Consider the following 82,228-nt stretch of genomic DNA (forward strand, 5'->3'; position numbering starts at 1 on the left):
GGCAAAAACCGAAGAAAACCTTAAAACCGTGTCCGGGATCAGTTGACCACTACATCGCTTCCCCCCAGGGCATTCGCCGAAACAAGTATGGCCCAGCCCTTCAATTTTTCCCCCCAACGATGTCCCCCGCAATAAGATGCACGGCGTGTATCACTCCATGCCCCTTTAGAAAAAAATCACTGAGCCGATGTCGAACCCAGTATCGGCGCCGACATCAACGCAGCAACGTAGATCAGGCGAGACGAACAAAAAAACTTTAGCTCACCTGCTCAGCCTGTCTCATCCCCTTCATCAGATTTCCAAATCTTCGTCACGACGCGAGGGGCAGCGATTAGTGCGAGGCTTTTGAAGTCGAGAAGAACCGAACGTTGTACCCAGGATTAATTGTTCAGTTGCACACCCAGAATGTCAGGGGTAAGCATCCCCAATACACTGTGCGAGATTAAATGGGTGCCCACTTGTGCGGCAGCAGTTCAGCAATTTCACTCGCCCGCTGCGTCGGCAGGCGTGTGAAAACGTCCTTCAAGTATGCATACGGATCATGTCCATTGAGCCGCGCCGACTGAATCAAACTCTTGATCGCCGCCGCCCGCTTCCCGCTGCGTAACGAGCCCGCGAACAGCCAGTTCGAGCGTCCAAGTGCCCACGGCCGAATTTGATTCTCGCACCAGTTATTATCGATGTGCACAGCACCGTCATCGAGATAGCGCGTCAGCGACTGATGGGCCAATTGCGCTGGCAAGCAGGCCATGGCAGTTGAGTTAGAGCACCGTGATGGCTCCTCCGGAACCGACGCGTTGCCAAGGTAAACCGAGTACCAAGGCTTGAAGTTGCTCTGCATCCAACTCGACTTCAGAGCCGTGCCGCACGCCCGGCCAAAAGAAACGTCCTTGATTTAAGCGCCGGGCAGCAAGCCAAATCCCCAAGCCATCATGCACCAGCACTTTCATGCGATTGGCACGACGGTTGGCAAACAGATAAGCACAGTGCGGCTGCGCCGCACCGAACACCGCCACGACCCGCGCCAGCGCAGTTTCAGTGCCGGCGCGCATGTCCATGGGCTCGGTGGCGAGCCAGATGGAGTCGATGCGGATCATCGCAGCAGGTCTCGCAGGAAAGCAGAACACGCCGCTGCATTTTCTGCCGGCCAACTCACCACGACTACACCTTTTGAATGCGGCACCTCGATTCGGATCGTGGCAGGAAGGGCCTGATGCATCGGCACCGGCGGCGATGTCTTGACCGGGATGAAGGCTGTTTGAAGTGTCAGGTTTTTCTGCGCATGCACGCGTATCCATTTATGGACGAGGTTGGCGTTGAGGTTGTGGGTCAACGCGACATTGGCGATCGAGGTGTCAGGCTGTGCGCATTCGGCGATGACCTGGGCCTTAAAGGACTTTGAATAGGAACGGCGTTCTTGTGACATAGGCGTCCGCTTAAAAAGGCTAAAAATGGTGTCCACTTAAATTTAGGTGGACACCATCGCCTCAAGCGACGGTGTCAGGAAGGTGTGTTGCCCGGACGGTTACTCTTTTCTCCGGGCGCAAGCATCTGCACCGGAGTTTCGTCGGCATGGACGATTCGTTGGGCCAGAACAGCTTCTCGCAAGGCGCGCCGGGTACCTGTTCTACTTGGGGGTGAGGCAGCTGCTCAACAAGACGCCTCTGCTGGCTGAGGGTATTCAGGAGGGGCTGAGCCGCAGGCCCAAACGCCTAAAACTGTACAGGTCGGCGTTTTTTACCGCGCTCTCCAAGCCCAGGCGACTCTATTTTTTACGGCGCTGTTCCCGCAGTTCATTGACCAAGGCGCAGCTTTGATCCCCCAGTTTCTGATTCTGACCGCGATTTTCATGGCGCTCTCGGTGTCGTCGTTGAGCCTGTATGCCGCGCTGGCCTCGCGCGCCAAGGGCGTGCTGGTGCGACCCGAGTTGTCCCGCTGGGTTAGCCAAGTCGTGGGGGTAACGTTCATCGGATTTGGTGCTGCGATCCTCGCTATACGTAGGTAGACGGCTAAGGCTATACAAGACCGACAAATGAAAGAATAACTAGGACGATCACAACTGCCCCGACGATGTAGATAATATTGTTCATGAAAGCCACCTCTCTATCTCAACAGGATTCCGATACTAAGGTATCTAATACAAGTGACAACTTCGCTCCCGGTTCCGTTCCGCGAGCCAGTCTTAGAGGTGGCGCCATCGCACGAATGTTCCCTATTCGCGATTTTTCAAACATTCTCTTGTCGCCATTTCACGCTGCAGGCTCAGACTGCTGATTATCAGGCTTTCGCAGATCAATTAGCCGACGCGGTTGCTACTGCGATTCAGCCGTTATTTAGAGCGAGGCTGGACGTGGAGGACAAGGGCGGTCGTCTGTTTGATCCGGTTACGTTGGCGGATAAGGCTGCCGAGCGGGTTATGCGCGAATTGATCCAAGATCGATATCCAGCACACGGAATGCTTGGTGAGGAGGAGGGCTCTATCGTTGGTAGCTATGAGCTGACCTGGGTGCTCGATCCTATCGATGGCAATAGAGCATTTATTATTTGCTGCATCCTCGATAAATGCCTCCAGCGCCTTTTCTTCCAGGATCTCGATAGAGAAGTGCCCGAAGCGCTCATCGGCGACCATCAATTCGTCATAGGCCTTCTCGATGTCCGGTGTCGAGTAGCCGTGGCGATAAATCATCCCTTCGCCCGAGGAGTCCAATATCTCCCTCAGGTCCCCGCCAACGGCTGCACCCAAATGAAATGCCCTTGCCCGATCCGCGCAATCGCATAGCGCACATGCAGACCACCTCGTTCCCAGACGAGCGTTTTGGAGATCCTGGCTTTCAGTATCTGTGCGCCGTAGCGGTGGGTGAAGTGCATTAGCGTAGCCGGCGTGCAGCGATATCCAACACGATAGCCAGCAGCAACGCCATGCCAGCGATTACGAACAGCAGCTGATGATGCCCGCCGCTGGCGTTGAAGATCAGCGAATAGGCAGCCCCGGCCAACGCCTGGAAGCTGGCAAAGGCCACGGTCGCGCGGCTCCAGGCGACCTGCTGGGCATGGGCGCGCTTTTTCAGTTCGTGCACGCGGGCCAGGGCCAAGGGCACGATGCCGGGCGGAAACGAACCTATCAATACAGCGAGCCCACACAGCACCCACGGCTGGCTGGTAACGCTCAACGCGCCCACCGCCAGCGCCTGCATGATCAGCACCCAGCGGATGCTGCGGCGGGCCCCGAGCTGATCGGCGAGCATGCCATAGACCATCGGGCCAAAGATCGCTCCGACGCCATACATCACCCAGACCAGCGACGCCACATGAGTGCCCGCATCGAGACCGCGCGCCACGTAATCCACCAGAAAGACCATGGCGGGTACCAGCCCGGTGGCCATCAACGCGTACTGGGCGAACAGCAGGCGCAAACCGCTGCCGGATGCTTGATCCTCATGGCTTGACGGCTCACTGGCCCTGACGGCGACGGCGGGTTCGGGCTGGTTCTGTGGCCAGCAGAACCAGCTGGCAGCGGTCAGCACCGCAGCCACCACCCCCAGGCCTATCCAGGTATCGCGCAAGCCCCACTCGAGCAGGGCTGGCACCAGCGTACCGGAACCGGCGATGCCCAGGCCGATGCCGAGAAAGATCGCGCCGCTGGCCGCGCCTCTTCGCGCTGCCGGTACGTGTGGCAAGACAGTGGACGCCACCAGCACCATGATGGCGCCACCGGCGATTCCCGAGAGCAGGCGCCAGACGAAAAACCAGCTGAAGGACAAGGCCCAGGCACAGGCGAAGAACGACAACGTGGCGACCACCAGCATCAGCCGCAGCACCAACGGATTGGAAAGACGCTTGCCCAGGGGATGCCCTATCAGCGCACCGATAAGGTACCCCGCGAGATTCGCGGCACCCAGATAGACCACATCCACCTGTACGAACCAGTGGGCCTGGATCAGTTGCGGGATAAGCGGGGTATAGGCAAAGCGCGCCAGCCCGATACTGACCAGGCTGGCGCACAAGCCAGCGAAAATATGCAACCAGACTTCATTGCGCATGGGGAGTGTCGCAGTCGTAGGAACTGACATCGGCGTAGTCCTTGCTGATTTACCGGCGTGGAAATGGATTAGTGGATTGGATTCTGGGAGTCAGCGCCCGCGCGGCGGAAATCATCGGTATCGATAGCGGATATGCACCGACGATAACGCCTCAAGCGCTTGCTGGTCACTGCCTGTCGCAGTCTTCGCCTGCCAATCAGGCCTGGGGGCGCAAGCCCCCAGGTCGTGCCGGTCAAGGCATTTCGGGCAGTTCTTGCGGCCGTAGATCGAACACCAGCACTTCGGCATCCACGCCGTTGCTCAAGGTCAGCGCCTGTTCCTCCCGAACCCGCACGCCATCGCCTTCTTGCAATTGCAGGCCGTTGAGTTCGACCTTGCCCCGGGCCACATGCACATAGGCGTAGCGATTGGCGGCGAGCGTGAGGCTGGCGCTTTCCTGGCCATTGATCAGGCCCGCATAGACCCGCGCGTCCTGGCGAACCCGCAGCGAACCGTCGGCCCCATTGGGGGAGATGATCAGTTGCAGGCGTCCGCGTTTTTTCTGAGCGCTGAAATGCTCTTGCTGATAACGCGGCTTGGCGCCGCTGACATCCGGCACTATCCAGATCTGCAGGAAGTGCACCGGGCGGGTTGTCGAGTGGTTGTACTCGCTATGCGCCACGCCGCTGCCGGCGCTCATCAATTGCACATCGCCGGGGTGGATCACCGAACCCGTGCCCAGGGTGTCCTTGTGTTCCAGGGCGCCTTGGAGCACATAGGAGAAAATCTCCATGTCCCGGTGCGGGTGTTGGCCGAAGCCTTTGCCGGCCAACACCCGGTCGTCGTTGATCACCAGCAGGTCGGAAAAACCCTGTTCCCGCGGGTTGCGATAGTTGGCGAAGGAAAAGGTGTGGAATGACTTCAACCAACCGTGATTGGCGGCACCGCGATCAGAGGCTTTGCGAAGGGTCAGCATGATGGATTCTCCTGTCGGGACGATAATTCGTCCGCTTGAGGAGAAGGTTAATGTTTACCCTGTGGTGCAATAAGTAGATAGAAACTGAAATACTGTCTCTTTCAGGTTGACAATTTTTTACGATGAATCACGTATTCTTGCCCGATGATCACGCCCCGTCCGGGCATAATGTCCAGCGTCGGCGTTACGCTTCCATCTCTTTGATACCAGTGATGCTTACCCATGAAAACCGTGGCAATGGTGCTGTTTCCAGACTTTCTCCTGCTTGATATGGCCGGGCCCATGGAGGTGTTTTCCATCGCCAATCGGTATCTGGAGCTGGGCGACCATTATCAGCTGTCGACGATCGGCACCGAGCATGGTGCGTTGCGCGCTTCCAACGGCGTCAGCGTTCAGGCCGATGTGCATATAGACCAGGCCTGCGACCGCTATGACCTGCTGCTGGTGCCGGGTGGCCCGGGGGCCTACAACGAAAAACATCCACCGTTGCTCGACTGGCTGCCGGGCGCCGTCAGTCGGTCGGCCAGTTATGGCTCGATCTGCACGGGGGCGTTCATATTGGGGCATGCCGGTTTGCTGGACGGTTATCGGGTGACGACTCACTGGCATTACACGGAACGTTTGATTCGAGCCTTCCCCAAGGCGACGGTGAAGACTGATCAGATTTACGTCCAGGATCGCAACCTGATCACCTCTGGCGGGGTCACAGCCGGCATCGACCTGGCACTGGCGGTGGTCGCGCAGGACCACGGCAAGAAAGTCGCCCAGGACGTGGCCAAGGTGTTACTGGTGGTGATGAAGCGCCAGGGCGGACAAGCGCAGTTCAGCCCGTTGATGGCTGCGGTGGCGCCACAGGAAACGCCGGTGACCCGGGTGCAGAATCATGTGCTCGAACACCTGGATGAAGCCTTCAGCATCGAGCGCATGGCCAGCCTGGCGAACATGAGCACGCGACATTTCGCCCGAGTGTTTGCCCGTGAAGTAAATATGACTCCCATGGAGTTTCTGCAAAGCGCGCGTATCGACTGCGCCAGGAACCTGCTGGAGACCAGCGAGCTGCCGCTCAAGACCGTGGCCTACAAAAGCGGTTTCGGCAGCGTGCGGCACATGCGTTTTCTGTTCAGTGAAAAACTCGGCCTGACCCCCACCCAGTACCGCGAACAGTTCAGCTAGCGCCTGCTTGTCTGTCTGGCGCACCGCAATGGCCGTGGCGCTCCCTCCATGGCGGTTGTACCGTCATCGGTGCCTGCCAAGATATCCGGGGATTCTTGGAAATGGAGGTGCGGGAGCCTGGACGAACCCGAGCAATGGATGAGGCAGTATCTTGAGCCGGGCCAGGTTTTCAGCACGTGGATGTGCATGAACAGCGTCAGAGAATTGAACAGCGATGCGGTGTTGCAGTTTGGCCCGTACGTATTCCACTTACGGCAACGGCTGATCCTGGACGGTGATCGGCCGTTGCGCATGGGCGGTCGCGCCCTGGATATCCTCCGGGTGCTGGTCGAACGCGCCGGCCACGTGGTCAGCAAGGACGAATTGATCGCCAGCGTCTGGCCGACCTCGGTGGTCGAGGACATCAACCTGCGTGTGCACATCGCGGCCCTGCGTCGTGCCTTGGGCGACGGCCAGAACGGGCAGCGCTACATCGTCAACATTCCGCTGCGCGGTTATTGCTTCATGGCCCCGGTGCTGCGCGAGGCGCAAGAGGAGATTGTCTCGCTCGAGAGCATCCAGAAGCCCCAGCACAACCTGCCGGCCCGGCTGACGCCCATCACTGGTCGAGACCTGGTGGTCGGCAGCCTGGTCCGGGAGTTGCCGGCGCGCCGGTTCATGACCCTGGTCGGTCCGGCGGGAATCGGCAAGACCACGGTTGCGCTGCGTGTGGCTGAGCTGCTGTTGCAGCACTATCGCGACGGTGTGTGGTTCATCGATCTGGCGACCATCGACGATCCGGTGCAGGTGGTCGAGCACCTGAGGCACAGTCTTGAACTGGACGCCGGTCTGGAGGTGTTGGCGGCGCGGCATGCCTTGCTGGTGCTCGACAATTGCGAGCACCTGCTCGAACGCTGCCGGACAGTGGTGGAGCAGTTGCTGGCGTCGGCGCCACGACTATCGATCCTGGCCACCAGCCGTGAACCGCTGCGGGCCTTGGGAGAAACGGTGCATGGCCTGGCGGCCCTGTCGGTGCCGCCGGCTTCGTCGTTGCACAGCGTGGCTGAGGTCATGGGCCATTCGGCGGTGCAGCTGTTCGTCAGCTGCGCCAGAGCCCGTCAGCAAGGGTTTGCCTTGCGTGAACAAGACCTCGAGGCGGTGCGCGAAATCTGCTGTCGACTCGATGGCTTGCCATTGGCAATCGAGCTGGCGGCGGTACAGATCGATGCGCTGGCGCTGGTGGGGCTGCAAGCGCAGTTGGACAATTGCTTTCAACTGCTGAGCCAGGGCCGGCGCACCGCCGTTGCGCGGCATCAGACGCTCGAGTCCGCCCTGGACTGGAGCTATCAGCGGCTGAGCCCGCTGGAGCAAACCCTGTTGCAGCGGCTGGCGGTGTTCAAAATAGCGTTCACCGTGCAGGCAGCCATCGATGTCATCAGTTGTGCGGTGCTGCGGCCCGATTGCGTGGCTGAGGTGATGGAGCGACTAGTGCGCAAATCGTTACTGTCGGTGGAGCAGGGCCATGGCGCGAGAAGTTACCGGTTTCTCAACACCACCCGAATCTACGCGCTGGAGAAGCTTGAACGCAGCGGACAACTGCGTGTGTTTGAAAGGCGTCATGCCCACTACATCGGCAAGGCTCCTTGGGTATCAGTCAAGAGCGTGTCACTGCAGCTCATCGAGCAATTGACGGACGCGGGTTAGGTCGGGCGTGGCAAAGCCTTCTGTGAACCGGGCGTAGATCGGTTCGAGCAGCTCATGGGCTCGCTGGACGTGGCCCTGACGCTGCCAGAGGCGCGCGAGTGAGGTGGCGCTGCGCAATTCCCAGGTCAGTGCGCCTTGGGCCTTGGCCACCGCCAATGCCTTGTGCAGCATTGCTTCGGCGGCGTCTGGAGCATTGTCGGTCAGCAGCGTATCGGCCCTGGCTCGAAGGATTTCCGCCGTACTCCAGCCCGCCGTGCCGGTTTCGGCCCGTTGCAGCAAGGCGTTATCGATGAAGCCGCCGTCCAGGGTCACCATGATTTCCCCGATCAACCCGGCGCTGGATGTCGGGGGCGAGAGCTCTGGGGCACCTTCGATGACCTGCGCATAGTGCCGGCCCCAGGTGTAGAACAGCAGCACCGAATGCTTCTGTGCCTGCTCCAGCAGCAGGCGCAAGAGTTCGCGGGCGGTTGCGGTGTCGCCGTTGTAGTGGGCAATCAAACAGCCGGACAACGCCAAGGTGTAACAGATGGACGTGCCGTGGTTGATCTGCAGCGCGATGTCCAAGGCCTGGCGCGCGGTGCGCCAGGCCTTTTCCGGATGGCCTTGCAGCCAGAGGATCCGCGCCAGGATTGTCAGGGCGGCGACGCTCTGGTCGTACTGCACGCCAAAGCCGCGGGTGAAGCGGCTGAGATGCCCGCTCTGGGCCATCACTTGGATAACTTGCTCTGCCTTGTCCCGGGCTTGCGGCTGATCGCCGGCAAAGTGCAGGGCCAGTACCTGCAGGCGTTGGGTGCTGAGGGACATCACGGCATCGCCGGCACCGCACTGCACCAGTTGGTCGAACTGCCGGCTTTGTTCCAGGGCCAGTTGGTAGTGACCGCAACTGAGGTTGACCGCCATGTGCCCGGACACTGCCTTGAGCTGAGCGGCTACATTGTCGCTGCTTTCGGCCAGGGCTCTGGCCGCCACGAAGGCATCGATCGATTCGGCGCTGCTGCCCTGGGTGTGGTAGCAGGAGCTGCCAAGAGCGAGCTTGAGGGCCAGGGTCAAGTGAGGGCAGGGCTCGGCTGCCGCGTGAAGCAGGGCCAGAGCCTTGCGTACATAAATGCCGTGCTCCTTGAGCAGTGACAGCTCTTGCCACAGCGGTGCGGAGGCTGCGGCCAGACGGATCGCCAACATATGTGGGCCCTGGGTATTCAAGCCCCAGTCGAGCGCCGCACGGATGTCTTCCAGGGTGCGGGCGTGACGCTCGATCCATAGGGCCGACGGGGTCTTCTCCCAGTCTTCCTGGGCCTGATGCATCAAGGCCAGGCAACGTTCGACGTGACGCTTGCGCGTATTCGGCAGCTCAGCGGCCTGGTCGAGTTTTTCCAGGGCATAGCTGCGGGTGGTGTCCAGCAGGCGATAAAACACTTCCTCGTCGCCGACTTCCACGTTCAGCAAGGACTTGGCCACCAGTTGTGTGATCGAGGTAAAAACCACGTTGGGTTCGATGTGTTCGCCGACGATTACCGCCACTGCCGATTGCAGGGTGAAGCCCCCCCTGAAGATACCCAGCCGGCGCAGACAGGCCTGCTCGCAGGCATTGAGCAGTTCGAAGCTCCAGTCCAGTGTGGCACGCAAGGTCTGATGACGGCCCGGCGTGATCTGGCAGCCGTGGGTCAGTAGGCGAAAACTGCCTTGCAGCTGGCTTAGCAAACCACTGAGGCCTAGGTTGCCGACCTGCGCGGCCGCCAGTTCAATCGCCAGAGGTATGCCGTCCAGGCGCCGGCAGATTTCTATCACTAGGGGCAGTTCGTCATGGCTCAGTTCAAAGCTGTCGTGGCTGGCCATCGCCCGCTCGACGAACAATTGCAGGGCCGAAAAGGTCAGGGCCTGGGTGCGGTCCAGCACGGCGATGGGCGGTGGGCAGTCCAGTGATTCCAGGCGTTGCACGAATTCGCCTTCGGCCCGCAGGCTCTCACGGCTGGTGGCCAGGATATGCACGTGTGGCGCAGCGCGCAGGATGCTCTCGCAGAGCGGCGCAATGGCGTTTAGCAAGTGCTCGCAGTTGTCGATCACCAGCAGCATCTGCCGCTCGCGCAGGAAGCTCGCCAGGCTGCCCATAGGTTCGCCGTCGTGCAGCGCCAGGTCGAGGAGTATCGCCAGATGACTGGTGATCATCAGCGGGTCATTGACCGGGGCCAGGTCCAACAGTCGGATACCGTCCCGGTAGTGGCCGATCAGTTGTTCGGCAACCCGCAGGGCCACGGTGGTCTTGCCGATGCCACCGGGGCCGACGAGGGTGATGAAACGCTGGCGTGCCAATTGCGTCATCACACTGTCCACCAAGGCCTGGCGACCGATCATGCGGGTGCGCCGCACCGGCAGGTTATGGCCCCTCGGCTCGGTTGAAACGCCTTCGGGGCTATGCTCGATGGACTCCAGGGAGAAGGGCGCCACGAAGCTGTAGCCACGCTGAGCCACGGTAACGATATAGCGCTGGCCGGTCTGGCCGTCGCCCAGGGCCTTGCGCAGTGCCGCCATGTGCACGCGCAGGTTGGTGTCTTCGACGACGCTTTTGGGCCAGACCCGTGCGATCAGTTGCTGCTTGCTGACAACATCTCCGGCGTGCTCCAGCAGGATCAACAGAATGTCCATGGAGCGTCGGCCCAGACGCAGGGGCCGGTCGGCTTCCAGTATCAGGCGTTGCCCGGGGTAGATCCGGTAGGGGCCGAAATGCACAGCCTGTTCGGGGGGAAGGGTCAACGGCTCACTCCTGCTGCTGTTCTTTTAGTCCTCCCCGTTGCACCTGGGCGGGAAGGGCGGATGAAGGGCACAGCCTTCTATCACGCGGTTTTCGAGCATGTTCCTCAGGTTTCTTGAAGAACGCAACGCGGCTCGGGCGGGCGTGTATCGAGTGCACTACCTGAAGCAATCTCCTTGCCAGCGGCGGCTCCCGTATTTATTGGCTGCGGAGTTGGCGACGAGCGGTTAGGGGCTGTGCCTGCACCGGTGAAAATTAACAACGTTTAACTCGCCCTGCGTTCGGTCTACGTTCAAAACTCCAGTCCTTCAAGCGCGTCAACCGAAGGGCCGGTTGTGCGTACTGTGGGCAGCAAAAGGGATTAACACGTCTGGAGGATGCCGGAATGAGCAACGTGGTGGTGGTCTATCACAGTGGCTATGGCCATACCCGGGTCATGGCCGAGGCCGTGGCCCAGGGTGTGGAGCGGCACCTGGGCAGCGCCTGCCAGCTGATTCCGGTCGAGGACGTGCACGACCAGTGGGAGTGCCTGCACCAGGCCGACGCCATCATCTTCGGCGCCCCGACCTACATGGGCAGCGCCTCGGCGTCCTTCAAGGGTTTTATGGAGGACACCGCGTCTTTCTACCTGGCCCAGCCCTGGCGCGACAAGCTCGCTGCCGGCTTCACCAATTCCGGTTGCCTGTGTGGCGACAAGCTCAACACTTTATTGCAGATGGCGGTCTTCGCTGCCCAGCACTCGATGATCTGGGTCGGCCTCGACCTGCTGCCTGCGCGCTCCAGCACCGGGATATTCGATGGGCAATTGAATCGCCTCGGCAGTTCCCTGGGAGTCATGGCCCAGTCGAATGTCGAACAGTCCCCCGAGCATGCGCCACCTCTTGTAGATCGTCGCACCGCCGCGCACCTGGGCGAGCGGGTGGCGCGCCTGGCCGAGCGCATGGGCCATCCATCAATTTGAGTCACCCAACCCCCTGAAGGAGCAAAAGCCATGAGTACATTCACTACCCGCGATGGTACCGAGATTTATTACAAGGACTGGGGTTCCGGCCAACCCATCGTTTTCAGCCACGGCTGGCCGCTGAATGCCGACAGCTGGGAGTCGCAGATGATCTTCCTGGCGTCCAAGGGCTATCGGGTCATCGCCCATGACCGACGTGGACATGGCCGCTCCAGCCAACCTTGGTCCGGCAATGAAATGGACACCTACGCCGACGACCTGGCCCAGTTGATCGAGCACCTCGACCTGCAGAACATGGTGCTGTTCGGCTTCTCCACCGGCGGCGGCGAAGTGGCGCGCTACATCGGTCGCCACGGCACGGGGCGGGTCGCCAAGGCTGGGCTGATTTCTTCGGTGCCGCCGCTGATGCTCAAGACCGAGGCCAATCCCGGGGGCCTGCCAATCGAGGTCTTCGACGGTCTGCGCGAGGCGTCCCTGGCCGATCGTTCACAGCTGTACAAGGACGTCGCCAGCGGGCCGTTCTTCGGCTTCAACCAACCTGGCGCCAAGCCTTCCCAGGGCATGATCGACTGGTTCTGGATGCAGGGCATGACGGCTGGCCACAAGAATGCCTATGACTGCATCAAGGCTTTCTCCGAAACCGACTTCACCGAAGACCTGAAAAAATTCGACGTGCCAACCTTGGTGGTGCACGGCGACGCCGACCAGATCGTGCCGATCGAAGCTGCGGGCATCGCCTCAGCCAAGCTGGTCAAGGGCGCGAAGCTGCTGGTCTATCCAGGCGCGCCCCATGGTCTGACCGATACCCATAAGGATCAGCTCAACGCCGATTTGCTGGCGTTCGTCGAAGGCTGAGTCGTTCGGCCCCCTGTTTCCCGTCCATGAAAAAAACGCCGAGAGGTTTGCCCCTCGGCGTTTTCACTGATGGCCATCGAGCGTGCCGCGGCGTTATGCGCTTGCCTGGTTGAGGCAGGGGCGGGCGCGCAATACCCGACACCGCCAGGCAAACGGATTGATGCCTTCGCTACGGGTGAAAATGTGGCAGAAGTGTGCCTGATCGCAGAAGCCACATTCCAGGCTGATTTTCGTCAGGCTCAGGTCGGTGTTCTGGATCAATTGCTTGGCCCTGGCGATGCGCTGGCAACGAATCCAGTCCTGGGGCGACTGGCCGGTGCTGCACTTGAAGGCACGGGAGAAATGACTGCGGGACAGGGCGCAGGCCCGAGCGAGTTCGGTGACTTCCAGCGTTTCACTCAGACCGTCGAGGATCAGTTTTTTGACCAGGCTTTCCCGCCAGGGAGAGAGGCCACCGGTGGTGGTTTTACTCGTTTCAGTGGCTGATGCGTGGGCGGCGTTGTGCTGAACGTGGGCCATGACAAATATCCGTGTCGAGGGGAATGCGCTGGCGCACTGAGCGGTGGGTCAGCATCTTCCCGCTTTAGAAAACAGGTCTGCACAGCGGGCTTCATTCTTGGTCGCGGGGCGGTGGCTTGCGAGTTAAACGTTGTTAATTTCTTCCATGTGCGGCGGCGAGCAACTGCATCAACTCAGCACATTGCTGCAATTTTTTGGGGGGGGGACGAGCGCATGATTGACCTCATTTGGCGGGCATGTGGATGGCCGCTTTTCTGACTCGACCAAAGGTGAAGGCATGAAGCATTCTCTGGTTTGCACGCTGAGCGGATTCGGCCTGGCATTGGCGCTGACATCGGTTGGCGCCCTGGCTCAGGCGCCGACCCAGGTGGCCACTCAGGTACCCGGTTACTACCGGTTGGCGGTGGGCGATTACGAAGTGACAGCGCTGTTCGATGGCTACAACGATCTGTCGCCGAATCTGCTCAATGGCCTGACCCAGAGCCAGATCCGTGCATTACTGGCCCGTCGCTCGATTGAAACGCCGGGGGTGCAGACGGCGTTCAACGCCTTTCTGGTCAATACCGGCAAGCAACTGATCTTGGTGGACACCGGAGCGGGTCAGTGCATTGGAGACACCGCCGGCATGCTCGCGGCGAACATGAAAGCGTCCGGTTATCAGCCGGAACAGGTCGACACCATCCTGCTCACTCACCTGCATCTGGACCATGTTTGCGGGCTTGTGGACGACAAGCGGCAACCGGTGTTCGCCAACGCCACGGTCTACGCGGCGAAGGCAGAAGCCGACTACTGGCTCGATCCTCAGGCTATGGCCAAAGCACCCGCCGGCGCCAAGGAGTTTTTCAGGATCGCCCAGGATTCCACCGCGCCGTACGTTGCTGCGGGGCGCTTCAAGACCTTCGCAGCCGGTCAGTCGCCGGTGCCGGGTATCGTCGATGCTGAACTGGAAGCCGGGCACACGCCGGGCAGCACCACGTACCGCTTCGCCTCTCAGGGCCAAAGCATTCTGTTCATGGGCGATCTGGTGCATAACCTGGCGGTGCAGTTCGAGCATCCCGAAGTGTCGATCCGCTTCGACGTCGATAGTCAGCAGGCGATCAAGAGCCGAGACAACGTTTTCACTGACGCGGCGACAAGCAAGATTTGGGTGACTGCGGCGCACCTGCCGTTTCCGGGTGTAGGCCATATCACTGCGGTGGACGGGCATTTTCAGTGGGTGCCTATCGAGTACGGGCCTTACAAGCGGGCGGCCAAAGTGCCGATGATCGAGTGAAGTCCGACAGATTCGTGCCAGGCTGAAAACACAATGGGACTGTGCATATGAACCGTAACGATCTGCGCCGCTTAGACATGAATCTGTTGGTGATTTTCGAGGCCCTGATGTTCGAAAAAAATCTGACCCGTGTGGCTGAAAAACTGTTCATGGGACAACCGGCCGTGAGTGCCGCGCTGGGTCGCTTACGAGATTTGTTCGACGATCCGCTACTGTTGCGCAACGGTCGCGGGATGGAGCCAACGGGGCGAGCGTTGGCGATTCTTAAAGAGCTGCAACCGGCGATGGACATCATCTCGGGTGCTGTCAGCCGCGCTAAGGAGTTTGATCCGGCGACGAGCTGCGATGTGTTTCGCATTGGTCTTTCGGACGATGCCGAATTTGGATTGTTCCCGCCGTTGTTCCGTCAGTTGCAGGAAGAGGCACCGGGAATTGTGGTGGTAGTGCGTAGGGCCAATTATCTGTTGATGCCGGCCTTGCTGGCGTCGGGGGAGATTTCCGTGGGGGTCAGTTACACCACCGAATTGCCGGCCAACGCCAAGCGAAAGAAGCTGCGTGATATTGCCTGCAAAGTGTTGCGCGGTGACAGACGGCCTGGTGAGCTGACGCTCGATGAATACTGCCAGCGACCCCACGCGATGGTGTCGTTCTCTGGCGACCTGAGCGGCAACATCGACCTCGATCTGGCCAAGGTCGGTCGTACCCGGCGCGTGGTGCTGGGGGTTCCGCAATTCAGTGGTTTGCGGGCGATCCTCGCCGGTACCGAAATGATCGCCACCGTACCCGACTACGCGGCTTGTGCGTTGGTTGAAGGTTGCGCCTTGAGAGCCGAAGACCCACCGTTCCCCATCGATGCGGCGCAACTGTCGATGGTCTGGAGTGGCGTTCACGACAACGATCCGGCAGAGCGCTGGTTACGTTCGCGGATCAGTCAGTACATGTCTGAACCCTTGAACATCGCAACCCCCTAGGCAGTACTGAAGGCCCGGTCGAAAAGAGAGCACGTGCGTTCAATTTTTTGTGCCCCGGCACAGGCACCATCGAATCAGCTATCGACGATTCAACGTCGGTGTTTTTTCAACTGGGCTGACGCTCAATGATCGTTTCGCCGGAGCTTTCGGTTATGCCTGATTCCAATCGCCTCGACACTGCAACCGTGCGGCCGGGTTTCGATGAGGTCGTGACCTTAATCGTCAAACACCGCGTCAAGGTCGGCTTTGAAGCACCCTATGAAGCCTGGTTGCGGCGCATTGTCGGTATTGCCGGGCAGAGCGAGGGACATTTGGGCGTGGACGTGATTCGCGGCAAGCATTCCGGCCTCGACATGTTCACCTGCGTGCTGCGCTTCTGCTCCACCGAGGCGATGCAGCGCTGGCTTGATTCGCCGCAACGGCTGGAACTGGTCAACGAAGCCGCACCGATGCTGGCGGACGGCGACCAGACCGAGGTTAATCCGGTCAAGGAATTCTGGTTCGCACCACAGGCCGATGCCGGTTCGCCACCGCCGCGCTGGAAGCAGGCCGTGGTGACGTTGCTGGTGATCCTGCCGCATACCTTGCTGGTGCCACTGATCTGGGGCCCGCTGCTCAAGCTCAACGCCTTTCTGTCCAATTACGTGGTCGCCACTTTTCTGATCACCGTGACCATCGTGCTCTCGGTGGTGTACCTGTTCATGCCCATGGCGACCCGACTTTTCGCCTCCTGGCTGACAGCCGACCAGTCCCATCCCACTCTGTCTGAGGAAACGCGATGAATGCCGATCTGATTCTATTCAATGGCCAATTTCATACCGTTGACCGTGAGAACCCCCTCGTCAGCGCGGTGGCCATCAGCGACGGCCGCTTCGTGGCGGTCGGCACCGATGCGCAAGCCATGGCCCTGCGCGGTTCTGCAACCCAGGTCATCGACCTCAAGGGCCGCTGCGTTATCCCTGGCCTCAATGACTCGCACCTGCACCTGATTCGTGGTGGCTTGAACTACAACCTGGAACTCCGCTGGGAAGGTGTGCCGTCCCTGGCCGATGCCCTGCGCATGCTCAAGGATCAGGCCGACCGCACACCGACGCCGCAGTGGGTGAGGGTGGTCGGTGGCTGGAACGAATTCCAGTTCGCCGAAAAGCGCATGCCGACCCTGGAAGAGCTCAACCAGGCTGCGCCCGATACGCCGGTGTTCGTGTTGCACCTCTACGACCGGGCCTTGCTCAACCGCGCCGCATTGCGGGTCGCCGGTTACACCCGCAATACGCCGAACCCGCCCGGTGGTGAGATTGTGCGCGATGCCAACGGTGATCCGACCGGCATGCTGGTGGCGCGACCCAATGCGATGATTCTCTACTCGACCCTGGCCAAGGGACCGAAGTTACCCCTGGAATATCAGGTCAACTCGACCCGCCAGTTTATGCGTGAACTCAACCGTCTCGGCCTGACCAGTGCGATCGATGCCGGTGGCGGCTTCCAGAATTACCCGGACGACTACGCGGTGATCGAGCAGTTAGCCAAGGACCAGCAACTGACCATTCGCATCGCCTACAACCTGTTCACCCAAAAGCCCAAGGAAGAACTGAGCGATTTCAAAAACTGGACCGGCAGCGTCACGCTGCATCAGGGCGACGATTACCTGCGGCACAACGGCGCTGGGGAAATGCTGGTGTTCTCGGCCGCCGACTTCGAAGACTTCCTCGAGCCGCGCCCGGACCTGCCGCAGACTATGGAAGAAGAGCTGGAACCGGTCGTTCGCCATCTGGTGGAGCAACGTTGGCCGTTCCGCTTGCACGCGACGTACAACGAATCCATCAGCCGCATGCTCGACGTGTTTGAGAAGGTCAATCGCGACATTCCGTTCAATGGCTTGCCATGGTTCTTCGATCACGCCGAAACCATTACGCCGCAGAACATCGAACGGGTGAGGGCGTTAGGCGGCGGTATTGCGATTCAGGACCGTATGGCGTTCCAGGGTGAATACTTCGTCGAGCGTTATGGCGCCAAGGCTGCCGAAGCCACGCCACCGATCAAGCGTATGTTGGCCGAGGGAGTCCCTGTCGGTGCGGGCACCGATGCCACGCGGGTTTCCAGTTACAACCCTTGGACCTCGCTGTACTGGATGGTGAGTGGTCGTACCGTTGGCGGCATGGCACTGCACAGCGAAGGGCTTTCGCGGCAGACCGCGCTGGAACTGTTCACCCACGGCAGCGCCTGGTTCTCCTCCGAACAGGGCAAGAAAGGCCAGATCAAGGTCGGACAACTGGCGGACGTGGCAGCGCTGTCAGCAGACTTTTTCAGTGTCGACGAAGAAGCAATCAAGTGGATCGAGTCCGTGTTGACCGTAGTCGGCGGCAAGGTCGTGTACGCCGCCGGTGACTTCGAAAAACTCGGTCCGGCCAGCGTGCCGGTGCTGCCGGACTGGTCGCCGGTGGTCAAGGTGCCTGGTCATTGGCGTCCAGCTTCGCCGATGCAGGCTCAGGCCCATCATTGCAGCGGGCCGTGCGGGGTGCATTCCCACAGCCATGAACGGGCGCGCCTGTCGAATGTGCCCGTCAGTGATTTTCAGGGTTTCTGGGGCGCCTTTGGCTGCTCGTGTTTTGCCTTCTGACGACAAAAAAAGTGCCGGCCAAACCTGTTCGGCACCATCAACAATATCCATCCACCAAGGAGTTTCACATGAGCAACGTTCCGTACAAGCGTCTGAACAAAGATGACGCAGTTGTGCTGTTGGTCGACCACCAGACCGGCCTGATCTCGCTGGTGCAGGACTTCTCACCCAACGAATTCAAGAACAACGTACTGGCGCTCGCGGACCTGGCCAAGTTCTTCAAACTGCCGACCATCCTGACCACCAGTTTTGAAAACGGCCCGAACGGTCCGATGGTGCCGGAGCTCAAAGAGCTGTTCCCTGATGCACCGTATATTCCCCGCCCTGGCCAAATCAATGCCTGGGACAACGCAGACTTCGTCAAGGCCGTAAAAGCTACCGGTCGCAAGCAATTGATCATTGCCGGTGTGGTGACCGACGTTTGCGTGACGTTCCCGACCTTGTCGGCGCTGGCTGAAGGCTTTGAAGTGTTTGTGGTTACCGACGCTTCGGGCACCTTCAACGAAACCGTACAACAGGCTGCCTGGGCACGTATGGCTGCAGCGGGTGCGCAACTGGTGAACTGGTTCTCGGTGGCGTGCGAGCTGCAAGGTGACTGGCGCAACGATATGGAAGGCCTGGCGAACCTGCTGTCGCCGCGCATTCCGAACTACCGTAACCTGATGAACAGCTACTCGGTGCTGACGGCCAAGTAAGTCCCGCCGCAACGCCGATTTGAATGAATGCCCACCATTGTGCGTAATGCTGTTCACTTAAGGTTGGGGTACATATCCGTTTCTACGGTCAGGGCGGCCTAGGGTTCCGCCCTTACGGCGAGTTACTTTGGAAAAGAACCCCAAAGTAACCAAAGGGTTCTTGCCCCTTTCGTTCGGTGCCTCGCCCAGGCTCGGCATGCCCTCGCTCCGGTCCTGCTCCGTGGGCCCGCCGCCATCGGCCATCCATGGCCGGGGGCGGCTAACCCGGCATCCATGCCGGGTTGCCCACTGCGCAGAACCTCCACTCGGCCTCTCGAGGGGCGTACACCGCTAACGCAAAAGCGAGGCGGCCTACCGGCCGACCTGGCTTCAAGTGAACGCATTTCCCTGTAGGAGCTGTCGAGCGAAGCGAGGCTGCGATCTTTTGATCTTGCTGTTGCTTCGGATTTTTGATCTTGATCTGCCCCGTCGGAGCGAGGGCATGACGAGCCTGGGCGAGGCACCGTACGTCAGGGGCAAGAGCGTTTGGTTACTTGGGGTTGGGCGGCATTCCGTATTTCCAAGTGACCCGCCGTAAGGGCGGAACCCTAAGCCGCCGTGACCGCAGCAACGGATAAGTACACGATCAAAACCCCGTCGGCTCTCAAGCCGCCATCCATTTTCTTAAGTGAACAGCATTACGCCATTGTGCGGGCATTTTTACGTGTCATTGCTCAATGTGCTCTGCAGCGGGCTGAGGCCGGCATTGGACTAATAGGGTGCCGAAAAAGGAAAAAACGGCTATAAAGTGTTTGACTGTCAACCAGGCCGCGACAATGAACCCGTTTGAAGATATGCGTATTTTTTGTCAGGTCATGGACTCCGGCAGTTTCACCGCAGCGGCCGATCAGTTGGGGCTGTCCAAACAATTCGTCAGCCGGCGCTTGATGCAACTGGAAGAGCGCCTCGGTGTGCGACTGCTCAATCGTTCGACCCGAAGGCTGGACGTCACGCCCCTGGGGCAGAGTTATTACGAGTCGGCCTTGCGCCTGCTCAGCGAAGTCGAACAAGTGGAGCAGAGCATCACTGGCCAGACCAGCGAGCCTCGCGGCACCATTCGCTTGAGCGCGCCGCTGTCGTTCGCGGTGGCGCACTTGGGTTGCCTGCTGCCGGTGTTTTTGCAGCGCTATCGCGACGTCACGGTGGAAGTGGACTTGAGTGATCGTCCGGTGGACTTGCTCAGTGAAGGCTACGACCTGGCATTGCGCATCGGTGTGCTGGAAGACTCGACGCTGATCGCCCGACGTCTCGCCTCCATCCATCGGGTGTACTGCGCGAGCCCAGCCTACCTGGCCGAGCGCGGTACGCCGGTTAACCCCGAAGACTTGCACAGCCATGACTGCCTGCCTTATGGCCACGGTCGTCAGGTGCAATGGCGTTTCGAAGGGCAGGGCAAACCACTGACGGTGAACGTCACCGGAAGGATGCGGGTCAACAACGGTGAATTGCTCAAGGACGCGGCCATCGCCGGCATGGGCATTACTTATTTGCCGACTTTCATTGTCGGTTCGGCCTTGAAGGACGGGCGGTTGGTGCCGGTGCTGGACAACTTTCGTCCTGAGTCGTTGACGTTATCGGCGGTCTATCCGCAGCATCGTCAGGGCTCGCGACCGGTGCAGGCGCTGGTTGAATTCTTGCGTGAACGGCTGGATCGGACCGAGGGTGGGCTTTAAATACAGCGACACCCCGCAGTCGAAGCGCACACCTGATGCGGGTAGGTGGTTAGCCTCCCGATGCTTGGAGAAAGAAATTTTCTCAGCATGAATTTTCCAGATTCGCACATCCATACAATCGCTCTGCTCCAACGAAGCCGAAAATAGCCCCTCTCAAACGAATCTGGAGAAGTGTTATGGCAACCGCGAAAGCAGCACCAGGTAAAGGCCTGATTGATCCAAGCAACCACGCTTTGATCTTGATCGACTTTCAGTCACAGATGGCGTTTGCGACTAAATCCATCGACGCCGTCACACTCCGTAATAACGCTGCACTGATCTCGAAAGCAGCGAAGGAGTTTGGCGTTCCTTCCATTCTTACCACCGTCGCCGAAAAAAGTTTTTCGGGCCCCATGTTTGAGGAAATCACCTCGGTATTCGCCGGTCAGGAGCTGATTGATCGAACCAGCATGAATACCTGGGAGGACGAGCGTATAGCCGTCGCCGTGAACAAGATCGGTCGCAGCAGAATCGTTCTTGCCGGTCTTTGGACCTCGGTCTGCATTGTTGGGCCGGCGATCTCGGCTCTTGACCAAGGGTTTGAGGTATACGTCATTTGCGATGCGTGTGGCGACGTTTCAGATGAGGCTCATGAGCGCGCCATCGAGCGTATGATTCAAGCAGGTGCGCGTCCAATGACCTCGCTTCAATACCTCCTGGAATTGCAGCGTGACTGGGCTCGCGGCGACACCTATAACGAGACGGTAAAAACCTCTATCGCTCACGGTGGTGCTTATGGTCTTGGTTTGATTTATGCCAAAACCATGTTTAACGCATCGGAAGGTCACTGATCTGTATTGCGCCTCTTCCCTGATGGGGGATGAGGCGCACTCCTTGAGAGGAAGCAAGGGAGCATGTCTACATCTCATGTAAATACGACGACTGCAGCGGATGTGGCGCTGTGTTGGCTACGAATCACAGGTGTACTGATGCTGTTGCTGGTGCACGGATTGCCTAAGCTTTTCAATTTTGAGCACGAACTGGCGTTGATCGAAGACCCGTTTGGCATGGGGGCGCGGTTGACCTTGTCTCTGGCAATTTTCTCGGAAGTGTTGTGTCCGGTATTCATCGCATTGGGACTTCTGACGCGCCTTGCGACACTGCCTGTTCTATTTTTATTGGTCGTATCGGTTATCTGGGTTCATCCCGAGTGGAGCCTGGCCGAGGGCCAGTTCGCCTGGCTGCTGCTGATCATCTTCTCGACGATTCTAGTCGCAGGATCTGGAAGATTGGCATTGGGTACGAGTCTGTCGCATCGCTGGCCACTCTTGAGCAAACTGTAGGGAGAGAATGGTGAGTACGATGACTAATGAGCAGCTATCGACAACTTCGGCTTGGCAACCGCTTCGTCATGGATTGTTTCGCAGTCTGTGGCTCGCCAGCATTGCATCCAGCATAGGGACGTGGATGCATGAAGTGGGTGCTGGCTGGCTGATGACCTCCTTGTCGGCCAGTCCTTTTATGGTGTCTCTGGTACAAGTAGCAGGCGCCGCTCCTATGTTTCTTCTGGCGCTACCCGCTGGCGCGCTGGCCGACATCATCGACAAACGACGTTACCTGTTGGCTGTCCAGGCAGGGATGGCCGTCATTGCACTTGCGCTCGCCTTGATCACCTTTGCGGACCTGATGAGCGCGACACTTTTACTCCTGTTTACGCTGGCCATGGGGATTGGAACAGCGCTGACCATGCCTGCATGGTCAGCGTTGACACCTGAGTTGGTTCCAGCGAGTGATCTGCCCGCCGCGATATCGCTTAGCAGCGTGGGGGTCAACGTTGCCCGAGCACTCGGACCGGCCATCGCTGGCATCATTATCAGCTTGGTAGGGCCATGGGCGACATTTGCCGTCAACGCCCTGTCTTTCTTTGGTGTTATTGCTGTGCTCGCCTTGTGGCACCGTACGCCGCAACAGACCGTATTGCCGGCAGAACGCCTGTTTGGCGCTATACGTGTGGGTTGGCGCTATGCCCGTAGTTCGCGCGAACTGCAGCGAGTGTTGGTGCGCGCCCTCGCTTTCTTTCTGGGCGCAAGCGCCGGTATGTCGTTGCTTCCACTGATTGTGCGAAGTGAGCTGAAGGGCAGTGCTGAGCAATTTGGGATCTTGCTCGGTTGCGTCGGGATCGGGGCGGTCGCGGGTGCAATGTTTCTGCCCGGAATTCGTCGTCATATTGCTGTCAATCTGTTGGTGGCATCGGCCAGCCTTATCTATGCGGCAGTATTGCTGGCTTTGGCATGGGTTCAAGATTTCTATCTGCTTATCCCTGTGATGCTCATCAGTGGTGCTGCCTGGATCGCGGTTTTGTCCAGCCTTCAGGTGTCTGCGCAAACATCGGTACCTGCGTGGGTAAGGGCCAGGGCGTTGGCTGTCTACATTCTGACTTTCTTTGGCAGCATGGCCATAGGGGGTGTGGTGTGGGGGCTGATCGCCAGCTGGCTTTCGATCTCGATATCGCTGAGTTTTGCCGCGGTAATCATGGTGGTGGGAGTAGCGGTGGGCTGGTGGGTCAAACTGCCCGCGCTGAACGCAGAAGACCTGGCCCCTTCGCTGCATTGGCCTCAACCGTTGACTAGTGTCGACGTTGATGGCGAACGTGGGCCAGTCATGATTACGGTCGAGTATGAGATAGACACGGCGGATGCCGATGCCTTCAAAGTGGCCATGGAAGAAGTGCGCAGAATGCGGCGCCGCAATGGTTCTTTTTCCTGGCAATTGATGCAGGACACCGAAAATCCGCAACTGTGGATAGAGCTGTTTTTTGACGAGTCCTGGCACGATCATCTACGCCATCACAGTAGAGTCACTCTCGCAGAGTTGAAAATCGAATCAGCCGCTCGGCGCTTTCATATCGCTGGAAAGCCTGTACGTATTCGGCACCTGCTCAAAGGCTGACGGGTTGGCCTCGCTCAGATGCAATAGCTACTCGATAACCGCAAAGCTCCGTCGAAGAGGGGGCGTTTACACCTGGCTTCTGCCCGGCATGTCGATGCCGTGCTGATGCACCCGCCGATACAGGGTTGCCCGGGAGATGCCCAAAGCCTTGGCGGCGGCGGTGGGTTTCCAGCGGTGACGCACCAAGGCATCGAGCAATGCCTGGCGTTCCGGGCTCGTGATGCAATCAATGGTGTCGCCGGAGTTTGGGCCATCCAGTCGGTGACCTTGCAGTTGCTCGGGCAAATGGCTGACCTGAATCAGGTTGGAATCGCACACCGCACAGGCATAACGCAGCACGTGCCGTAACTGGCGAACGTTACCTGGCCAGCGGTAGCCAAGCAGGCATTCCAGCGCCGCCCCTCCCAGTTGCATAGGTTCTGCGCAAAGCGTCGATTCCTCATCGAGAATCCGGTTGATCAGCGCCAGTCGGTCACTGCGTTCGCGCAGCGGCGGCAACTGGAAGCGCGCTCCACTCAAACGAAAGTACAAGTCTTCTCGAAACTCGCCCGTGGCGACCAGTCTTTCCAGATCGCGGTGGCTCGCGCAGACGACCTGAAGGTCGATCGCTTTACGCCGTGAAGCTCCCAAAGGCGCCACTTCACCCTCGGCCAGAACCCGCAGCAGTCGGGTTTGCAAGGGCAGGGGCATGTCGCCGATTTCATCGAGAAACAGGGTGCCGCCATCGGCCTGTTCCAGCAGACCTTGCATGCCCTTGCTCGAGGCACCAGTGAAGGCGCCGGCGACATAGCCAAATAATTCGCTTTCGATCAGGTTCTCGGGGATCGCCGCGCAGTTCACCGCAACGAACGGCCGCTCGCGGCGCTGGCTGGCCTGGTGCAGTTGACGGGCGAAGACTTCCTTGCCGGAGCCGGTTTCGCCCTGGATCAGTACTGGCAGGTTGCGGTCTTTAACCCGCACTGCAAGGCGCAGGCTTTCTTCCAGTCGCGGATCAAGTTCGGCGGATGTCAGTGCCAGTCGCGAAGCGTTGCGCTTCACCCGCCGTGGCGCGCTCAGGCGACCATGCAATTCCGTGTGGCCACCCTGGCTGTGCAACAGGCATAGCGACTCGTCACTGGCCCGATGCAGCAACTGCTGATCGAACACCTGGCCGATGTGTTCCGGCAGTTGGCCAAAGCTTTGCAGCAGCAACTGCCGCGCCGCCGGGTTCAGCGCCTGCAAACGGCCGTCATCATCCCAGGCGAGCAAGTAATCGGGTTGGCTGTCGACGTAGCCCGGGCTGCTGTGGGCTCGTAGCACCCAGTAACCCTGGGCGCTGCTCATGAAAAATGCCTGTTCGATTTCACGCGCGCTCTGCACCACCATCTGCCGGATCAGGTGTTGGGAGCGGCGGTCGTCGGGTGAGCGCACCGCCGACACATCGAGTACCCCGAGCAGTTCGCCCTTGGGGTCGAAGACCGGCGCCGCTGAGCAGGTGAGGCCGATAAACGCGGCGCGAAAGTGATCGCGTTTGTGCACTGTGACCGGCGTTCGCGCGGTCAGTACCGCCGCCACGCCACAAGTACCTTCCTCACCTTCCGACCAGCAAGTGCCCAGGTAAAGACCGGCCTTGCGGCAGTCATTGCGGATGGAGGTTTCGACGCGGTAGTCGATGGTCTGGCCCTGAGCATCGGTCAGCAGGACGCAGTAGTCGGCATCGCGGACCCGACCGTGGAGGCGGGCGACTTCTTCGCTGGCAATGCGCAGGAACAACTCGGAGCGCTCGCGGCATTCCTGCAGCACGTTCTGCGAGAGGATCCGTGGCCCTTGTAGTGAGCCGGGATCCAGGTGGTGTTGCTCCATGGAGCGGCGCCAGGAGTCGAGAATCAAGTCCGACACAGGCAACTGCGGCAGGTGCCCGGCATTCTTCAAAACACGGCTGACGCAATCCACATGCGCCTTTGAATGTGCGGAAAGCATTAAGGCCTCCGGTTCCATCTTCTTTTAGTTGTGCGGCTATTAAGCGCCGTTCATTGGCCGCAGACAAGCGTCGGGTCAACCGGGACTGGCGGTGAGACGCAACGTCTCACGGTCTCGCCGCCACCTCGTGCAGCCTGACATGACGCGTCTCATTCGGGCTTGATTCCGACCACCCTTGGGCTTCCAGCGGGCCGCTCTACGACGGGGTTATGCAGGTTTTTTTGCGGATCTGGCACCGGCCTTGCTCTAGCTCTGGCAACCAGCCCGACTGGCAACCCAATAATAAAAAGAGGTGCCCGATGTCCTGCCTAGATCCTTTCCCTGTTCTGCCCGTGGTGGCGTCATGAGTCGTGCGCAGCTGACCGTCGGCATCATCGCCAACCCGGCTTCCGGTCGGGACGTGCGGCGCCTGACCGCTAACGCCGGGCTGTTTTCCAGCACCGACAAGGTCTCGGTGATCCAGCGCTTGCTGGCTGCCTTTGGCGCCACGGGCCTCGAACGGGTACTGATGCCCACCGACATGACCGGCATCGCCGCCGCCGTGCTGAAAAACAGCCACGGTCGCCAGGCTCGCAGCAGTCACTGGCCGGCCCTTGAGTTCCTCGACCTGACCCTGCGCCAAAGCGTCGAGGATACCCGTCACGCGGCACGCTGGATGGCCGAACGCGGCGTTGCCCTGATCGCCGTGCTGGGCGGCGACGGTACTCACAAGGCGGTGGCCTCCGAAGTCGGCGACATTCCGCTGCTGACACTGTCCACCGGCACCAACAACGCCTTTCCGGAACTTCGTGAAGCCACCAGCGCCGGGTTGGCCGGCGGGCTGTTTGTCAGTGGGCGGATCCCGCCCGAGATCGCCTTGCGACGCAACAAGCGCTTGCTGGTGCGCGAGCCGAGCCGTGGCCTGTGCGAGATGGCGCTGGTGGACGTGGCGGTGTCCTCGCTGCCCTTCGTCGGCGCACGGGCCATCAGCCGCGGGGCCGATCTGGCCGAGGTGTTTGTGACCTTCGCCGAACCTCAGTCCATTGGCATCTCGGCTCTTTGCGGCTTGTGGTTTCCCGTATCGCGTCAGGCTCCGGGCGGGGCCTGGATGCGCCTCGATGCGCAATCTCCCGAAGCGCTGCTGGTGCCTCTGGCTCCCGGCCTGCTGCAAGGCTGCGGCGTGCTCGCTGCCGGAAGCCTTGAACCCGGCGTCGCCCATGGACTGTGCCTGGCCAGCGGCACCCTGGCTCTGGATGGCGAGCGCGAGATCGAATTCAACGCCCATGACCGGCCCACGGTCACCCTCGATGCCGGCGGTCCGCTGAGCATCGACGTCAATGCGACCCTGGCCTATGCCGCGCAACAGCGACTTCTGGCCATCGGCCCTGAACACCCGCAACACCCTTTGAACCTTGCACCTTGAAACTTGAGCCTCAAGACACCCTGGAGAATAAAAATGTCGACACAGCTGACCGCTGATCAATTGCTGCATGCCTACCAGGTAATGCGCACCATCCGCGTCTTTGAAGAGCGCCTGCACGTGGAATTCGCCACCGGCGAGATTCCCGGTTTTGTCCATCTGTATGCCGGCGAAGAAGCTTCAGCCGCCGGGGTCATGGCCCACTTGGGTGATGACGATTGCATTGCCTCCAACCACCGTGGTCACGGCCACTGCATCGCCAAAGGCGTCGATGTGTACGGGATGATGGCCGAGATCTACGGCAAGAAAACCGGGGTCTGCCAAGGCAAGGGTGGCTCCATGCACATCGCCGATTTCGAGAAGGGAATGCTCGGCGCCAACGGCATTGTGGGGGCCGGTGCGCCGCTGGTCGTGGGTGCCGCCCTGGCCGCCAAGCTCAAGGGGACTGACAGTGTCGCGGTGGTGTTCTTTGGTGACGGCGGCTCCAACGAAGGGGCCGTGTTCGAAGCGATGAACATGGCCTCGGTGTGGAATTTGCCGTGCCTGTTCATTGCCGAGAACAACGGTTACGCCGAAGCCACGGCCTCCAACTGGTCGGTGGCCTGCGATCACATCGCCGACCGTGCCGCCGGCTTCGGCATGCCCGGGGTCACGGTGGACGGCTTCGACTTCTTCGCCGTTCACGAAGCCGCCGGTGCCGCTGTGGAGCGGGCCAGGGCCGGGGAGGGGCCATCGCTGATCGAGGTCAAGCTGACTCGCTATTACGGTCACTTTGAGGGCGACGCCCAGACCTATCGGGCGCTGGACGAGGTCAAGCATTTCCGCGAGCACAACGACTGCCTGATGCAGTTCCGCGAACGCACCCTCCGCGCCGGGCGGGTGCAGGCCAGCCAGTTGGACCAGATCGACAGCGAGGTGGACCTGCTGATCGAGAACGCCGTGCGCAAGGCCAAGTCCGACCCCAAGCCGAGCGCCGCCGACCTGCTCACCGACGTCTACGTTTCCTATCCCTGAACGCCCCCCCCTATAACAAGAATCGAGACCTTCATCATGGCGAGAAAAATCAGTTATCAGCAGGCAATCAACGAAGCTCTGGCCCAGGAAATGCGCCGCGACCCCAGCGTGTTCATCATGGGTGAGGACGTCGCCGGCGGTGCCGGCGCCCCCGGTGAAAATGACGCCTGGGGCGGGGTGCTGGGCGTGACCAAGGGCCTCTATCACCAATTCCCTGGGCGAGTGCTGGACACGCCATTGTCGGAGTTGGGTTATGTCGGTGCTGCAGTGGGCGCTGCGACCTGTGGCGTGCGCCCGGTGTGTGAATTGATGTTCGTCGACTTCGCCGGTTGCTGTCTGGATCAGATCCTCAATCAGGCGGCCAAGTTTCGCTACATGTTCGGTGGCAAGGCCTCCACGCCGCTGGTGATCCGCACGATGGTCGGCGCCGGGTTGCGGGCCGCCGCCCAGCACTCGCAGATGCTGACCTCGTTGTGGACCCACATTCCGGGGCTGAAAGTGGTCTGCCCGTCGTCACCTTATGACGCCAAAGGTTTGCTGATCCAGGCCATCCGCGACAACGACCCGGTGATCTTCTGCGAACACAAAATGCTCTACAGCATGCAGGGTGAAGTACCGGAAGAGCTCTATACCATCCCCTTCGGCGAAGCCAACTTCCTGCGCGATGGCAAGGACGTGACGCTGGTCTCCTATGGCCGCACGGTCAACACCGCGATGGACGCCGCGCGCAATCTGGCCGCGCGCGGGATCGACTGCGAGGTGATCGACCTGCGCACCACCAGTCCGCTGGACGAAGACAGCCTATTGGAAAGTGTAGAGAAAACCGGGCGCTTGGTGGTCATCGACGAAGCCAACCCGCGTTGCTCCATGGCCACCGACATTTCGGCTCTGGTGGCGCAAAAAGCCTTCGCCTCGCTCAAGGCGCCGATCGAGATGGTTACTGCGCCGCACACGCCGGTGCCGTTCTCTGATGCTTTGGAAGACCTCTACATTCCCGACGCGGCGAAGATCGAGAGTGCCGTGCTCAAGCTGATTGAGTGGAGCAAGCGTTCATGAGCCAGATCCATACCCTGACCATGCCCAAGTGGGGCCTGTCCATGACTGAGGGCCGGGTCGATGTCTGGCTCAAGGAGGAAGGCCAGGCCATCGCCAAGGGCGACGAAGTGCTAGACGTCGAAACCGATAAAATCTCCAGCAGTGTCGAGGCGCCGTTTTCCGGGGTGCTTCGTCGGCAGATCGCCCGCCAGGATGAAACCCTGGCGGTGGGTGCGTTGCTCGGCATCGTGGTCGACGGCGAAGCCAGCGAGGCGGAGATCGATGCGGTGGTCGAGCAGTTTCAGGCCGCGTTCGTGCCCGGTGACGGTGCCGAGGAAGACATTGGGCCGAGACCGCAAAAGGTCGAGCTGGACGGACGGTTGATCCGTTACTTCGAGCGCGGCGAAGGCGGGGTGCCGTTGGTGCTGGTGCACGGCTTTGGCGGTGACCTGAACAACTGGATGTTCAATCACGAAGCGTTAGCCGCTGGCCGCCGGGTGGTTGCACTGGACCTGCCGGGTCATGGCGAGTCAACCAAACAGCTGGAGCGCGCAGATCTGGACGAGTTGAGCGGCGTGGTGCTGGCACTGCTCGATCACCTGGACATTCCCGCAGCGCATCTGGTGGGTCATTCCATGGGTGGCGCGGTGTCGCTGAACACTGCGCGCCTGGCTCCGCAGCGGGTACGTTCCCTGACCTTGATCGGCAGCGCCGGTCTGGGCGAGGACATCAACGGCGATTACCTGCAAGGCTTTGTCGAGGCTGCCAACCGCAATGCCCTCAAGCCACAGTTGGTGAAGCTGTTCTCCAACCCCGAGCTGGTCAACCGGCAGATGCTCGAAGACATGCTCAAGTACAAGCGCCTGGAAGGCGTGGACGCGGCCCTGCGCCTGCTGGTTTCAGGCTTGTTCAAAGAAGGACGGCAACAGCTCGATCTGCGCGGCGTGGTGCAGGACGGTCAGCAGCCAGTGTTGCTGATCTGGGGCAGTGACGACGCGATTATTCCGGTGAGTCACAGCGCCGGGCTGACGGCCCAGGTCGAGATCCTGCCAGGTCAGGCGCACATGGTGCAGATGGAAGCGGCCGAGCAGGTCAACCGACTGATTCTGGACTTTTTGCAACAGCACTGACGCCCCTCCTGGCGGACTCTTGCAGGGCGCCAGGACCCACTATTTCAAGGAGATTTTGCTATGAGCCTTTCAATCAATTCGGTACGCAGCATGCGCGCCGCGGTCTGGCATGGTCGCAACGATATCCGCGTCGAAGACGTTCCGCTGCCCATATCGCCACCTGCTGGCTGGGTGCAGATCCGCGTGCAGTGGTGCGGAATTTGCGGGTCCGATTTGCATGAGTACGTGGCGGGGCCGGTGTTCATCCCGGTTGACGCGCCGCACCCACTGACCGGGATCAAGGGCCAGTGCATTCTCGGTCACGAGTTCTGTGGCGAGATCGTCGAGCTCGGTGCCGGTGTTCAGGGTTTCAGCATCGGCGATCCGGTGGCGGCCGATGCCTGCCAACACTGCGGCACCTGCTACTACTGCACCCATGGCCTGTACAACATCTGCGAGAACCTGGCTTTCACCGGGCTGATGAATAATGGTGCCTTCGCCGAACTGGTCAACGTGCCGGCCAACCTGCTGTACAAGTTGCCGGCGAACTTTCCTGCTGAAGCCGGGGCACTGATCGAGCCCTTGGCGGTGGGCATGCACGCGGTGAAAAAAGCCGGGAGCCTGCTCGGACAGAACGTGGTGGTGGTCGGTGCAGGCACCATTGGCTTGTGCACCATCATGTGCGCCAAGGCTGCCGGTGCGGCTCAGGTGATCGCTCTGGAAATGTCTGGAGCGCGCAAGGCCAAGGCCCTGGAAGTGGGGGCAACCCATGTGCTCGATCCCAATGAATGCGATGCCTTGGCGGAGGTTCGGCGCCTGACGGGTGGGCTCGGGGCGGATGTCAGCTTCGAATGCATTGGCAACAAACACACGGCCAAGCTCTCGATCGATCTGATCCGCAAGGCCGGCAAGTGCGTACTGGTGGGGATCTTTGAGGAACCCAGCGAGTTCAACTTCTTCGAGTTGGTGGCTACCGAAAAACAGGTACTGGGCGCGCTGGCCTATAACGGTGAGTTCGCTGACGTGATTGCTTTTATCGCTGATGGCCGGCTGGACATCACACCATTGGTGACCGGGCGCATTCAGTTGGAACAGATCGTGGGGCAGGGCTTCGAGGAACTGGTTAACAACAAGGAGCACAACGTGAAAATCATCGTGTCACCTGCTCGAGTCTGAAGTGGCTGAATCGGACGCGATGGCCGTTAGCGGTCATCGCTACATCGCCCGGGTCGCAGTCGACAAAGACCGACAAAACAAGCCCTGAAAAATTCTGCGTTGTCGCTTATTACGTTCAGCCATTAAAAAAAACAGCCCTTTGGCACCGATAACATCGTTTCTCGGGCGCACCGCTTTTCAATATATTGGCCGCCAGATCTGGTGAATGACTCAACACTCACCACCCTCAGTGCGAGTAGTCTTAATGAACAATAAACCTGACAACGCAGGGCTTGATAACGCCGGAGCGGGGACCCGAGCGGTCTGGGGCGGGGAGCAAGTCAGGCACCCCTACAACGCCACTCAGACACCGATCGTGGTTAGCGCCGCTTACGGTTACGACGACATCGACGTCTGGTACGACGTTGCGTTGGGCAAGACGCCTGGCTTTATCTACAGCCGCATGAGCAACCCGACGGTCGAGACCCTCGAAGCAAAAATTCGCGAGTTGGAAATGGCCGAGTCCGCCGTGGCCTTCAGCAGCGGCATGGCTGCGATCAGCAGTGTGCTTTTCACCTTCCTGGCCAATGGCGATCGTGTGGTGTCGACCAAGGACAGCTACGGTGGCACCAACAAGATTTTCGAAGAATTCCTGCCGCGCACGGGTGTGGAGGTGACCTTGTGCGAGACGTTCGATCACGAGGAGATCGAGCGTGAAATCGCCAAAGGCTGCCAATTGGTGTACTTGGAGACGCCGACCAACCCGACCCTGAAAATACTCGATATCCACCGACTGGTAGCTGCAGCCAAGCGCGTCGGTGCCGTGGTGGTGGCCGACAACACCTTTGCCACGCCGCTGAATCAGAACCCCCTGGCGTTAGGTGTGGACGTGGTCATCCACAGCGCGACCAAGTTCCTCAGTGGCCATGGCGATGTGCTCGGCGGTCTGGTGTGTGGCAACGAATCCTTGATGGCCAAGGTTCGTCATTACCGGGAGATCAACGGTGCGACGCTCGACCCGTTCTCGGCCTACATGATCATCCGGGGCATGAAAACGCTGGTGCTGCGCATGCGTCAACAGCAACGCAGTGCCCGTGCTCTGGCGGATTTTCTTTGCACCGAACCGTTGGTGGAGTCGGTCAATTATCCAGGCTTGCCCAGCCACCCGAACCATGTTGTGGCGTGCGCGCAAATGTCCGGCTTCGGTGCCATTGTCAGTTTTGTTCTGGTCGGTGGAATGGACACGGTCAAGGTCCTCTTGCCGCGTCTGCGATTCGCCCACTGCGCGGGCAATCTCGGCGCGGTGGAAACCATTTACGGCCCGGCTCGGACCACCAGCCATGTGGAGAACACTCTGGAGGAGCGTCTGGCCCTGGGTATCTCCGAAGGACTGGTACGAGTCTCCGTCGGCATCGAAGACACCGATGATTTGCTCGACGACCTGAAGCAGGCGTTTGCCTTTGTCAGACATTCACAGGATGAACAGGCACAGGCAAACAAGCAGCCCTCAATCAATGAAACTTGCACCGAGATAGCAAACTGAAGTTATAACGTTAATACCTCACGACAGGGCCGTTAGTGAGGAGTTCATGAAGAGGAATAATAATAAAACTTAGTGGTGACCTGTTTTTACTCTGCCCCGTAACTCAGAGCAGAAGTTAATGCGTGCCCTAACAACTTTCATGAGAACAACCATGTCCATAAAAGAAGAACAACTCAACACGCGTGCCGGTTTTAAACAGGAAATGCAGACTCGCCACATTGTCATGTTGGCATTGGGTGGCGTCATTGGTACCGGGCTGTTTCTCACGTCCGGGTACACCGTTAACCAGGCTGGACCCTTGGGGGCGGTTATCGCCTACATCATCGGTGCACTCATGGTTTACATGGTCATGATGTGCTTGGGCGAATTGGCGGTGCAGATGCCGGAAACCGGTTCGTTCAGTACTTACGCCACGCGTTTTCTCGGACCAGGTACCGGCTACACCGTGGCATGGCTGTATTGGCTGACCTGGACTGTGGCGATTGGTTCTGAATTCACCGCTGCCGGAATTTTGATGGCGCGTTGGTTTCCGGATACGCCGGTGTGGATCTGGAGTGCGCTGTTCGCTGGCGTGGTGTTCCTGACCAACGTGATCTCGGTGCGTTTGTTCGCCGAGACTGAGTTCTGGTTGTCCTTGATCAAAGTAGTGACGGTGGTGGTGTTCCTGATGATCGGCGGCGGGGCGATTCTCGGCTTGTTGCATATCGATCAGGCCCACAGCATTGGCCTGGGCAACTTCACCCGCGAAGGCTTGTTCCCCACCGGTTTCATGTCAATTGCCATGACCTTGTTGGCGGTGTCCTTTGCCTTCTCCGGTACTGAGTTGATCGGTATTGCCGCCGGTGAAACCAAGGACCCTCAGCGCAATGTGCCGCGGGCCATTCGCACCACCGTGCTGCGTCTGGCGATCTTTTTCGTCGGCACTATTTTCGTCCTGGCAACCCTGTTGCCCCGCGAGCAGGCCGGTTTGGTGGAGAGTCCGTTCGTCACCGTGTTCACCTACATCGGCATTCCTTACTCCGCCGACATCATGAACTTCGTGATCATCACTGCGCTGTTGTCGGCGGCCAACTCCGGGTTGTACGCCGCCTCGCGGATGCTCTGGACCTTGAGCGACCAGGGTCACTTGCCCAAGCAGTTCTCTAACCTGACCCGCATGGGGACGCCGTTGAATGCCATCGTGTTGAGCATGGTCGGCGGTGGCGCCTCGTTGCTCAGTAGCGTGTTCGCCGCCGACACCGTCTACCTGGCACTGGTGTCGATATCCGGGTTGGCAGTGGTGGTGGTGTGGATGAGCATTGCCGCGAGCCAGATCGCTTTTCGCCGTCACTATGTGGCCAACGGCGGCGATGTCCGCAACCTCAAGTTCCGCGTCCGGGGTTATCCATGGGTGCCACTGGGGGCGCTGGTCTGCTGCAGCCTGGCGTGTGTGGGGATTGCGTTCGACCCTGAGCAGCGGGTGGCCCTGTACTTTGGTTTGCCATTCATCGCCTGGTGCTATTTCGTGTATTACATTACGCGCAAAAGCCGCGAGCGACGCTTGTCGGTTGCCCCCTTGGCACAACCGTCCGATGCGTTCTAGCCGCCGTCGACGGGGTGGGCAAAGTGCTCGGAGGAGGGGGCGTCAATGAGGTTCAGACCATGAAGCAAAAGACGTTACCGCCATTGAACTGGCTGCGGGCATTCGAGGTATCCGCCCGCTGCCTGAACTTCACCCACGCCGCCGAAGAGCTGTTTTTGACTCAGGGCGCCGTCAGCCAGCAGATCCGCCAATTGGAAAGCCACCTGGGGGTGGCACTGTTCAAGCGCTTGCCCCGTGGCCTGGGGCTGACGGAGGAAGGGCAGGCCTATCTGCCGGTCGTGCAGGATGCGATCACTCGACTGGCGGTGGGGACCAACGAGATTTTTGGCCAGCACAAACGCCGGCCGATCAAGGTGCGTGGCAGCCTGGCATTTTTCGTGCACTGGCTGGCGCCCAAGCTGGTGGGCTTTCGCCAGGCTCATCCACTTGTCGACATCCGCTACATCAGCAACATCTGGGTCAAGGAACTGGATGGCGAGGACGACATGGAGATTCGCTGGGGCCATGGTCAATGGCCCGGCCTGGTGTCGCAGCGCCTGACCTGGGACACCTTGTTTCCGGTCTGCTCGCCAGCCCTGATGGCGAACTCGTCGCTGAGGGTGCCGGCGGATGTCGCGCACCATCCGCTGTTACATGTTCTGGGTTACGAAGAGGGCTGGGGTTACTGGTTAAACATGGTCGGTGCGGACACCGTCGATTCGTCGACCGGCATGCAGTTCGACACACTGATTTCCACCTTGCGCATGGCCGAGTTGGGGCAGGGGATTGCCCTGGCCCGGTCCTCGATGGTTGAAGAGATGCTTCAGGACGGACGACTGGTCGAGCCCTTCGACCATCGCATCGAAGCCAGCGAGTCTTTTTACCTCGTACGCGGTTCTGGGGCCGACCAGCACCCCGACGCGGTCATGTTTTCCACCTGGCTGGTCGAGCAGGCACATCGTTTCAAATGAATGGCCGGAGCCAACCATGCGCTATGTAAGTACCCGAAATTCGGCCGTTCAGGTCAATTTCGAAAAGGTCGTGTTGTCTGGAGTTGCCGAGGATGGCGGGCTGTTCGTACCGCTCGAACTGCCGCTGTTCGAACCACAGGACATCGCCATTTGGTCGACCCTGCCCTATGACGAACTGGCCTATCGAGTAATGAGTCCGTTCGTGGGCGATGCGATCCCCGAGGCAGACCTCAAGCGCATGCTCAAGGAGGCTGGCAGCCAATTCAGCCATCGGTCCCTGGCACCTTTGCATCAGGTAGATCGCAACGAATGGGTGTTGGAGCTGTTCCACGGGCCGACCCGTTCCTCGAAGGATTTTGCCGCCCAGTTGCAGGCGCGGCTGGTGCAATATTTTTTGCAAAAGCGCGGGCGTCGCGGGGTGGTGATCGGTGCCACCAACGGCGATACCGGGCTGGCGGCCATCGAGGCATTCAAGCACTGCGACGAAACGGACGTGGTGGTGTTTTACCCGGCGGCAGGTGTACCGCAAGATCAGCTCCAGCATCTGCAAGCAGTAGCGCATCCCAAGGTTCATCAGTTCGCAGTCAATGGCAGCTTCGACGAGTGCCAGACCATCGTCACCCGGCTGTTCCGGCAGTGGCCGTGCACGCAGCACGAGGCGATCAGTTTCAACTCCAGCAACTGGGTCAGTGTGTTGGCGCAACTGGTGTTTTATTTCCACGCGGTGCTGCAACTGGGTGGCGGTCAGCGTCCGATCGGTTTCAGCGTGCCAGCCGCGAGTTTTGCCGAGGTCTATGCCGGTTACATCGCGCAGAAAATGGGCTTGCCGATCACCCAGATGATCGTTGCGACCAACCAGAATGACGCGTTGCATCAGTTGTTTCTGAAGAACCACTACTCCCGGTTGCGAGCCAACAAGACCTTGTCGCCGGCCATGGACCTGTCGATCTTTTCTAACCTGGAACGTTTTCTCTGGGAACTCTATGGGCATGATGACCAAGCGGTGAGCAGCCTAATGGCAGGGTTCGAGTCCAGCGGCGAGATGACCATCGCCAACGAGTTCTGGTTACAGGCGCGGATGATCATCGACTCTTACGCCGTCAGTGATGAGCAGACGCTGCAAGAAATCACCTCGCTGTATCGCGACACTGGTTACGTCATCGACCCGCATACCGCCACCGGCGTCCTCGCGGCCAGGTTGTACCGCCGCAGCCTGGTAGCGCCGATGGTGACTCTGGGGGAAATCTCGCCGGCCAAATCGGCGGTGCTGCTCGGTGAGCTGGGGATCAGCACGCCGGCGCATCAGCGGCCAGTCACGCAGCAACGACCGAAGCAGCTTTACCGGATTCAACCCGACGACCTCGACACCATCCATCAGTTGCTCGGCGCGCTCTGAGAGCGCTGAAACAGGAGGCCAAGTGAAGCGAATTCTTGACCCGCTCGATGAACACATCATCGCGGAACTGCGGCTCAATGCCCGGGTTGCACACGCCGAGCTGGCAGCGAAGGTCAACCTGTCGCGCAATGCCGTGCGTCAGCGTATTGAACGGCTTGAACGCGACGGTGCGATACAGGGTTATACGGTGCGCACGGGCGAGGGGCGGCAAGCGTCCTCGAACATCAATGCGGTGATTTTCGTCTACCGCTACGACCGCATGCGCGGCGCGGAAGTGCTGCAGGCTCTTCGGGCAATACCGGAAATCATCCAGTGCGATGTGATGAGTGGCGAGTTCGATCTGATGTTGCGGGTCGGCGCTGCCAGTCCGGAGCGGGTGCATAAAGTCTGGAATGAAATCTCCGCGTTGCCGGGGGTGGAAAACACCGTGACCTCATTCGTGCTGTCGTCCGTCGTCTAGCCTCTTTCTCGTACTGAAAAAGCCAACGTGTGTTGGCTTTTTTTATGCCTGGCGCTTTGCCCGGACACTGGTCAAAACGCCCATAAAATAGAGCAATTTGGCCTATTTCACTGCCCTGGCCGCACCCCTAACCTAGAGCCCAACAACCCATCACCCGGATCAAGGGCATAAAAATGACTGAATACAAACTGGCGCTGGTTGGCTTCGGCGGTGTGAACCGGGCATTGGCTCAGCTGATTGCCGAACGTAACGAAAACTGGAAAGCCGAACTGGGTTTCACTCTGAAAATCGTTGGCGTGACCGACCTGTTTCTTGGTTCGGTGATTGGCCGCGAAGGGCTGGATGCTGCGTTGCTGGCCAAGCTGCCAGCAGTCAAAGGTGCAATGGCGCAGCTTCCGGGTGGCGAAGCAGATGCCCTCAACGAAGCGGTGATCAAGGACTCCGGCGCAGACATCATTGTCGAAGCCACCTTCACCAACCCGGTGGACGGTGAGCCGGCCACCTCGTTCTGTCGCTGGGCGCTGGAACGCGGCAAGCATGTAGTCACCACAAATAAGGGACCCATTGCCTTGCACGGCGCCGCGCTCAAAGCACTGGCCCGAAGCAACAACGTCACCTTTGAATACGAAGGGTCGGTGATGAGTGGCACGCCGGTTATTCGCCTGGCCAAGCAGTCGCTGGCGGGCAGTTCGATTGTCGGTTTCGAGGGGATTCTCAACGGTACGTCCAACTTCGTTCTTACCCGCATGGAAGGCGGGCTGGGGTTTGCTGAAGCAGTCAGCAAGGCTCAGGAGCTGGGGTACGCCGAAGCTGATCCGACGGCGGATGTTGAGGGGCATGACGTGCGTCTCAAGGTGGTGATCCTGGCCAACGAACTTCTGGACGCCAAGCTGAAGGTCAGCGATGTCACCTGCAGCGGTATTTCCTCACTCGACCTTGGCGACATCGAAAAAGCCCGACAGGACGGGGCTCGCTGGAAGCTTATCGGAGCGGCCATGCGGCATGCCGATGGTTCGATCAGTGCGAGTGTCGAACCGCGTCTGTTGAAACACGATCATCCGCTGTCCGGTATTTCCGGCGCTACCAATGCGGTGTCGTTTACTACCGATCTGCTCGGCGCAGTGACGGTTTCGGGGCCGGGGGCAGGGCGCACGGAAACAGCGTTTGCGCTGCTGTCGGACATCATCAGCATCCATCAGTCTGTTGCACACAACTAGGAGAATGCCTGTGAACGTATCGCGTCTGGCCCTGGCTGTTGTGGAGCCACAAATCGAAGTCTTTAACCCCTTTGACGGCACCGTCATCGGGACCGTCGCGGATGTCTGTGCTGCGCAAGTGCCGCAGTTGCTGGAGACCGGGCGCAGCGGTGCGCGAGTGTGTGCCGGGTTACCGCGTCATCGTCGGGCGCGCATTCTCGAACAGGCTGCATTGAACATCGAGCGTGATGCCAAAGCGTTTGCCCGGCTGATCGTCGACGAAGCTGGCAAGACCCTCAAGCAGGCCGAAAAGGAAGTCAAACGCTGCGTCAACACCCTCAAGCTTTCTGCCGAGGAGGCCAAGCGTAATGCCGGAGAAGTGGTGCCTTTCGACGCCTATGAGGGCTCCGAGTCGCGCCAAGGCTGGTTTTCCCGCGAACCCTTGGGCCTGATTGTCGCGATCACCCCGTACAACGATCCGTTGAATCTGGTGGCGCACAAACTCGGCCCGGCCATTGCGGGTGGTAACGCAGTGATTCTCAAACCGTCTGAGCTCGCACCGTTGTCGGCCATCAAACTGGTGTCGTATCTGGTCATGGCAGGGCTACCCGAATCGGTGGTCACGGTTGCGACCGGGGGGGCGGAACTGGGCAAGGCCTTAGTCGCGTCCCGTGAGGTGCGGATGATCTCTTTTACTGGCGGCTTCGTCACCGGGGAGCAGATCGCTCGCACGGCCGGCTTGAAGAAGCTCGCCATGGACTTGGGCGGTAATGCACCGGTTATCGTCATGGGCGACTGCGACCTTGAGGCCGCCGTCGAGAGTTGCTTGTCAGGGGCCTTCTGGGCAGCAGGGCAGAATTGCATAGGCACTCAGCGTTTGCTGATTCAGGCGTCGATTTATGAAGCGTTCCGTGAGCGTTTTGTCAGCCGGGCCAAGGCGCTTGTGAGCGGCGACCCTATGCGTGCCGACACTGATATCGGCCCGATGATTACCCTGCAAGCCGCGCAGAATGCCGAGCAAGTGGTGAACGACGCGTTGCAAGAGGGCGCCACATTGCTCTGCGGCCATCGGCGCCAAGGCTCGTGCTACGCCGCTACGGTATTGGAAAACGTTGATCATTGCAGTCGGCTGTGGCACACAGAAGTCTTCGCGCCGGTGGTGGTTTTGCAGCCTTTCGAAACCTTCGATGAGGCCATCGCATTGGCCAACGAGCCCGAATACAGTCTGCATGCGGGGATCTTCACCAATGATCTGGCAACGGCCATGAGCGCCGCACGCAGAATCGAAGCTGGGGGGGTGATGATCAACGACTCCTCCGACTACCGCTTCGATGCGATGCCGTTTGGTGGCTCCAAGTATGGCAGTCTGGGCCGGGAAGGGGTGCGCTTCGCCTATGAGGAAATGACCCAACCCAAGGTGGTGTGCCTGAACACGCTGGGCTAATCGATTTAAGGAACATCTAATCAGGTCGTTTTGCATTGGGAAGGTCTGGTCACCCGCCCAATGCATTTTTTTTCTGGCGATAGCTGCATTTATTGTCCGTACGCTTGCCGGTTTGCGCGTACGAAGTCACCCACCGTTTGAGGCGCTTGTCCGGTGATTTGGCCGATAACCCCTTCCTCACCGCTAAAGATTCCGTTCTGGTAATCGACTGCGACTGCAATGTTGCGCGCCGATGCGGCTACCACAGTGTCGACGTGCTCAGAAAAGCCTTCGTGCGCCGCATGGGGGTGAGTCCAAAGGAGTACGCGCAACGCTTCGCGCCAGTTAACGAGCCTGCTTAGGCATGCCTAATGGTCATGAGCTTGCTAGAGCGGGTTGCTGATTCATTTGAGTCAGTAAAATGTAAACGCTGCTCAGCACTTATGTGAGTTGTCATGGTCAATAAATCCCGCACGACCGTCAGCGGTCGTACTGCTCGGAGCCGACCGGATCCGCATCGGCATTTTGATCAAGGACAGTGAAAGCATGCTCGCCGCAAGATAATCAGCAACCGCCTCCACCTGGTTCCGTGAATCGGGACTCGCCGTACGTTTACCCCTCAATCCAAATCGAAGATTAAAAGCATGCACCTACGCAAAATTGCAGTTGGGCTGTCGGCCCTTGTTTTGCTCTCGACCGGGGCAGAAGCCCGCAGTCTGCTGGATCTCATCAAGCCGCCCACCCAGCATCAGGAACACCTGTCCCGCTCGGGCTCGATCAACCAGAACGCGGCCCTGGACCTCTATTCAAACAAACAGAAACAGGCATCGTTTGACGGCTGCGCAGATCTGTTCCCGGCTGCGAAACCGATCAACATGGCCACTGTGCCTGCGACCATGAAACCCCTGGCCCTGTGCTCTGACAACTTTGCGGTGCTGTACTCGCAAACCAGCAAGACACCGTTGGTAGTGGTCGAACGCCTTAATGCCGCCCAGCTGCAGGATGCCAAAGGGGAGGAGCGCACCAACCAGTTCTACCCGGACCCACGCATCCCCAAGAGTGGGCGGGCAGAGTTGAGCGACTATCGTAGCCAACATCCGGCCGTGGACCGCGGCCATCAATCCCCGGCAGCCGATGCACCGAACCCTAATGCAATGGCCCAATCCTTTGCGCTGTCGAACATGGTGCCGCAAGACCCAACCAACAACCGGAAGATCTGGAGTAAGGTCGAGGCGGATGTCAGAAAATTTGCCAAGCGAGCCGATGGCAATGTGTTTGTCTTTACCGGCCCGCTCTTTGACTCAGGCCACACCACCATCGGCGACAACAAGGTCTGGGTGCCGACCCGCCTGTTCAAGCTGGTTTACGACGCATCGTCCAAGCGTGCCTGGGCCTACGTACTGCCCAACGCTGAAACCCGTATCGAGAGACCGATGGACTATGACGCTTTCGTGAAGAGTACCGGGCTCAACTTGCTGGGGAATCTACCGGTCACAGGTTCCGTAGGGCGTTCTTGATGGTTTGATGAATTGCACCTCAAAGGCTGGATATAACCGATGGGGTGCTTCATTCACGGATAGATGGCGGCGGTTTAAAAGTTGCTGCGGCCAGTCCTTGGCGCGAGCGGGGCAGTTGGCTGTATCCATCGAAGAACTAGGGGGTGTGGTAGATATTCGGGGTCACTGATGATCTCGCTGGGGATGTGCACTTCGGCTTCAAGTAAAAAAGTGCGCTCCACTTGTGCCTGCCGTCTTTATTGGCTGGAGCGAATGGCCCCTCCATCAATCAACAAGTTCTGCCCGGTCAGGTAGCCCGCATGACTGCTGCAAACGAAGGCGCACAGAGCACCGAACTCCTCGGGTGAACCGAAGCGTTTAGCAGGAATTTCGCGACGGCATTCGCCCAGGAATGCCTCACTGTCTTGCCCTGACTCTTCGGCAGCAGCGACCAGGTTGTCACGCAGTCGATCGGTGTCGAATGAGCCTGGTTGCAGGTTGTTGATCGTCACATTGCGACTGGCAATGTTTTCTTGCCGGGCAAGCCCTGCAATAAACCCCGTCAGACCACTGCGCGCGCCATTGGAAAGACCCAGGCTTTCGATGGGGGACTTCACGGCACTCGACGTGATGTTGATGATTCGGCCAAATCCGCGTGTCGCCATACCGTCTACCGTTGCCTTGATCAATTCGATAGGGGTGAGCATGTTGGTATCCAGTGCCTTGAGCCAGGCGTCGCGGTTCCATTCGCGGAAATCCCCGGGAGGAGGGCCACCAGCGTTGTTGATCAAAATATCGAAGTGCTCATGGGCCATGAGGGCTGCCGCGCGACCCTCATGCGTTGAAATGTCTCCGGCTACGGCGATGACAGTCACTTCAGGATTTATCGCTCTGAGCTGACGGGCTGTTTCATTCAGCGTCTGTTCGCCTCGGGCGGTGATCACCACGTTCACGCCTTCGCTGACGAGTGCCTGTGCGCAGGCTTTACCCAGGCCTTTGCTGGCCGCGCACACCAGCGCCCAGCGTCCTGCTATTCCAAGATTCATGCGTGTTTTCCTGAAGAAGGAAGCTCAAAGAAAGTGGTTGCCTACTGCAGCACCCTGCTCACGCATGATTCGCAGTCGTAGACAGGTTTGGCGATCGAGTACTGATTCCCATAAAGCGTCGCACTCTCTCTCCCTCGGCATCGAAGCGTATGGTTTCAGGTGCAGCATCCAGTTGGATATTACCGTTCTCCATGAAGACGACCCTGTCGGATATCGACATGGCAAAGTCCATTTCGTGGGTGACAATAATCATGGTCATGCCTTCACTCGCAAGGTCGCGTATGACGTTCAGCACATCGCCCACCAGCTCTGGATCGAGCGCTGACGTAGGCTCGTCGAACAGCATGATGTCCGGTTCCATGGCCAACGCACGAGCGATCGCCACGCGCTGTTGCTGCCCGCCGGAGAGCTGGTGCGGGTACTTGTGGGCGTGGGCGAGCAGGCCGACCTTGTCCAGCAGCGCATAAGCACGGTGTTCGCTCAGCTCGCCCGGGATGCCGTGGTAACGCGGCGCCAGCGTGACGTTGTCGAGAATGGTGCGGTGCGGGAACAGATTGAAGTTCTGGAACACCATCCCAATGTGCCGCACGCCTTTGCGCAGACGGGCGCTGTTGGGTTTGTCCGAAGCTTCGATGAATGTTTCACCGAACAACAGAATGTCGCCTGTATCGATGCTTTCCAGACCGTTGACCGTGCGGATCAGCGAAGTTTTGCCGGAGCCGGAGGGGCCAATGATCGAGATCACCTGGCCGTATTCGACATTCAGATCGATACCCATCAGCACTTGGTGCGTGCCATAGCTCTTCTGGATGTTCTTCAGTTGCAGGATTGGCGTCGTGTTGCTGCCCGCGGCTTTACGCGCATTGTCGGGCAAGGCTTCGGCGCAGGCCTTGAGCTTGACCACGGCGGCGGCATCGAGTGTAGGCGGCTTGCGGAAGTTCAGGTCCAGGTAGCGCTCCAGACGCTGCAGGAAAAAGCCGAATACGGTGACGATCAGCACGTAGTACACGCCCACCGCAGCCAGGGTTTCCATGACCAGGAAGTTGGTGGCATAGAGGCGTTGGCCGACCGTGAGGATTTCGGTCAGGGAGATGACCGAGACCAGCGACGTCAGCTTGACCACCGTGATGTATTCATTGATCAACGTAGGCAGCGAGATACGGAAAGCCTGGGGGATCACGATCAAGCGCTGCATGCCGAACAGGCCGACACCCAGCGCGCGGCCTGCTTCCTTCTGGCCCTTGGCCACGGAGATCAGGCCACCACGGTGGATCTCCGCCATGTAAGCCGCTTCCGTGACCACCAGGGCCAGCAAGCCGGAGTAGAAGGGGTTTGACAGAATCGGTCCGCTACCGGGAAACAATTGCGGCAAGTTGTAGACGAAGACCACCAGCACCAGCAACGGGATGCTGCGAAAGAACCAGATGTAGACCGCCGCGGGAATGCGCAGTAAGGGCGACTGAGACAACTTGGCCGTGGCCAGGCCAAAGCCCAGCAGCATGCCGAGGAACCAGGCCAGGGCACTGAGCTGGACCACCGTGACGCAGGCCTTCCAGAAGTCTGGCAGGGAGAATAAGGAGAAGAAATACGACCAATCGAATTGCATAGGGCACCTCGATCTGCCGCCCCGGTGCAGGGGCGGCAGATGACCAGACTACAAGGACACGTATTTAGTTGGCAGTCGGTTCTTCCAAGCCATATTTCTTAAGAATAGCGGCGTATTCACCGCTCTTTTTGGCCTCCTCGAAGGCTTTTTGCACTGCCTGGAATGTTTCGTCGTTACCTTTCTTGACGAAGATACCCAGGGTTTGCTGATAGATCGGGTGCTCGGTGGTGATCACTACCCGGCCATTGGTCTTTTCCGCGATCATTTTTGCAGCGCCAGCGATTTCAACCTGGGCCTGAATGTTTTTGGACAGCAGGGCCTGGGTCACTTCGGGCGCCGAGGGGTACTCGCTGACGGTGATGGCGCCTTTGTTGTTCGGCACGCAGTATTCATCGGAGAGCTTCTTGAATTCCTTGACCCAGGTGGTGCCCTGTTCCAGGCCCAGTTTCAAGCCGCACAGGTCTTCAGGTTTTTTCGCATTGATCTCGCTGCCCTTGGGCACCATGACCGCGGCACCGGTGTTGGCATAGGCGATGGTTTGGGCCTGAGTCTGGCGCTCCGGTGTGATGTACATGCCGGAAATGACCGCGTCGTATTTGGCGGAGTTCAGGCCCAGGATCAGGCTCGGGAACTTGGTGTCGACGAACTCCACCTTGGCGTTCATGTGCTTGGCCAGGGCCGTTGCCAGCTCCGGGTCCGAGCCCACCACGTTTTTGTCCTTGTCATAGGACTCGAAGGGCGGGTAGGTGACTTCCATGCCGACCTTGAACGTGTCTGATGCGGCCATGCTCAACGAGGCACCGAGCATACCGGCTGCCAATACAGCCAAGCTCAACAGGTTTTTTTTATTGTTTTTCATTTTTTACTGACTCCGGCGTAGGTAAGGGGTAACTGAAAACTTCAATCAGGACGGTTGAACCTGATTTTTCAAATGTCCGAAACTGGCGGGCTTACGTGCCTTGCCTGGCAGTTGAACTTCCCCATTGGCCACCCTCTGGCGCAGATACTGATAGGTCTGCAGCGCCTGGCCATACATGTGTTCGCCGATCGTGATTTCTTCGTAGTCGTTGCCTGCCTGGGCGAACCCGGGCAGCGGTTTGATCTGGGTGTGATAGTCGCAGGCATAAAACAGTGGAAAGGAATAACGCTCTTCCTTCACGCTCCGCACCCGGTGCGCAGTGGCAACAAATGCGCCTGCGGTCATCACCTCCAGCATGTCGCCGATGTTGACCACAAAGGCATCGGCAATCGGTGGTGCATCGATCCATTGTCCAAGGTTGTTCATCACCTCAAGGCCTGGTTTGTCGGCCAGGAGAATGGTGAAGCACTCATAATCAGTATGGGCGCCAAGACCCGGTGCGTCATGGGCGGCACCGTCGAAGGGGTAGTGGATCAGGCGCAGCTTGGACGGCGGTCGGGTGACCAGGCTGTCGAAATAGTTTTCTTCCAGGCCCAGGGTCAGGGCAAAGCCGCCGAACAGGCGCCGGCCCAAGGCGAAGATCGCTTCATAGTAGGCCTGCACCGACGCCTTGAAACCCGGCAGTTGCGGCCAGTCGTTGGGCCCCAGCAACGGGGTGTTGGCCAGCACCAGCGGGTCATCGGCCGGGACTTCGAAGCCGACGTCGAAGGCTTCCTTGTGGTCCGGCTTGCCTTTGGAATAGACCTCTTCGCCTTCGGGTACAAAGCCCTTGTGGGTTTGCGAGGTGCCGATGTAGTGCCGCATCTTGGTGTCGAAGGGTTGGTCGAAAAAGTCTTTGGCAGCCTTGCGCAGGTTGGCGATCAGTTGCGGGTCGATACCGTGATTGGTGATATAGAGGAACCCGACTTCGCTGGCGGCGCGCCCCAAATGTTCGGCCACGGCCAGGCGGTGTTCCAGTTCGAAGCTGAACAGACCGGCGATGTTGACCACCGGGATGCTATTGAAGTTGGCTTTGTGTGTGTCAGTGCTGGCGCTGTTGTTTTTATTGTCAGGCATGACGCATCGGCTCCCTAAGGATTGCTTGAGTGGTGGAAACGCTCGAAGTGTTCGCGCTCGGTCTGGCCCATCCACACGTTCAATGACCACAGGTCGGCGACCGGGACATTGGTGAAGGGCAAATGATGCAGGTAGCCGTCGGCGCCGAATTCCGGGGTAAGGGTGCTGACCTGGTAACCGCGGGCTTGCTGCGAGCGCCAGATGCTTTCCCAGTGCTGCTGATGGAAAGCCAGTTCTTTTGCATATTCGGGAGCCGCCGGGTGCGGAACCTGTGGGCCCTGGTCGTAACCGACCCGTGCCTGGATATGGTGAACCCGCTCGATGAAAGCGCTCAGATCATCGGCCGGGTCATTCAACAGACGCTCGCAGGTCACGACCCAATGGCTGATGTCACTGGTGAACAACAGATCGGGCAGTTGCCGGATCAACTCCAGAGTCACCCAGGGGTTGAACAGCGAACGCGAGCGGTGGGTTTCGAAACTGCAGACCTGACCGTGCTTGCGCGCCAGATCCAGTGCCTGACCGAAGAACTCCACTTGTTGTGGCAACGACCAGCGATCATTGCCCGCCAGCACGTTGACGAAACGTGGGCCGAGCTCGGCGGCCCAGGCGAGTTTCTGATCGAGGTCATTGAGGTGAACGGCAGGGGTCGCCGACTGCTCCGGCAGCACATCGTACGCCGTGAAGACTGTGCTGATATAACCCAGGCGATTAGCCTGGAGAAAGGCGGCGAACTCAGCCCGTTCACGGGCGTCCAGTGGCAGACGTGCTTCCATTCCATCAAAGCCCGCCTGCAGCAGCTCTTCGAGCGCTTGGGCCTTGCTGGCGGTGTAACCCCACAGCGTGCGGAAGATTTCCAGCTTCATCGGTGATCCTCAAAAATCCTTAGGCCTACTGCAAAAGCACTTCGACAAAGCCAGCCGGCGATCAAGGTCCAGCAACGGCAGAGAAGTTTTGCGCCGGGTCTCTGCCTGATGGGGCCCACTGAGCGCTGCCGAGGCTAATTCGCTGTGGAGCCGATGTTAGACATAGGCGGTGGGGTGGAAGAATCTGAAAATTCAAATGAATACTTCAGACTTTCGTCAACAAATAGCTAGCTATTTATCGCGCTTTTCAAGAGGGGTTTTATGGGCGAGTAGGTGTCTACGCTGGCTATTAGCGAGGAGTGCCATTGTTACGGCATCATTTTGAAGAGTCCCAAGCGACACTGGGCGCTGATGGTCCGCTTCTGGCCGAGGCTGTGTAAAAACGTTTTTCAGCGCGACAGGTACTCAAAACCAGACTGGAAATCGCGCTTCTACGCAAAATCCACATCTGCTGACGTGCCGATAAATTTCAGATTTAACGTAGATGCGCACACTTCAATTTTGGCGACGCGTTTTTACACACTCTGGGCCGTTTTCTGCCTGTGGTGACCGGCAGAAAACGACCCACAGCAGCCATTCCTAATATGGACGTAGAGTCCAGCAGGGCGACTGAACCAATCAGAAACTGGGGCGATCCCCCGTCTGGATTAGCGGGCGCTCACTTAATTCCGACCCCATCCTGCAATGTCGCTCTCACATCACTACTCATTCGTGGTTAACCCTGGGGGTAATTACGTGTCGCTCTACCGCGCTCCATACTCTGGCCAACCCTGGCTGGTTGGGCACCTACTTAACTGTGCAAGGAACAGAGATGAAGATTGAATTGGTGCAACTGGCTGGCCGTGACGGTGATGTCGTTCACAACCTCGGGCGTACCTTGGAGGCCATCGCTACCTGCGCGGCTGACACGGATCTGTTGATCTTCCCGGAAACCCACCTGACGGGATTTGTCGATGCCAGCGGTCGCGAACAGCAACGGCGAACTCGCAATCAGCATCGCCTTCGTACGCCCCGTAACGCGCGGTACCGATTTCAATGAGCTGGCTGCCTTCGTATGCCAGAGCTATATAAGCCATGCGATTGGCAGATTAATGTCCGTGAGCTGGTCGTGGGGTTCTACCAGATTGCGGAACGAGGCTAAAAAAAGATAAAAATGCGGTTTGCCTTTGCCCAGCTCGCTGAAAAAGGCCAGGTTCCGGCCTCGATCAGACTCTGCCAACTCTCGAATCAGGGGGAGTGCCATCCGCCAAGGATTCCACCCAGTATTCGCCGGCCAGCCCATCGGTTTCATCCTTGAAACGTGTGGTGATGCTTGCGTCATAAGACATGCGATGAACTCCGGCTCATTTATGGGACTGCTCCTTCACCCTAGTCTTATGCGCGGTTAGCGGGAGCAATATCCGCTCGTTTAAAGGTTTAAGGGACAGCCAGTATTGCCGCCGGCAATCCATTCGAAAGCATCACTCGTCCTGACGACGGGTGTACTGCAATAGCCGATCGGTTTCGGTCTTGACCACCAGGTAGCACTCGCAGCTGAGCCGTTCAAGGCGCGCTCTATCTAGAACCGTGATCTGGCCCCGGCTGTACTCGATGACGCCTTGACGCTGCAGTTTGCCCGCCGCTTCCGTGACGCCTTCGCGGCGCACGCCCAGCATGTTAGCGATTAGCTCCTGGGTCATGTTTAGGCGATTGCCGTGCAGGCGATCCAGCGACAACAGCAGCCATCGACACAATTGCTGATCGATCGAATGGTGGCGATTGCACAAGGCGGTCTGTGACATCTGAGTGATCAGCGCCTGGGTGTAACGCAGCATCAGCAGGAGCAGATCGCCATGACGGTTGAACTCTTTCTTGAGTTTTTGCCCCGGCAGGCGAAATGCACCACCGGCACTTTGCACCACTGCCCGACTGGAGGTGCTTTCGCCGCCCATGAACAGCGCAATGCCGATCAAACCCTCGTTTCCGACCACGGCGATTTCTGCTGACGAGCCGTTTTCCGTGACATGCAGCAGGGAAACGATGGCGTCGGTCGGGAAGTAAACATGCCGCAAGGTGTCCCCCGGCTCATACAGCACATCGCCCAGCGCCAGACTGACCTGCTCCAGGTGCGGAACAAGGCGCTGGAGGTCGACGGCCGGGAGCGCCGCCAGCAAATGATTGTGGCTTGGATCGGGGGAGGCATGCATGACAGAGCATCCTTGGCGGAACAGGGGCGTGCCCGCTCAGGGTACTCCCATGCACGCCATGGCTGGTGATCAATGTCTATTCATCGGCGGCATGCTCGAATTCCAGCGCCTGAGGCCTGGGTGACCGGGCGCGACAATCTACCCGGACCCAATGCTCCAGACCTCCGTCATCCAGTGTCAACGCAGCGTCACTCAATGGCTGGCCATCGAGGGTCATGGAGGTGAAGGTCGAACTGCCCTGACGCACATCAAAGTGGTAGAGGGTTTTGCCGAAGCGGTAGTGCAAGATGAAGCCCGGCCAGTCGGCGGGTATCAGCGGTTCGATTCTGAGCGTGCGGCCACTGCGTTGTACGCCCAGCAATGACTCGACAATCAGCCGATACATCCAGCCCGCAGAACCGGTATACCAGGTCCAGCCACCTCGGCCTGCATGGGGCGCGGCGCCGTAGACATCCGCGGCCATGACATAGGGCTCGACCTTATAGGTGTCGATTTGAGCGTTGTTGGCAGGGGCGGCGGGGTTGATCAGATTCAGCAGTTCCCAGGCTTTTCCGGCTTCACCCAGCAGCGCAAACGCCATGCCCGCCCAAACGGCAGCATGGGTGTACTGACCTCCGTTCTCGCGCACGCCTGGCACGTAGCCTTTGATGTAGCCGGGGTCCAGGGTGCCCTTGTCAAACGGGGGATCCAGCAGCAACACGGCGCGGATGTCATGTTTGATCAGATGCTCATCCAATGACTGCATGGCCTTGATCTGGCGGACGGCAGAGCCGGCCCCCGACAGCACTGACCAGCTTTGAGCAATGGAGTCGATACGACATTCTTCATTGCTCGCCGAGCCGAGCATTTGTCCGTCATCGAACCAGGCGCGGCGATACCAGGCGCCGTCCCAGGCCGTTTTATCGAGGTTGCGTTGCAGTGTCACCGCGCTGTCGCTGCAGCGTTTGGCAAATGCGTGATCACCGTGCAGGCGAGCGGTCACCGCAAATTGCTCCAGCACCTGATAGCTGAAGAAGCCCAGCCAGACACTTTCACCTGCACCCAGGTGGCCGACGCGATTCATGCCGTCGTTCCAGTCACCGGAGCCCATCAGCGGCAACCCATGATGACCGCGGCGCAGGCTGTGTTCGATGGCCCGCACGCAGTGTTGATACAGGGACTCTCGCAGGGGCGATACACCGGGGAGGTCATAGTAGGACTCTTCGCCGGCCACCAGTTGGCGTCCTTCCAGGTATCCGGCGACCTCTTCCAGCACACCCACGTCTGCGGTCATTTCGACATAGCGGTTGGTGGCGGTCACCAGCCACAAAAAGTCATCGGAGCAGGCGGTGCGGACCCCTCGATTCATCGGCGGGTGCCACCAGTGTTGCACATCGCCCTCCACATACTGATGGCCGGCGCACAGCAACAGATGCGCGCGCACGGCTGCCGGATCGGCATGGATCATCGCCATGCTGTCCTGCAGCTGATCGCGAAAACCGATGGCGCCACCTGACTGGTAGTAGCCGCTTCGGGCCTGGAAACGGCACGCGATGACCTGATACATCAACCAGCCGTTGACCATGACGTCGACCTCAGGCGCGCCCGTTTCAATACGAATCGCCCCGAGCAATGAGCGCCAGTGTTCCCGTACTTTATGCAATTCCTCGGCGGCCACCAGGCTGCCCCGATAACGCTGCACCAGCTGGGTGGCGGCGTTACTGGAAGACGCCGCCCCCAGACGCAGGATGACTTCCCGGGTATCGCCCTCGCCGAGTTCGATCGACACTTGCAGGGCTGCACAAGGGTCCAGACCGCCGCCCATGCGCCCGGACAGACCGGCGTGCTGCATCGCTGCCGGTGAGGCGAGGGTGCCATTGCGGCCAATGAATTCAGTACGGTCACCGCTGACACCGTGATCGATCGTGTCGGTGTCAAAGAACGCCACCCGCTCGGAAAACTCCACCGAATAGGCGTTGCGGGCGAAGAAAGCCCCGCTGGCGGGATCCGATTGGGTGACCACATGCATCGCCGATTTGCTGCGCAGATCGCCCAGCACCCATTCCACATACCCCGTGACCGACAATGACCGGCGGCGTCCCGAGCGGTTGCTCAACACTAGCCTCGAGAATTTGATCGGCGCATCCAGTGCCACGTAGATCCACAGCTCGCTGTAAATGCCGTCTTCTTCATGTTCGAACACGCTGTAACCGAAACCGTGACGGGTCTGGTACGGGCCTTGTCCAGGGCAGGGTTGAGGCGCTGCAGACCAGAAGTGCCCGGTCTCTTCATCACGCAGGTAAATGGCTTCGCCGCTGCGATCGGTGACCGGATCGTTGTGCCAGGGCGTCAGGCGAAATTCATGGGCGTTTTCGGCCCAAGTATAGGCACTGCCGGCTTCCGAAACCACCGTGCCGAGATGTGCATTGGCGATCACGTTGACCCAGGGCGCGGGTGTCGGATCGGGCGCGAGCCCGGTGATGATGTACTCACCGCCATCGGCGCTGAAGCCGCCATATTCGTTGCTCAACAGCAGGAAGGGACGGTTCGGTCGTACCGATGCCGGCCGAGCCTGAAAATGCCGGGTCGCCACAAACGGCGCGTGCACCGGTGATACTTTGCGCCGATGAATCTGTTCGGCCAGGCTGCCCAGATCTTCGCTCAGCACCAGCCTGGCAACCGAAAGGAACAGCACGCGATCCTCATTCGACATCTGCTGCGCGGGGCGCACAAAAATACCGCCCGGGCGGTCCAGCAGAGTGGCTTCACTGCCTGAGGTGATAAGGCCGAGGATCGCGTCTTGCAGTTGCTGGCGATAACCCGCCTGATCTTCGTTCCAGATCAGCAAATCGACCACCAACCCCTTTTGCCGCCAGTAGGCGTGGGCCTGAATCAATTGCTGCACCAGGGCGATGTTGTCCAGGCTCTGGATTTGCAGCAACACGATGGGCAGGTCGCCGGAGATGGCCTGACCCCAAAGCCCCGGCTGATTGCGGCGATTGGCAATCAGCACCGCATGGTTGGCGCGCATCGAGGCGTTCGCGTAAAGCAACGACGAGGCCATCTGCTCGAACAGACGGGCATCGGACAACGAGGCGTTGAGTTGACGCAAAAGCACCTGGCTATGGGTCCAGGACAGGTCGAAGACGCGGTCGGCGAGGTGGCGGTCGCGGTATTTGTTGATGAGGTAAAGGCAGTCATCACGGCTGTCGGCGACACCGGTGACCAGGTCGATGGTGGCCTGTTGGCCGGGTTGCAGGGTAATCCTGCAACGAATCGCGATCACCGGATCGAGCACCGGGCCTGCACTGCCTGACAAGCGCTGGCAATCGGCATCAAGGGCGGCAGGTGACACAAGGCTGCGTCCTCGGCCGATGAACCGGGCGCGATCGGTTTCATACGAGATCGCATCGATGTCCACCCCGTGTGCCGCCAGCAAATGGCACATCCACGGCGTCCTTTCATCGCTGGCCCGGGGGCGGCGGCTACAGATAATGGCCTGAAGCGCAGGCAGTAATTCGGTCTGCACGAACAACTTGCTGAACGCCGGGTGCATCGCGTCGTTGACCGGGGTTGTCAGCACGACTTCGGCGTAGGTGGTGATCTCCAGTGTCTTGGCCGAAGACGCTCGGTTGGTGACATGCAGGCGGCGCAGTTCGATGTCGTCCTCAGGCGAGACAACAATCTCCAGGTGCGTGTCGAAATCCAGGTTGCGCGCACGGAACTCTGCACGGGAATCGCAGAAGATCGCCTCGTGGCTCTCGGGTTGATGCATCGTCGGTTGATGCGCAGCCGACCAGACCGTGTTGCTCTGGACATCGCGCAGGTAGCAGAACATCCCCCAATTGTCCTGTGAGGTGTCCTCCTGCCAACGGGTGATCGCCATTTCATTACGACGGCTGTAACCACCGCCGCCGCTGGTCAGCATGACGTGGTAGCGACCGTTGGAAAGCAACTGCACGGCCGGACGCTTGCGTCCTGGATCGGAGAACACCCGAAGCCCCGTATCCTGGCCTTGGCCGACATCGCCGAGTACCGGCGACTGTGCGGTTTGCAGGTACGGCGCGGCGGATTTCGGCACCCGCTCCTGTAGCAGCAGCAGGGCTGATCGCAGCGACGGGTCGGCCTCGAATCGCTGTTGCATGGGTTGATCGAGCAGTCGGCTGGTCAAGGCCAGCAAGCTCATGCCCTGGTGGTGAGCCATGAACGAGCGGACCACGACGAAGTGTTGGCCGCGGGGTAAGCGGGCCTCGGTGTAATCCACGGCTTCATACAGTCCGAAACGTCCAGCGGAGCCTTGCAAGGCGAGGCGTTGCAGGTTCTTGCAGGCCGCATCGGCATCGACCATCAACGCCAGGGCGCTGGCGTAGGGCGCTATCACAATGTCATTGCTCAGCCCGCGCTGGAGCCCCAGGGCCTGAACGCCGAAGGCGCGATATTGATAATTGAAGTGCGCGTCGACGGTGGAGTAACCCGACTCCGAAACACCCCAGGGAATGCCCAGCCTGTTGCCCTGTTCGATCTGCACTGACACGGCGGCGCGGCAAGTCTGATCCAGCAGGCTGCCCTCGAAGTTGGGCATCACCAGCATGGGCATCAGGTATTCGAACATCGAGCCGGACCAGGACAGCAACGTCGGTACGCCCGCGTTTTCACTCAGCAGCCTTCCCAGGGTGAACCAGGCGCGTTGGGGGATTTGTCCCTGAGCGATGGCCACGTAATTGGTCAGCCGCACCTCGGACGCCAGCAGGTCGTAGTAACCGGTGTCGAGCCTGCGCTCCTCGGCGTTGTAACCGATGACAAACAGGTCACGCTGGTGGTCGTAAAGCAACGAGAAATCCATCTGCGCCAGCGACGTGGCCAATAACGCCAGACGCTTGAGGGTTTCCAGACGCTGCGCGGCGTCACTGCGGACCCGCTCGATTTCAGGGTGATGCTCGACGGCCCAGTCGGCGGGGTTCAGGCTGGCCAGTTGACGCAAGGTGCGAGGCGATTCATTCGTGACCGAGGGGGCAGGGAGGCGATAACGCTGCAGTTCTTCTGTCCAGTCGATGCATTGACGGGTAAACGCTTCTCGCCAGTAGAGGCTTTCCTCGTCGGTGTCCGCTGGTTGGCTGGTGACCATGATGTGAGCCGTGTGCAGCAGGTCTGCCAGCGCCTCAGGGGTCGCAATTTGCGAGATCGGTTCAAGACCTTTTCTCAGTGGCAGGGCGTATTCATCCGCCCCCGAGGCGCGTTGGGAATCTGCAAGGATGTCCAGGGTATCGCGCAGGCCCTTGATCACGGCAGGGCCGAACATCGGAGCGTCTGCCAGCTGCGCAATGCCGGTGCTCAAGGTCAACAGCAGACCCGCCAGGTTGCCACTGTCGACGGTGGAGACGTAATGCGGACGCAGCGGCTCGAGGGTCTGCGTGTCGTACCAGTTATAGAAATGCTGCCGATAACGCTCCAGACCGTCCATGCTGTCCAGCGACGCCGTAAGCCGGGACAGCAGTCGTTCGGTGCTCAAGTAAGCGAAATCGTGAGCGGCCAGGTGGGCGAGCAGCGACATGCCCATATTGGTCGGCGAGGTGCGATGGGCAATGGCAGGCCTGGGGTCTTCCTGCACGTTGTCCGGTGGCAGCCAGTGATCCTCGGGCCCGACGTATTGATCGAAGAACGCCCAGGTCTTGCGCGCCAGCAACCGCAGGAAGCGCAAATCATCCGTCGACGGTGCGAACACCGACTGCTTGGGTGCCGAACTGAGCCACCAAGCGATCCAGGGGCCTACTAACCACGACAACAGCAGCGGACTGGCGATGGCCAGCGTCTGCGGATCCTTCACCAGCAGGGCCAGTGAGATCAGGGCCGACACCGGCTCGATCCACATCTGGCGATAGAGGCCGGGCAGCCGGTTTTCGGTGGTTCGCTCCACCTCGCGCGAGGGCTGCCATTGCAACAGCCGGCGTCTGCTGAAGCCGATTCGCCAGAGCGAGCGCAGGATGGCGTCAGCGCTGTAGAACATCTCGAAGGGCAGCCAGGCGAGCGTCAGACCAGCCCGGGCGAGGTCTTGTGCCAGATCACCCAGCAGCGCCCTGAGGTACTGCCCATAGGGCACATTAGCGGGGGGCTGCATCAGATCGGTCACCGCTCGCAGCAACGGTTGAATCACCATCAACCCGATGACAGTCAGGGTCCAGTTCATTGGCTGACTGCTGGCAAACCAGCCCCATGCGAACATTAGCAACAGCGCCAGCGGTTCCAGGCTGCGTCGCAGATTGTCCAGAATCTTCCAGCGTGCCATGACGCTCAGCCTGTTGCGCACCCACTTGCCGTCGGCATTGCGCGCCCAGGGCAATGTCCACGGCAGCAGTTGCCAGTCGCCGCGAACCCAGCGATGCCGTCGTTTGACATCGGCACCGTAGTGCGAAGGGTATTGCTCGTAGACTTGCACGTCGCTGAGCAGGCCGGATCGTGCATAACACCCTTCGATCAGGTCGTGGCTGAGAATCTGGTTATCCGGCAAGCAGCCTTCCAGGGCGCAGGTGAACGCGTCCACGTCGTAGATGCCCTTGCCGATGAAGGAACCTTGCTGGAACAGGTCCTGGTAAACGTCCGATACCGTGCGAGTGTAGGGATCGACGCCGGCATCACTGCCAAACAGCCGGGCGTAGATCGAGCGCGTGGCGCTGGTCAAGCTGATGCCCACTCGCGGTTGCAACACCGCGTAGCCGGAAATGATCTGCTCACCGTCACTGTCGAACAACGGACGATTCAACGGGTGCATCATGGCCGCCACGCATTGGCGAGCGACATCGCGCGGCAGCAGGGTGTCGGTGTCCAGCGTGATCACGTAACGCACCCCGCGCAATGGCGTGATGTCGCCGACGATGGCGTTGAAGCGTTCCTCTCCATGGCCACGCAACAGGGCGTTGAGTTCAATCAGCTTGCCGCGTTTGCGCTCGTGGCCCATCCACACACGTTCGCTCGCATTCCAGCGACGCGGCCGATGCAGCAGAAAGAATCGGTCGCTGAATCCGTCCGCGTATTTTCTGTTGAGCAGGGTGATTGCACGGGAGGCTTGTGTGAGCAGCTCGGCATCTTGTGGCTGAGACTCTTCAGGCGCATCCAGAAAATCACTGAGCAACGCGAAATACAGGTTGCTGTCGCGGTTGGCGAGAAACCGCACTTCAAGACCTTCCACCAGTTCGTCCACGTCTGCCAGGCTGGCGATCAGCGTCGGGATCACCACCAGGCTTCGCGCGCCATCGGGAATACCGGTGGCAAAATCCATTTTCGGCAGCGTCGTCGGCAACAGACTGAACGTCACCAACCAATTGATCAGGCTGATCGCCAGTCGGCTGGTCATGATCAGGCAGGGAATCGCCATCATCAGAAGCGCCGCATCGGGCATCCCGTCGCGCTGCGCGGAGGCCAGTAAAGGCCAGGCGAAGATGAGCGTCAGAACAGCCACCGGCGCCAGATAAAACATCAGCGGCGACTGCTGCAACAACCGTTTCCAGCGCTCATGAAGCGGCACCCTGGCATTGAGTCGTCGCTCCAGCGTCGGCAGCCCTGCGCTGATCAGGTAATACCCGACATGGCGCGCCAGCAGTTCGCAGGGGACTGAGGCGGTTCCGGCCGCGGCGAGATTGATCGCGGCGCGGGCGACCTGGATTTCCGAGTGCTGGGGGCTTCTTCGGGCAAGGCGTTCTATGACATGCCGGTAGCTGTCGCGGGTACTGAAATCCATCGCCCGGTAAATTTCTGCCGGGTCTTCATTGAGAATCTGCTCGACATGACTCATCGACTCGACGAACTCGCGCCAGTCCGTGGCGGACAGGAGGCGCAAACTGCCGATGCTGTTGCCAATCGACACCTGATCCGCTGCCTGTTGTTGCGCATCGAGTTGCACCTGGCGTTCGATGCTGGAGCCTGTCTCACTCAGCGTCTGCTCCATCCAGTGCAGCGCCAGGGCCAGCGCTGCGCTCTGACCCTGCAAGCGGCGGGTGAATTCGGCGACAAAGGCGGCGGTCATCGGCGGAGCGGAGCGGGCCATGTCGGCAACGGTCAGCACCACGTTTTTGATATCTCGTTCCGAGGTTTCGATCAGGTGTTCGGCCCAGTCATCGGCCAGATTGCGCTCGTCGGCGTTGGCCATGACCCTGGAGGCCACTCGCCGCAGGTTTTCGATCAACGCCAGACGCAGCATGATCGGTATCGCCCACAGTTCACCCAGCGCAAGCGGCATCACTGTCTGATAGGAAAAAATGAAGCGGCTCAGGCTTTCCTCATCGACTCGACCGTCGCCATGGGAGATGGTCTCCAGCGCGATGTCATAGACGCGAGGCAGCCCCGCCGACGGGCCGTTGATCAGGCGTGGCAACTCACGGCTATAGCCTTTGGGCAGGTGCGTTCTGGCGGTGCGAATGTTTTCATCGATCAGATAGTAATTGTCCAGCAGCCATTCCGCTGCCGGCGTCACTCGTCGGCTGGACACTTGCGCGTTGGCCAGCGCCGTGCTGCTGCGTTTGAGCAACTCCTCGTTGTCATCGAGCCTGTGCAGCATCGAGTCCCGTGCGGACAGCGTGGTCAGGCGATGCTGCCCGGCCAAGGCGATGCCGTGACTGGCCATCTGATCGGCGCTGAAAAGCTCCGAGCGCAATATGGGCTCGTATTTGAATCGGGGTGGAGGAAACAGACGGGTTCGCCAAAAACCGGACGAGCGAGAAAATACCCTCTGTAGGCGTGTCCATATGCTGTTCATAAGGTCCTGAGCCTGAAACGCATCATACAATTGCGTGCATTTTTATAGGTGCGCCAACGCATTGCGCCAGCACCGAGCAGCGCTTGGTGGACGTAGCTTTTCAACTTGAGTGTGGAGACTTGGAGGGCTGTTCGTCTGTTCGCTGGCGAACATAACCATCGCTCCTTGGATGCGGTCCACATTGCAGGCGGCATTGCTCGGACGCGGGGCGGGATTTATCCAGTCTCTCCGCGTTTTGTCGACCCCGCATTGGCGGCTAGTGAACCGCAGGGCTCATTTTTGGCTTTGCCGGCCTGATACGGCTATCAGCGCAGGCGGAGTAATTCATCCGTAACGGTGTTCGATGGAGATGAACTACCTCCTGCATCCGCACTCAACCGCCCGACGGACAACTGTTCTTCGATGGCGGTGAGGCCCGCCTATGGCAAAAACATGGCATCTATCGACAACTTTAGAATTGAGTCACCCAAGCATTTATTGGAACTGGACGCCACCACAGTGGGAATGTTGACGCTAGTATCATTTAAATGTGTGTCAGGATCCGATTGGGAAGTTGCGACCGAAACGGCATGTTGCCTATGAACGTTGAGACGCCTTTATAAATCTCCCAACAGGGGCCGGTCTTGATGATGCCGTCTGATGACTGAGCAATTTAATTGACTGCTTTTGGCCGATTATTGCCCTTGACGAGAGGCAGAAAACGGCCAAAAGCGGACGGTCATACCCACCACCTGTTTGAGCCAGGAATGTCTTCAATAAGACACAAAAGGAAACTCTCACTTAGGCTGCATGGGCTAAGAATGGGAGAAAAACAACTCCAGTTCTTTCGCTAGCTCGTAGGGAGCTTCTTCTGCCATGTGATGCCCGCTATCAATCGCTGCGCCAGTAACAGCCAGCGCCGCCCATGGCTGCCACACCGCTGTTACATCGCCATAGAGCTCCCGCAGGTCATCCTTTCCAGACCAGACCACATGCACCGGGCATTGAAGTTTGCGCCCGGCTTTTTTGTCTTCCCGATCATGAAGGTGGTCGAGCTGGATGCCAGCGCGATAATCTCCGAGCATCCCTTTGACCGTTTCGGGATCATGGATCGCAGCTAGGAAATCTTCATAGTTCTCGTCGCCCATGGACTCCTTCGATCCTCCGTACCAGGCCTTAGGGTCTGCAAGGATCGCACGCTCTGGTTTGCCGTGCTGTGCGAAGAAAAACCAATGCCACCAATGTTCTGCGAACTGTGCATCACACCGCTCCAATGCTTCCAGGATCGGCACCCCATCAAGCATCGCTAGCTTTATGACTCTAGAGGGATGATCCATGGCAGCCCGAAAGGCTGTATAGCTTCCCCGGTCATGACCGGCCAAATGAAATTTATTGAACCCAAGGCAATCCATGAGTGCGATGCAATCGCGAGCTTTGGCTCTCTTCGAAGAAGCTTCATAGTCGAAGGGACTAGCTGGTTTGCTTGATTTGCCGAAGCCCCTTAGATCGGGGCATACCACTGTAAAGGATCGAGCAAGGAGCGGCGCAACCTTATGCCAGGTCGTATGCGTGCGAGGGTGACCGTGAAGCAAAAGCAAAGGTGGGCCGGAACCACCATATCTCACCCGAAGCGTTGCTTCCGGCAACTCAATCATTTCCAACTTGAAGTTTTCGAACATTCTGCTGTTCCTGCTGAAGGCCGAGGGCTTCGCGTCGAAGGCGAGTACAGCATTAGGAGCCTACGCGCGTTGTACGCAAGCTGCCTTCGAGGGTATCGCTCGCCGATCAGGGTCAACGTTTGGCCGGGTGTCAACGGTTCATTAAAATAGCAGCGTAGTCGAACGACTCCATTTTCGAGCAGAGTCAGCTTTTGTAGGCGTAGGTAAAATCATAGCTGGCGACGGGTGAGTATTGGTAAGAGATCGAGCACATATCATTGTCCGCTCTGGGTCCAGGCTGTGTGAAAACGCGCTAAATACCTCGAAAACTGAGAGTCGCGAGGGTTGCCTATGGAATCAGCGGGCGGAAGCGCGAATTAGCTTAGTCAGTGACATAGTCGTTCGTAATGCCGTTTTGGGCGCGTCCGCGCCCCAAACGGCTTCTAACTGGCGGGCCAAGCGGCTGGGTTCACGCCCTGATCGCCTCAAGCAGTCCTGCGATGCCGAAGATGCTCATCATTCGTTTGAGGTTGTAGGCGAGCACATGAAGGCTCATCTCAGTGCTCACCCTCGGCAGGGTTTTGGTCAGGAAGTGGGTACTTCCCATCCAGTACTTGAGCGTTCCGAAAGGATGTTCAACAGTCTGTCGACGAACCCTCATCATCGCTGGATCATGTTCTAGCCGAACCTGCATCGCGTCGACTACAGCCTCATGTTCCTAGCGCTTCACACGGCGCTCCTTACCCGTCGTACATTGCTTTTGCATTGAGCAGGACGGGCAGCCCGAGAAGTAGTAACAATGCAATAACATGCCGTCTTCCATTGACGAATGCCGCCTGGTTAGTAACTGCCTCGCAGGGCATCGATACTCGTCCGACGCCGCAAGATAGATGAAGTCCTGCTTACCAAATCGGCCTTCGGCTTTGCTGCCAGATGTGAGGGGTTTCGGTACGAAGGTAGTGATGCCGGCTTGCTCGCAAGCAAGGATTTCAGACCTTTGTAATAGCCTCGGTCGGCCACCACCGTTAGAGATTCAGCCTCGATTTCTTCACGCGCTTGGTTCGCCATATTGCTCAGTTGCCCACGATCATTACCAACGTTGGTCACCTCATGGGCAACGATCAGATGGTGTTTGTCGTCGACAGCTGTTTGTACGTTGTAGCCAACCGTTCCGGTGCCTCGGCCGCTCGTAGCCATTAAGCGTGCATCTGGGTCTGTGAGGGAGATCTGCTGGTCTGGACTTTCGTGGAGCTGCGCCTCGATGTCCTTAAGTTTCTGCATCTGCTTTTTCAGTGTTTCTATCTTTTCTTTAAGCCGCTCTGCTTTGGCCTCGGCCACTTCGGGCGTTGCCCGATCCGCCGAATCCATCGCCGCCAGATATCGATCAATGCTCTGCTCGATCTGCTGCATGCGTGCCTTCACCTTGCCCTGAGTGAAGTTGCGGTCGCGATTATTGACGGCTTTGAATTTGCTGCCGTCGATGGCGATGATCGATTGGGAGAAGAGATTGAGGTTGCGACAAAGAACTACGAACTGGCGGCATACGCTGCGAATGGCTTTGCCGTTGTCTTTGCGAAAGTCGGCAATGGTTTTGAAGTCCGGAGCCAAACGCCCCGTTAGCCACATTAACTCGACGTTGCGCTCGGCCTCACGCTCAAGCCGGTGGCTGGACTGAATCCGATTGAGATAGCCGTAGATATAGATCTTTAGCAAGACCGCTGGATGATAGGCCGGACGACCCGTTGCAGCAGGATCAACACCTTCAAACCCAAGTGCCCCCAAGTCGAGTTCATCGACGAAAACGTCGACCACTCGGACTGGATTTTCTTCGGTTACGTAATCGTCCAGGCACTCCGGCAGCAGAGTCACTTGCGTCCGGGCCTCGCCTTCAATGAATCGCTTCATGATCGCCCCCCGATACGATCTAGACGATCAGAAGCTTAGATCATCCTCGCTGTATTTCGGCTTTTGGCCTTAAAGCTAAGCTCGCTTTTCATCTGGATTGAGGACATTGCCGGTGGGGATTGGACAGAAATTGGCGAGCTGGGGAACAATGGATTTACCCATGCAATTGACTGCCGCAAAGTATTTACGGCCGCTTGAATGGGACAACCTTGCATGACATTCGCAACAATACTCGTCGTGGTATTGGCCATCAGGTTTGAAAAATAGTTTGGCCTCGTTGAGGTCGGTTATTAAAAATCCTTCAGATTTCAAAATTTGTTCAAAACGATCACGTAATGAAGAGAGGGCGGTGGGAAGATGGGGATGACTGCGAAGCTCCTTCGGGTATGGGGTCGCACTCAGTAGATCCACCGTCGCGATAGGCTCCCCGGTTACTTTGAGCGCTTGCAACAGATGTGGGTGTACGTACGACAGACCGCTGGCAGCGTGATGCGCAATACTTTGACAGACACTACTGAGGCGGCGAAGGGAAGGCATTCATTCTTCCTGATTTGGTTTGCGAGCTGCGTCGAGCTGCTGGATTCCTAGAGACCATATGGTGCCTCAAAACCTGGACAAATGCCCCCATGGCCGAATCGTTATAAAAATGTGTTTTCACACAGCCTGGACCCAAAGCGGACATCGGCGGGACATTCCGATTAGCTGAATTGACGCTCATACAGGGTGACCTGCTCAGGAAACAGCTCGCAATAGAGATGATGTGGAATGCCGAAAATGTTCACTTCGATGCACGGCGGCGGGAGTTCTTCGGAGTAATCCAGGATGGCCAAACCCGCACATGGAATTACCAGATCCGCTTCGGTCTGAACAGAAAGATCCAGAACGGTCTGGTCGTGATGGTTCGTGGAGCACTGATTCTGGATAGCTGCGTACCCATCGGCAGGTTCGAATTGGCCGAAAGCAACGCCCATCGGAGGATCTCCGTAATCGAGCGCCGAGTAGCCCACTAAAACCAATCCGCTATAAATTGAGAATCGCATCATGAGACTGCCTGTTTTTTTTCATGCATTGGATCTAGCCGCGGTATATCACTCGGCTAGTCCTTAAGCGAGGGCGAAGCAGTTGAGCGACTGCAATTGGCCGATTCTGTTGAAAAAGTCGGTCCGCCCAAACGACCTGATCATTGCCTGGTGAAAACGCCTTTTTTCACGCTGCTACGTGAAATCTGAGTCCCGATGCCTCTGCCGAGAGTAAAGATTTCAATCTCGGACGCATACTTTTCTGCCGCGGAAACCATGGCCGACTTTTTCAACAGAATCGGCCGATTGCTGCCTATTAAGTGAAGCGGTTGAAAGGAAAGTTTAGCAATAGCCTCGTGTTACAAACTTTGGCTTCCCACACATCATTCACCGGCTGAATCGATCAGTCCCTTTTAACCATTGCAATAGGTGGGCGGCACGGTAGAGGCAGCAATGTCCCACGTAAGCATTATCTGGGTGATGGCCGCATCAATGACCCCATGCTGCGTGTTATCCCGAGCAAGGATGGAAATACCCTGCAAGAAACTGTCGAACACCGTAGCCATCGCGGGCGCGTAAATATTGCCCGGCAACTGACCGGCACTGACACCCCGCTCAACACACGCCAAAATCCCCGCGCGAGTGCGGGCGCGAGATTGGGTCAGGGCATCGACCACCCGAGCATTCTCTGGGCTGGGCGCGCTCATCATGCCGAGGGTCACCATGCAGCCCTTGGGATGGCCTTCTTCACACTGCATGCGCGCCGACTGGCGCAGCGCGGTCTCGATGGCCTGGCGTGGCGGCAGGCTCTCGTCCCACAGGCATTCGGTGACCTGGGCGAAGGTCGCCAGGTAACGCTGCACGCACTCATCAAACAACGCTTCCTTGGAACCGAACGCCGCGTAAAAGCTCGGCGCGGAGATCCCGCCACCGAGTCCGGCTTTCAACTGAGCGAGGGAGGTCGCGTCGTAGCCGTGTTGCCAAAACAGGTGCAAGGCCTGTTCCACGGCGTGGTCGCGGTCGAAGGTGCGGGGGCGGCCCATTTGTGCCATTTCAAGGCTCCTCTGAATGACGAGATAAATACTAGTCGATACATAAGTCGTTGACAACGAGCGCTGGCTGCCCTCAACATCTGTATCGATCAGTATTTAAATCTGAAGTCTTCGCTCAAGGAGTCTCCCATGACACCCTCAATCACCTTATCGGCAGCGCCCGACCGCCTGCCCATCGGCGCGTTGCTTGCTCTGGCCATGACCGGCTTCATCTGCATCGTCACCGAAACCCTGCCCGCTGGCCTGCTGCCGCTGATCAGTGAAGGCCTGGTGATTTCCCCCTCCATGGCCGGCCAGATGGTCACCGCTTACGCTCTGGGCTCGGTGCTGGCGGTCATCCCCATGACCATCGCAACCCGCGGCTGGCGCCGCCGTAACGTGCTGCTGCTGACCATCGTCGGTTTCTTGCTGTTCAATTCCATCACCGCGCTGTCATCCCATTACGGCGTGACTCTGGTGGCGCGCTTCTTCGCCGGTGTCGCGGCGGGGTTGGCCTGGAGCCTGCTGGCCGGCTACGCACGTCGCATGGTTGCGCCCCATCAACAGGGCAAGGCGCTGGCGCTGGCCATGGTCGGCACACCGATTGCTCTGTCCCTAGGCGTGCCCCTCGGCACTTGGCTGGGCGGCCTCGTGGGTTGGCGCACCACCTTTGGCATCATGTCGGCCCTGACCCTGGTGCTGATCGCCTGGGTCCTGGTGAAAGTCCCTGACTACCCACCCCAAGCTGCGCACCAGCGCATGTCGCTGCGCACCGTGCTGACCACGCCGGGCGTACGGCCTGTGCTAGCGGTGGTGATCAGCTGGATGCTGGCACACAACATTCTCTACACCTACATCGCACCGTTTGTGGCGCCGGCGGGGTTGGGGGATCAAGTGGATTTGGTGTTGTTGGTGTTTGGTATTGCGGCGTTGGTGGGGATTTGGGTGACTGCCAAATTGGTTGAGCCATTGTTGCGCAAGACTGTGTTGGTGAGCTTGGCAGCGTTTGCGGCGGTTTGCGTGATGTTAGGTTTTTTGGGTAGCGTGCCTGATGTGATCTACATCGGTGTGGCGGTTTGGGGGTTGAGCTTCGGTGGGGCGGCGACGTTGCTGCAAACGGCACTGGCGGATGCGGCCGGGGATGGGGCGGATGTGGCGTTGTCGTTGAATGTGGTGGCCTGGAATAGCGCGATTGCGGGGAGTGGGGTGGTGGGTGGGGTGTTGCTGGATAGGTGGGGCGTCGCCTCTTTTCCATGGGCAATGGTGGTGTTGGTGGGTGTGGGGTTTGCAATTGTCTGGAGCGCTCGGGTTCACGGCTTCAAATCGGGCCCGCGTGCGGCTGGCAGGCCTGCGGTTGCGGGGCACTGAACCACATGAAAAAGCGGCTATCTGATGGGGCGGCCTTAAATCGATAGCATCTTTTGATCGATTTCTGACATCTGTGAAGGGTCGTTATCGACCCATTGCAGTCAATCACCTCAAACGTCTGTCCAGAGTGCTTATGAAACCAGCCGAAATTCGGTAATTAACAGTTCGCGAGGTGATGGTGGGGTATATTCACCTGATACGTTACTAAAAATATATTAGGTAGAAACAGATCATGGCGGTGACACGGCGATTAGTTTTCGTTATTTTTTTAGCTTTAGGCGTGGTCCCATTGTTTTATTTGCTTTCTCCAGAGACAGCTTCACCGGTTGTCGCAGTGGATAGACGATGTGACGCTGCAAGTTTTCAACTTACAGTGCCTTCATCAGTATGTACGTGGATAAAGCGTACTAAATCCAGTGTTGTTACATTCGGTGTTGAGCTGACAGATATGCGAATAGTCCAGCCAGACATAGTCCGCGGTTCCCATATGATTGTGCGAATAATACCTGTTGAAACTCCGAGTGCTCGGGGGCAAACAGCGCTAAAAGGGCTTGAGCCCACGTCTGTGACGGCAGGCCGAAGCGTATACAAGTATCTAGACGGGACCGTTTACCTGCTTCAGGGCATTGACGGAGCGTCCGTTTACATCAGTCGAGGGCTGACGACTTTTGAAGCCGACCGCCTCTACGGAAAAACGATTGAAGTGCGTTACCAATATGATGGCCAACGGGATGACTTTGAGGCGCTGGATACTCAAGTAGTTGAGGTTTTGAAGCGGGTCGATCTTCAGCAAGAGCCTTCTATGTGATGTGAAGAACTTGCTAAAGGATTTCTTTGGCATGCCACAACTTTCTTGTTTGAATGACCGCTTTTGGCCGATTCTGTTGAAAAAGTCGGTCATTCAAAGCTGCCTGATCATTGACCGGTGAAAACGCCTTTTTTACACGCTGCTACGTGAAATCTGCGTCTGGAAACCGCTGCGGAAAGTAAAGATTTCAATCTCGGGCGCGTACTTTTCAGCTGCGGAAACCATGGCCGACTTTTTCAACAGAATCGGCCGATCACTGCCGATGATGTTTGCTAAAGGTAGGGGGCAAACCCGATGCAAATGCAAATGTCCGGTTAGGTCGATTACAAATGGTCAAGTCAGCGCAATCACCCAGGTGTCAGCGGATCTGAAGAAGTGGCTCCAGTCAGCCGCGAGATGATCTAGGCTTCCCGCATTATCAATCAAGGACGATAGCCATGTCAGTTAACTCAGAAGCCAAGATCGCCACGGCGGACGCGCTTACATTGCTCCTGCATAACCAGCACGCCCTAGCCGCCGCTATAGAAAAGGTCACCAAGTGGCTCTCTGAAAATGGTGTGGGAAATGTTGCCGCTAACGCGATGACAGCCATGGAAACGCTGGATACGAATGCTCAAGGGATCACTGACGCAATCATGCGACTACGCCTTTGATCGCTGACAGCCAGAGAGTAGCAACCTACAATCTGTCCCGCTCGCCCAGTTTTGGCAGTGCCCGTCTTCGCTGGATGTCGACTTAGGTGCTGGGTGGGCAACTATCTTACTTTCTCAGGCTGGTCCACAGATCGCCCCCCCGCCCTTAGTGACCGCTAAAGCGGCAGAGCTAGGGACTGGAAAAATCGAACGGGGTGAGCCGGGGAGCTACTTGAGTACCCCAGACTTTCCTACAGCGACAAGCAACGCCAATGCAGCGAATAACCCTATAACAGTCCATTGCAAGGCTACGAGCTTGCGTCTGAGTGGCGCGGGAAAATTGTTTACATCTTCGGCATTGATGCTGCCGCGCCTCAGATAAAAGCCGGGAAACGTAATGAACCCAGAAACCCCACCAACCAGTAACAACTTACCCCAAGGGCCGCCATGCCTTAGCGAAGCCATACTCATGACTGAAGAGCTGTTTTTGAGACATCCAAGCATCACGTCCATTTTGGTGTAAGCCATGTACAACGCAACCCCGATCCAAATGAACATGCAAACAATCACTAAGCCGCAGAGGCCGCCAACAACAAGTTCAGCGGTGTTCATTTCGCAATCTCGTAAATCACTTCGCCAGTCATTTCACCGCCCAGTCCTCCAAGAGTGCCAGCAGCATAAGAGCCCACAGCAACCGCTACAATACCGCACGCCAGTGTTGCTAAGCCGCCCGTTGGGACGCCTAGTCCAACACAGAGTCCACCGACTACCGGAGCTGTTAAGGCTGCACCCGCTGCTGCCCCACCTACAACTCCACCGGCAAAGCTGCCAGTCTCAGTGTATTTGATTCGGGCACATGCCTCGGTGTTTCCGGCTGTACACACGTCTTGGACTTTCATGTAAGACGCTCCACCACCAACGGCAGTGCCAATCCAGCCACCGTATTTGATGACTTTTGCCGCTTCGGCCACACCTTGAAAGTGCGTGGCGTATCCCGGTATTTGTCCCGGTGCACCCGCCTTGGTCCATTGGTGAACCAAGCTTCGACTAGAGATTCCCAGTGCACTTTTCAAGTCGGGATGATCCGGGAAGCCAATGCCCTTACGGGTCATGGAAGTCAGCTGCGTATTGAGTTGTGCAAGCAAGCGTTTGCGTTCAGCAAAAAATTCCGGCGAGCGCAAATTGCCGTCGGCCTGAAAAGACCGTTGGTGTAGTAATTCAATATCACGCAGAACGTTTTTCACGTCTTCTAGATTCTTGGCGAACATGGATTGGCCAATGCCAATGGAGGTCGAGCCTTGAGCCAAAAATGTTTCGATTTCGTCACGGTGTCGGTGCAGGAAGCTGGCATCTTCGGCACTAAGGGGCCCGAGTGCATCATTGACCTTGCTCGCCGCTTCCATCAAGACGGCTTCTTCTCGGGTGCATTGCAGGTTTTTCGGGTCACTCAGTGCGACAAGATGACCGGGTTTGGCACCGTTCGATAGTTGTGGATTGAGCGTACGAAACTTATCCAAGACTGCTTGAGTTGGTTTCTCGAACAGCGACGCTTCCAGTGCATCACGAGACATGGACTGTTGGACGATATGGAAGTCGGGTTCAGCCTCTTGTGAAGTGCTGGAAGCTGGCTTTTCTGTCGTAGCTGTTTTCTCCGTTGTAGGGCCTACCAGAGCATTTGCAGCAACGGCCTTCTCTGTCAACTTAGGATCAGCCAGCAGGGTAGCCATACGTTCATCATCTACAGAGCCATCAGGACGTATTGCCCCAAGAACAGCAAAGTTGATGATTGATGCACCGGGAGCAGCCCCCATAACAAAACCACCGCCGACATCACCTGATCCGGTGATGATAGTTCCACCATGGCTGGTAGGGCTGCCCAAGTGAGCCATAGGACGGCCATTTACCTGGATGGAGGGGAACCCGGTGGTAATAACTGCACCACAACCACAGGTATCGCCAACACGGGCAGAGCCCACGAAGTTGATATTGGTATCAGCAGAAGCAGATGCTATTGGAGTTGTGCCGTGTCCCGGTAATGGGCAGACATGCTTGTCACCCAATCGAGCAGAGGAAATCATTCATCGTCCTTGTGTCGAGCATAAAAAATGCCTCCGTCAGTGGAGGCGAAAAGCGTTTGTATGCGCCGCAAGACTACCGCATGTGATGGTGAGTGGTCTGTAGGAAAAATCTGAACTTTTGTCACTCGCTCGCCCGAGACCTAAGCCTGCCGCCCTTTACTGCTTTCATGTTGGTTCTCACGGTTGTAGAGATTTGGAAAGCCAGTCCACGATAGGTACGACCAGCGATATCACGATAGCCAAGGTTGATAGCAGCCTGCTGGGCTTTGCTGCTTTCTTCTTCAAGCCCAGCCAGAACAGACGCCATCAGAGGGAAGTTGATGCAGTGTCTGTCTCCCGCTAATGCCAGCGTGAAAAACGCTACCTTGCTGCCATCATCTCTGTTGTAACCATACTTTTCTTGCAGGTGGTAGTAGAGCCTTCCGAATACAATATCTCCATCAACCTTTAGCTTACGGGCGATCAGCTTGCAGTCGATGGGGAGGTACGGTTTGGAAACCCTTTTGTTTTCCGCACCGAGGGTGAAGGTTTCGATATTCCTTGTAGTACATCTTGTAGATGGTGTTGAGAATCTACCGGTCTGATGGGTGATTTCATGCCGGGCTGCCTTCAGGGATTGTGTGATGAGCAGCTTTGGTCACTGGACTGATATCCATCCGGTGCTCTGGTAGGTAGCCCACACGTGCAGCGTCTCGGACTGGAGCTGGACAAGACGAATACAGCCTCTGTACGCTCGTAGGATTTATGAGTGGCCTGTGTCACCCGCTGATATTCGAGAAAGAGCTTTTTACGGCTATAGGGGCGATCGTATACGCGCTTGATGCCGACCCATTCTGAGTCGGAATTCGACCGACTCTCCAGATACCCTATCTGATATTCCCAGCCACAGATTCACGACCGATATTCGCCAGGGCCAGTGTCGATTTTGAAAAAAGTTGAATGTGCACTGAATGAAAATCAAGCCCCAAAGGACGGATCCAGAGAATTTCGATACGCCGTATCCGATGGCGCGATAAGTAGTCGAAAAAGTGGCCGAGTGCTACCATTCACGATCTCTTGGGACTTTTACAATCATAAGGATTTGTCGAATGACGTACCTTCGCTTGCTTTTAGCTTCAGCCGTGATTGCTCTTTGCACTGGCTGTGCTTCGCCCGCTCAAATTTCCGGCATGTCAGTATCTGCCGATCAAGCAAAGGCAAGCACCTATGACTCCCAGCTACGAAACAATGTCCGGCTTTCTGAGGTGAATGGCGGAGATAAAACCAATCCTCTATGGACTTCGGAAATCGACAGCCCTGACTTCGGCGCTGCACTCAAGCAATCGCTCGCTAATGCTAATTTGCTTGGCGACGAATCAGCCTCCTATGCTCTACGTGCCAATCTGCTGCGCGTTGACCAGCCTATATTCGGACTGGATTTTGAGGTCACCAGCGAAGTGGAATACACGTTGATAAAATCAAGAACCAACAAGGTCGTTCTGCGTGAAATTATCCGAACCCCTTTTACTGCTGGCATGGGCGATTCTGTTATAGGAATCAAGCGCCTACGATTGGCCAATGAGGGATCCGCTCGGGTAAACATCATTGCTATGCTCAAGCGCCTCAGTGATCTCAAAATCGAAGCCAAACAAGTTTCGTTAAAGGACTGAGTCTCTGACTGTAGTGTAGTACGACGACAGTTCAGAGAGTAAAAGCAGCTTCTGTACGCTCGCGGGAAGTCGTGTAAGCTTATTAGCCGCCTTTGGGGCGGCTTTTGGGTGGCCCACGATATTTTGAATTCGTAGCTGCTGACAGCGAGGTGGCACGGCAATGGCATTAAGGACCGATCCAGCCTGAGTGGGGATTTTGCCGTTCTACCAGTCAACCCTCTGATATTACCGCCTAGGAAACGAAGGTGATTTTCACCAAGGGCAGGTGCATAAATTGAAAAGTTTGGGTGTTGCGAAATTGCACTCAACTTGACCAGCAAGCTTAGTCACCATGATCGGTAGAGAGCTGCCCATTGCTGCCGGCGGCCACAGGCAGAAATCGGCCAGAAGCAGACATTCACCTGCCAATTTTATGTCCTGCTCCAGACTGCTGGACTTTCCCCTATATTAACTATCATTCAAATAAGTTTGGTCGCAGTAGCGATCCAAACTAAATCGTCATATTTATGAAGTCATATGCAAACGAGTTGCCATATTGAGAAATCGCTTCATCCACACATCTATGATATCGATCTGGTTAATGCCAAAATAAAAACAAGAATCACACATGAATAGCGCACTAATTAAAAGTTGATTGACTTTTTACTCCAACTTACCATTCGTCGTCATACAGAAAAAAAATTCAACTTTTTCGAAAGCGGATGACTCCCACTAATACAGCCATCACGGCGGTGGGTACATTTTCCTGATTGATTGACGATTGCTGATAGGAGATAGTAATGAACTACGAAGATCGCGATACCTATGGCATGTACAAAACCAACCTCCTACGAGATGCCGGCTCCGAGGAACAGGGGCCTGGCCCCGACCTGATGGGGGCAGACACACTCATTGGAAATGATGTTTATAACCATAATGAAGAAGACTTGGGGGATATTAAGGAAATCATGCTGGATGTTCGCAGCGGTAGAGTGAGTTATGCCGTTCTATCCTTTGGTGGCTTTCTTGGCATGGGAGAAAAATTGTTTGCGGTACCTTGGAATGCATTGACACTCGATACAGTAAATAAGCGCTTTGTACTAAGCGTAGAGAAAGAGCGCTTGGAAAATGCACCAGGTTTTGACAAGGACAATTGGCCTAATATGGCCAACGAATCTTGGGCAACAGAAATCCATTCTTTCTATGGAACTAAACCCTACGATACTGTTCGGAGATAAAGTATCGACAAATGTCCATATCCGAAACGAAGAGTGATGCGCGCCGAGCAAACAACGGCGCGCATTGCGGTTAAAAAAGGTTTGTCGAAGCAACAGCCAAACTGGGTAGCTATAACTGCTAGGCATGAGGCAGAGAACGGCCAATAGCGGACGTTCGACCAAGTACTGCTTCTGGCCGATTCTTGCCTGTCATGAGGGGCAGAAAACGACCGAGGCTGTGTAAAAACGTTTTTCAGCGCGACAGGTACTCAAAACCAGACTGGAAATCGCGCTTCTACGCAAAATCCACATCTACTGACGTGCCGATAAATTTCAGATTTAACGTAGATGCGCACACTTCAATTTTGGCGACGCGTTTTTACACACTCTGGACCCAAAGCAGCCCTCCATAACAGGTAGCCTCCCGACCTAACGTAGCCGCCAGTGCTAACAGTGCTAAATGACTTTTTACGATGGCCCGCAGCCTAGATCTGGCCGCCAGCTCCATCCGTACTACTAGATGCCTTTAGCGCGTTTAGGTTTGTGGGATGCCAACCACTCTTTCTGCTCAGCGTCGATGAAGCTGCCGAAGATGCGAAACATAGACGTCAGGCATGGCCACTTCTCCTTTGAATTAGGAAAGCGTAGCAGCCAAAAAAATGGCCCGCATGCGGGCGGGCCAAACGGGAATTCTTCAAAGGAGCAGGGGTAATCTGCGCTCCATTCTGTGAGCATTGCGTGAAAAGCATGTCGCCGAAACGAAAGCATTCGGTCGAAGCAAACACACTACTTTTGCTGATGCAGGTATTTCTGAATTGCATCAATTTCAAGTTTGCTTGGCTTTACACCGTTGTCAGATTTGAAGCTAGCGCTAGCCCAATGCGGCATTGGCGCCTTCAGAGGCTTCCCATGGTCGTCGATACCGCTCAGCACGGCTCGCTCAAATACTTTTGATTTCCACTCACTGGCATCTCCGGCCAGCTTAGGTGCCGATCCTCCCGTGCCTCGAGGCCCGTGACAAACAATGCAGTTATCTTGAAAAAGTGTTTCTCCATCTGGCGGTGATGCCATTGCCGATGAGCAGGTGAGTAGGGCTACGAACGTCAGAAATGCGCATTTCATTTTAGGCTCCTGGCGACCCAACGATGACGTGAGCTGCTTAGGGACGCTAAGTGAGAGCGTAGCAGGAGGCGAATGACGATGGGCGAGAGGACTTCAGATAGCGAATCCCGACGCTGGGCCGGACTGCTTTCTCATGCGTGCTGGATTAGCTTGATCTGCCGCTGGACTGCGGTAAGCGACTCGCCAGCCTCCTTGACGGCTGATCTTATCTCATTCTTGGAAACCACAAATTTTTTGTGCCCAGTACTTAAGCTCGCTACCGTCCTTAACGTGAACTCTGATCTCGTCTGTGCCGCAAATGTGTTTGCGCTGCTCCATAGGGCTCTCCGTGTCTTGTTCATGGTGTGAGGCGATTAAAGGATTTTAGGTATTCGGCGCGTGTTCGCGCCGCTTAGCTATCCAGTCGTGAAGATCTGCAGAAAAAGCGGCCCATTTGGGTCGCTGGAGTTTTAGTGATTGACTGCTTCTGGCCGAGGCTGTGTAAAAACGTTTTTGATCGTAATAGGTGGCTGGATTGGACACAAAAATTGCGCTCCTACGCAAATTTCAGGTCTGCTGAGTTGCCGAGTGCCAGCAATCCTAGAGCTCCACTTTGTTGTTCGCGGACTGCGTCAAAAACTCGGTGATCAGTGACGTAACCTGCTGTTGGATCACCTCGCGCGGGCGAGCATTGTCGCCATCCCCGCAAATGATGCCATCGCCAGGAATGTCCTCTTCGAGCAATGCCACTGCACCTGGTTTGCAAATCGGCAAGAAGCTGAAATGGCTGGCGTCACTGATCTCGACATAACGGCTGGACGCTTGGGGCAGACGTGTGGCCAGGTTGGCGGACTCCAACTGAGCAGGCAGTTCCACCGATGGTGCGCCGGCAGCGATAACTAGCACCGGCACCGGCAGTGCCGCAAGGCTCTCATCGGTCATCCCGCGCGAGAGTCCCAGGTCCAAAGAAACCACAGCGGTGACGCGTTGATCGCGCAAATCGCCGGCCAGACCAGCCTTTAATGCCGGAGTACTCTCAGGGTTGATCTTTTGATAATTGGTGCAACTGGATAACTGCGGATGGAGTTTGCAGTCACGGGCAAACAGGGCCGGGTCGAAACGAGCACCGGCGATCTCCATTGCAGTCCAGCCGCCGAGTGAATGGCCCACTACAGCAATTTGACGCTTTGCGACCACGCCAAATTTTTCAGGTTGAGTGGTGACCGCCTCAATGGCCCGATGCAGGTCAATGGGCCGCTGCCATAACTGCGCCGCCGCTTGCGGGCTGCGATCATGGGTCGTGGTGCCGGGGTGGTTGACCGCTGCGACAATGTAACCCTTATGGGCCAATGCACTCGCCAACCAGTTCTGATTGTTCCAATTGCCTCTGAATCCATGGGAGAGCACCACCAATGGGTGCTCTCCAGCAGAGGGTGGCGCGTTGCGAACCGCAGAAGCACCGACAAACACCACATCGTCGCCGATCAACTGTGGGGTGACGGCCGTTGTACTGGGATACCAGACGACCATCTCCAGCGGACGCTCATTGTGTGGGTCCGGCAGGGCGGAGGATTGGAAGCCGACAGAGTTGACTTCAGCGAGAGCGCTGGTCGTCAGACAGGTTGCAAGCAGGGCGCCTAGAGCTGTTTTCAATGGGGTTGTCTTCCTTGATTTAGATAGAGGTTCAGAACCTGAAACCCACCGATAGCGTGCATCACATCTCGTAAATTATAGAAATCCAGCGCCGTGAGCAGGTGAATCTGCACCGACATTAAAGCCGATACTCCGACTGACGCATTGACCGGTCAGCAGCCGGGCTTTCGGGGCAAGTCCGAAGGGCCGCTATTGGCCGATTCTGTTGAAAAAGTCGGTCATCCAAAGCTGCCTGATCATTGACCGGTGAAAACGCCTTTTTTACACGCTGCTACGTGAAATCTGCTTCTGGAAACCTCTGCTAAAAGTAAAGATTTCAATCTCGGACGCGTACTTTTCAACTGCGGAAACCATGGCCGACTTTTTCAACAGAATCGGCCAGAGGCGGTGGTTCAGACGAGCCTAGGAAAACCGACAAGGAGACACGAAGCTCAAATGGACTTCATTTTAGATTTGGTAGTTCATCGCATTGGCGTTTATGTGCTGGGCTTGGTGAGTGGCGGCCGTTTCAAGGGAGAGAGTGGTTTTGCCTGGGGCAGGGCAGTCGCCGTCGGCGGCCTGATTCTACTTTCTCCATTCGCAGCTTTCATAACCTGGCTCATCTACACCAGTGGCCCTTAAACTGACGTCTGCTATGGGTCCAGGCTGTGTAAAAACGCAGGCACCGTTTTGAAGTCTGCGTTGCTACGTAAAATCTGTCAGTGCTTGGTTAATCAGCAGACTTGAATTTTGCGTAGGAACGCGATATTCGTTCTGGTATTCACCGTAAAATCTGCTCTAAAACGTTTTCACACAGCTTGGGTCGACTGCTGCCCGTGGCGTTGGGATGCAATCGGCGCAAAGTAGGCTCACCGTTCCAAAGCACGGTGCATTTAGGCGCCAGGTGCAGCAAATGCTCTACTGGAGATAGAAATAGAATTGCCGTCAGGGTCTCTAGCATTGGCAAAGGAATAGCCGTCCGCCCTGTGCGTAGCTCCAAATTTCAGGCCTTGTGCCATACACTGTTCTTTGAAACTCTCGACGTCCTTGATATCAAAGACAAGCTTGACTGTAACTTGTCCTGTTTTAACGCTTTTCGCTGCCTGATGAGCCATCAGAATTGCCCCGCCGTTTGCAGATTTCAATTCGACGACGCGATCATCGGCATGTCTTTCACTGGCAAAGCCGAAATGACGCTCATAAAAATTGCAGGTAGCTTGGACGTCTCTCACATACAGCATTATCCGATTAAGTAACGGTTCCATATTTTCTTCCCTGATTTCTGCTGACGATGAGATTTGAGAACCAGCGCATCTTCGGTGCTTGCCGTTCGATTGTCGAGTGGCTGCTTCTGGCCGAGGCTGTGTAAAAACGTTTTTCAGCGCGACAGGTACTCAAAACCAGACTGGAAATCGCGCTTCTACGCAAAATCCACATCTGCTGACGTGCCGATAAATTTCAGATTTAACGTAGATGCGCACACTTCAATTTTGGCGACGCGTTTTTACACACTCTGGGCCGATTTCTGCCTGTCGCCACAGTCAGCTTTGGGTTGATCCAAGTCATACAGCCGCCAATCATCCGCCCCGTGAAAGGCTTCGTTGGAAACCTTTTCTGATAGCGCTGAAAGGCGCACGTGTCAGTAAGACGCGTGCACGGGCTTACCCTTATGGTTCTAACATGACGTCCGGGCGACCAGCGTCATATTCGTCGAAGATCAGCGCCATGGGCCGGCAGTGCCCAGGGCAGGATGCCTTCCTAGAATTCACAAGTTCGGTATGTGCTGCGGGCAAGATGAGGGCTTAGTTAACCATCACCTCGTCCAGTGCCTGCTCGAGGGTGCTGACCGTGCGCTCGATATTGTGGAGCTTTTCGAGTCCGAACAGACCGATGCGGAAGGTCTGGAAGTCGGCCGGCTCGTCGCATTGCAACGGCACTCCGGCGGCGATCTGCAGGCCGTGGCTGGCAAATTTCTTACCGCTCTTGATGTCGGCATCATCGGTGTAGCTCACCACTACGCCAGGGGCCTGAAAGCCGGCTGCGGCCACGCTTTTGATGCCTTTGCCGGTTAACATTGCGCGCACCCGATCGCCCAGAGCCTGTTGTTCGCCGCGGACCTTGTCGAAGCCGTAGGCTTGCGTCTCTTTCATCACTTCGTTAAATCGCGCGAGGGAATCGCTGGGCATGGTCGCATGGTAGGCATGTCCGCCCTGTTCGTAGGCCTGCATGATCTGAAGCCACTTTTTCAGGTCGCAGGCGAAGCTGCTGCTATGCGTCTGTTCGATGCGCTCGAGGGCCAAAGAACTGAGCATCACCAGGGCGCAGCAAGGGGAGGCGCTCCAGCCTTTCTGCGGTGCGCTGATCAGCAGGTCGACTGCGCATTTCTGCATATCAACCCAAAGCGTGCCTGAGGCGATGCAGTCCAGCACGAACAGGCCACCCACCGCATGCACGGCGTCGCCGACGGCCCGCAGGTACTCGTCGGGCAGGATAATCCCTGATGAGGTTTCAACGTGGGGGGCGAAGACAATCTGCGGCTTCTGCGCCTGAATGGCTGCCAGCACTTCGTCCAGAGGGGGTGGGGCGTAGGCAGACTGGCGACCAGTGTCGACTGGTCGGGCTTTCAGCACCGTGGTGGCCGCTGGGATGTTGCCCATCTCAAGGATCTGGCTCCAGCGATAACTGAACCAGCCGTTGCGTATCACCAGGCATTGCTGGTCGGTGGCAAACTGTCGCGCCACCGCTTCCATGCCAAATGTGCCGCTACCCGGGACCACCGCAACAGCCTGGGCGTTGTAGACCTGTTTCAAGGTCCTGGAAATGTTCTTCATCACGGCTTGAAATGACTGCGACATGTGGTTGAGCGAGCGGTCGGTGTAAACCACTGAGTACTCGACCAGCCCCTCAGGATCGATACTGGGATATAGCTTTGACATGGGATGACTCCTTTGGCAGAGATGTCAGTGGTATCGACCCTGCCCTAAGCCTTGGCAAATGACAAGATTGCTCGGGATTGATTTGCGACTTCTGTCGAGAGGCTGGCATCACCTGTGGGCCGCAACTGGTTCTAACTGCGCAGATTGCGCACAAGAAATACAACGGTAAAAAGCAGGCAATTACCTATGACGAGCAAAATGGTGCAACTGCCCCCAGTCCGGTTGGTCGACAACGATGGCGCAACGCGGCAATCAGGTTACGTCTAGTCTGTCCACTGACTGCTTCTGGCCGATTTCTGTCTGTCGTCACCGTCTATTGGATTGGCTGTTGCACAAAAAATACGGCACACCTCTGGAACCATCTTGAGGGTGTTCAACTCGTACTGCGTTTTTTGCACCACAATGACACCAGAATGCCTGTGGCAATCGACACCAGTGGAATGCTTGAAGCAACGCCCAGTGTTGGGAACACCAACAGTATTTGCGAGTCGTTACCGCCGAGCATCATCGAAGCCCCAATCCCCATCAAAATACCCGCCAACAAATGAACGCCAGCCTTTGATGGGGTAAAGGCCTCGAAACGGAACGTTTTCCTGTACAGGGTAAAACTCAGCATGCCTGCCAGCAACATAACAAACACCGCAATACGCCGGGCGCTGATCGCCATATCGGCTTGCCAGAACATCTGCGAAACATTGTAAAAGAACACACTAGGTGTCCATAACGGCTCGAACGTATAGAGCGCACTCGTCAACGCACCCAGCAGCATACTGGAGAGCACCAGGTGTTTATTACCATGTATGCCGACCAAAAATATCAGCACCAGCGCCACTACACCGATCAACAGCCAGTAATGGCGGCTGGAAATTTCCGGCATCAGAATGGTCTTCTGTTCGGGCATCATGCGCATGTAATACCAGAGCACGATCCCCAGGACCCAACCGATCATCGTGAACAGTTTATTGAAATTGCCACAGGCAAACCTGGTCAGCGTGCCTACGCTGCAACCGTTGTTCAGCACCGATGCCACCCCGAACAACAAGCCTCCCGAAACCAGCAAAGGATAGGAAATACCAGGCGAGTACAGCGGCAGGCTGACCTCGGAGAAACGATAGAGCGGAGCCAGCATCAACCCGAACAATCCACACGATGTCAATGCCACAAACAACGTCGGGCGCCCCGCCAGCAATTGTTCGCTCGCTTTGACAAGACACATACCCATGCGCTGCGAAACCCAGCCAATCAGGAACGCTAATACCAACGCCATCAGTAAAGAGAAAACCATGTTCGTGCGCCACTGCTGATTTGGATGGACCGGGCCTCACTAGGCATTAGCGTAGCTCTCGATCAGGCTACCTGTGTATCTGACACAGCCGATTGCTGCCAGTCGCCGATCGGCAACGTCACGATTTCGCTGTTGAAAAGTTGGGGATGGGGCCTGCGCAGTATTAATGCCCGGGCATTGGACTGCTTGGGCGTTTTACATTGCGTTTTCGCCTTACCGAGTCAGGGCTCGTAATGCGGCTCGGTTGCGGCAACCGGGGCGTACGCAGTAACAGGCTGATTTCTTCTGCGCTGACCGCTCTGCTGAAAAAGTGGCCCTGGATTTCATCGCAGCCGTTTTCACGCAGGAAGGTTTGCTGCTCTTCGGTTTCGACGCCTTCGGCAATCACCTTGAGGTTCAGTTTGTGCCCCAACGAAATCACCGCGGTGGCGATGGCTTTGTCGTTCTCGTTGTCGGGCAGATCGCGCACGAAAGACTGGTCGATCTTGAGTCTCGCGATCGGAAAGCTTTTCAATGCTGCAAGGCTGGAGTAGCCGGTGCCGAAGTCGTCGATCGAGAGACTGATCCCCATTGATTGCAGTTCCTTCATTTTGCTGATGGCTTGCTGAAGGTCTTGCATGATCAGACTTTCGGTCAGCTCGAGCTCAAGGTACATCGGGTCCAGTCCGGTTTCTTGCAAGGCATGCATCACCCGGTCAATAAGGTCCCTTTCGATGAACTGGCGAGCTGAAATATTCACCGACATGGTGATCGGCGGCCAGCCCGCATCCTGCCAGTCCTTGTTCTGTCTGCACGCGGTATGAATCACCCAGTCGCCGATGGGCACGATCAACCCGGTCTCTTCAGCCTGCGGAATGAATTTGATTGGAGACACCATGCCGAGCTCGGGGTGCTGCCAGCGGATCAGCGCTTCTACGCCGATAATCTGACCTGACTGCAAATCCACCTGTGGCTGGTACAGCAGCAGGAACTCGTCATGGTTGAGTGCGTTGCGAAGCCCGTCTTGCATGGCGAGCTTGCCCTGAACCTTGTTATTCATCTCGCTCGTATAGAACTGGTAACTGTTGCGACCCAGCTCCTTGGCCCGGTACATGGCGGCGTCCGCGTTGCTGAGCAACGTGTCGGTATCGCTGCCGTCGGCAGGGTAGGTGGCCAACCCCATGCTGCAGGTTACGTGGAGTGTATGTCCGCTGAGCTGAATCGGCCGCAGGATGGCTTCCTGGATTTTGTGCAGGGCTGGAGTAACGCCGTCGAGGTCTGAGGGCTGGTCGAACAGGATGATCACAAACTCGTCGCCACCCAGTCGCACGACGGTGTCGGTGCGGCGTACACACTCCAGCATGCGCTGGGCGACGGTTTTCAGCAGTTCGTCTCCAGCACTGTGCCCAAGGCTGTCATTCACCAGTTTGAATTTGTCCAGATCGAGAAACACCACCGTCACCAGGCGGCTGTAGCGCTGAGCGTAAAGTATTGCCTGCTTGAGACGGTCTTCGAGCAGTGTGCGATTCGGCAGCCCGGTCAGTGCGTCATGGTCGCCCATATAGCGAATGCGCTTTTCGGTCAGTTGGCGTTCTATCGCAATGCCGGCAAGAGGTGTCGCCATGTCGATCAGTCGCGTCTCTGTCGAGCTGGGGCTACGTACGGTGTTGGAATACAAGGCAAACGTACCCAATACCTTTCGCTCATGGGACAGAATCGGCGTCGACCAGCAGGCGCGAAATCCATAGGGCGCAGCGGCTGAACGGTACTCCTCCCACAGCGGATCCAGCTCGATGTCCGTGACGATGACCGGTTCTCGTCGATACACCGCGGTGCCGCATGAACCAACGCTCGGACCGATCGCAATCCCGTCAATGAGCTGGTTATAGGCTTTCGGCAAACTGGGGGCCGCCCCGTGCAGCAGGTGCTTGCCATCCTCATCCAGCAGCAGGATGGACACCATCATCCCCTCCAGCTGGGACTCCACCAGGTGAGCCAGGCTGTCTAGGACTTCTGCAAGCTCGGTGCTCCTGGCGATCAGCTCCAGGACATGACCTTGTCCGGCACGGATGACGGCTTCTTGCTCCAATCGGCTGTTTTGCAGGGCGAGCCGCTCTGTAGCGATACTCAATTGGACCGTTCTTTTTTCCAGCTGAAGTCGGTCTTTGAGGAATTGATTCACCGCGCGAGCCATGTTGCCGATCTCGTCCTTCCCATCTTCCGCCATCATCAAATGCGTTTTGTCAGTGTGTTCCTGACGCAATTGCCGGCTTATTTCATTCAGACGCACGAGCACATGACGGCCCATGAAGACCCGGGTCACGAACCAGGCGAACAGCAGGCTGGCGCCCAACATGATCAGCACCCATTGCTGGCTACGATTTGAGGCCTGGACCAGGCGCTGCAGGGCTTCGCGATAGTCTTCGGTGTAAGCACTGGATTGCGCACGGGCCACCGCGACCAGAACCCCAGCCTCATTCTTCAGTTCCTCATTGAAGCGCTGTATGACGCTGTGCTGATTAATGAGCCTCAGGCGCAGGGAGAAGAGATCGGGCGTCTCCACATCAGCGTCGGGTAACTTGCCTGTGGAGCGTGACAGGCGCTCATATCGGATCCGCAGCCGTTGCACGGCATCACTGTCAACAGCCTGCGGCAGATCGAAAAGTAACACCGCCAGTTCCAGGCTGGCCCGGGTCTGAGTCGCGGTTAACCAAGCAGTGTGATCCTCCATGGTTTGCCCGAAGGTGACCTCGGTTTGCAGCAGACTTTCTCGCAGCTGCGCAACGATGTTGGCGGTATTGCGGAACATCTGACTCGACTGATGCATGTCGAGTATCGCCACGCCACTGTTCGCGGCAGTCAGCTGCTGCACCAGTTGATCAAGGGCTTCAAGCTGTTCGACGGTCGCTGCATAGCTTGAACGCAGGGTGTCGGGGGAGCGGGTAGTCAGAAGCTGATCGGTCTGGCGTTCGATCAACAAGGTACGCTGCAGCATGTCTTGCCCATTTTGCATGCGGACCAGTCGCTCATCCGTCAGCTGGCGGGTGGCGCTGTTTGACGTGCGCAAGGCGTAGACCGCAGTTGCACCACTCGCCAGAATCAGCAGCGCCAGCGTCAGAAACGCCAGTGTGAACTGTGCGCGTAGCGATTGCGGCAATAGCTGGCGTCCGAGCCGGGAAATAACGTCCAATATCAGGGATTCCATTGGTGGCGATAGATGTCTCGATAGCCATTGTCAGGGTCGTACTGGAATTTCTTCCCGCCGTCGAAGGCGATATTGTCGGCATTGACCAGGTGAATCGGCGCGACGAAGCCGCTCACCGGCTGACCTGCAAACAGCCGGTTCAATTCATCCATCACTTGCCAACCATGCAGGTTGAGCGGCTCGGCCACGGTGACGGTCTGGTAGGTTTTTGCCTGTATGCGCAAGAAAGCCGAAGCGCTGCCATCACCGGCAGACAACAGACTGATGCCGTCGCTGGGTATTGCGGCGTTGGTCAATGAGGCAATCGAGTAGTCGAAATAGATATCGTTGATTGCCAGCGTGTGGGTCCAGCGCTTGCCATAGCGCTGAAGCAGCTCCTTGGTGATCGCTGGCATCTTCTCGCCACTTTCGGAGATCGCAACATCGCGTACTTCCAGCAACGTACATTCCCGACAGGCCCGAATGACGTTTTCCATGGCCTTGGCTTTCGCCATGGCGATGCTGTACTTGGAGTCGGTCAGGATGACCACGCCGGCGTGTCCGTTTGACTGTGCCACTGCCGCCATGGCCGTGAGGCGAGCCACTTCGAGCGGGTCGGTCGTGACGTTCATGGCCACCGGCGTGCCGTCAATCGGCCCGGGTCGTGCCCCGGCGTGCCAGCCAACCACCGGCACATCCCTGTTGGCGAAGAGGATCAGCGCCGCCTTGTTCTCAAGGGCATCGGAGCCGCACAGAATGAGGCCGTCGGGTTTCGCTGCGAGGGCATCGGAAAAGGCCTTCGCGCGCCCGGCCGATGATCCAGCGCCATCGAATATCTTCAGCGTCCAGCCCATCGCCTTGGCTGCCTCGCGAGCGCCCTGCGCGACACCGACAATTCCTCCGTTACGCAAATCTTCTGCGACAAAGGCGATGCTCTTGCCCCGCAAAGCTTTCGGGCCGGATTCAGGGCCGCTCCAGCGAACGGCTTCGAGGGTGGCCCTGGAAACGATTTCCTGCGCTTGAATCACCGTAACCGTGGGGTTTTCGACACCCGCTGCGGTTGGCAGGTTCTGGCCGAATCCGGGAGTTGCCGTGAAAAGACAGAAAACCGTAATTGAAGCCATCCAGCGTAGCCGGGGCCTGATCAGACAGGTTCGATCACCGCCTGTGATGCCGGGTCTGGAGCCGATGGCGCGATCATAGTCTGGCATGGCGTCCCTTTTTGCCAAGAGTGCAGCGTTCACTGTCCGAAAGGATAGTCGGTTCTGCTGTCATCCGGTCTTTTGTGGGTAATGTGCGCGAACTTCAGTCCTGAACATTCAGGAAATGGGACAGGGTCCATGGCACAAAACAAGGGACGAAGGCCAATTGCATCGTTGACTACATTGAGTGGTTTTACAAGGCTTAGGCTGTTGCATAAACACCCAAAACTTGATCTGTAGCAGCTGTCGAGCTTGCGAGGCTGCGTTCGGCTGCGAAGCAGTCGTAAAACCTGAGCTTGCGGTCTTCCTGAAACACCGCATTGTCTGATTTCACGAG

The 82,228-nt window shown here is 57.8% G+C and carries 62 protein-coding genes and 7 pseudogenes; 35 read left to right on the plus strand and 34 right to left on the minus strand.

Annotation, left to right across the window (positions count from 1 at the left end):
• Nucleotides 1-442 precede the first annotated feature (442 nt).
• The 4 genes and pseudogenes from MO767_RS26075 to MO767_RS26090 all read right to left on the minus strand — a co-directional run.
• On the minus strand, nucleotides 443-841 hold the full coding sequence (locus MO767_RS26075; protein WP_282482882.1) for a transposase domain-containing protein: 399 nt from the start codon (nucleotides 839-841) through the stop codon (nucleotides 443-445).
• The gene (tnpB, locus tag MO767_RS26080) at nucleotides 762-1,097 is read right to left on the minus strand and encodes an IS66 family insertion sequence element accessory protein TnpB (protein ID WP_282482883.1); all 336 of its coding nucleotides are present in this window, start codon (nucleotides 1,095-1,097) and stop codon (nucleotides 762-764) included. The genes MO767_RS26075 and tnpB overlap by 80 nt, the downstream gene beginning before the upstream one ends.
• Nucleotides 1,094-1,462, minus strand: coding sequence for a transposase (locus tag MO767_RS26085; RefSeq protein ID WP_282482884.1), 369 nt, complete (start codon nucleotides 1,460-1,462; stop codon nucleotides 1,094-1,096). Before MO767_RS26085 ends, tnpB begins: the two co-directional genes overlap by 4 nt.
• A gap of 68 nt (nucleotides 1,463-1,530) precedes the next feature.
• Nucleotides 1,531-1,611 (minus strand): annotated as a pseudogene (locus MO767_RS26090) (transposase); the annotation flags it as partial.
• A gap of 142 nt (nucleotides 1,612-1,753) precedes the next feature.
• Here MO767_RS26090 and MO767_RS26095 point away from each other — a divergent pair.
• A pseudogene (locus MO767_RS26095) lies at nucleotides 1,754-2,005 on the plus strand (LysE family transporter); the annotation flags it as partial.
• Between the two features lie 216 nt (nucleotides 2,006-2,221).
• A pseudogene (locus tag MO767_RS26100) lies at nucleotides 2,222-2,542 on the plus strand (inositol monophosphatase family protein); the annotation flags it as partial.
• Nucleotides 2,543-2,548: 6 nt separating this feature from the next.
• On the opposite strand, the pseudogene MO767_RS26105 reads toward MO767_RS26100, so the two are convergent.
• From MO767_RS26105 to MO767_RS26115, 3 genes and pseudogenes are all read right to left on the minus strand, one after another.
• Nucleotides 2,549-2,868, minus strand: a pseudogene (locus MO767_RS26105) (methylmalonyl-CoA epimerase); the annotation flags it as partial.
• A complete protein-coding gene (locus MO767_RS26110) occupies nucleotides 2,868-4,070 on the minus strand; it encodes a YbfB/YjiJ family MFS transporter (RefSeq protein ID WP_282482885.1) in 1,203 nt (400 codons plus the stop codon). The gene MO767_RS26110 and the pseudogene MO767_RS26105, both read right to left, overlap by 1 nt.
• A 202-nt stretch (nucleotides 4,071-4,272) precedes the next feature.
• On the minus strand, nucleotides 4,273-4,995 hold the full coding sequence (locus tag MO767_RS26115; protein ID WP_282482886.1) for a pirin family protein: 723 nt from the start codon (nucleotides 4,993-4,995) through the stop codon (nucleotides 4,273-4,275).
• 222 nt (nucleotides 4,996-5,217) lie between these two features.
• Here MO767_RS26115 and MO767_RS26120 point away from each other — a divergent pair, with 222 nt between their 5' ends.
• Nucleotides 5,218-6,168: a GlxA family transcriptional regulator gene (locus MO767_RS26120; protein ID WP_282482887.1), complete on the plus strand. Its 951-nt coding sequence runs from the start codon at nucleotides 5,218-5,220 to the stop codon at nucleotides 6,166-6,168.
• 186 nt (nucleotides 6,169-6,354) lie between these two features.
• On the plus strand, nucleotides 6,355-7,851 hold the full coding sequence (locus MO767_RS26125) for a winged helix-turn-helix domain-containing protein (protein WP_282482888.1): 1,497 nt from the start codon (nucleotides 6,355-6,357) through the stop codon (nucleotides 7,849-7,851).
• On the opposite strand, the gene MO767_RS26130 is transcribed toward MO767_RS26125, so the two are convergent.
• On the minus strand, nucleotides 7,813-10,599 hold the full coding sequence (locus MO767_RS26130; protein WP_282482889.1) for a winged helix-turn-helix domain-containing protein: 2,787 nt from the start codon (nucleotides 10,597-10,599) through the stop codon (nucleotides 7,813-7,815). The genes MO767_RS26125 and MO767_RS26130 overlap by 39 nt on opposite strands.
• A gap of 383 nt (nucleotides 10,600-10,982) precedes the next feature.
• Between MO767_RS26130 and MO767_RS26135 the strand changes: the two genes are divergently transcribed.
• Entirely contained in the window at nucleotides 10,983-11,558 is a 576-nt protein-coding gene (locus MO767_RS26135; protein ID WP_282482890.1) for a flavodoxin family protein, read from the plus strand.
• 30 nt (nucleotides 11,559-11,588) lie between these two features.
• Nucleotides 11,589-12,413 (plus strand): alpha/beta hydrolase, encoded by an 825-nt coding sequence (locus MO767_RS26140; RefSeq protein WP_282482891.1) that lies wholly within the window; start codon nucleotides 11,589-11,591, stop codon nucleotides 12,411-12,413.
• Nucleotides 12,414-12,506: 93 nt separating this feature from the next.
• Here the strand turns inward: MO767_RS26140 and MO767_RS26145 are convergent, their stop codons facing one another.
• Nucleotides 12,507-12,932 carry an AraC family transcriptional regulator gene (locus tag MO767_RS26145; protein ID WP_282482892.1) on the minus strand — a complete coding sequence of 142 codons (426 nt, stop codon included), beginning with the start codon at nucleotides 12,930-12,932 and terminating at the stop codon, nucleotides 12,507-12,509.
• A gap of 277 nt (nucleotides 12,933-13,209) precedes the next feature.
• Here MO767_RS26145 and MO767_RS26150 point away from each other — a divergent pair, with 277 nt between their 5' ends.
• The 9 genes from MO767_RS26150 to MO767_RS26190 all read left to right on the plus strand — a co-directional run bounded on the left by MO767_RS26150 (nucleotide 13,210) and on the right by MO767_RS26190 (nucleotide 23,128).
• Complete coding sequence (locus MO767_RS26150) at nucleotides 13,210-14,205, plus strand: MBL fold metallo-hydrolase (protein ID WP_282482893.1); 996 nt, start codon at nucleotides 13,210-13,212, stop codon at nucleotides 14,203-14,205.
• Nucleotides 14,206-14,252: 47 nt separating this feature from the next.
• Entirely contained in the window at nucleotides 14,253-15,176 is a 924-nt protein-coding gene (locus MO767_RS26155; RefSeq protein ID WP_282482894.1) for a LysR family transcriptional regulator, read from the plus strand.
• A 152-nt stretch (nucleotides 15,177-15,328) separates the two neighbouring features.
• Nucleotides 15,329-15,958, plus strand: a complete 630-nt coding sequence (locus MO767_RS26160; RefSeq protein ID WP_282482895.1) for an antibiotic biosynthesis monooxygenase — start codon at nucleotides 15,329-15,331, stop codon at nucleotides 15,956-15,958.
• Nucleotides 15,955-17,793 (plus strand): amidohydrolase, encoded by a 1,839-nt coding sequence (locus MO767_RS26165; RefSeq protein WP_282482896.1) that lies wholly within the window; start codon nucleotides 15,955-15,957, stop codon nucleotides 17,791-17,793. Before MO767_RS26160 ends, MO767_RS26165 begins: the two co-directional genes overlap by 4 nt.
• A 68-nt stretch (nucleotides 17,794-17,861) precedes the next feature.
• Nucleotides 17,862-18,488, plus strand: coding sequence for an isochorismate family cysteine hydrolase YcaC (gene ycaC, locus MO767_RS26170; protein ID WP_282482897.1), 627 nt, complete (start codon nucleotides 17,862-17,864; stop codon nucleotides 18,486-18,488).
• 815 nt (nucleotides 18,489-19,303) lie between these two features.
• Nucleotides 19,304-20,200 carry a LysR family transcriptional regulator gene (locus MO767_RS26175; RefSeq protein WP_282482898.1) on the plus strand — a complete coding sequence of 299 codons (897 nt, stop codon included), beginning with the start codon at nucleotides 19,304-19,306 and terminating at the stop codon, nucleotides 20,198-20,200.
• A 176-nt stretch (nucleotides 20,201-20,376) separates the two neighbouring features.
• Entirely contained in the window at nucleotides 20,377-21,030 is a 654-nt protein-coding gene (locus tag MO767_RS26180; RefSeq protein ID WP_282482899.1) for a hydrolase, read from the plus strand.
• Between the two features lie 63 nt (nucleotides 21,031-21,093).
• On the plus strand, nucleotides 21,094-21,522 hold the full coding sequence (locus tag MO767_RS26185; RefSeq protein WP_282482900.1) for a DoxX family protein: 429 nt from the start codon (nucleotides 21,094-21,096) through the stop codon (nucleotides 21,520-21,522).
• Between the two features lie 19 nt (nucleotides 21,523-21,541).
• Nucleotides 21,542-23,128: an MFS transporter gene (locus tag MO767_RS26190; protein WP_282482901.1), complete on the plus strand. Its 1,587-nt coding sequence runs from the start codon at nucleotides 21,542-21,544 to the stop codon at nucleotides 23,126-23,128.
• Nucleotides 23,129-23,194: 66 nt separating this feature from the next.
• Here the strand turns inward: MO767_RS26190 and MO767_RS26195 are convergent, their stop codons facing one another.
• Nucleotides 23,195-25,087 carry a sigma-54-dependent Fis family transcriptional regulator gene (locus tag MO767_RS26195; protein ID WP_282482902.1) on the minus strand — a complete coding sequence of 631 codons (1,893 nt, stop codon included), beginning with the start codon at nucleotides 25,085-25,087 and terminating at the stop codon, nucleotides 23,195-23,197.
• Between the two features lie 343 nt (nucleotides 25,088-25,430).
• Between MO767_RS26195 and MO767_RS26200 the strand changes: the two genes are divergently transcribed.
• From MO767_RS26200 to MO767_RS26265, 14 genes and pseudogenes are all read left to right on the plus strand, one after another.
• Complete coding sequence (locus MO767_RS26200; RefSeq protein ID WP_282482903.1) at nucleotides 25,431-26,489, plus strand: NAD(+)/NADH kinase; 1,059 nt, start codon at nucleotides 25,431-25,433, stop codon at nucleotides 26,487-26,489.
• 33 nt (nucleotides 26,490-26,522) lie between these two features.
• A complete protein-coding gene (locus MO767_RS26205; RefSeq protein ID WP_282482904.1) occupies nucleotides 26,523-27,500 on the plus strand; it encodes a thiamine pyrophosphate-dependent dehydrogenase E1 component subunit alpha in 978 nt (325 codons plus the stop codon).
• 36 nt (nucleotides 27,501-27,536) lie between these two features.
• A complete protein-coding gene (locus tag MO767_RS26210) occupies nucleotides 27,537-28,556 on the plus strand; it encodes an alpha-ketoacid dehydrogenase subunit beta (protein WP_123366092.1) in 1,020 nt (339 codons plus the stop codon).
• Nucleotides 28,553-29,665: an acetoin dehydrogenase dihydrolipoyllysine-residue acetyltransferase subunit gene (locus MO767_RS26215; RefSeq protein WP_282482905.1), complete on the plus strand. Its 1,113-nt coding sequence runs from the start codon at nucleotides 28,553-28,555 to the stop codon at nucleotides 29,663-29,665. The genes MO767_RS26210 and MO767_RS26215 overlap by 4 nt, the downstream gene beginning before the upstream one ends.
• A gap of 90 nt (nucleotides 29,666-29,755) precedes the next feature.
• The gene (locus MO767_RS26220; RefSeq protein WP_282482937.1) at nucleotides 29,756-30,820 is read left to right on the plus strand and encodes a 2,3-butanediol dehydrogenase; all 1,065 of its coding nucleotides are present in this window, start codon (nucleotides 29,756-29,758) and stop codon (nucleotides 30,818-30,820) included.
• 244 nt (nucleotides 30,821-31,064) lie between these two features.
• Nucleotides 31,065-32,342, plus strand: coding sequence for a cystathionine gamma-synthase family protein (locus MO767_RS26225; RefSeq protein WP_282482906.1), 1,278 nt, complete (start codon nucleotides 31,065-31,067; stop codon nucleotides 32,340-32,342).
• Between the two features lie 151 nt (nucleotides 32,343-32,493).
• On the plus strand, nucleotides 32,494-33,924 hold the full coding sequence (locus tag MO767_RS26230; protein ID WP_282482907.1) for an amino acid permease: 1,431 nt from the start codon (nucleotides 32,494-32,496) through the stop codon (nucleotides 33,922-33,924).
• 59 nt (nucleotides 33,925-33,983) lie between these two features.
• Nucleotides 33,984-34,874, plus strand: coding sequence for a LysR substrate-binding domain-containing protein (locus MO767_RS26235; RefSeq protein WP_282482908.1), 891 nt, complete (start codon nucleotides 33,984-33,986; stop codon nucleotides 34,872-34,874).
• Between the two features lie 16 nt (nucleotides 34,875-34,890).
• Nucleotides 34,891-36,270, plus strand: coding sequence for a threonine synthase (gene thrC / locus MO767_RS26240; RefSeq protein WP_282482909.1), 1,380 nt, complete (start codon nucleotides 34,891-34,893; stop codon nucleotides 36,268-36,270).
• Nucleotides 36,271-36,292: 22 nt separating this feature from the next.
• Complete coding sequence (locus MO767_RS26245; RefSeq protein WP_282482910.1) at nucleotides 36,293-36,730, plus strand: Lrp/AsnC family transcriptional regulator; 438 nt, start codon at nucleotides 36,293-36,295, stop codon at nucleotides 36,728-36,730.
• 173 nt (nucleotides 36,731-36,903) lie between these two features.
• Nucleotides 36,904-37,947, plus strand: coding sequence for a homoserine dehydrogenase (locus MO767_RS26250; RefSeq protein WP_282482911.1), 1,044 nt, complete (start codon nucleotides 36,904-36,906; stop codon nucleotides 37,945-37,947).
• A 10-nt stretch (nucleotides 37,948-37,957) separates the two neighbouring features.
• The gene (locus MO767_RS26255; protein WP_282482912.1) at nucleotides 37,958-39,370 is read left to right on the plus strand and encodes an aldehyde dehydrogenase family protein; all 1,413 of its coding nucleotides are present in this window, start codon (nucleotides 37,958-37,960) and stop codon (nucleotides 39,368-39,370) included.
• A 221-nt stretch (nucleotides 39,371-39,591) separates the two neighbouring features.
• Nucleotides 39,592-39,711: pseudogene (locus MO767_RS26260) on the plus strand (AraC family transcriptional regulator); the annotation flags it as partial.
• Between the two features lie 282 nt (nucleotides 39,712-39,993).
• A complete protein-coding gene (locus tag MO767_RS26265) occupies nucleotides 39,994-40,866 on the plus strand; it encodes a DNA/RNA non-specific endonuclease (protein WP_149630142.1) in 873 nt (290 codons plus the stop codon).
• Nucleotides 40,867-41,102: 236 nt separating this feature from the next.
• On the opposite strand, the gene MO767_RS26270 is transcribed toward MO767_RS26265, so the two are convergent.
• From MO767_RS26270 to MO767_RS26290, 5 genes are all read right to left on the minus strand, one after another.
• Complete coding sequence (locus MO767_RS26270) at nucleotides 41,103-41,891, minus strand: SDR family oxidoreductase (RefSeq protein WP_282482913.1); 789 nt, start codon at nucleotides 41,889-41,891, stop codon at nucleotides 41,103-41,105.
• Nucleotides 41,892-41,949: 58 nt separating this feature from the next.
• Nucleotides 41,950-43,497 carry an amino acid ABC transporter permease/ATP-binding protein gene (locus MO767_RS26275; protein WP_282482914.1) on the minus strand — a complete coding sequence of 516 codons (1,548 nt, stop codon included), beginning with the start codon at nucleotides 43,495-43,497 and terminating at the stop codon, nucleotides 41,950-41,952.
• A gap of 64 nt (nucleotides 43,498-43,561) precedes the next feature.
• The gene (locus MO767_RS26280) at nucleotides 43,562-44,356 is read right to left on the minus strand and encodes an ABC transporter substrate-binding protein (protein WP_282482915.1); all 795 of its coding nucleotides are present in this window, start codon (nucleotides 44,354-44,356) and stop codon (nucleotides 43,562-43,564) included.
• Nucleotides 44,357-44,401: 45 nt separating this feature from the next.
• Nucleotides 44,402-45,472, minus strand: coding sequence for a 2-oxoglutarate and iron-dependent oxygenase domain-containing protein (locus MO767_RS26285; protein WP_282482916.1), 1,071 nt, complete (start codon nucleotides 45,470-45,472; stop codon nucleotides 44,402-44,404).
• Between the two features lie 14 nt (nucleotides 45,473-45,486).
• Nucleotides 45,487-46,338, minus strand: a complete 852-nt coding sequence (locus MO767_RS26290) for a TIM barrel protein (protein ID WP_282482917.1) — start codon at nucleotides 46,336-46,338, stop codon at nucleotides 45,487-45,489.
• Nucleotides 46,339-47,149: 811 nt separating this feature from the next.
• Here MO767_RS26290 and MO767_RS26295 point away from each other — a divergent pair.
• A pseudogene (locus tag MO767_RS26295) lies at nucleotides 47,150-47,287 on the plus strand (carbon-nitrogen hydrolase); the annotation flags it as partial.
• Between the two features lie 256 nt (nucleotides 47,288-47,543).
• On the opposite strand, the gene MO767_RS26300 reads toward MO767_RS26295, so the two are convergent.
• From MO767_RS26300 to MO767_RS26335, 8 genes and pseudogenes are all read right to left on the minus strand, one after another.
• Nucleotides 47,544-47,666: a hypothetical protein gene (locus MO767_RS26300; protein ID WP_275671807.1), complete on the minus strand. Its 123-nt coding sequence runs from the start codon at nucleotides 47,664-47,666 to the stop codon at nucleotides 47,544-47,546.
• Nucleotides 47,667-47,798: 132 nt separating this feature from the next.
• Entirely contained in the window at nucleotides 47,799-48,524 is a 726-nt protein-coding gene (locus tag MO767_RS26305; protein ID WP_140682475.1) for a Crp/Fnr family transcriptional regulator, read from the minus strand.
• 76 nt (nucleotides 48,525-48,600) lie between these two features.
• Nucleotides 48,601-57,249 carry a glucoamylase family protein gene (locus MO767_RS26310; protein ID WP_282482918.1) on the minus strand — a complete coding sequence of 2,883 codons (8,649 nt, stop codon included), beginning with the start codon at nucleotides 57,247-57,249 and terminating at the stop codon, nucleotides 48,601-48,603.
• 794 nt (nucleotides 57,250-58,043) lie between these two features.
• Nucleotides 58,044-58,907 (minus strand): alpha/beta hydrolase, encoded by an 864-nt coding sequence (locus tag MO767_RS26315; protein WP_282482919.1) that lies wholly within the window; start codon nucleotides 58,905-58,907, stop codon nucleotides 58,044-58,046.
• Nucleotides 58,908-59,355: 448 nt separating this feature from the next.
• Nucleotides 59,356-60,791 (minus strand): annotated as a pseudogene (locus MO767_RS26320) (IS1182 family transposase).
• Between the two features lie 75 nt (nucleotides 60,792-60,866).
• On the minus strand, nucleotides 60,867-61,328 hold the full coding sequence (locus MO767_RS26325) for a hypothetical protein (protein WP_282482920.1): 462 nt from the start codon (nucleotides 61,326-61,328) through the stop codon (nucleotides 60,867-60,869).
• Between the two features lie 161 nt (nucleotides 61,329-61,489).
• Nucleotides 61,490-61,762 (minus strand): hypothetical protein, encoded by a 273-nt coding sequence (locus tag MO767_RS26330; protein WP_282482921.1) that lies wholly within the window; start codon nucleotides 61,760-61,762, stop codon nucleotides 61,490-61,492.
• A 461-nt stretch (nucleotides 61,763-62,223) separates the two neighbouring features.
• Nucleotides 62,224-62,862 (minus strand): TetR/AcrR family transcriptional regulator, encoded by a 639-nt coding sequence (locus tag MO767_RS26335; protein ID WP_282482922.1) that lies wholly within the window; start codon nucleotides 62,860-62,862, stop codon nucleotides 62,224-62,226.
• 129 nt (nucleotides 62,863-62,991) lie between these two features.
• Between MO767_RS26335 and MO767_RS26340 the strand changes: the two genes are divergently transcribed.
• Entirely contained in the window at nucleotides 62,992-64,209 is a 1,218-nt protein-coding gene (locus MO767_RS26340; RefSeq protein WP_282482923.1) for an MFS transporter, read from the plus strand.
• A gap of 595 nt (nucleotides 64,210-64,804) precedes the next feature.
• Here the strand turns inward: MO767_RS26340 and MO767_RS26345 are convergent.
• A complete protein-coding gene (locus tag MO767_RS26345) occupies nucleotides 64,805-65,110 on the minus strand; it encodes a hypothetical protein (RefSeq protein WP_282482924.1) in 306 nt (101 codons plus the stop codon).
• Nucleotides 65,111-65,454: 344 nt separating this feature from the next.
• Between MO767_RS26345 and MO767_RS26350 the strand changes: the two genes are divergently transcribed.
• Nucleotides 65,455-65,670, plus strand: coding sequence for a hypothetical protein (locus tag MO767_RS26350; RefSeq protein WP_282482925.1), 216 nt, complete (start codon nucleotides 65,455-65,457; stop codon nucleotides 65,668-65,670).
• 207 nt (nucleotides 65,671-65,877) lie between these two features.
• Here the strand turns inward: MO767_RS26350 and MO767_RS26355 are convergent, their stop codons facing one another.
• Nucleotides 65,878-66,261, minus strand: a complete 384-nt coding sequence (locus MO767_RS26355; RefSeq protein WP_282482926.1) for a hypothetical protein — start codon at nucleotides 66,259-66,261, stop codon at nucleotides 65,878-65,880.
• Nucleotides 66,258-67,727: a PAAR domain-containing protein gene (locus tag MO767_RS26360; RefSeq protein WP_282482927.1), complete on the minus strand. Its 1,470-nt coding sequence runs from the start codon at nucleotides 67,725-67,727 to the stop codon at nucleotides 66,258-66,260. Before MO767_RS26360 ends, MO767_RS26355 begins: the two co-directional genes overlap by 4 nt.
• Nucleotides 67,728-68,815: 1,088 nt before the next feature.
• On the opposite strand from MO767_RS26360, the gene MO767_RS26365 reads away from it, so the two are divergent.
• Both MO767_RS26365 and MO767_RS26370 read left to right on the plus strand, forming a co-directional pair.
• Entirely contained in the window at nucleotides 68,816-69,376 is a 561-nt protein-coding gene (locus MO767_RS26365; protein ID WP_282482928.1) for a hypothetical protein, read from the plus strand.
• Between the two features lie 779 nt (nucleotides 69,377-70,155).
• Entirely contained in the window at nucleotides 70,156-70,593 is a 438-nt protein-coding gene (locus MO767_RS26370; protein WP_282482929.1) for a PRC-barrel domain-containing protein, read from the plus strand.
• 765 nt (nucleotides 70,594-71,358) lie between these two features.
• Here MO767_RS26370 and MO767_RS26375 read toward each other — a convergent pair.
• Together MO767_RS26375 and MO767_RS26380 are read right to left on the minus strand one after the other, a co-directional pair.
• On the minus strand, nucleotides 71,359-71,694 hold the full coding sequence (locus MO767_RS26375; RefSeq protein WP_282482930.1) for a cytochrome c: 336 nt from the start codon (nucleotides 71,692-71,694) through the stop codon (nucleotides 71,359-71,361).
• Between the two features lie 579 nt (nucleotides 71,695-72,273).
• Entirely contained in the window at nucleotides 72,274-73,326 is a 1,053-nt protein-coding gene (locus MO767_RS26380) for an alpha/beta fold hydrolase (protein ID WP_282482931.1), read from the minus strand.
• Nucleotides 73,327-73,761: 435 nt separating this feature from the next.
• On the opposite strand from MO767_RS26380, the gene MO767_RS26385 reads away from it, so the two are divergent.
• On the plus strand, nucleotides 73,762-73,947 hold the full coding sequence (locus MO767_RS26385) for a hypothetical protein (RefSeq protein WP_282482932.1): 186 nt from the start codon (nucleotides 73,762-73,764) through the stop codon (nucleotides 73,945-73,947).
• 251 nt (nucleotides 73,948-74,198) lie between these two features.
• On the opposite strand, the gene MO767_RS26390 is transcribed toward MO767_RS26385, so the two are convergent.
• The 6 genes from MO767_RS26390 to MO767_RS26415 form a co-directional block, all read right to left on the minus strand.
• Entirely contained in the window at nucleotides 74,199-74,570 is a 372-nt protein-coding gene (locus tag MO767_RS26390; RefSeq protein ID WP_282482933.1) for a VOC family protein, read from the minus strand.
• A gap of 537 nt (nucleotides 74,571-75,107) precedes the next feature.
• A complete protein-coding gene (locus MO767_RS26395) occupies nucleotides 75,108-76,241 on the minus strand; it encodes an aminotransferase class V-fold PLP-dependent enzyme (RefSeq protein WP_282482934.1) in 1,134 nt (377 codons plus the stop codon).
• A 263-nt stretch (nucleotides 76,242-76,504) separates the two neighbouring features.
• Nucleotides 76,505-76,603 carry a hypothetical protein gene (locus MO767_RS26400; protein ID WP_282482938.1) on the minus strand — a complete coding sequence of 33 codons (99 nt, stop codon included), beginning with the start codon at nucleotides 76,601-76,603 and terminating at the stop codon, nucleotides 76,505-76,507.
• An 11-nt stretch (nucleotides 76,604-76,614) separates the two neighbouring features.
• A complete protein-coding gene (locus MO767_RS26405; protein ID WP_282482935.1) occupies nucleotides 76,615-77,526 on the minus strand; it encodes a YeeE/YedE thiosulfate transporter family protein in 912 nt (303 codons plus the stop codon).
• Nucleotides 77,527-77,689: 163 nt separating this feature from the next.
• On the minus strand, nucleotides 77,690-80,710 hold the full coding sequence (locus tag MO767_RS26410; protein WP_282482936.1) for an EAL domain-containing protein: 3,021 nt from the start codon (nucleotides 80,708-80,710) through the stop codon (nucleotides 77,690-77,692).
• The gene (locus MO767_RS26415; RefSeq protein ID WP_282482939.1) at nucleotides 80,698-81,717 is read right to left on the minus strand and encodes a substrate-binding domain-containing protein; all 1,020 of its coding nucleotides are present in this window, start codon (nucleotides 81,715-81,717) and stop codon (nucleotides 80,698-80,700) included. Before MO767_RS26415 ends, MO767_RS26410 begins: the two co-directional genes overlap by 13 nt.
• Nucleotides 81,718-82,228: the final 511 nt, after the last annotated feature.

The organism is Pseudomonas sp. UYIF39, from assembly GCF_029963765.1.
Lineage (GTDB): Bacteria > Pseudomonadota > Gammaproteobacteria > Pseudomonadales > Pseudomonadaceae > Aquipseudomonas.

Coding starts and splice junctions, on each gene's coding strand:
- MO767_RS26075 (WP_282482882.1), bottom strand. CDS start 841: ATGCAGAGCAACTTCAAGCCTTGGTACTCGGTTTACCTTGGCAACGCG.
- tnpB (WP_282482883.1), bottom strand. CDS start 1,097: ATGATCCGCATCGACTCCATCTGGCTCGCCACCGAGCCCATGGACATG.
- MO767_RS26110 (WP_282482885.1), bottom strand. CDS start 4,070: ATGTCAGTTCCTACGACTGCGACACTCCCCATGCGCAATGAAGTCTGG.
- MO767_RS26115 (WP_282482886.1), bottom strand. CDS start 4,995: ATGCTGACCCTTCGCAAAGCCTCTGATCGCGGTGCCGCCAATCACGGT.
- MO767_RS26120 (WP_282482887.1), top strand. CDS start 5,218: ATGAAAACCGTGGCAATGGTGCTGTTTCCAGACTTTCTCCTGCTTGAT.
- MO767_RS26125 (WP_282482888.1), top strand. CDS start 6,355: ATGAACAGCGTCAGAGAATTGAACAGCGATGCGGTGTTGCAGTTTGGC.
- MO767_RS26135 (WP_282482890.1), top strand. CDS start 10,983: ATGAGCAACGTGGTGGTGGTCTATCACAGTGGCTATGGCCATACCCGG.
- MO767_RS26140 (WP_282482891.1), top strand. CDS start 11,589: ATGAGTACATTCACTACCCGCGATGGTACCGAGATTTATTACAAGGAC.
- MO767_RS26145 (WP_282482892.1), bottom strand. CDS start 12,932: ATGGCCCACGTTCAGCACAACGCCGCCCACGCATCAGCCACTGAAACG.
- MO767_RS26150 (WP_282482893.1), top strand. CDS start 13,210: ATGAAGCATTCTCTGGTTTGCACGCTGAGCGGATTCGGCCTGGCATTG.
- MO767_RS26155 (WP_282482894.1), top strand. CDS start 14,253: ATGAACCGTAACGATCTGCGCCGCTTAGACATGAATCTGTTGGTGATT.
- MO767_RS26160 (WP_282482895.1), top strand. CDS start 15,329: ATGCCTGATTCCAATCGCCTCGACACTGCAACCGTGCGGCCGGGTTTC.
- MO767_RS26165 (WP_282482896.1), top strand. CDS start 15,955: ATGAATGCCGATCTGATTCTATTCAATGGCCAATTTCATACCGTTGAC.
- ycaC (WP_282482897.1), top strand. CDS start 17,862: ATGAGCAACGTTCCGTACAAGCGTCTGAACAAAGATGACGCAGTTGTG.
- MO767_RS26175 (WP_282482898.1), top strand. CDS start 19,304: ATGAACCCGTTTGAAGATATGCGTATTTTTTGTCAGGTCATGGACTCC.
- MO767_RS26180 (WP_282482899.1), top strand. CDS start 20,377: ATGGCAACCGCGAAAGCAGCACCAGGTAAAGGCCTGATTGATCCAAGC.
- MO767_RS26185 (WP_282482900.1), top strand. CDS start 21,094: ATGTCTACATCTCATGTAAATACGACGACTGCAGCGGATGTGGCGCTG.
- MO767_RS26190 (WP_282482901.1), top strand. CDS start 21,542: ATGACTAATGAGCAGCTATCGACAACTTCGGCTTGGCAACCGCTTCGT.
- MO767_RS26195 (WP_282482902.1), bottom strand. CDS start 25,087: ATGCTTTCCGCACATTCAAAGGCGCATGTGGATTGCGTCAGCCGTGTT.
- MO767_RS26200 (WP_282482903.1), top strand. CDS start 25,431: ATGAGTCGTGCGCAGCTGACCGTCGGCATCATCGCCAACCCGGCTTCC.
- MO767_RS26205 (WP_282482904.1), top strand. CDS start 26,523: ATGTCGACACAGCTGACCGCTGATCAATTGCTGCATGCCTACCAGGTA.
- MO767_RS26210 (WP_123366092.1), top strand. CDS start 27,537: ATGGCGAGAAAAATCAGTTATCAGCAGGCAATCAACGAAGCTCTGGCC.
- MO767_RS26215 (WP_282482905.1), top strand. CDS start 28,553: ATGAGCCAGATCCATACCCTGACCATGCCCAAGTGGGGCCTGTCCATG.
- MO767_RS26220 (WP_282482937.1), top strand. CDS start 29,756: ATGCGCGCCGCGGTCTGGCATGGTCGCAACGATATCCGCGTCGAAGAC.
- MO767_RS26225 (WP_282482906.1), top strand. CDS start 31,065: ATGAACAATAAACCTGACAACGCAGGGCTTGATAACGCCGGAGCGGGG.
- MO767_RS26230 (WP_282482907.1), top strand. CDS start 32,494: ATGTCCATAAAAGAAGAACAACTCAACACGCGTGCCGGTTTTAAACAG.
- MO767_RS26235 (WP_282482908.1), top strand. CDS start 33,984: ATGAAGCAAAAGACGTTACCGCCATTGAACTGGCTGCGGGCATTCGAG.
- thrC (WP_282482909.1), top strand. CDS start 34,891: ATGCGCTATGTAAGTACCCGAAATTCGGCCGTTCAGGTCAATTTCGAA.
- MO767_RS26250 (WP_282482911.1), top strand. CDS start 36,904: ATGACTGAATACAAACTGGCGCTGGTTGGCTTCGGCGGTGTGAACCGG.
- MO767_RS26265 (WP_149630142.1), top strand. CDS start 39,994: ATGCACCTACGCAAAATTGCAGTTGGGCTGTCGGCCCTTGTTTTGCTC.
- MO767_RS26270 (WP_282482913.1), bottom strand. CDS start 41,891: ATGAATCTTGGAATAGCAGGACGCTGGGCGCTGGTGTGCGCGGCCAGC.
- MO767_RS26275 (WP_282482914.1), bottom strand. CDS start 43,497: ATGCAATTCGATTGGTCGTATTTCTTCTCCTTATTCTCCCTGCCAGAC.
- MO767_RS26280 (WP_282482915.1), bottom strand. CDS start 44,356: ATGAAAAACAATAAAAAAAACCTGTTGAGCTTGGCTGTATTGGCAGCC.
- MO767_RS26285 (WP_282482916.1), bottom strand. CDS start 45,472: ATGCCTGACAATAAAAACAACAGCGCCAGCACTGACACACACAAAGCC.
- MO767_RS26290 (WP_282482917.1), bottom strand. CDS start 46,338: ATGAAGCTGGAAATCTTCCGCACGCTGTGGGGTTACACCGCCAGCAAG.
- MO767_RS26300 (WP_275671807.1), bottom strand. CDS start 47,666: ATGTCTTATGACGCAAGCATCACCACACGTTTCAAGGATGAAACCGAT.
- MO767_RS26305 (WP_140682475.1), bottom strand. CDS start 48,524: ATGCATGCCTCCCCCGATCCAAGCCACAATCATTTGCTGGCGGCGCTC.
- MO767_RS26310 (WP_282482918.1), bottom strand. CDS start 57,249: ATGAACAGCATATGGACACGCCTACAGAGGGTATTTTCTCGCTCGTCC.
- MO767_RS26315 (WP_282482919.1), bottom strand. CDS start 58,907: ATGTTCGAAAACTTCAAGTTGGAAATGATTGAGTTGCCGGAAGCAACG.
- MO767_RS26325 (WP_282482920.1), bottom strand. CDS start 61,328: ATGCCTTCCCTTCGCCGCCTCAGTAGTGTCTGTCAAAGTATTGCGCAT.
- MO767_RS26330 (WP_282482921.1), bottom strand. CDS start 61,762: ATGGGCGTTGCTTTCGGCCAATTCGAACCTGCCGATGGGTACGCAGCT.
- MO767_RS26335 (WP_282482922.1), bottom strand. CDS start 62,862: ATGGCACAAATGGGCCGCCCCCGCACCTTCGACCGCGACCACGCCGTG.
- MO767_RS26340 (WP_282482923.1), top strand. CDS start 62,992: ATGACACCCTCAATCACCTTATCGGCAGCGCCCGACCGCCTGCCCATC.
- MO767_RS26345 (WP_282482924.1), bottom strand. CDS start 65,110: ATGACCGACTTTTTCAACAGAATCGGCCAAAAGCGGTCATTCAAACAA.
- MO767_RS26350 (WP_282482925.1), top strand. CDS start 65,455: ATGTCAGTTAACTCAGAAGCCAAGATCGCCACGGCGGACGCGCTTACA.
- MO767_RS26355 (WP_282482926.1), bottom strand. CDS start 66,261: ATGAACACCGCTGAACTTGTTGTTGGCGGCCTCTGCGGCTTAGTGATT.
- MO767_RS26360 (WP_282482927.1), bottom strand. CDS start 67,727: ATGATTTCCTCTGCTCGATTGGGTGACAAGCATGTCTGCCCATTACCG.
- MO767_RS26365 (WP_282482928.1), top strand. CDS start 68,816: ATGACGTACCTTCGCTTGCTTTTAGCTTCAGCCGTGATTGCTCTTTGC.
- MO767_RS26370 (WP_282482929.1), top strand. CDS start 70,156: ATGAACTACGAAGATCGCGATACCTATGGCATGTACAAAACCAACCTC.
- MO767_RS26375 (WP_282482930.1), bottom strand. CDS start 71,694: ATGAAATGCGCATTTCTGACGTTCGTAGCCCTACTCACCTGCTCATCG.
- MO767_RS26385 (WP_282482932.1), top strand. CDS start 73,762: ATGGACTTCATTTTAGATTTGGTAGTTCATCGCATTGGCGTTTATGTG.
- MO767_RS26390 (WP_282482933.1), bottom strand. CDS start 74,570: ATGGAACCGTTACTTAATCGGATAATGCTGTATGTGAGAGACGTCCAA.
- MO767_RS26395 (WP_282482934.1), bottom strand. CDS start 76,241: ATGTCAAAGCTATATCCCAGTATCGATCCTGAGGGGCTGGTCGAGTAC.
- MO767_RS26400 (WP_282482938.1), bottom strand. CDS start 76,603: ATGGTTCCAGAGGTGTGCCGTATTTTTTGTGCAACAGCCAATCCAATA.
- MO767_RS26405 (WP_282482935.1), bottom strand. CDS start 77,526: ATGGTTTTCTCTTTACTGATGGCGTTGGTATTAGCGTTCCTGATTGGC.
- MO767_RS26410 (WP_282482936.1), bottom strand. CDS start 80,710: ATGGAATCCCTGATATTGGACGTTATTTCCCGGCTCGGACGCCAGCTA.